The organism is Myxococcota bacterium (assembly GCA_039030075.1).
Classification (GTDB): domain Bacteria; phylum Myxococcota_A; class UBA9160; order UBA9160; family SMWR01; genus JAHEJV01.
The window spans coordinates 57,672-173,014 of sequence record JBCCEW010000002.1 but is presented as its reverse complement, the minus strand read 5'-3'; the positions used below and the strand labels follow the sequence as shown (position 1 = coordinate 173,014).

Annotated in this window: 99 protein-coding genes, 3 tRNA genes and 1 other RNA gene (2 of these 103 cut by a window edge); 63 read left to right on the top strand and 40 right to left on the bottom strand. The window is 70.2% G+C overall.

All coding sequences use genetic code 11. The features are described 5' to 3' along the window. Positions 1–2,301, bottom strand: partial view of a spermidine synthase gene (locus tag AAF430_02550; GenBank protein MEM7409098.1) — the 5' portion only. The gene continues 549 nt to the left of window position 1, outside the view; the window shows 2,301 of its 2,850 coding nt (coding positions 1–2,301); the start codon lies at positions 2,299–2,301; its stop codon lies beyond the left edge, outside the window. 219 nt (positions 2,302–2,520) lie between these two features. Between AAF430_02550 and AAF430_02545 the strand changes: the two genes are divergently transcribed. Beyond that, positions 2,521–3,831, top strand: a complete 1,311-nt coding sequence (locus tag AAF430_02545; GenBank protein ID MEM7409097.1) for an alpha/beta fold hydrolase — start codon at positions 2,521–2,523, stop codon at positions 3,829–3,831. Positions 3,832–3,855: 24 nt separating this feature from the next. Here AAF430_02545 and AAF430_02540 read toward each other — a convergent pair whose 3' ends face one another. Beyond that, on the bottom strand, positions 3,856–4,365 hold the full coding sequence (locus AAF430_02540; protein ID MEM7409096.1) for a hypothetical protein: 510 nt from the start codon (positions 4,363–4,365) through the stop codon (positions 3,856–3,858). Between the two features lie 352 nt (positions 4,366–4,717). On the opposite strand from AAF430_02540, the gene AAF430_02535 reads away from it, so the two are divergent. Genes AAF430_02535 through AAF430_02525 form a run of 3 tightly spaced genes read left to right on the top strand, consistent with a single transcriptional unit; the run spans position 4,718 to position 11,860 of the window. Beyond that, a complete protein-coding gene (locus AAF430_02535) occupies positions 4,718–10,057 on the top strand; it encodes a dockerin type I domain-containing protein (protein ID MEM7409095.1) in 5,340 nt (1,779 codons plus the stop codon). 14 nt (positions 10,058–10,071) lie between these two features. After that, the gene (locus AAF430_02530) at positions 10,072–10,656 is read left to right on the top strand and encodes a cohesin domain-containing protein (GenBank protein MEM7409094.1); all 585 of its coding nucleotides are present in this window, start codon (positions 10,072–10,074) and stop codon (positions 10,654–10,656) included. Between the two features lie 22 nt (positions 10,657–10,678). Further along, positions 10,679–11,860 carry a cupin-like domain-containing protein gene (locus AAF430_02525; protein MEM7409093.1) on the top strand — a complete coding sequence of 394 codons (1,182 nt, stop codon included), beginning with the start codon at positions 10,679–10,681 and terminating at the stop codon, positions 11,858–11,860. Here the strand turns inward: AAF430_02525 and lnt are convergent. The 5 genes from lnt to AAF430_02500 all read right to left on the bottom strand — a co-directional run bounded on the left by lnt (position 11,857) and on the right by AAF430_02500 (position 20,462). Then, positions 11,857–13,392: an apolipoprotein N-acyltransferase gene (lnt, locus tag AAF430_02520; GenBank protein MEM7409092.1), complete on the bottom strand. Its 1,536-nt coding sequence runs from the start codon at positions 13,390–13,392 to the stop codon at positions 11,857–11,859. The two genes, AAF430_02525 and lnt, sit on opposite strands and share 4 nt — an antisense overlap. 44 nt (positions 13,393–13,436) lie before the next feature. Further along, the gene (locus AAF430_02515; GenBank protein MEM7409091.1) at positions 13,437–18,038 is read right to left on the bottom strand and encodes an adenylate/guanylate cyclase domain-containing protein; all 4,602 of its coding nucleotides are present in this window, start codon (positions 18,036–18,038) and stop codon (positions 13,437–13,439) included. A 101-nt stretch (positions 18,039–18,139) separates the two neighbouring features. Continuing rightward, a complete protein-coding gene (locus AAF430_02510) occupies positions 18,140–19,204 on the bottom strand; it encodes a ferritin-like domain-containing protein (GenBank protein ID MEM7409090.1) in 1,065 nt (354 codons plus the stop codon). 27 nt (positions 19,205–19,231) lie between these two features. Further along, the gene (locus tag AAF430_02505) at positions 19,232–19,867 is read right to left on the bottom strand and encodes a TetR/AcrR family transcriptional regulator (GenBank protein MEM7409089.1); all 636 of its coding nucleotides are present in this window, start codon (positions 19,865–19,867) and stop codon (positions 19,232–19,234) included. Between the two features lie 139 nt (positions 19,868–20,006). Continuing rightward, positions 20,007–20,462: a hypothetical protein gene (locus AAF430_02500; GenBank protein MEM7409088.1), complete on the bottom strand. Its 456-nt coding sequence runs from the start codon at positions 20,460–20,462 to the stop codon at positions 20,007–20,009. Positions 20,463–20,588: 126 nt separating this feature from the next. Between AAF430_02500 and AAF430_02495 the strand changes: the two genes are divergently transcribed. The 7 genes from AAF430_02495 to AAF430_02465 all read left to right on the top strand — a co-directional run bounded on the left by AAF430_02495 (position 20,589) and on the right by AAF430_02465 (position 27,136). Beyond that, positions 20,589–21,797, top strand: a complete 1,209-nt coding sequence (locus AAF430_02495) for a DNA recombination protein RmuC (GenBank protein MEM7409087.1) — start codon at positions 20,589–20,591, stop codon at positions 21,795–21,797. Between the two features lie 880 nt (positions 21,798–22,677). After that, positions 22,678–23,256, top strand: coding sequence for a PEP-CTERM sorting domain-containing protein (locus AAF430_02490; GenBank protein ID MEM7409086.1), 579 nt, complete (start codon positions 22,678–22,680; stop codon positions 23,254–23,256). A 40-nt stretch (positions 23,257–23,296) separates the two neighbouring features. Beyond that, a complete protein-coding gene (locus AAF430_02485; protein MEM7409085.1) occupies positions 23,297–23,869 on the top strand; it encodes a hypothetical protein in 573 nt (190 codons plus the stop codon). 87 nt (positions 23,870–23,956) lie between these two features. Then, entirely contained in the window at positions 23,957–24,514 is a 558-nt protein-coding gene (locus tag AAF430_02480; GenBank protein MEM7409084.1) for a PEP-CTERM sorting domain-containing protein, read from the top strand. Between the two features lie 15 nt (positions 24,515–24,529). Beyond that, the gene (locus AAF430_02475) at positions 24,530–25,114 is read left to right on the top strand and encodes a PEP-CTERM sorting domain-containing protein (GenBank protein ID MEM7409083.1); all 585 of its coding nucleotides are present in this window, start codon (positions 24,530–24,532) and stop codon (positions 25,112–25,114) included. 31 nt (positions 25,115–25,145) lie between these two features. After that, positions 25,146–25,700 carry a PEP-CTERM sorting domain-containing protein gene (locus AAF430_02470; GenBank protein ID MEM7409082.1) on the top strand — a complete coding sequence of 185 codons (555 nt, stop codon included), beginning with the start codon at positions 25,146–25,148 and terminating at the stop codon, positions 25,698–25,700. 146 nt (positions 25,701–25,846) lie between these two features. Then, complete coding sequence (locus tag AAF430_02465) at positions 25,847–27,136, top strand: HTTM domain-containing protein (GenBank protein ID MEM7409081.1); 1,290 nt, start codon at positions 25,847–25,849, stop codon at positions 27,134–27,136. Here AAF430_02465 and AAF430_02460 read toward each other — a convergent pair. Further along, complete coding sequence (locus tag AAF430_02460; GenBank protein ID MEM7409080.1) at positions 27,133–28,587, bottom strand: pitrilysin family protein; 1,455 nt, start codon at positions 28,585–28,587, stop codon at positions 27,133–27,135. The two genes, AAF430_02465 and AAF430_02460, sit on opposite strands and share 4 nt — an antisense overlap. Next, entirely contained in the window at positions 28,587–29,972 is a 1,386-nt protein-coding gene (locus AAF430_02455; protein ID MEM7409079.1) for a pitrilysin family protein, read from the bottom strand. Before AAF430_02455 ends, AAF430_02460 begins: the two co-directional genes overlap by 1 nt. 133 nt (positions 29,973–30,105) lie before the next feature. Here AAF430_02455 and AAF430_02450 point away from each other — a divergent pair, with 133 nt between their 5' ends. The 4 genes from AAF430_02450 to AAF430_02435 all read left to right on the top strand — a co-directional run bounded on the left by AAF430_02450 (position 30,106) and on the right by AAF430_02435 (position 33,853). Further along, the gene (locus tag AAF430_02450; protein MEM7409078.1) at positions 30,106–30,456 is read left to right on the top strand and encodes a translation initiation factor Sui1; all 351 of its coding nucleotides are present in this window, start codon (positions 30,106–30,108) and stop codon (positions 30,454–30,456) included. Positions 30,457–30,700: 244 nt separating this feature from the next. Next, positions 30,701–31,987 (top strand): citrate synthase, encoded by a 1,287-nt coding sequence (locus AAF430_02445; protein ID MEM7409077.1) that lies wholly within the window; start codon positions 30,701–30,703, stop codon positions 31,985–31,987. A 45-nt stretch (positions 31,988–32,032) separates the two neighbouring features. Continuing rightward, a complete protein-coding gene (locus tag AAF430_02440; GenBank protein MEM7409076.1) occupies positions 32,033–32,839 on the top strand; it encodes an aminotransferase class IV in 807 nt (268 codons plus the stop codon). A gap of 96 nt (positions 32,840–32,935) precedes the next feature. Continuing rightward, positions 32,936–33,853: a TIGR01777 family oxidoreductase gene (locus tag AAF430_02435; protein MEM7409075.1), complete on the top strand. Its 918-nt coding sequence runs from the start codon at positions 32,936–32,938 to the stop codon at positions 33,851–33,853. A gap of 29 nt (positions 33,854–33,882) precedes the next feature. Here AAF430_02435 and lpxA read toward each other — a convergent pair whose 3' ends face one another. The 4 genes from lpxA to AAF430_02415 all read right to left on the bottom strand — a co-directional run bounded on the left by lpxA (position 33,883) and on the right by AAF430_02415 (position 36,987). After that, on the bottom strand, positions 33,883–34,689 hold the full coding sequence (gene lpxA / locus AAF430_02430; protein MEM7409074.1) for an acyl-ACP--UDP-N-acetylglucosamine O-acyltransferase: 807 nt from the start codon (positions 34,687–34,689) through the stop codon (positions 33,883–33,885). Between the two features lie 84 nt (positions 34,690–34,773). Next, the gene (locus tag AAF430_02425; protein MEM7409073.1) at positions 34,774–35,181 is read right to left on the bottom strand and encodes a diguanylate cyclase; all 408 of its coding nucleotides are present in this window, start codon (positions 35,179–35,181) and stop codon (positions 34,774–34,776) included. A gap of 55 nt (positions 35,182–35,236) precedes the next feature. Continuing rightward, positions 35,237–35,992 (bottom strand): ABC transporter permease, encoded by a 756-nt coding sequence (locus AAF430_02420; protein ID MEM7409072.1) that lies wholly within the window; start codon positions 35,990–35,992, stop codon positions 35,237–35,239. Continuing rightward, positions 35,989–36,987 carry an ABC transporter ATP-binding protein gene (locus AAF430_02415; protein ID MEM7409071.1) on the bottom strand — a complete coding sequence of 333 codons (999 nt, stop codon included), beginning with the start codon at positions 36,985–36,987 and terminating at the stop codon, positions 35,989–35,991. Before AAF430_02415 ends, AAF430_02420 begins: the two co-directional genes overlap by 4 nt. Before the next feature lie 32 nt (positions 36,988–37,019). On the opposite strand from AAF430_02415, the gene AAF430_02410 reads away from it, so the two are divergent. The 5 genes from AAF430_02410 to AAF430_02390 all read left to right on the top strand — a co-directional run bounded on the left by AAF430_02410 (position 37,020) and on the right by AAF430_02390 (position 41,624). Then, entirely contained in the window at positions 37,020–37,970 is a 951-nt protein-coding gene (locus AAF430_02410) for a COX15/CtaA family protein (GenBank protein MEM7409070.1), read from the top strand. A 74-nt stretch (positions 37,971–38,044) separates the two neighbouring features. Then, positions 38,045–38,527: a hypothetical protein gene (locus AAF430_02405; protein ID MEM7409069.1), complete on the top strand. Its 483-nt coding sequence runs from the start codon at positions 38,045–38,047 to the stop codon at positions 38,525–38,527. A gap of 15 nt (positions 38,528–38,542) precedes the next feature. After that, positions 38,543–39,310 (top strand): glycosyltransferase family 2 protein, encoded by a 768-nt coding sequence (locus AAF430_02400; GenBank protein MEM7409068.1) that lies wholly within the window; start codon positions 38,543–38,545, stop codon positions 39,308–39,310. 62 nt (positions 39,311–39,372) lie between these two features. Then, positions 39,373–40,092, top strand: a complete 720-nt coding sequence (locus AAF430_02395) for an ATP-binding cassette domain-containing protein (protein MEM7409067.1) — start codon at positions 39,373–39,375, stop codon at positions 40,090–40,092. Continuing rightward, a complete protein-coding gene (locus tag AAF430_02390; GenBank protein MEM7409066.1) occupies positions 40,089–41,624 on the top strand; it encodes an ABC transporter permease/substrate-binding protein in 1,536 nt (511 codons plus the stop codon). The genes AAF430_02395 and AAF430_02390 overlap by 4 nt, the downstream gene beginning before the upstream one ends. A gap of 65 nt (positions 41,625–41,689) precedes the next feature. Here AAF430_02390 and AAF430_02385 read toward each other — a convergent pair whose 3' ends face one another. Next, on the bottom strand, positions 41,690–42,544 hold the full coding sequence (locus AAF430_02385) for a MaoC/PaaZ C-terminal domain-containing protein (GenBank protein MEM7409065.1): 855 nt from the start codon (positions 42,542–42,544) through the stop codon (positions 41,690–41,692). A gap of 4 nt (positions 42,545–42,548) precedes the next feature. Then, positions 42,549–43,460, bottom strand: a complete 912-nt coding sequence (locus AAF430_02380; protein MEM7409064.1) for an SDR family oxidoreductase — start codon at positions 43,458–43,460, stop codon at positions 42,549–42,551. Positions 43,461–43,827: 367 nt separating this feature from the next. Between AAF430_02380 and AAF430_02375 the strand changes: the two genes are divergently transcribed. The 5 genes from AAF430_02375 (at position 43,828) to AAF430_02355 (ending at position 49,282) form a co-directional block, all read left to right on the top strand. After that, a complete protein-coding gene (locus AAF430_02375) occupies positions 43,828–44,601 on the top strand; it encodes a DUF3047 domain-containing protein (GenBank protein MEM7409063.1) in 774 nt (257 codons plus the stop codon). Next, positions 44,598–45,581: an arsenosugar biosynthesis radical SAM (seleno)protein ArsS gene (arsS, locus tag AAF430_02370; GenBank protein ID MEM7409062.1), complete on the top strand. Its 984-nt coding sequence runs from the start codon at positions 44,598–44,600 to the stop codon at positions 45,579–45,581. Before AAF430_02375 ends, arsS begins: the two co-directional genes overlap by 4 nt. Positions 45,582–45,663: 82 nt before the next feature. Continuing rightward, entirely contained in the window at positions 45,664–46,398 is a 735-nt protein-coding gene (locus AAF430_02365) for a TVP38/TMEM64 family protein (protein MEM7409061.1), read from the top strand. Between the two features lie 41 nt (positions 46,399–46,439). After that, entirely contained in the window at positions 46,440–47,969 is a 1,530-nt protein-coding gene (locus tag AAF430_02360) for a mercuric reductase (protein MEM7409060.1), read from the top strand. 23 nt (positions 47,970–47,992) lie between these two features. Continuing rightward, positions 47,993–49,282 carry a Glu/Leu/Phe/Val dehydrogenase gene (locus tag AAF430_02355; protein MEM7409059.1) on the top strand — a complete coding sequence of 430 codons (1,290 nt, stop codon included), beginning with the start codon at positions 47,993–47,995 and terminating at the stop codon, positions 49,280–49,282. A 21-nt stretch (positions 49,283–49,303) separates the two neighbouring features. Here the strand turns inward: AAF430_02355 and AAF430_02350 are convergent, their stop codons facing one another. After that, positions 49,304–49,540, bottom strand: coding sequence for a zf-HC2 domain-containing protein (locus AAF430_02350; GenBank protein ID MEM7409058.1), 237 nt, complete (start codon positions 49,538–49,540; stop codon positions 49,304–49,306). After that, entirely contained in the window at positions 49,537–50,145 is a 609-nt protein-coding gene (locus tag AAF430_02345) for a sigma-70 family RNA polymerase sigma factor (protein MEM7409057.1), read from the bottom strand. The genes AAF430_02350 and AAF430_02345 overlap by 4 nt, the downstream gene beginning before the upstream one ends. 55 nt (positions 50,146–50,200) lie before the next feature. On the opposite strand from AAF430_02345, the gene AAF430_02340 reads away from it, so the two are divergent. Continuing rightward, positions 50,201–50,719 carry a TerB family tellurite resistance protein gene (locus AAF430_02340; protein MEM7409056.1) on the top strand — a complete coding sequence of 173 codons (519 nt, stop codon included), beginning with the start codon at positions 50,201–50,203 and terminating at the stop codon, positions 50,717–50,719. Positions 50,720–50,853: 134 nt separating this feature from the next. Here the strand turns inward: AAF430_02340 and AAF430_02335 are convergent, their stop codons facing one another. The 5 genes from AAF430_02335 to infA form a co-directional block, all read right to left on the bottom strand. After that, on the bottom strand, positions 50,854–51,543 hold the full coding sequence (locus tag AAF430_02335; protein ID MEM7409055.1) for a hypothetical protein: 690 nt from the start codon (positions 51,541–51,543) through the stop codon (positions 50,854–50,856). A 64-nt stretch (positions 51,544–51,607) separates the two neighbouring features. Continuing rightward, a complete protein-coding gene (gene fusA / locus AAF430_02330; protein MEM7409054.1) occupies positions 51,608–53,695 on the bottom strand; it encodes an elongation factor G in 2,088 nt (695 codons plus the stop codon). A gap of 372 nt (positions 53,696–54,067) precedes the next feature. Continuing rightward, positions 54,068–54,988: a methionyl-tRNA formyltransferase gene (locus tag AAF430_02325; GenBank protein MEM7409053.1), complete on the bottom strand. Its 921-nt coding sequence runs from the start codon at positions 54,986–54,988 to the stop codon at positions 54,068–54,070. A 35-nt stretch (positions 54,989–55,023) separates the two neighbouring features. Then, the gene (locus AAF430_02320; GenBank protein ID MEM7409052.1) at positions 55,024–55,668 is read right to left on the bottom strand and encodes an acyltransferase; all 645 of its coding nucleotides are present in this window, start codon (positions 55,666–55,668) and stop codon (positions 55,024–55,026) included. A gap of 3 nt (positions 55,669–55,671) precedes the next feature. Beyond that, on the bottom strand, positions 55,672–55,911 hold the full coding sequence (gene infA, locus AAF430_02315; GenBank protein ID MEM7409051.1) for a translation initiation factor IF-1: 240 nt from the start codon (positions 55,909–55,911) through the stop codon (positions 55,672–55,674). A gap of 226 nt (positions 55,912–56,137) precedes the next feature. Here infA and AAF430_02310 point away from each other — a divergent pair, with 226 nt between their 5' ends. The 3 genes from AAF430_02310 (at position 56,138) to AAF430_02300 (ending at position 60,255) form a co-directional block, all read left to right on the top strand. Beyond that, the gene (locus AAF430_02310; GenBank protein ID MEM7409050.1) at positions 56,138–56,932 is read left to right on the top strand and encodes a ZIP family metal transporter; all 795 of its coding nucleotides are present in this window, start codon (positions 56,138–56,140) and stop codon (positions 56,930–56,932) included. 130 nt (positions 56,933–57,062) lie between these two features. Next, positions 57,063–60,101, top strand: a complete 3,039-nt coding sequence (locus AAF430_02305) for a BTAD domain-containing putative transcriptional regulator (GenBank protein MEM7409049.1) — start codon at positions 57,063–57,065, stop codon at positions 60,099–60,101. A 62-nt stretch (positions 60,102–60,163) separates the two neighbouring features. Next, positions 60,164–60,255: transfer RNA gene (locus tag AAF430_02300), tRNA-Ser, on the top strand. Positions 60,256–60,339: 84 nt separating this feature from the next. Here AAF430_02300 and AAF430_02295 read toward each other — a convergent pair. Both AAF430_02295 and AAF430_02290 read right to left on the bottom strand, forming a co-directional pair. Continuing rightward, complete coding sequence (locus tag AAF430_02295) at positions 60,340–60,789, bottom strand: CHRD domain-containing protein (GenBank protein ID MEM7409048.1); 450 nt, start codon at positions 60,787–60,789, stop codon at positions 60,340–60,342. A 151-nt stretch (positions 60,790–60,940) separates the two neighbouring features. Further along, positions 60,941–61,726, bottom strand: coding sequence for a PEP-CTERM sorting domain-containing protein (locus tag AAF430_02290; protein ID MEM7409047.1), 786 nt, complete (start codon positions 61,724–61,726; stop codon positions 60,941–60,943). A gap of 213 nt (positions 61,727–61,939) precedes the next feature. Between AAF430_02290 and AAF430_02285 the strand changes: the two genes are divergently transcribed. The 11 genes from AAF430_02285 to AAF430_02235 all read left to right on the top strand — a co-directional run bounded on the left by AAF430_02285 (position 61,940) and on the right by AAF430_02235 (position 70,458). After that, positions 61,940–62,743, top strand: coding sequence for a phytanoyl-CoA dioxygenase family protein (locus AAF430_02285; protein ID MEM7409046.1), 804 nt, complete (start codon positions 61,940–61,942; stop codon positions 62,741–62,743). Between the two features lie 130 nt (positions 62,744–62,873). Next, the gene (locus tag AAF430_02280) at positions 62,874–63,188 is read left to right on the top strand and encodes a hypothetical protein (protein MEM7409045.1); all 315 of its coding nucleotides are present in this window, start codon (positions 62,874–62,876) and stop codon (positions 63,186–63,188) included. Then, entirely contained in the window at positions 63,188–63,949 is a 762-nt protein-coding gene (locus AAF430_02275) for a hypothetical protein (GenBank protein ID MEM7409044.1), read from the top strand. Before AAF430_02280 ends, AAF430_02275 begins: the two co-directional genes overlap by 1 nt. 194 nt (positions 63,950–64,143) lie before the next feature. Next, positions 64,144–65,604: a mechanosensitive ion channel gene (locus AAF430_02270; GenBank protein ID MEM7409043.1), complete on the top strand. Its 1,461-nt coding sequence runs from the start codon at positions 64,144–64,146 to the stop codon at positions 65,602–65,604. Between the two features lie 80 nt (positions 65,605–65,684). Next, a complete protein-coding gene (locus tag AAF430_02265; GenBank protein MEM7409042.1) occupies positions 65,685–66,089 on the top strand; it encodes a hypothetical protein in 405 nt (134 codons plus the stop codon). Positions 66,090–66,180: 91 nt separating this feature from the next. Beyond that, an RNA gene (gene ffs / locus AAF430_02260) (signal recognition particle sRNA small type) lies at positions 66,181–66,280 on the top strand. A 72-nt stretch (positions 66,281–66,352) separates the two neighbouring features. After that, a complete protein-coding gene (gene dnaX / locus AAF430_02255) occupies positions 66,353–68,059 on the top strand; it encodes a DNA polymerase III subunit gamma/tau (GenBank protein ID MEM7409041.1) in 1,707 nt (568 codons plus the stop codon). Then, positions 68,059–68,379 (top strand): YbaB/EbfC family nucleoid-associated protein, encoded by a 321-nt coding sequence (locus tag AAF430_02250; GenBank protein ID MEM7409040.1) that lies wholly within the window; start codon positions 68,059–68,061, stop codon positions 68,377–68,379. Before dnaX ends, AAF430_02250 begins: the two co-directional genes overlap by 1 nt. Before the next feature lie 27 nt (positions 68,380–68,406). Then, positions 68,407–69,003 carry a recombination mediator RecR gene (recR, locus tag AAF430_02245; GenBank protein MEM7409039.1) on the top strand — a complete coding sequence of 199 codons (597 nt, stop codon included), beginning with the start codon at positions 68,407–68,409 and terminating at the stop codon, positions 69,001–69,003. A 327-nt stretch (positions 69,004–69,330) separates the two neighbouring features. After that, the gene (locus tag AAF430_02240; GenBank protein MEM7409038.1) at positions 69,331–69,816 is read left to right on the top strand and encodes a roadblock/LC7 domain-containing protein; all 486 of its coding nucleotides are present in this window, start codon (positions 69,331–69,333) and stop codon (positions 69,814–69,816) included. A 51-nt stretch (positions 69,817–69,867) separates the two neighbouring features. Then, positions 69,868–70,458 (top strand): ADP-ribosylation factor-like protein, encoded by a 591-nt coding sequence (locus AAF430_02235; GenBank protein MEM7409037.1) that lies wholly within the window; start codon positions 69,868–69,870, stop codon positions 70,456–70,458. A 59-nt stretch (positions 70,459–70,517) separates the two neighbouring features. Here the strand turns inward: AAF430_02235 and AAF430_02230 are convergent, their stop codons facing one another. Then, the gene (locus AAF430_02230) at positions 70,518–71,228 is read right to left on the bottom strand and encodes a methyltransferase domain-containing protein (protein MEM7409036.1); all 711 of its coding nucleotides are present in this window, start codon (positions 71,226–71,228) and stop codon (positions 70,518–70,520) included. Between the two features lie 68 nt (positions 71,229–71,296). Between AAF430_02230 and priA the strand changes: the two genes are divergently transcribed. The 6 genes from priA to AAF430_02200 all read left to right on the top strand — a co-directional run bounded on the left by priA (position 71,297) and on the right by AAF430_02200 (position 77,687). After that, entirely contained in the window at positions 71,297–73,726 is a 2,430-nt protein-coding gene (priA, locus tag AAF430_02225; protein MEM7409035.1) for a primosomal protein N', read from the top strand. An 82-nt stretch (positions 73,727–73,808) separates the two neighbouring features. Beyond that, positions 73,809–74,348, top strand: coding sequence for a peptide deformylase (def, locus tag AAF430_02220; protein MEM7409034.1), 540 nt, complete (start codon positions 73,809–73,811; stop codon positions 74,346–74,348). A gap of 27 nt (positions 74,349–74,375) precedes the next feature. Then, the gene (gene fmt / locus AAF430_02215; GenBank protein ID MEM7409033.1) at positions 74,376–75,323 is read left to right on the top strand and encodes a methionyl-tRNA formyltransferase; all 948 of its coding nucleotides are present in this window, start codon (positions 74,376–74,378) and stop codon (positions 75,321–75,323) included. An 88-nt stretch (positions 75,324–75,411) separates the two neighbouring features. Beyond that, positions 75,412–76,839, top strand: a complete 1,428-nt coding sequence (gene rsmB, locus AAF430_02210) for a 16S rRNA (cytosine(967)-C(5))-methyltransferase RsmB (protein MEM7409032.1) — start codon at positions 75,412–75,414, stop codon at positions 76,837–76,839. A gap of 43 nt (positions 76,840–76,882) precedes the next feature. Next, positions 76,883–77,548: a ribulose-phosphate 3-epimerase gene (gene rpe, locus AAF430_02205; protein ID MEM7409031.1), complete on the top strand. Its 666-nt coding sequence runs from the start codon at positions 76,883–76,885 to the stop codon at positions 77,546–77,548. Between the two features lie 62 nt (positions 77,549–77,610). Beyond that, positions 77,611–77,687 (top strand) — tRNA-Pro (locus AAF430_02200). A gap of 56 nt (positions 77,688–77,743) precedes the next feature. On the opposite strand, the gene AAF430_02195 is transcribed toward AAF430_02200, so the two are convergent. After that, complete coding sequence (locus tag AAF430_02195; GenBank protein MEM7409030.1) at positions 77,744–79,201, bottom strand: FAD-dependent oxidoreductase; 1,458 nt, start codon at positions 79,199–79,201, stop codon at positions 77,744–77,746. Positions 79,202–79,394: 193 nt separating this feature from the next. Here AAF430_02195 and AAF430_02190 point away from each other — a divergent pair, with 193 nt between their 5' ends. The 4 genes from AAF430_02190 (at position 79,395) to AAF430_02175 (ending at position 81,548) form a co-directional block, all read left to right on the top strand. Next, a complete protein-coding gene (locus tag AAF430_02190; GenBank protein ID MEM7409029.1) occupies positions 79,395–79,949 on the top strand; it encodes a PEP-CTERM sorting domain-containing protein in 555 nt (184 codons plus the stop codon). 126 nt (positions 79,950–80,075) lie between these two features. Next, positions 80,076–80,486: a bifunctional nuclease family protein gene (locus tag AAF430_02185; GenBank protein MEM7409028.1), complete on the top strand. Its 411-nt coding sequence runs from the start codon at positions 80,076–80,078 to the stop codon at positions 80,484–80,486. Positions 80,487–80,812: 326 nt separating this feature from the next. Further along, positions 80,813–81,148 (top strand): hypothetical protein, encoded by a 336-nt coding sequence (locus AAF430_02180; GenBank protein ID MEM7409027.1) that lies wholly within the window; start codon positions 80,813–80,815, stop codon positions 81,146–81,148. 19 nt (positions 81,149–81,167) lie between these two features. After that, positions 81,168–81,548, top strand: a complete 381-nt coding sequence (locus AAF430_02175) for a RidA family protein (protein MEM7409026.1) — start codon at positions 81,168–81,170, stop codon at positions 81,546–81,548. On the opposite strand, the gene AAF430_02170 is transcribed toward AAF430_02175, so the two are convergent. Beyond that, complete coding sequence (locus AAF430_02170; protein ID MEM7409025.1) at positions 81,549–82,157, bottom strand: CPBP family intramembrane glutamic endopeptidase; 609 nt, start codon at positions 82,155–82,157, stop codon at positions 81,549–81,551. It lies immediately after the preceding gene. Between the two features lie 347 nt (positions 82,158–82,504). On the opposite strand from AAF430_02170, the gene greA reads away from it, so the two are divergent. The 7 genes from greA (at position 82,505) to AAF430_02135 (ending at position 88,909) form a co-directional block, all read left to right on the top strand. Beyond that, positions 82,505–82,990, top strand: coding sequence for a transcription elongation factor GreA (greA, locus tag AAF430_02165; GenBank protein ID MEM7409024.1), 486 nt, complete (start codon positions 82,505–82,507; stop codon positions 82,988–82,990). 113 nt (positions 82,991–83,103) lie between these two features. Continuing rightward, positions 83,104–84,519: an adenylate/guanylate cyclase domain-containing protein gene (locus tag AAF430_02160; protein ID MEM7409023.1), complete on the top strand. Its 1,416-nt coding sequence runs from the start codon at positions 83,104–83,106 to the stop codon at positions 84,517–84,519. Then, entirely contained in the window at positions 84,516–85,235 is a 720-nt protein-coding gene (locus AAF430_02155; protein ID MEM7409022.1) for a hypothetical protein, read from the top strand. Before AAF430_02160 ends, AAF430_02155 begins: the two co-directional genes overlap by 4 nt. Then, positions 85,235–86,611, top strand: coding sequence for a hypothetical protein (locus tag AAF430_02150; GenBank protein MEM7409021.1), 1,377 nt, complete (start codon positions 85,235–85,237; stop codon positions 86,609–86,611). Before AAF430_02155 ends, AAF430_02150 begins: the two co-directional genes overlap by 1 nt. After that, positions 86,602–86,677, top strand: a tRNA-Asn gene (locus AAF430_02145). Before AAF430_02150 ends, AAF430_02145 begins: the two co-directional genes overlap by 10 nt. A gap of 131 nt (positions 86,678–86,808) precedes the next feature. Beyond that, a complete protein-coding gene (locus AAF430_02140) occupies positions 86,809–87,414 on the top strand; it encodes a TIGR04211 family SH3 domain-containing protein (protein ID MEM7409020.1) in 606 nt (201 codons plus the stop codon). 67 nt (positions 87,415–87,481) lie between these two features. Then, positions 87,482–88,909, top strand: coding sequence for an amidohydrolase family protein (locus AAF430_02135; GenBank protein ID MEM7409019.1), 1,428 nt, complete (start codon positions 87,482–87,484; stop codon positions 88,907–88,909). Here AAF430_02135 and AAF430_02130 read toward each other — a convergent pair. From AAF430_02130 to AAF430_02105, 6 genes are all read right to left on the bottom strand, one after another. After that, complete coding sequence (locus AAF430_02130) at positions 88,906–90,285, bottom strand: TIGR00366 family protein (protein ID MEM7409018.1); 1,380 nt, start codon at positions 90,283–90,285, stop codon at positions 88,906–88,908. The two genes, AAF430_02135 and AAF430_02130, sit on opposite strands and share 4 nt — an antisense overlap. After that, complete coding sequence (locus tag AAF430_02125) at positions 90,282–91,652, bottom strand: Nramp family divalent metal transporter (GenBank protein MEM7409017.1); 1,371 nt, start codon at positions 91,650–91,652, stop codon at positions 90,282–90,284. Before AAF430_02125 ends, AAF430_02130 begins: the two co-directional genes overlap by 4 nt. Positions 91,653–91,686: 34 nt before the next feature. Next, positions 91,687–92,913: a M28 family peptidase gene (locus tag AAF430_02120; GenBank protein ID MEM7409016.1), complete on the bottom strand. Its 1,227-nt coding sequence runs from the start codon at positions 92,911–92,913 to the stop codon at positions 91,687–91,689. Positions 92,914–92,987: 74 nt separating this feature from the next. Continuing rightward, positions 92,988–94,286, bottom strand: a complete 1,299-nt coding sequence (locus AAF430_02115; protein ID MEM7409015.1) for an MFS transporter — start codon at positions 94,284–94,286, stop codon at positions 92,988–92,990. Positions 94,287–94,311: 25 nt separating this feature from the next. Further along, on the bottom strand, positions 94,312–95,541 hold the full coding sequence (locus tag AAF430_02110; protein ID MEM7409014.1) for a 6-phosphofructokinase: 1,230 nt from the start codon (positions 95,539–95,541) through the stop codon (positions 94,312–94,314). A gap of 82 nt (positions 95,542–95,623) precedes the next feature. Beyond that, positions 95,624–96,562, bottom strand: coding sequence for a ParA family protein (locus AAF430_02105; protein MEM7409013.1), 939 nt, complete (start codon positions 96,560–96,562; stop codon positions 95,624–95,626). Between the two features lie 37 nt (positions 96,563–96,599). Here AAF430_02105 and kdsB point away from each other — a divergent pair, with 37 nt between their 5' ends. Both kdsB and AAF430_02095 read left to right on the top strand, forming a co-directional pair. Beyond that, a complete protein-coding gene (gene kdsB / locus AAF430_02100; protein ID MEM7409012.1) occupies positions 96,600–97,331 on the top strand; it encodes a 3-deoxy-manno-octulosonate cytidylyltransferase in 732 nt (243 codons plus the stop codon). Positions 97,332–97,356: 25 nt separating this feature from the next. After that, positions 97,357–98,313, top strand: coding sequence for a cyclase family protein (locus tag AAF430_02095; GenBank protein MEM7409011.1), 957 nt, complete (start codon positions 97,357–97,359; stop codon positions 98,311–98,313). Between the two features lie 24 nt (positions 98,314–98,337). On the opposite strand, the gene ftsY is transcribed toward AAF430_02095, so the two are convergent. Continuing rightward, positions 98,338–99,615 (bottom strand): signal recognition particle-docking protein FtsY, encoded by a 1,278-nt coding sequence (gene ftsY / locus AAF430_02090; GenBank protein MEM7409010.1) that lies wholly within the window; start codon positions 99,613–99,615, stop codon positions 98,338–98,340. A 59-nt stretch (positions 99,616–99,674) separates the two neighbouring features. On the opposite strand from ftsY, the gene AAF430_02085 reads away from it, so the two are divergent. Then, the gene (locus tag AAF430_02085; protein ID MEM7409009.1) at positions 99,675–100,919 is read left to right on the top strand and encodes an MFS transporter; all 1,245 of its coding nucleotides are present in this window, start codon (positions 99,675–99,677) and stop codon (positions 100,917–100,919) included. Positions 100,920–100,934: 15 nt separating this feature from the next. Here the strand turns inward: AAF430_02085 and smc are convergent, their stop codons facing one another. From smc to AAF430_02065, 4 genes are all read right to left on the bottom strand, one after another. After that, positions 100,935–104,639, bottom strand: a complete 3,705-nt coding sequence (gene smc / locus AAF430_02080) for a chromosome segregation protein SMC (GenBank protein MEM7409008.1) — start codon at positions 104,637–104,639, stop codon at positions 100,935–100,937. Between the two features lie 181 nt (positions 104,640–104,820). Next, the gene (locus AAF430_02075; protein ID MEM7409007.1) at positions 104,821–106,788 is read right to left on the bottom strand and encodes an ABC transporter ATP-binding protein; all 1,968 of its coding nucleotides are present in this window, start codon (positions 106,786–106,788) and stop codon (positions 104,821–104,823) included. Then, complete coding sequence (locus AAF430_02070; protein MEM7409006.1) at positions 106,785–108,608, bottom strand: ABC transporter ATP-binding protein; 1,824 nt, start codon at positions 108,606–108,608, stop codon at positions 106,785–106,787. Before AAF430_02070 ends, AAF430_02075 begins: the two co-directional genes overlap by 4 nt. Next, positions 108,605–109,303, bottom strand: coding sequence for a TIGR04283 family arsenosugar biosynthesis glycosyltransferase (locus AAF430_02065; GenBank protein MEM7409005.1), 699 nt, complete (start codon positions 109,301–109,303; stop codon positions 108,605–108,607). Before AAF430_02065 ends, AAF430_02070 begins: the two co-directional genes overlap by 4 nt. A gap of 117 nt (positions 109,304–109,420) precedes the next feature. Here AAF430_02065 and purM point away from each other — a divergent pair, with 117 nt between their 5' ends. The 3 genes from purM (at position 109,421) to AAF430_02050 (ending at position 113,898) form a co-directional block, all read left to right on the top strand. Then, positions 109,421–110,509, top strand: a complete 1,089-nt coding sequence (purM, locus tag AAF430_02060; GenBank protein ID MEM7409004.1) for a phosphoribosylformylglycinamidine cyclo-ligase — start codon at positions 109,421–109,423, stop codon at positions 110,507–110,509. Further along, positions 110,509–111,894, top strand: a complete 1,386-nt coding sequence (locus AAF430_02055; protein MEM7409003.1) for a hypothetical protein — start codon at positions 110,509–110,511, stop codon at positions 111,892–111,894. The genes purM and AAF430_02055 overlap by 1 nt, the downstream gene beginning before the upstream one ends. A gap of 78 nt (positions 111,895–111,972) precedes the next feature. Beyond that, the gene (locus AAF430_02050; protein MEM7409002.1) at positions 111,973–113,898 is read left to right on the top strand and encodes an ABC transporter ATP-binding protein; all 1,926 of its coding nucleotides are present in this window, start codon (positions 111,973–111,975) and stop codon (positions 113,896–113,898) included. On the opposite strand, the gene AAF430_02045 is transcribed toward AAF430_02050, so the two are convergent. Then, complete coding sequence (locus tag AAF430_02045; protein ID MEM7409001.1) at positions 113,895–115,031, bottom strand: glycosyltransferase family 4 protein; 1,137 nt, start codon at positions 115,029–115,031, stop codon at positions 113,895–113,897. The two genes, AAF430_02050 and AAF430_02045, sit on opposite strands and share 4 nt — an antisense overlap. 16 nt (positions 115,032–115,047) lie before the next feature. Further along, on the bottom strand, positions 115,048–115,343 hold the 3' end of the coding sequence (locus AAF430_02040) for a bifunctional (p)ppGpp synthetase/guanosine-3',5'-bis(diphosphate) 3'-pyrophosphohydrolase (GenBank protein ID MEM7409000.1). The gene runs 1,846 nt beyond the window's last position; 296 of the gene's 2,142 nt are visible here — the last part of the coding sequence; the start codon falls outside the window, past its right edge; the stop codon is at positions 115,048–115,050.

Genomic DNA, 115,343 nt, shown 5'->3' with positions numbered 1-115,343 from the left:
GGCGAAGCGCTCGCGCGCTCCGCTCGCCTCGATCCAGGCGTCGAAGAGCGGGTCGACCGGCCAGGGCGCCGCTTCGTCCGAGAGCCGCTTCGGGTGGTCGTCGGTGAGGGGCGGTGTGTCGCGCGTCCAGTCGAGGAGCTGATCCGCATCGGCAAGGAACAGGGCGCCCATTTGCTCCGGGCGCTCGATGCCGTGATGCCGCAGCTCGGGACCGACCACCGGGTCTTGCCATTGGCGCGCGAAGGCGGCTTCCGTAGCCGGCGGGAGACCATCGTGCGAACCGATGAGCATCCAGCTGAATCCATGGCCGCCCCACAGACTGCAGTCGGGGAAGGCCTCGCAGTAGGCGCGCACGATCGCCTTCGCGTCCTCGGCGCCCAAGCTGTGGACGGGGAGCCAGTAGGTGTTGATGCCTCCGGGTCGCAGGCGACTGCGCACCAGGGCGAAGTACTCCCGGGTGTAGAGGTTGACGACGCCGGCCATCTTCGGCGGCGGCGGCTCGCCGGTGATCAGGTCGAAGCGGCGGTCCGTCGTCTCGAGGAAGTAGCGACCGTCCTCGATGTGCACTTCGACGCGAGGATCCCGCAGCGGGTGTTTCGCGGGATCGGGAAAGCGCAGATCCGAGAGCTCCAGGATGTCCTCGGAAATGTCGACGACGTCGATCCGCTCGAGGGCGCGCGTATCGATCAGCGACTCGGCGGTCGAGCCGACGCCGTAGCTGATCAAGAGGGCGTCGCGCATGTCGGGGTGAAGCGCGACCGGCCACCAGGTGAACAGCTTCATGTAGCGCTGCCCACCCCAGTTGGTCCCCGACATCGAATAGTTGTTCGTGACCAGGGTGTCGGCGTAGGGCTCCCCTTCCAGGAAGTGACGCAGCCAGACCGCGGTCTCGGTGCGCCCCTCGCGCACGGCGACCACTTCGTAGGCGTCGCCCGCTGCGACGCGCGCGACCGAGCGCTGCAAGTGGTGGTCGCGGAGAACGCCGTGGGGAAAGACGAGCGCGGCGCCGAGCCAAACGACGGCGCCGACGGCGGCCAGGCGCGACAGGCGCGGCGCCTCCGTCGCACCGAACACACAGGCGAGCGCCACCCCGCCGTAGGCCAACGCCAGCACGAACAGCGCGGGCTCGATGCCGAGGCCGGGCAGCAGCACGAAACCGCCCAGAAGCGAACCGAGGCCGGCGCCGGCGGTGTTCCAGAAGGTCAGCCACCCGGCCGCGCGCGGCGCTGACGGCGACACCACCCGCAGCTTCGCGCCGAGCATCGCGAAGAGCGCTCCCGACGCGGCCGCCACCGGAAAGCTCAGCGCTGCGGTGAGCCAGAGAACCGCCAACCAACCGTGGACGATGCCCTCGGCGAAGGGCGCACTCACCAGGGGAAAGATCAGATAACCGAGGCCGACCCAGGCGCCCGCGCCCCACGCCAACAGGGACACGTGGCGGTGGGCGTCGGGACGACGCCCCAGCCAGGCGCCGGCCAGCAGCCCGCCACTGGCGATGCCCGCGAGCACCGACGCCAGCATCGCGGCGAACGCGAGGGACGTGCCTGCGACGAACAGGGTGAGGAAGCGAAACCACACGACTTCCAGCGCCAGCAGCACCAGACCCGCGCCAAAGGCGGCCAGACACAGGGGCCAGACGCGGGCCCCGGTCGCCGTTGGTTGGGACGCCGTCTCGGCAGGCACGGCGGCACCCGGCTGGCGAGCGACCCAGGCTGCGCCGACCGCGGCCAGGAGATTCGCGCTCGCCGCGACCACGGCGCTGAACCGCACCCCGAGCCAGGCGACCAGGAAGAGCTCGGCGGCCAAGGCACCGCAGACCGCGCCCCAGGTGTTCCAGCCATAGAGTCGGCCCAGCACGGCGCCGAAGTTCGCGTCGCGGGCCTCGAGGACCCCCACCAGCAAAGGCAGGGTGGCGCCCATCGCCGTGGCGGGAACCAGCAGGAGAACGAACCCGAACCCGAGGCGGCTGAGGTTCTGGGCCCAGGGCGCCGCCTCGAGTGCTCCCAAGACTGGCGCCAACGCCTTGCCCACCGTCGGCAGTCCGAGCACGAGCGCGAATCCGGTCAGGGCGATCACGCCCTCGAGGACCGCATAGGCGACCACGGGCTGGCGCAGGCGCGTGGCGAATCGCCCGGCCAGGAGGTTCCCGAGCGCGAGCCCGCACATGAAGCTCGACAGCACCAGACTCGACGCCCAGACGCTGCTCCCGAAGGCCAGCGACGCCTGGTGAAACCACAGCGTCTCGAAGAGGAGAGCAGCGGCACCCGAGAGGAAGAAAACGAGGTAGAGAATCGGGGCCATCGGGTGGTTGGCGAGGCTAGCACGCGGCCTGCAGGCTCGATCGACGAGAAGCGCCGCTCGGCCCCCAACGGCGCCCGGGCGATCCAGCCGCGTGTCGACTTCGCGCGGGCGGTGCCGAGGCCCTCCGCAGTCTGGAATGCTGGACACGAGGCGATCCGCCTGAGATCGTCACCCCGGGACGCAGCAACCCCGACGCGAGCCTTGCGAGGAGCCAACACCGTGCGAACCAACCGTGACGCGAGCGCCGCTCCTCCGCGCGCGTACCGGTGGCGACGCGGGCCGTGTGCCCTGCTGGCACTCCTCGTCCTCGTCGCGCTGACGGCAGGGGGCTGTCGCTTCGTGCGACTCGGCTCGGACCTCGAAGCCCTGTCGCGCTTCGGCGTATTGTCGGGAACCGCGACGGTGCCCGATTGGCAGGGCGACCCGATCCTCGTCGCCGTCGCCACCCGCGGCCGGGATTGGAACGCGCCACTCGTCGTGGTGGCCCACGTCACCCTCTCCGAGCCGGGCTACTTCGAATTCACCCTGCCGCCGGGCGAGTACTACCTGGGCGCCGTCGAGGATCGCGACGCTGGGCTCGACGTCGATCCCGACGAGCGCTTCGTGCTGCACGCTTCGCCCTATCGCCTCGATGCCGAGGACTGGATTCCGGGGATCGAACTCACCCTCGAGGAGCCCTCGTCGGCGAATCCCCAACACATCCAGCTCCGCGAAGGGCGCTCCTTCGTCGCCGGTGAACTCAGCTCGCTCGACCACCCGCGCTTCGCGCGCGCCGAAGCGACCATCGGGCTCTGGCGACCGCTGCACGCCCTGCAACGCCACGCGGTCGGGCTCTTCGTGCTCGAACCGATCGACCCGGCGCGCACCCCGGTCGTCTTCGTGCACGGCATGGGCGGCACCGCGCGCGACCTCGCGGGCTTGATCGAGCAGCTCGACCGGGAGCGCTTCCAACCCTGGGTCTTCCAGTACCCGAGCGCCCTCCCTCTCGATGCGATTGCCCAGGGGCTGACCCGGGCGCTCCACGAGGTCCACGGACGGGTCGGCTTCTCGCGGGTGTGTCTGGTGGCCCACTCGATGGGTGGCCTGGTGTCGCGGAAGGCGATCGATTCGCTGGTCGGGCGGGGGGTTCCCGTGCGCGGTTTCGTGAGCATCGCGTCGCCCTTCGGCGGTGTCGCGAGCGCGGCGATGGGCGTCGAGGTGGCGCCCGCGGTCGTGCCCTCGTGGCGCGATGTCGATCCCGGCAGCGCCTTCCTGGAAGGGCTCTATGCCCGTCCGCTCCCCGACGCGATTCCCTACTTCCTCTTGTTCGCGTTCCAGCCGCGGGAGAGCAGCGACGGCGTGGTCGAGATCGCCAGCCAGCTCCGCCTCGAGGCCCAGCTCGAAGCCGAACGCGTCCGGGGCTTTCCCGCGACCCACATCAGTGTCCTCGCGGACGCCCGGGTGGCGCGCCCGGTCTTCGAGCTGTTGGGGCGCTGCCACGGCGCGCCGGACGGCGAGCGCGTGGCCGAGGCCGACAGCGCACGCCGCTAGCCCTCACGAAACGCGCGGGCGGGCTCAGAACCCGACGCCGACCGCGCCACCGAATACGAACGAGTTCTCCCCGCTGGTGAAGTCGTAGTGGAGCTGGGGAGACACCGTGAAGTGTCCGACCTCGAGTTCGTAGAGCACCCCGACGCGGTAGGCGATCTCGAGGTCGTCCGAACCACCCGCCGGACCGTCCACGATCTCGATGCCGGGCCCCGTCTGGACGATGAGACCCCGCCAGAGATGCAGGTCGGCGACCGCCAGGACCGTCACCGCATCGATCTCCTCGAAGGCGTACTCGGCCACCACCCCCAGCCCGAGCAACGCATTCAGCCGGTATTCGTAGTCGACGCCCAGGGTGAGGGCCGTCTCCTCGGCGTCGTCCGAGCCCGCGACCAGCAGGGACAGGTGATGGGGATGCTCGTGCCAGAGCGGTTCGTCGGCGCGGGCCGCGCCCCCGAGACACGACGCCCCGAGCCAGGCGACGAACCCGGCAGCACAGGTCCCTAGAGCCCCGATCCGCGGGCGGTTCCGGTACACAGCACCCCCTTTCGTTTCTGGGCCCGCATTTGCGGGCCCGGATCCGGCTTCCTCGATGCGGCCGGCTCCGGCCGGGTCACGCCCCCGGTCGCGGAGCGCACCCCTGGGCCGCCCGGTGCACGTCCGCGCCGGGGCCAGCCGGCCCGGTGCGGGTAACGGGAACCGCCCGGCGACGACCCACTCCCAGACGACGGAGACACGACGGGGACGCCCTCGACTCGGGCGGAAATCCCTGGAGAATCAGGGGATTCGATTGACCCCGGGCGATCCAGGGAGCTACAACGTGGGGGCGCCACCGCGCTCCTGTTCCGACCTCGTCCGAGTCCTGTCCCCCTGCTGCGCTGGAGGTCGCATGCCCTCTCCGGATCCCTTTCGTTCGTCTCGCTTCGGCCTCGTCCTGGGCGCCATTGCCCTGGCGATCTGCGCGTCCACGGCGCGCCCGGCCGACGCGAGCTGCAACTTCGTCCCCGGGACCGAGAACACCTTCCGGGCGAGCCTGAGTAGCCTCGACCGACCCTTCGCCGCCCCCGGCGACCCGGTCACCCTGAGCCTGGACCTGACCGGCTGCGAGTCGTCGGCCGGCGCCGGCCTGATCGACCTCGGCACGAACGTGGGCCCCGACGACGACTACCAGGTCGTCTTGATCTTCACGCCGCCGAACGGGCCGGCGAATGCGCTGGTGCTCCAGGACGGGCCCGTCGCGTGCGCCGGCTTCGCGGGCAGCGCCCAGGCCAACGCCTGCCAGGCCGAGCTGCCGGTGCTCGGCGCCGGCGATCCGACCGCCACCCGCCAGGCCATCTGCCAGGCGGCAGACCTCGTGATCCCGGATTCGGGAACCCTGATCTTCCCCTTCCCGGATACCAACGCCCTGGCCGGCCCGAGCGCACCTGCGGGCTCGACCCTGGCCGGCACCGTCAAGATCGCGATCCAGCCGCGCGACCCGGCGGGCGACCTGCCGTGTGAGCTCGCGAGCAATCGCTGCGCCGACACCGTGGTGGGCAGCGACCTCGTCGCCTGCGTCGACGAGCTCTACGACGTCAACGACACCTGCGAGACCGACCCGGCGCAGATCCAGGGCACGTTCCCGTCCTTCACGGCGCTGCCCGTCTACAACAACTACGAGGCGATGTGTACGCCCGAGCCGGGCTCGCCCTGCGACGGGATCCGCCCCGACGCGCGCTTCACGATCGACACAGCGGGCAACCTGCTGGTGCCCGTGAACTGGGCCGGCGTGCTGGTGCGCCTCGACGACGGCACGCCGGTGCCGCGACTGGTGAACCTGTCGAGCGAGATCTCCGCCTTCACCGGAAGTGCGGACGCGATTCGCGTTCCCGGCCAGAGCTTCAGCTCGGCGCTCTCGCCTCAAGGCCATTTCCTGCCGCCGATCCTGTCGCCCTTCGCCGAAGAGGGCGGGGGTTCGGTCGTGCTCTACGGCTCGGTCGACGCGCCGTTCTCGATCACCCGCATCAACCGCCGCGGAGAGACGTTCGCCGCGTGTGCCGCCGGCAGCCCCTTCGCCGGCGAGCCCTGCAACCTGGACGAAGAGTGCGGTGAGGGCTTCAGCTGCGACCCGAGCGTGTGCCACCAGGCGCCGAACCTCGGCGAGCGGCCCGTCCCGCTCTCCCAGCTGCCGGCCCCGCTGGCCGACGTAGCCTGCAACGCAGACAGCGACTGCCCGAGCGGGAGCGAGTGCGGCCCGTCGCTCTTCGACTTCTCGACGCGCTTCGCGGGCGAGGGCTGCGGCCCCACCCTCGACGACACCTACGTCGCGACGGCCGGCAATCTCGTGCCCCTCGAGTCGCTGTTCATCCAGCAGAGCGACGACATCCTCGCCCTGCCGCGGGTCGAGGCCTTCGAAGCGGCCGAGGGCTCACCCACCGACGCCGACTTCAACGCCGACGGGGACGTCACCGACATCGCGATGACCATGGTCAACCGCGAGACCGGCACCGAGCAGCAGATCGGCATCCAGGCGACGGCGGTCGGTGTGGCGGCCACCCAGGTGATCCAGCCGCCCTACCGCTTCACGGCGGTGGGCGTCGAAGACGACATCCTCGCCTTCCTGCAGTCCGAGCCGACCGACTTCGGCAACGACCTCAACAGCAACAACCGGGTCGAAGACAACTTCCTGCGGGTCTACCAGCGCTCCGCCGACGACGCGACCCCGAACGCGCCGCTGAACCCGCTCACCACGGCCGACGCCGGCCCGGTGATCGACGGCCTCTCCCTCGCGATCTCGGACGGCCAGGTCTTCTACCGGGTCTCCGAAGCCGACGAAGGCGAGCGGGTCTCGACGCCGTCCAGCAGCGACGCGGACGGAAACGTTCCCGTCGAGTTCTCGAGCTTCTCGTTCACCGAGTTCAGCCGGGAGCGCGCGGCGATGAGCAGCGACGGCCGCTTCGTGGCCTACGACACCACGGCCGTCGACATCGTCACCGTGCCCGCCGACACGAACGACGAGCGCGACGTCTACCTGATCGACCGCGACCCCGACGAGGACGGGCTCTACGACGAGCCCGGCGAGATCCTGACCGAGCTGATCAGCGTCGCGACGAATGGCGACCTCGGCGACGAAGGGTCGGGTGAGCGCTTCACGCCGGGAGCGGACGTCTCCGACGACGGCCGCTTCGTGGTCTTCCCCAGCCGCGCGAGCAACTTCGGCGCGCCCGGCAGTTTCGTCACCCACGTCTATTTGCGCGATCGTCAGAACGGCACCACGACCTGGATCTCGCGGCCGCCTTGCGCCGCTGGCAGCAGCTCCGACGCCGAGTACCCGGTGATCAGCAACGACGGCTCGACGGCCGCCTGGGAGGTCTCTCCCCAGGAAGGCGAGCCGCCGGCCTCCATCTGCACCTACGACGTCGCGACCGACACCGTCGAACTCGTACTGCCCGGCTCGGAGGGCGACCCGGGCTTCTTCGGCGACGACATCTTCAACGAGCGCCCGTCGCTCTCCGAAGACGGTCGCTATCTCGCCTTCGCCACGAACCGGAACATCGACGAGAACGACGTCGACGGGGACGGCTACGGCGGCGGCACCGACGTCTACATCCTGGATCGCGAGACGGGCCAGGCCGAATGGGCCAGCCCCGGCGCCGCGACGGGCTTTTCCTCGGACCCCTCCATCTCGGCCGACGGGAAGCGCGTGGCGTTCACCACGACCGCGAACCTCCTGCCCGAGGACACGGGCGGTTCGAGCGACGTGTACGTCTACCACGCCGACGCCGAGCGGTTGCAGTTCGTGCCGGCGGCGGCCGTCGCCCTCACGAACACCTACGGCGCCTCGGTGCCGGCCGTCCTCAGCGTCGGCGAGCCGCCGCGGATCTCGCCCGACGGCCGCTACGTCGCGATGGTCTCGGAACTGGTCTTCGACCCCATCGAGGGCACGGTCCTGATCGAGCCCCAGAGCCTGCAAGTCGATCTCACCACGGGCATCACCCACTTCACCGCGATCGATCAGGACGGCGTGCTCCAGTCGGTCGAGCCCAACGAGATCGATGCTCCGGGGATCTCCACCCGGGGCCTCCACGCAGGCCTGGCCACGATCGCCCCGCTCGTCGCTTTCGACGGCAACGAGCGCATCGACACGTACATCCACGGCATTCGCACGCGGCTGCCGGGCATCGGCGGTCTGACCGGCGACCTGCTCCAGGACGGCGATCTCGACGACATCCTGCTCCACGTCTTCGACGCCCGGAGCCCGGGCGCGCCCACTCAGCTCGGCCCCGCGAGCCAGGCCAGCGTTGCGGCCGGAAACGCGGCCTTCCTCTGCGATGAGGACGCCGACCGCATCGCGCCCGTCGACGGCAACGGCGACACCGACACCGACGACGTGAACGTCTGCTTCTACACCAACCGCGGCAGCGTCCAGAACCTCGGTGAGGACGCGAGCGAGGTGAAGCTCTCCGAGACCCACCTGGCCGCCCGCGTCGACGACGGCGTTGCCGGCGGAGACGTGGTCTCGGTCTGGGACGTGACGGCCGGCGGCTGGACCCCGGTGACGGACGGTGCCGGCGCGGCGCAGACCTCGGACGAGATCTGCGGCGTGTCTGGACCGATCGTGTCCTTCACCACCCTCGAGAGCGAGCAGGGCGTGGATGCGAACGGCGACGGCGACATGGCCGACCGCTACGCCCAGGCCTACGACGCGAGCACGGGCACCCTGCTCGAGCCGGGCATCGGCGCTCAGTTCTGCGAGATCGGCCCGTTCTCGGGCGTCTGCGTCGGCGCGCCCGGCGCGGCCTGCACCGTCGACGACGACTGCGGCGCCGGCGAATTCTGCGACGCCGGCGCGTGTCGGGCGTTCGGCGAGACCTGCGCCGCTGCCGCCGACTGCCAGACCGGCGAGACCTGCCGCGAAGGCGCGCTGATCGGGATCGCCACCCGCGAGATCAGTCTCTGCGCCGAGACCCTCTTCTGCGAAGAGGCCCAGAACCTGGGCTGTGGCTGCGATCTCGACGGCGACGGCGATTGCTGCGACTTCGAAGAGGGTCTGCTGCTCTCGGGCTGCAGCGAGCGCGACTTCTGTCTCGACTCGGGCATCGTGAACACCTGCGGCTGCGACTTGAACGGCGACGGCGACTGCTGCGACGACGTCCTCTCGGCCTACGACACGGCGAACGACCGGCTCGTGAGCTGCGAGCTCGCAATCACGCCGTGCGTCGAAGAGGCCTGTGACCCGCGCGAGACCTTCCGCGTCGACGAGGCGCAGATCCGCGCCCTCACCCAGGAGTGCTCGCAGGGCGTCGAACCCACGATCGCCGACGGCAGCTGCGGATTCTTCGACGGCGTGCCGCTCCCCGGTGGCGACCTCAACGCGAACGGGGTCAGTGGCGAGCTCCTGGTGGCGCTCTGCTTCGGCCGCTCGGGCGAAGTCGAGATCGGCGGCACCGTCGAGACGGGCGACAGCCAGGGAGACCCGCTGGCCGGCAGCGGCGGCGACACCGCGTTCCTCGGCGAAGGCCTCTGCTTCCAGCAGACGGCCACGGTCTGCGGCAGCCCCGCTGGCGCCATGTCGAGCCAGGACTGCGGCGGCGACGAGATCTGCGACATCGCGCCCGGTGCCGACATGGGCGTGTGCGCGCGTCAGCTCGGCTCCTGCGTGACCGACGCCGACTGCCCGGGTTGCGGCGGCGAGACCCCGTGCATCGACGCGACGATCACCTGTCGGGACGACCGGATCCTCGTCGCGAGCGGCGACATCGACGGCGACGGCGTGAGCGACGCCTTCGACAACTGCGTCTTCGAGCCGAACGTGCAGCAGACCGACGTCGACCAGGACGACCTGGGCGACGCCTGCGACTTCTCGACCTGCGGCAACGGCGTTCTCGAGGCCAACGAGGCCTGCGACGACGGCAACCTAGACGACGGCGACAGCTGCCCGTCGGACTGCCGGGCCGCCGCCCCGCCGATGGTCTGCGATGTCGACGGCAACGAGTTCATCGACTCGATGGACATCCAGCTGATCACCCAGGCCTTCGGCCAGACGTCCACGGGCCCAGGCGATCCGCGCGACGCCAACGGCGACGGCTCGATCAACGTCTTCGACGCCCGGATCTGCACGCTCTCGTGCGACCGCCCGAACTGTCAGAACAAGTCGGGCTGCGGCCTGCTGGGCATCGAGCTGCTGCTGGTGGCCATCCCCTACTTCCGACGCCGAGCGCGCCAGGCGCGCGCCGGAGCCCTCCGATGAGACGGGAGCGAATGATGAAACGCGGAATCCTTGCAGCGCTGACCCTGGCCCTCTCCCTGACGGGCGCCTCGGCGGGCGCGGCGACGCTCGCCTTCGCCACACCGGCGACCGACCCGGCGATCAGCGATCTCTTCACGGTGGACATCGTCGCGGCCGGCCTCGGCAACGGTGTCGCCCCTTCCGTGGGCGCCTACGACTTCGACATCGCCTTCGATGCGGGTCTGATCCAGTTCATCGACGCGGTACCCGGCGGTGAGCTCGGTGACCCGAACGGCATGCCTCCGACCACGTTCTTCTCCCAGAACGCGGCGGGCGGCGTGCTGGACATCTTCGAGGTCTCGTTCCTGGCGCCCGCGGCCCTGGACGCAGCCCAGGGCGACACCGTCGTCCTCGCGACCCTCACCTTCCAGGCGATCGCGGCGGGCACCACGGCGCTCAGCTTCGATCAGGCCCTGCTCTCCGATGCCCTGGGCAACGACCTGATGCCGACGGTGATGGGCGCATCGCTCACGATCCCGGCGATTCCCGAGCCCTCGGCGGCGCTGATCTTCGGAACCGCGCTGTGGATCGCGGCGCGCTACGGGCGCCGGTCCCGCTGACCTCCAGTCGAGCGAGGCGCTCGTGAGGCCGGGGCTCGCGCGTTGCTTCGCCTGGACCCTCGCATCGGCCTCCTGGGCCTACGGGGCCGCGCGCGGCGGCTTCGGAGCCGCTGCGGTGCTGCGGCGGTCGCTGTCGAGCGTCGGCGAGGTCGACCGGCACTTCCTGCCGAGCCGGCGCACCGCTCTCGCCTTTCGCCTGCTCGTCCTGCTGCGGTTCCTGCGCGGACGCAACGATGTCCATCGCCCCTGGGCACGCGGCTACCTCGCGCGCGCGCGACGCGAGCTCCCGCGTGCACCCGCCCGCGCCACCCCCGTCCCCGAACTCGACCTCGCGGCCGCCGCGACCCTGGGCCCGAGCCTGCGCCAGCATCCCCGCCCGTGGGTGATCCGAGGCGGCGCCCCTCTCGCGCGCGATTGGAGTCTGGCGGCCCTCCGCGAAGCCTTCCCGCGGACCCCCGTCTGGGTTCGGGATCGGGATCACTTCGCGTGGGAGGCGCTGGGACGACTCGGGGCCGGCGATGCGCGCTACGTCGCAAACAGCGAGCAGCTGCTGCTGCGACATCCCGAGCTCGTCCGCCAGCTCGACGTCGATCGCTACCGGGCGTGGACCGGCGGACGCCCCTACGCGCTCCAGCTCTTCCTCGGCGCGCGCTCGGGTTCGGGCCTCAGCTTCCACTGCGCGAACAACCTGAACCTGTTCACGATGCTGCACGGGCGCAAGCGCTGGACCTTCGTCGACCCGGCCTACAGCTACGCGATGTATCCGTGGGTCACGCGCGACGCCGCCTATGTCGCCTCGATCCTCGACCATCCCGACATTCCAAGCAGCCACACCGACCTCTTCGCCAGCTGTCCGCGGGAAGAGGTCGTGCTCGAGCCCGGCGACGTGCTGGTGAGTCCGCCCTGGTGGTGGCACCGCGTCGAGAACCTCGACCCGGATACCGTGGGTGCCGCGAGTCGCTGGACTCTGTCCTGGCTGCCGGACACGAACCGCCTGTTTTCGTTCGCCCAACTCTTCTCGCCCGCCCTCTTGCGTGCCACCGTCGACACCGTGGCGGAGCTGCTCGAGAACGGCGGATCCCTCGAGGCGCGCTACGCGCGGGGAGCCGACGAGCGCGCGCCGACGGCCATCGAGCGCGTGGCCCACACCGAGGAGCAGCTGCTGCCCGGCCAGCTCGGGCGCGCTTGCTGGAGCCGGAGCTAGTCCCTCGCCCGTCGCCGCAGGGCGACGGCGGCGACGCCCACGATCGCGACGCAGAGTGCGGGAAACCAATCCCCGAAGCGGGCGTAGCCCGTCAGGTCGTCGCGCGGGACGACGGCGGCGAGCAGGGTGCCGGCTTCGCCGTGAGGGGTGGCGGCGGTGACGCGGCCGAAGGGGTCGATCACGGCAGAGGGACCTTCGGTCGAGGCGCGTACCTGCCAGCGACGCAGCTCGATCGAGCGGAAGGCGACGTGTTCGAGCATCCGCCGCGCGAAGTCCTCTTCGGCCACCCAGCTGTCGTTCGACGGGTTCGCGAGGAGCTGGGCACCGGCGCGTACGCGTTCCGCCGCGACCTCCGAGAGCAGCGCCTCGTTGCAGATGAGCACCCCGATCCGGCCGGCGCGGGTTTGGAGGGGCGCCGTGCGCGTGCCGTGGACGAACGCGCGGGCCTGACCGAAGTCGCGGCGCATCGGGTCGGGGGCGCGCCCGGGCACGTACTCAGAAAAGGGGACGAGATGCTCCTTGTCGTAGCGCCCGCGGATCGTGCCGCGCGGATCGAGCACGAACACCCGATTGCGCAGGGTGGCGCCCTCCCCCTCGACCTCCTTCGCCGGGCCCCCGGCCACGAGTTCGGCGTCGAGCACGGCCAGGGTGCGCGCGATCGTGCGGCGATAGGCGGGCTCGTCCTCGAGGAAGAAGGTGAACGAACCCTCGGGCCAGAAGATCACGGGCGGCCGGGTCTCGCGCGCGACTTCGACGCTCTGGCGTAGATGCCGTTCGAGGTTGCGGCCGTAGTACTCGCGCTTCCAGCGCACCCCGAGTTCGAGGTTCGGCTGCACGGCGGCCACGCGCACGGCGCCGGGCGGCTCGGGGTCGAAGGGGGGCACCACGCTCCAGCCGTAGGCGAGCGAGGCGACGATCGGCACCGCTACCAGCGCGAACCGCGCCCCGGCGTCGCGCGCCTGCCAGCCCCCATGTTCGGGCGCGTACGCGCCCCCGTGCTCCCGCGCCTCGAGCGCGTCCGCGATCACCGCGTTGACGAGCGCGACCAGGAAACTCGGACCGTAGAGGCCCGTCCACGCCGCGATCTGCACGAGCGGCAACGCCGCTAGCTGGGACGCGCCGAGCTGCCCCCACGGATTCCCGATGAAGAAGATCGTCTCGGTGAAGAGGCGACCGCGCAGCCACTCGACCGCGATCCAGGCGCAGGCCACGACGATCGGGTGCCATGCGCGCCCGCGCCCGGCGGCTAGGCCCCGGTCGAGTGCGACGAAGAGCATGTAGTAGGGCGACGCCATCACGGCGAAGAGACCCACGGCGAAGGCCCAGCCCACCCAGACCGGCTGCTCGAAATACTCGGAAATCGAGGGCGGGAACGGCTCGGCGATGGCGTAGCCCGACAGCACGCCCCAGAGCGCAGCCAACCCCAGGGCCGTGGGGAGCGTCACCCGGCGCACCGCCCACAAGAGCGGCACCAGGGCGACCCAGGCCAGGGCGCTCCACAGCCCGCCTCGAAACGCTCCGAGGAAGAGCACCGAAGAGAACAGCGTGGCCCCGAGCGGCGCAAGGGTGGCAGGGATCAGGGCGACACTCCGTCGGCGAGACGGGCGAGATCGCTCTCGAGTCCCATCTCCTGGAAGAGCGCACGCGCCTCGCGGGCGCAGTCATCGGCCGAATGATCGGAGAAGACCGACGCTCCCGACGCGCCGGTGCGCACCGCCACCTCGGCGAAGAGACGTCCGAGCTCGGGACGCGCCCCCATCGCTTCGGCAGCCTCGCGCGAGCGGGCCCACCACTTCGCGGCGTTGCGCGGACTGCGCTGCAACCAGGCGAGTCGCCCGGCCAGGCGGTAGACCTCGGGCCGCCGCGACGCGATGCCCCGCGACGTCGCGATCGCGGCGCGCGCGCTGCTCTTCGCGCGGCGCAGGGCCTGCGCGGCCTCGCGAGAATCGCCGGCGTCCCGCGCGCGCTCGGCGCGGGTCACGTCGAAGAGCAGCGCGGACCGCGCGTGGGTGATGCCGTGGAAGGCCGCGATCCGGCCCCCCGCCTTGCGGAGTTCGCGACAGCGCTGGAGGGTGCGCTCGGCATCGGGCCAACGCTCCTGCAGGATCTCGATCTTCGCGCGTTCGCCCAAGGCATAGAGGTTCAACGGGATGTCGCCGTGCTCCTCGTAGTAGCTCTCCACCGCGCGTGCAGCGACGTCCAGTTCGCGCCGCTCGAGGGGCAAGAAGGTGCGTTGCGCACGAACCGCCGACCAGGCGAGATCGTGCTGGAAGTTGTCGGCGACCTCGGCCAGATCGTTCAGTCGGGCTTCGGCGGCCGCGAACTCCCCACAGCGCAGCCGCCGGTCGGTGTCGATGTCGAGGTAGGTCGACACCTCCCAGAGCCGTCCTTCGGCCAGCCCACGATTCAAGAGTTCGTTCGGGATGCGGTGCTCTTCCGACCAATCGCCGGACCAGAAATAGTGAAGGAATCGCAGCAAGCGGTAGTAGAGCTCGCGCTCGTCGATGGCACCGCGTTCGGCGAGGTCGTCGGCCACCTGCAGGATGCGTTCGCCCACCCCGAAGAGCCCGGCGCCGTAGGAGAAGATGGAGATCGCCCCGGCGTAGAGCGCCGCGGCGTCGGGCACCGAGCCCGGATCCAGCGATCCCAGCCGACGCAGCATCGACAGGCTGTCGACCACGAAGCGGTTCGGGTCCGAGGTCGATTGGGCCACCGCCCGTCGGAACATCGTCTCGAAGACGGCCCGCTCGGTGTCGTCGGCCTGGACCCGACCCCGCAGCGTCCCGGACAGGTACAGACGCGACATCACGACCGGCAGGTCGGTGAGCACCCGCCAGATCTGTCGCGGTCCCGAGTTCGCGACGGGGATCCGACGCAGGGCGAGCGCCGCGTCGAAGTGGTCGACCGACTCGCCCAGCTGGCCACGGTTCAAGAGCGCGACGGCGAGGTGACCTTCGAGGGTGGCGCGCTTCTCGCGGTCGCCGGCTTCACCGTGCAGCTGGAAGTAGAGCGCGGACGCCTCGCGGAAGAACTGGAGCGCCTCGTTCGAAGCCGCCGAGCGCGCCGCCTCTTCGCCCGCAGCGAACAGGTGGGGCTCGGCCTCGGTGGGGTCGGCCCCGCGACCGAAGTGGAAGGCCAGCATCGCGTGGTAGCCCGGGAGTGCAGGGGACAGCGTGCCCTCGATCGCGTGCCCGACCTCGCTGTGAAGTTCGCGACGGCGCTCTTCGAGCAGCGTGTCGTAGGCGACTTCCTGGATGAGTGGGTGCTGGAAGGCGAGTTCCAGACCGGGCAACGCGTCGGCGTGCTGCAAGAGCTCGGCGTCGACGAGCTCGGCGCAGAGCGCGCTCGAGTCCTCCTTCCCCAGCACTTCCTCTACCACGCGGAGGTAGAAGTTCACGCCCATGATCGAGGCGACCTGCAGGAACTCGCGCTTCGCGCGCGCGAGGCGATCGATCCGGGCGAGCACCACCTCCTGGATCGTCCCCGGGATCTCGGCTTCGTGAATGCGATCGGTGGTCAGCAGCTGATCGCCCTCGAGCACCAGGGCGCCCTCGTCGAGCAGCGCGCGAATCGCCTCTTCGAGGAAGAACGGGTTGCCCGCCGCGCGCTCGATCAGGTCGTTGCGCAGCTTGTGAGGCACGTCGGCGCCACGGAACAGATTGCGGACCAGCTCGCGCGAACCCTCGCGGTCGAGGGGCTGCAGCCGCAGATGGGGTGCGTCGGGCAGCAGGCCGCGCAGGTGTTCGCCGACCCGACCCGACGTCTCGCCGTAGCCCGGTCGGTGCAGCAGCACGAAGAGCAGCGGTTCCTCTCTTGCCAGTCGCAGCAGCGGCTCCAGCAGATCGATGGACGACAGATCGGCCCAGTGGAGATCTTCGAACACCAGCAGCGACGGTCGTTCGGCCGCCAGCGCCCGTAGCCAGCGGGTCGTGTGGCTCAGGATCACCTTGCTCATCGCCTCGCCGGAACCCGCGTCCTCGGCGGCCAGGCCGAGCATGCGCCGGAACGACGGAGCGAGCTCGCTGGCCTCCTCCTCGCCGACCAGCGCCACGAGCTGCCGCTCGAGGGTGGACGCGGTCACTGCCTCGTCCTCGTCGGGAGAGAGTCCTAGCCACTGCAACACCAGATCGGCGAAGGGGTGGAAGCGGAGCCCCGAGCCGTTGGAGAGCGAGCGGGCCCACAGCCAACGCACCCCATCGGGCGCGGCCGTGCGGATCTCTTCGAGCAAACGCGATTTTCCGAGCCCAGCCTCGCCGACCACTTCGAGGACGTTGCCCTGCCCGGCCGCGAGCGCGGTCAGGGCGTCGCCTGCGACGGCCAGCTCGCGATCGCGGCCCACCAGCTCGGAGGCGATCCGCCGCCCGACCGCGCGCCTGCGATAGCGCTGCACCTCGCGGGTCGTCACCTCGAAGGCCGGCGCCGGCGCGCCGCCCCGCGAGCGCTCGACCGCCGCACGCGGCTCACACGCGAAGTGGTCGCGCGCCGCGCGGTGAGCCTCCTCGCCGATCAGGATCTCCCAGGATCCGGCGGCGTCGGTGAGCTCGTTGGCGAGGGAGACGGTGTCGCCCATCAACGCGAACTCACGGATCAGGGGCCCGCTGATGTCGGCGCTGATCCCGAGGCCCGTTTCGATTCCCACGTGGATCGAGAGCGGCGGATCGATGCCGCGCTCCTCGTTGAAGCGTTCGGCCACGTGGCGCATCTCGATGGCCGCATTGATCGCTGCGCGCGGCGCATCTTCGATGGCGCGCGGAACTCCGAAGAGCGCCAGCACGCAGTCGCCGAGGTGCTTCTCGACGGTGCCACCCCAACGCGTGGCGACGCTCCCCAGGCGCGTCAAACAGTCGGTCACGATGTCGTAGGCGACGGCGGGATCTTCGCGTTCCGACATAGCGGTGAAGCCCGAGAGGTCGGCGAAGAGCAGTGTCGCGCGACGCCGCTCGGCCTCTTCGCTGCGGTCGGACGAGGCTTCCGAACGAACCGCGTCGGCAGCGAGCGCCTCCGCCAACGCCGGGCCCCGTGTCAGCGTCGCGGGGTTTCCCGACGCGCGCTCGAGCACGCGCGTGCGGTCTTCCGGCCCGAGACGCGCTCCGGTGTCGACCGCCTCGAGCAGCGCTTCCGCGACGTCGCCGGGCAAGGCCTCGAGCGACAGGGTGTCGCCGGGCCACGCCGGCGGCGGTGGGTTCCGGCTGATCGCCAGCACTCCGACGCCCGCCTGCGCGAGTTCGCGGACGAGATCCCGGCTCGCCGGGTCGCTGCGGTCGAGGTCGTCGAAGACGAAACGCGCCCCGCTCGCGTCGATCGCGGCGTGCAGACGGCTGGCGTCGAGGGGCACCGCCTCGGGCCAGGGGCCGAAGCGCGCCAGCACCGAGAAGCTCGCGAGGGAGCCGCCGCCCTGGGGCGTGGCGTAGTGCACGCCGCTGTCGTCGCAGGCCTGGAGGACGAGGCGGGTCTTCCCGATCCCCGCGTCGCCCCAGAGCCACAGCGCGGCCGGCGCGTCGCCCGACTGCCAGGCCGCGATGCGTGCGCGCTCGGCGCTCCGGCCGAAGAAGGGATGCGAAGCGCTGTCGCGGGGGAGCGCGAGTGCGGCGGCTGCGTCGATGCGCGCACGAAGCAGGGAGAAGGCGGGAACCGGTTGCGACTTTCCCTTGAGCGCGAGCGGCTCGATGGGCTCGAACGCGAAACCATCCTGGGCGGCGTCGCGCGTCTCGGCGCCCACGTAGATGCCGCCGCGCCCGGCCTTCGACTCGAGTCGCGCGGCCACGTTCACGGCATCGCCCATCACGGCGAACTCGCGCACCACGGAGGCGCCGACCCCGCCGATCGTCACGAAACCGGTGTTGATGCCGATCTGGACGTCGATCGGGTCGCCGTCCGGGAGCCCGGCGCGGTAGGCGTGGGCCACCTCGCGCATCTCGAGGGCAGCGGCACAGGCCGCGCTCTCTGCCCCCTCGGCGGCATCGAGCCCGCCGAAGAGCACCATCAGCGAATCGCCGAGGTACTTGTCGACGGCCCCCCGATGGCGGCGGGCCACCGAGTCGAACTCGCGGAGACAGCCGGCGATCGCGGCGTAGGCCGCCTCGGTGCCACGCGCCGTCGCGATCTCGCTGAACCCCAGGATGTCCACGAACATCACCGAGGCCCGCTTGCGGGTGACACTCTGCTCCGGCTCGGCCAAGGCGCGCTGCTCCGATGGGGGACTCGGAGCGGAATTCTAGCCGGGTTGAACCCAGAACCGGAGCGGCCCGCAGGCCGCTCCGGCGGGGATTCGTCTGGGGCTCAGGCGCGCGCGGCGCCCTTCACGCCCGGGGCGCTGTCGACCATCATGCCGGCGCCGCGCCACTTGTCCTCGGTGCGCTCGGTGATGAGCCCGAGGTTGCGCAGGTTCGGGATCACCGTGTGCATGTAGGGCTCGCTGTTGATCGTGGCCCAGTTCTCCAGGCCGAGCATGGCACGGGTGATCTGCTCGGGGTCGAGGTCGTACTTCGGTCCGAGCTGGTGGAGCATGTCGAGCTGCTGGTTCGCGTTCAGGGCCTCGAGGATCGAGTAGGCCCAGTCCTCCATCTCACCGCGCTCGTCGGTGCTCGCATCGCGAACGACCCGTCGCATCATCAGGACGCCGAAGGCCGCGTGGCGCGACTCGTCCTGCTCGACCCGGCGCAGCATGTCCGAGAACAGCGGGTTGCGCGACTGGCTGCGCATCATGTCCATGATGCCGACGGCCATGCCCTCGAAGAGGGTCTGCATGCCGAGGGTCTTCTTCTGGGCGGTCTCGGCTTCGAGGAGCATGTCGAGCAGGACCTTCAGGGTGCCACCGATCGGGTAGATCGTGCCCATCTTGCGCTGCAGGAACTTCGACATCGCCTCGATGTGGCGCGCCTCGTCGATCACCTGGCTGGCCGCGTACCACTTCTCGTCCATCTTGTCGCAGACGTTGGTGAGCTGACCGCAGAGCTGGAGCGCGGCCTGCTCGCCGTGGAGCAGCTGCGAGAGCAGGTAGTTCACCTCGTCGAAGGCGGCGGCTTTCTGGGTCGCCTCGTCCTTGCCCATCAGCTGGGTCGCCTGGGCGAGCAACGAGTTCTCGGGATTGATGACGAACTCGTCCTTCGAGACGGGCAGGGACCAGTCGAGGTCGGTCTCTGCGTTCCACTGGTTCACCTTCCCCTTTTCGTAGAGGCGGCGCAGCTCCTCGACCTCGCTGCCGTAGTTCCACGTCCAGTGGAGCTCCATCGGCACGTCGACGTCGATGTCGTCGCGCAGGCGCTCGACGGCGGCCTCGTCGACGAAGTCGATCACTTCGAACTCACCGAAACGCTTGCGGTGTTCTTGGATGAGCTTGTCCATGGGGTTCTCCTTGGGCGCTGCGCCGACTCAGCCGGCGGGTTGGGCGTTGACCTGGGTGAACAGTCCGTGACGCAGGAGGCCGATCACTTCGCGCTTGCGACGTGCGACCTCCTCTGCCGTGAAAATCGGGCGACCGAGAATCCCTTCGCCGATCTCGCCAGAGGCGAAGTGGTAGACGACGGCGCCGATCAGGGTCTGCAGCGTGTGGGGCGCCGAGACCTGACGCACGTCTCCCGCGGCGATGCCCTTGCGGACGAGCTTCTCGGCGTCCATCAGGATCGAGGCCAGCAGCGACTCGGCCTGCTTCCCCTCCGGCGTCTCGCGCTCCTCTTCCTCGAAGAGCGAGCGGAGCAGCAGGCGTGACACCGTGGGGTGTTCGGCCAGGCTGTCGATCAGCTCGGAGAGCCAGCGCTCGATCTGCTCCCGGGGCGACAGGGTCTGCGCCAGCACGTGATCGAAGCCGTCCCGAATCTGGGAGAGCACGCGGATCAGCACCTCGGCGTAGAGCTGGTCCTTGTTCTTGAAGTGGTGGAAGAGCGACGACTTCGAGAGCCCCGAGACCTCGGCCACCTCGCGCAGGCCCACTGCGGCGAAGCCACGGCGCGCGAAGAGCGATTCGGCGACGTCGAGGATCTTCTCGCGGGAGCTGAGCGGTTCGGCCATGGGTTCCTCGGGCGGGTCGGGTGGACCGGAGGGCCGGACGGGACCTGACCGATCGGTCGGTCGACTCCTGAAGCCTACCCGACCGACCGGTCGGGCGTCAAGCCGTGGATCGACCCGACGCCGCGCGCCCTTGAGCCCGCTAGGACTCCTGGCAGATCTCGGCGAGCAGGTCGCCGAGCGGGCACTCGGCGTTGCGGAAGCGCACGCCCATGCCCAGCGCCGCGGTGGAGAAGTCGGGACCCACGTTGTTCGAGACCACCTTGCAGCGCGTCTCGAAGCGCTCGCCGGTGTCCTCGACGACCGCGAGCAGCTCGAACTCGATGCCGCTCTCGAGGGCGAACGGGGTGGCGATGAAGAGCCCGACGGGCCGCACGTTGAACATCGCCGCGTCGGCCAGAGCGTCCCGGCACTCGAACTCGACCCGGATCCGCGAGCGGCCCTCGGACCCGGGAGCCGAACGCCCCGGAAAGGTCTTCTCGAGCTTTCCGCGCAGGTCGCTCCAGCGCTGGTATTCCAGCGGCGTGACGCCGTCGTCGCCCTTGCGGCGGCGGTTCAGGACGGCGTACTCGCGGAGGAGGTCTTGCGGGGAAGCCACACATCTCTATCGAACGGACGGGTGTGCCGCCTGAGACGCAGGGGGGCGCCCTCCAGGCTCCGCAGGCGCGGCGTGACCGGATCCGTCACAGGGCCTGCCGAGGTTCGAGGAAACCCGGAGGTCCCCGTGACCGAAGCCTCTCCTTTCCTCCTCCCCGACCTGCTGCGCGCCGCCGGCGGCGACCCCCTGGTATGGGCGCTGGCCGGCCTGGCCGGAGCCCTGCTCTTCGCGCTGGGCGCGGGCGTGGGCGCCCTGCTCGCCGCCGGCCGCGCGCGCCGCTCGAGCGAGCACTTCGCCGCCGTCGCTGCCGAAGCCCTCGACCGCAACAACGCCGGCTTCCTCGCCCTGGCCGCCGAGCGCTTCCAGCGCCTCGAAGACGCCGCCGAATCGGACTGGGACGCGCGGCGCAAGAGCGTCGAAACGACGGTGGCGCCGCTGCGCGAAGCCCTCGAGCGCTACCGGGCCGAGGCCCAGGCGAGCGAAACACGTCGCGCGGAGCAGAGTGGCGAGCTCGGCGAGCAGCTGCGCGGACTGGCCACGGAAACGACGCGGCTGGCGACGGCCCTGCGCGGCCCCGCCGCGCGCGGCCGTTGGGGCGAGCTCACCCTGCGGCGCACCGCCGAGCTGGCCGGCCTGCGCGAACACTGCGACTTCGCGGAGCAGGTGACGGTCGGTCGCGCCGGTGCCGTCCAACGGCCCGACATGCTGGTGCGCCTGCCCGGCGGTCGTGAACTCGCCGTCGACGCGAAGGCGCCGCTCGACGCCTACTGGACCGCCGCCGAAGCAGCATCGGAAGAAGAGCGCAAGACGGCGCTGGCCGACCACGCGCGCCAGGTGCGCCGACACGTCGATGCGTTGGCCGGGCGCGACTACGCCGCGCGCCTGGACGACACCCTCGCTTTCGTCGTGCTCTTCCTGCCCGACGAGGGCTTCCTCGGCGCCGCCGTCTCCCACGACGCGGGGCTCGTCGAGCATGCGCTCGGCAAGGGCGTGGTGCTCGCCACGCCTGCCACCCTCTTCGCCCTGCTCGGCGCCGTCGCCCGCGGCTGGCGCGAGGTACGCCTCGGCGAGGACACCCGCGAGGCGCTGGCCCAGGCGCGCGAGCTCGAGGAGCGGCTGGGGGTCTTCGTCGACCACTTCTCGAAGGTCGGCGCGAGCCTGGGGAAGTCGGTCGAAGCCTTCAACAAGGCCGTGGGCTCCTTCGAAGCGCGCGTCCTCCCTCAGACGAGGCGTCTGCGCGAGCTGGGCAGCAAGGCACCCCACCCCGCCCCCACACCCGAGCGCGTCGCCCTGGCCGTGCGCGCACCAGCGGGGGGAGCCGCCGAACCGACCTGATCCCGCGGACGGGACCCCGAGATTCTCCGACACGCGAGCTGCACGGCGCCCACTTCCAGAGCGAGGCCCACGCTCCGCCCTCCGCGTGGGTGCCGCTCGAGGAGCCGCGTGCGCTGGATCGTCCTGTTCGCTGGCATCGCGATTGGATTCGCGTCTTCCCAAGCCACCGCTGCTTCGGTCACGATTCGCTCGGACCAGCCCTCGTACACGGTCGGTGAGACGATCACGATCCGCGTCGGGATCGCGATCGACGAGGGCGAGGGCTCGCCGCTCCTCGCCCGATTGACGGTCGCGTTCGGTCCCGGCCTGGGGAACCCGCGCGTCGAGGAAGGCGTCGCCCCGCTCACGGCGTTCGGAGGTGCGGCCCCGTGGACGGTGGGCACCGACGAGAGCCTGTGCGACCGCCCGGGCCTCTGCCGAATCGTGAACCAGGTGGTTCCCGACCCGATCCCCCCGCATGCACCCGTGAGCCCCGGCTATGCAGCGACCGCCGTCCTTCGCTTCGAAGCGGTCGCGATCACCTTGACCGAGGTGGGTTTCGTGGAGGAGGACTTCTTCGGAGCGCCGACACCCTCCCTTCGCTTGCAGGTCGTCCCCGAGCCCGGCAGCGCCGGCCTGATCGCGCTCGGCCTCGCGGCCTTGGCCCACCCGACGACCAGGCGCCGTGGTCGCTGCGTCCCGAAGCACCGCGATGCGCCCGCCTTGTCCGAGCCCTCGCGAGCCATCGCCGCGGGCCCTGCCGACCGGTCCTGGCACGGGGGCCGGGTTTCGGTGCCACGGACCCGACCGCGACCGCCACTTCCCGTTCAGGACTCCGGCTCCGTGGCCCCGACGGAACCGGGGCAAGTCGCCCCTCGTCGGCGACCTCGGAGGAAGTGTCATGCGTTGGAGCGCGCCCCGAGGACTCCGCCTGCTTTGCGCGATCGCGAGCCTGGCCGCCGCGCTCCCCAGCGGCGCCGCTTCGATCTCGATCTCCGCCGATCGGTCGAACACCTTCCCGGGCGAGACCATCCAAATCACGATCGCGCTCCAGGCGGGCGGCGAGTCGGCCCCCAGCGCCCTACTCACCCTGGGCTACGACACGGACATCTTCGGCAACGCGCGGCTCGTCCAGGGCGCCGGTCCACTCACTTCGTTCGGGAGTGTGCTCTGGATCCAGGCTGCGCTCGAGGGTGCCTGCGACCAACCCGGGCAGTGCCGGGTGCTTGACCGGATCGCTCCGAGCCCGATCGGGGTCGAGGTGGATCCCTACGCGTCCGAGGTCGTATTCGCCTTCGATGCCCTGCGCCCCGGTTTGCCCGAGTTCAACTTCACCGTCGACAACTTCTTCGGAGCCAGCGCGCCGAGCATCTCGGTCTTCGTAGGCCCCGAGCCGGGGAGCGTCGGGCTCGTCGGGCTCGGACTCGCCGCCCTCGGTGTCCGCGGGCGTCGCACCGCGACGAGACCTCGCACCCACTGAACCCGCCGCACGCCTCTTCGGGATCCGAAGGAGATCACTCATGGCCCGTTCCACGAAGCAGACTGCCCTTGGGCTCGCCTTCCTGGTCGTGCTGTTCGCCCAAGCGGGTCACGCCGCGACGGTGACGATCACGACCGACAAGACCAACTACAACGTCGGGGAGACGATCACCGTCACCGTCGGGCTCACGGTTGACGCGGGCGAGTCGGCACCCGGCGCCATCCTCACGCTGGCGTTCAGCGGCCTCGGCAGTCTGAGTGGCTCGAGCGTCGACCAGGGCGCCGCGCAGCTCACCTCCTTCGGCGGCTCGGCCGGTTGGACCGTGGCGGCGCTGCAGGGCCAGTGCGACAACCCGGGCCAGTGTCGGCTGGTGGATCAGATCGCGCCGAACCCCACCGGCGCGGCAGTCGACCCGGGGTACAGCAGCACCGTCGTCCTCACGTTCCTCAAGGGCTCCCCCGGCTTGATCGAGTTCGGGTTCCTCGACAGCAGCTCGTTCTTCGGCGCCAGCCTGCCCTCGGTGCAGGTGCCCCGGATCCCCGAGCCGGCGACCGCAGGGCTGCTGTGGCTCGGGCTTGGCGCGCTCGCAGGGCGCGCGCGCAGCCGGCGCTAGCTCCCGGGGGGGGACCCGTCGCACCAACTTCACACGAACGCGTCGCGCGTTCGTGCCAGAATGGGCCCTGGCAAGAGGAGGCCCCTGATGATTCATCCCTCACGAATTGCGGCCCTGGTGTTCGGGCTCGGTCTGCTGTCCGTCGCGAGCGTGGCGCAGGCCGCGTCGGTGACGATCAGCTCGGACAAACCCTCGTACATCATCGGCGAGACGATCACGCTGACCATCGACATCACGATCGATGCGGGAGAATCGGCGCCCGGCGCGATCCTGACACTGTTCTACGACAACGGCCTCGGCGGCGCGAGCGTCGACCAGGGGGTCGACCCGATCACCTCGTTCGGCGGCTCGGCGAGCTGGACGGTCGCGGCGCTGCAGGGCCAGTGCGACCAGCCGCAGCTCTGCCGGATCGTCGATCAGATCGCGCCGAACCCGACCGGGGCCGCAGTCGATCCGGGCTACTCCTCGACGGCCGTCCTGACCTTCTTGGCCGAAGGTGTGCAGAACTGGGATTTCAGCTTCGCGCAGAGCACCTTCTTCGGGGCACCGACACCGACCTTCACCGCCTTCATCGTCCCCGAGCCGGCGACGGGCGCGCTCGTTCTCCTCGGCCTGAGCCTCATGGCGCGCAAGCGCCGACGCTGAAGAGGAGAGCATCCCATGCGAAGACCGTTGCTTCTCAGCCTGGTTTCGTTGCTCGCCTGGGGTACGGCCCTGCCTGCGCCAGCAGCGACGATCGACCTCAGCGCGAACACCCTGTTTCCTACCTGGGGCGAGACCGTGTTCATCACGGTCACACTCTCGATCGACGAAGGAGAGACGGCCCCCGGTGCACTGGTGACGCTCGGGTACGCGGGCGCTCCGACCAATGCGACGCTCGTGAACGGAGTGGACCAGCTCACGTCCTTTGGGGGGTCGGCACCCTGGACCACCGCCGCGCTCGAGGGTCAATGCGATCAGCGCAACCTGTGCCGGGTCATCGATCAGATCGCTCCGAATCCAACCGGCGCCGGCGTGCAGCCCTCCTACACGTCTTCGGCGGTCTTCTCGTTCCTGATCGAGGGGATCGACTCGTTCTTCGACATCGCTGTCAACAACTTCTTCGGGGCCGCGAATCCCCCGGCGCTGCACCTGATCACGGTGCCCGAACCCGGCACCCTCGGGTTGATTTCGTTCGCGGCGTTGCTCGCAGGGGCAGGAGCCCGGCTGCGCCGCTCGACGTTTCGCGGGGCGAAGACCGGCTGACCCTCGTCTTGCAATCGCGACTGGAGGCCCCATGCTGCATCGATTGATCCAGGCGATCTCTCTTCTGATGCTCCTGTTCGCACCAGCCATGCCCGCGAGCGCTGCATCGATCCTGCTCAGCGCCGACCAGTCGACGTACACGTTGGGCGAGACGATCTCGGTGCGCGTCGACCTGAGCGTGACGGGCAGTCCCACCGCCTCGGCGGCGATCCTCACCCTCGGCTTCGATGACGCGCTCCTGGGGAACGCGACGATCACGACCGTCCCCGCCAACGTCATGTCCTTCGGATCGGCCTCGTGGATGCCCAGCGGGCTCCAGGGACAATGTGACCAGCCGGGCCGCTGCCGCGTGATGGACCAGCTGGCCGTGAGCCCGACCGGCACCCCGGCGGACCCCTACACCAGCTTCGCCATCATCGAGTTCAGCGCGGACGCCGTGGGTGAAGCCAGCTTCGACTTCCCCGTCGCGGATTTCTTCGGCGCGACGGCACCCCTGCTCAGCGTACAGATCGTCCCCGAACCCACGACCGCACTGCTGCTGGCCTTTGCGCTCACCGGGCTCGCCCTCGGGAGTCGCCGCAGCTGAGCTTCTCCTGGCGCGAGCGCGCCGGCGCGGTCTTCGGGGCCGACCTTCGCTCCCTCGCCCTGCTCCGGATCGGTGTCGCCGTCTCCCTGCTGACCGACCTCGCGGGACGGGCGACGGCTCTACGGGCCCACTACACGGACTTCGGCGTGCTGCCCCGCAGTGCGCCGCTCGCAGACGGCACGCGCGCCGTCTTCGACCTCACCTCTCTCCACGCCGTCGGCGGAGGCTCGGCGTTCGAATCGGTGCTCTTCGTGGTTGCGGCGATCGCAGGCGTCCTCCTGGGGCTGGGGTGTTGGACGCGCACCGCAAGCGTGGTCTCGTGGGTCTTGGTCGGTTCGCTCCAGGCGCGCAACCCGATGCTCAACCACGGCGAAGACATCCTGCTCGTCTGCGTCCTCTTCTTCGGGATGCTGTTGCCCTGGGGCGCGCGGTTCTCGCTCGATACGCGCGGCTCCGAGTCACCCCCCGGACCCGATCGCTTCTGGTCGTTCGCCACCTCCGGCTACGCCCTCCAGATCGCCGCGGTCTATGGCTTCGGCGCGCTGCTCAAGACGGGCCCCGAATGGTTCGACGGCAGCGCCGTCCGCTACGCCTTCGCGTCGGACATGGCGCGGCCCCTCGGAGTCCGGCTCGCCGACTTCCCAGAGTTTCTTCGCGCCGCGACTCATGCGGTCCTCGCCTTCGAGTACGCCGTCCCGGTGTTTCTGCTCGCGCCGATCGTCTGGCCGTGGCTGCGGCTCGGGGCCCTGATCGCGATCGCGGGCTTCCACCTGGGAAGCGCACTCACGCTCTCCCTGGGCGGCTTCCCGCTCGTTGGGATCGTCAGCGTGCTGGGACTGATTCCCTCGGGCTGTTGGCGCGCGACCGACACGGCCGACGTCACCGAGCCCCAGCCGATCGCCGTCGAACGGTCGCTCGGCGGACGCTTGCGCAACGCCGCCGCCCTCGGCGCAACGGCGCTGGTGCTGGTGTGGAACCTGGCGAGCCTGCCAGGCGCGTCCCTGGAGCTGTCGCCATCGATCGTCCGGATCGGCACTTCGCTGCGCCTGGGACAGAGCTGGTGGATGTTCGCGCCGTCGCCGCCCCGCGACCGCGGCTGGCACGTGGTGCCCGGCACCCTCGAAGACGGTCGGGTCGTCGACCTCTTCCGCGACGGCGCGCCAGTCGACTGGGAACGGCCCGACGACCTCGCGGGCCTGTACCCGACCTTCCGCTGGGCCGAGTACCTCCGCCGCATCTCGGCGCCCGAGGGCGCCGTGCATCTCGAGCTCTACGCCGCCTACCTGTGTCGGGCGTGGAACGAGAACCACACCGGCCCGGAGCGCCTGCGATCGCTCGAGATCGCCTACCAGCGCCAACGGATCTTGTTCGGTCCGCTGGAGGCGACGCCGAAGCGCATCGTGCTCCGACGCCACCGCTGTGCGAGGCCTGGCTAGGGCTGCACCACCTCGACCGGCGCCAGGTCTTCCACCTGGGGCACGATCGCTTCGGCCGGACCGACCAGCACGATGGCGATCCGCTCCGGGTGCAGGAGCTGCTTTGCCGCCGCCGCGACATCCTCGGGTGTCACGTCGCGCACGCGCGCGCGGTAGGTGTCGAGGCTGTCCGCGGGCAGGCCGTGCACGTCGAGGTCGACGAGGGCTCCCGTCACCGCGTCGGCGGTCTCCAGGCCCATCGAGAAGCGACCGGTGGCCAGCGTCCGCGCCCAGCCGAGTTCGTCCTCGGCCGGCGGTTCCGTGCGCCCGCGCTCGATCTCGGCGAGCAGAATGTCGAGGGCCTCGCGCACCTTCTCGACGCGCGTGAAGGTCGCCGCCCCGAACGGCCCCGGCGCGCGGCGCAGGGAGAAGCCGGACGACGCACTGTAGGTGAGGCCCGCCTCGTTCTCGGCGCGCAGCGCTGACATCAGGCGCGACGAGAAACCGCCCCCGCCGACCACCGTGTTGAGCAGGGACGCCGGAATGCGGATGTCGTCGGTGCGCGCAATGCCGTCGTGTCCGACGTTGATGCGCGCCTGGGCAAGGTCCGGGCGATCGACCACCACGATGTGGCGCTTCGCGGGTGACGGAGACGGCGGGGGTGCGCCCGGGTCGATGACGGAGCCGCGCTCCCAGGCGCCGAAAGCCTCCTTCACGGCCGCGAAGGCCGCGTCGGGATCGACGTCGCCGGACACGCTGAGGATGGCGCCGTTGGGGACGAAGAGCTTTGCGTGGAAGGCACGCGCACGTTTGGCGTCGAAGCCCTCCACCGATTCCGGGCTCCCGGCGGTGGGCATTCCGAAACGATGGTCTCCGTAGATCGCCTTCGCCAGGTTCCAGCGCGCCAACGTCGCCGGGTCGTCTTTGGCGCGCTCGAAGGCGGCCAGGAGCTGGGAGCGCGCGCGTTCGGCTTCGCGCGCGTCGAAGCGCGGCCGCAACACTGCGTCGGAGAGCAGCTCGACCAGCGTGTCGAAGTCGCGCGACAGGCCCGAGATCGAGGCGCCCATCGTGTCCCAGTCGGCTGCGGCACCGAAACCCGCGCCCAGCGCGTCGGTGACTTCCGCGAACGCGAGGGCATCGCGGTCGCCGGCGCCGCGCTCGAGCAGCTCGGTGGTGAAGGAAGCGAGACCGGCGTCTTCGGGGGACTCACCGGTCGCCCCGCGGCGCACGGTCAGGCCGAGCACCACCCGCGGCAGCCGGTGGTCTTCGTGGATCAGGACGCGCAGCCCGTTCGGCAGCTCACGGACGCTGACCGCGCCCTCGCGCACCACGGGCCGCTCGACCGGCGCGGGCGCCGGCTCTTCCCAGGCCGGCGCGGGGCCGAGGAGCCCGCCGCAGCCGCCGAGGAGCGTGGCACCGACCCCGGTGAGGAGCACCGAGACGATTCGTCGAGAGCGTTCGCGCGCGCGCATCAGGCGCCCTCCCCATTGTCGCGTGCATTCGCGGGTGCAGGCGCTTCGGCCGCTTCCTCGGGCGGTGGCACGATGTGGACGACGTTGCGTTTCGCTTTCACGAGGTAGGTGCGGGCGACCCGCTGCACGTCCTCGGCCGTCACCGACCGGATCCGTTCGAGTCGTTCGTCGAGCGGGCGGATCCGGCCGAAGGTCGCGTAGTCGCGGCCGATCCGGGACGACAGGGCGTGGCTCGTGGCCAGGCCGTTCACCAGTGACACCTCGAGCTGGCGCTTGGCCTTGGCGAGCTCGGCTTCGGTCACCGGCGCGTCGCGCAGCTTGTCGATCTCGGCGAAGAACAGGCGCTCGACTTCGTCGATGTCCTCACCCGGACGCACACCCGCCAGCGCCAGGAACGCACCGGCATCGATCATCTCCCAGTAGCCCCCGGACGCCGACAGGGCGATCTCGGCTTCGTGCACGAGGCTCTTGTAGAGACGGCTCGAGCGGCCGTCGGAGAGGATCTGGGAGAGCACGTCGAGGGCCTCGCCGTCTTCGTGCCCCGTCGGCGGCGCGTGCCAGGCCGCTGCGAGTACCGGGCTGCGCAGGTCGAAGTGCACCGTCGAGCGCCGTTCGCCGGACTGCTCGGGCTCCTCGGTCGGGTTGCGCAGGATCGGGCCCGGGTTGGGCATCTGCCCGAAGGTGCGCTCCAGGTGGGCGAGCGTGGCTTCGGTGTCGAAGTCGCCGGCCACCGCGATCACCAGGTTGTTCGGCGCGTAGAAGCGGTCGAAGAAGTCCTGGCAGACCTCGACGGTCGCCTTCTCGACGTCGCTGCGCCAACCGATCACCGGCCAGCGGTAGGGATGGGCCTGCCAGAGCAGGGCCAGCAGCGCCTCGTAGGCACGCCCCACCGGCTTGTCCTCGGTGCGGTAGCGGCGCTCTTCGAGCACCACCTGACGCTCGCTCTTCAGCATGTCTTCGGTGACACGCAGGTTCGAGAAGCGCTCGTGCTCGAGGTCGATCACCAGCGGCAGGGATTCGCGGGTGACGTCCTCGAAGTAGACCGTGAAATCGCGGCTCGTGAACGCGTTGATCACACCGCCGCGGGCGTTCACCAGCCGGGCGTGTTCTTCGGGGGCGATGTGCTTCGACCCTTTGAACATCATGTGCTCGAAGAGGTGGGCGAGCCCGGTGTACTCGGATTCGTCGCGCGAGCCGACCTGCACCCAGATCTGGAAGGAGACGACGGGCGTGGCGTCGTCTTCGAGTGTCACCGCGACGAGTCCGTTGTCGAAGGTGGTGACCTGCGTGCGCGCGGCCGGATCGTCGATGGCCGCTGCCGCCGTCGCGAACGCGACGACGCAGGACACGATGAGCCCAAAGCCTCGAAAGCGGTGTCTTTGCATGGCGAGGTACAGTATCCAGAGGCCTGAAGAGTGTCGAGGAACCGACCTCGGGCATCCGAGCACGGGCCGATGCGGCGCCCGACCCACCCCGGGCCGCGGCACCCCTCCATGGAACGGCCGGAGGCAGACAGGCTTGAGTCGGGATCGCACGGTCTATTCCACGGGCAGCGGACGGATGTGCCCCCACTGTGGTCGCTCGTCGAAGGGCTGCGTGTGCCGGAAGAACCCGCGCGCACCCCAGGGCGACGGCGTGGTGCGCGTGCGACGCGAGGTGAAGGGGCGCCGAGGGAAACCGGTGACCACCATCTCGGGCGTCCCGCTCCCGTCGGAGGATCTGCGCGATCTCGCCGGCGAGCTGAAGCGCCGCTGCGGCAGTGGCGGCTCGGTGAAGGACGGTGTGATCGAGATCCAGGGCGACCACCGCGACGCCGTGATCCCGGAGCTCGAGGCGAAGGGCTTCACCGTCAAGCGCGCCGGCGGCTGAGGCGGAGCATCCGGAGAGGCCCCGCGGTCCCCGGGACACCGGAACGGCCTTCGGCGGCGCCCCTGGGCCGATGTGCACGCAGGTGCGCAACTCCCGGTGATCGCTGGGGATCTTTCGCGTTTCCCGAGCTTCGGCTAAGCTTCCACCGGTTTCGTCCGAAGGGATTCGGACCCAACCCTTGGGATCCGAGGATCCCCTTCCCGTTCCGCGCACGCCCCGCCGGCGCCGCGCCCGAAGGAGTCCCATGTCGGAAACGGCCAAGCTGCAAGTCGGTGATCAGACTCTGGAACTCCCCATCATCGAGGGCAGCGAGGGCGAACGCGGAATCGACATCGGCAAACTGCGTTCGCAGACCGGCCTGATCACCCTCGATCCCGGCTACGCGAACTCGGGCTCCTGCAAGAGCGCGATCACCTTCATCGACGGTGAGAAAGGCATCTTGCGGTACCGGGGCATCCCGATCGAGCAGCTCGCCGAGAAGAGCACCTTCCTCGAGGTGGCCTACCTGCTGATCTACGGACAGCTCCCGACGGGCACCGAGCTCGAGGAGTTCGTCAACTCGATCACGCTCCATACGATGATCCATGAGGACTTCAAGCGCTTCTTCGGAGCGCTCCCGAAGGACGCGCACCCGATGGCTGCCTGCGCCGCAGCGTGTGGTTCGCTTTCAGCCTTCTACCCCGATTCCCTCGACCCGCGCGATCCGCGCCAGGTCGAGATCTCGGTACATCGGCTCATCGCGAAGATGATCACGATGGCCGCCTACGCCTACAAGCACTCGATCGGTCAGCCGTTCATCTACCCTCGCAACGAGCTGTCCTACTCGGCGAACTTCCTGCACATGATGTTCGCCACGCCGTGCGAGCCCTACGAGGTCGATCCGGTCATCGAGAAGGCCATCGACCTCCTGCTCATCCTGCACGCCGACCACGAGCAGAACTGCTCCACCAGCACGGTGCGGCTGGTGGGTTCGTCGATGGTGAACCTGTTCGCGGCGATCTCTGCCGGCATCAACGCGCTCTGGGGCCCGAGCCACGGTGGCGCAAACCAGGCCGTGATCGAGATGCTGGCCCAGATTCGCGACGAGGGAATCACCGCCCGCGAGTTCGTCGATCGCGCGAAGCGCGGCGACGACACGGCGCGCTTGATGGGCTTCGGGCACCGCGTCTACAAGAACTTCGACCCGCGCATGAAGATCATCAAGAAGGCTTGCTTCGAGGTCCTCGAGAATCTCGGCGTCCGCACGAAGCTGCTCGAGATCGCGGTCGAGCTCGAAGAGATCGCCCTCAAGGACGACTACTTCGTCGAGCGGCGCCTCTACCCGAACGTCGACTTCTACTCGGGCGTCATCTACAACGCGATCGGAACGCCGGCGAACATGTTCACGGCGATCTTCGCGCTGGGACGCCTGCCCGGCTGGATCGCCCAGTGGCTCGAGCTGCACAACGACCCCGACTTCAAGATCGGGCGTCCGCGGCAGATCTACACCGGCGCCAACCAGACCGACTACGTCCCGCTCGACCAGCGCTAGCCCGATCCGGCTGCGACCGACTCCGGTAGGAATCGGACGCTCGCGGTGACGGACGGTTCGCGTCTCCCGCCGTTCCCGGTCTGGGCCGACGGACGCCTGCATCCAGCGGGCAGCTTCGTGGTGTCGGCGGACGACTCGGCGTACCGCTCCGGGCTCGGCTGCTACACGAGTGCGCTCGTGCGGGGCGGCGACGTGCGCCACCTCGACCGACACATCGCGCGTCTGCGCCGGGCGGCGAAGGCGCTCGGCTTCGCGGTGCCCTCCGACACCGCCGTGCGCGAGGCGTTTCGCGGGCTCGCCCGGGCGGCGTTCGATGGCAGGGACGGCGCCATCCGCATGCAGCTCTCGCGCGACGCGAGCGGCACCCGCCTGGTGGGGATCCCGCGTGCGCTCGGGAACGATCCCGTGCGGTGGCGGGCCATCACCTCGCCCATCGCCCACCCCGGGCCCTCCCGCTTCCCCGGACAGAAGCTCACGAATCGGGTGGAGATCGAAGGTGCCGCCGAAGCCGCGCAAGCCGAGGGCGTCGAGGAGGCGCTGCTCTTCGACCGACAGGGACGTCTCGTCGAGGGCACGCGCAGCAACCTCGTTCTCGAGGACGGGCAAGGGCACTGGCTCACGCCGCCCGCCGAGCGCGGCGGCGTCGCCGGCCTCGCGCTCGAGATCCTGCGAGAGCGGTCCGCGATCCACGAACGGGACCTCGGCCCGCGTGATCTCGCTTCGGCGCGAGGCGTGTGTGTCACCAACGCGGTGCGCGGCGCCCGCGCGCTCGGCGCGCTCGACGGGACGCCGCTCCCGGCCGGTGGCGACGCCCTCGCGGCACGTCTGGCCGACTTGCTCGACCGGGTCTGAAGCACTCCGGCCACCAGCCGCTACCGTGGTCACGGCCGCGCTCCGATCGACCCGCGTCCGGATCGAACCAGGAACGGCGCGCGAGGGGGGGGGACCATGGCCGCTGCATCCGACACCGTGCTGATCACCGGCGGCACCGGTCTGGTCGGAGGTGCCCTCTCTCGGGCACTGCTCGACGCGGGTCACGGCGCGCGCATCGTCTCGCGCCGCGCATCGCCGCGGGGACTCCCTGCCGGCGCCGAGAGCTGCGTGTGGGATGGGACGAAGGTCGCGCCGGAAGACCTGGCGGGCTTGCGCGCCGTCGTGCACCTCGCCGGCGAACCCGTGTTCGGTGGGCTTCCCACCGCCACCCACAAGGCGCGCGTGCGTGAGAGCCGGGTGGCCTCGACCCGCGCGCTCGTCGAATCCCTCGGCGCGTGCTCCGACGCGGAGCGCCCGCGCACCTTCGTGTGTGCGTCGGCCGTCGGCTACTACGGGGACCGCGGCGACACGCTCCTCGCCGAAGACGCCGACGCCGGCGAAGGACTGCTCGCCGAGGTCTGCGTCGACTGGGAACGGGAAGCCCTGGCCGCCGAAGCGTTGGGCGTCCGCACCGTGCGCGTGCGGATCGGCATCGTGCTCGCGAAGGACGGCGGAGCGCTGCCCCAGCTGGTGCTGCCCTTCCGCTTCGGGCTCGGCGGGCGCCTCGGCGACGGGCGTCAGTGGTTTCCGTGGATCCACCTCGACGACCTCACTGCCCTGCTCTTCGCCGCGATCACCGACGAGGGCTGGCAAGGCGCCGTGAATGGGGTCGCCCCCCAGCCGGTGACCAACTCCGAGCTCACGCGCACCCTCGGCCGGGTGCTGGGGCGCCCCACCCTGCTCCCGGTCCCGGGCTTCGCCGTACGCGCGGCGCTCGGCGAACTCGCCGGAGAGCTGCTCGGCAGCCGACGCGTGGTCCCGCGCGTTGCCGAGGAGCGTGGCTTCGCGTTCCGGTATCCCGAGCTGGAGCCCGCGCTCGCCGACCTGCTCTAGGTTGCGAACCCCTGGACCCGGGTTCGGGCTCAGTCCAGTCCGGTACCGCGACGCGCTTCGCCGCGGTGCGGGCACAGCCCCTGGGTCATGCCGCGAAGGAACGTCAGGTACTCGGCCACGAGCGGGCGATCGCCGCGCTCCTCGATCTCGTCGAGCGCCTTTCGCAGCGGGAGCGAGCTGCGATAGAGCTTCTTGTACACCCACTTCACGTCGTCGATCTGATCGCTGGGCATCCCAGAGCGGCGCATCCCGATCAGGTTGATGCTGCCCGCCACGTTGCCGCCGGTGAGCATGAAGAAGGGCGGCAGATCCTTGTTCAGGCCGACGCTGCCGGTCAGGAAGGAGCCGCGCCCGAGCTGGCAGCGCTGATGCACGGCCACGTTGCCGCCGGCGAAGACGTTGTCGCCCACCCGCACCCAGCCGCCGAGCAGGGTGCCATTCGCGATCACGCAGTCATTGCCGATCTCGGAATCGTGACCGGCGTGGGTGTTCGCCATCCAGTAGTTGCGATCGCCGATCCGCGTCGGCGCGTCACCGGTGGCGCGCGAGATCGTGACCGATTCACGGAAGCGGTTCTGGTCGCCGATCACCAGGCCGGCGCCCTCCCGGTCAGGCGGAAAGGACAGATCCTGGGGAGCGAAGCCCAGGGTGGTGAAGGGGTAGACGAGGTTGTGCGCGCCCAGCACCAGCGGGCCCTCGAGGTAGACGTGGCCGATGAGGCGCGTCTCTTCCCCGATCTGGACCCGCCCGCGGATCACGCAGTGGGGCCCGATCTGGACGTCCGCCGCCAGTTCGACGTCCCCATCGAGGATCGCGGTCGGGTGGATCTCCGGCATGGGCGCCGGAGAGTACCGCGCGTTCGCTGCGGGTCTAGCGCGGGGCCGCCGGCGCTTGCCTGGGCCGAGCGCCTTCGCGCCGCGCTAGTGGGACGTGGGAGGCGTCGCGAAGAGCGCGGGCAGCACGAGCTTCAGCGAGACCTCGGTCGTATCGGGCCCGATCTCGAACTGGCCCAGGCCCACCGTGGGCTCGCTCGTCGAGGGGTAGTGCTCCCGGTACTCGTCGAGCAGCCGGGCCACGATCCCGGCCGCCTGGTCGGCGTCGACATCGGTCAGGAGGATCACGACGCGCTCGCGCGTCATGCGGAACAGCGCATCGTCGACGCGCAGCGCGCTCTCGACGTAGTCGACGATCTCCGGGAAGGCGAGATCGCCCTCGAACCCGGAAAGGCCCACCAGGACGGAGCGCAGCCCGTGCTCCTGGGCCAGCATCTCGGCGCGCGCCAAGAGCTCGCGGAGCCGTCGGGGATCTTGGGAGGTCGATCGTTCCACCTGGGGTTCCATGCCTCGCTTATCGACCCCATGGGCGTGCCACTGAAGGCGGCGCTCAGCCCCGGGTGCCCCGGTCGAAGGCGTAGGCGGCAAGCGCGATGGCCAATGCCGTCAATCCGCAGAGCAAAACCAAGGAACGTCCGACCGGCAACTCGTGTACACCGAGGAGCGCGTAGCGGAGCAGATCGACGCCGTAGGTCAGCGGGTTCACGACGCTGAGCCAGCGGGTCGGCGCCGGCAGCGTCGAGACCGGGTAGAAGATCCCCGAGAACAGGTAGAGCGGGACCGTCACGAGGGCGGCGATCAGACGGAACGATTCGAGGCGCCGCAGCGGCACCGCGAGGGTCACGCCGAGTGCCACGAAGATCGCGGTGATCGCCACGACGGCGACGATCCCCGCCACCGGATCATGGATGCGCACCGGCGTGAAGAGCGCGAGCAAGAGGCCGAGCCCCGCCACCAGCACCAGGGACAGGAGGGTGCGCGAAATCAGCTTCGCCAGTACGAGATGGATGCGCGCCACGGGTGCGACGAGCAGCGCGCGCAGAAACCCGCTGGTCTTGTCTTCGATCAGCGAGAAGCCGCCGCCCACCGCGCCCGACCCGACCAGCAGCGCGAGCAGGCCCGTGGCCAGATGCCCGACGTAGCTGGTCCCGCTGGGTAGATCGACGACGTCGTTGAGCCCGAAGCCGATGAACCCCACGAAGGCGAGGGGAAACACGATCTGCCCGACCCAGTACGCGCGATCGCGCGCATAGCGCCGCAGCTCGCGGCCGGTGAGCGCCCAGAGATCACCCAGCCCGGCGTTCATGCGGCCCCCGCATCGGATGCGGCCGCGTCTGCTTCGGATTCGACCGACTCGAACGTATGACCGGTGTGGTGGAGGAACACGTGCTCGAGACTCGGTCGCTGCATCTCGACCGCCAGCACGTCGGCCGCCGGGAAGGGATCGAGCAGACGCGCGAGTTGCTGGGGGGCGTCGCGCACGGTGACGTGGAAGGTCGTCCCGGCGTCGGACGTGCTCGCGTCGACGCGCTGAACGCCCGCGACCGATGACAGCGCAGCCTCCGCCGACGCCGGCGCGTCGCGCAGGACCACCGTCACGACGTCTCCGCCGAGATCGGCCTTGAGGCGCTCGGGCGGCCCGGTGACACGCACCTCGCCGGCGTCGAGGATCGCGATCTCGTCGCACAGCGCATCGGCCTCTTCCATCGAGTGGGTGGTCAGGAAGAGCGTGGTCTCGCCGCTGTCCCGGAGCTTGCGCAGCTCGTCCCAGATCCGGGCGCGGGCCGCGGGGTCGAGGCCCGTGGTCGGCTCATCGAGAAAGAGCACCCCGGGGCGGTTGAGCAAGCCGCGCGCGATCTCGACGCGGCGACGCAGGCCGCCGGAGAGCTTGCGCACCGCGCGATCGGCGTGCTCGACCAGGTCGAGCCGTTCGATCCAGTCGTCCACGACCGCGGCGGGCGACTCCAAGCGAAACAGGCGCGCGTGCAAGCGCAGCTGCTCCCGAGCCGAGAGCTCGGGATCGAGAGCGGGCTCCTGGAACACCACGCCGAGCCGAGCCCGGACCGCGGCGCGCTCGCGCTCGACGTCGTGGCCGAGCAGCGTGGCCGTGCCGCCGCTCGGCGAAAGGAGCGTGGTGAGGACGCCGACGGTGGTCGACTTCCCAGCCCCGTTCGGACCCAGCAAGCCGAAGCAGCTGCCGGCCGGGACCGAGAGATTGATCCCCGCCAGCGCGCGGTGGTCGCCGTAGCGCTTCTCGAGGCCGCGAACCTCGATGGCCGTGTTTGTTTCGGGGGGAGCCATTGCCTAGGGTGATTCGGGTGAGCGAGGCCGGCATGCTAGACGAGGGAACGACCCGAGGCGACGCGCTCGCGCGGGTCGAGGGCCGCGGCACCGCCGCTCCGCGTCCGTCGGGCCTGACCGCCGGTTTCCTGGCGCTCGTGCTGCTCACCTACGGCTTGATCGTGCTCGGCGCGCTGGTGCGCGCCCACGGCGCCGGGCTCGCCTGCCCCGACTGGCCGCTCTGCTTCGGCGAGTTCGTCCCGGCCATGGACCTGAAGGTCGCCTTCGAGTGGTCGCATCGGGTGGTGGCGGGCACGGTCGCCCTCTCCTTCGCGGCCCTCGCCTTCTGGGGCTGGCGGATCACCGGAGATGGCGATCGCTTGCGCCCGCTCTTCGTGCTGGCCGCCGTGCTGCTGCTGGTGCAGATCGTCCTGGGGGCCCTCACGGTCTGGGAACTGCTCGCCTCGTGGACCGTCACGTCGCACCTGCTCGTCGGAAACTCGATCGTCGCCTGCTTCGCCTGGATCGGTTGGGAGCTCCGCGACCGAAACGCGGGAGCGCCGGCTGCGGCGGCCGACGTCGCAGCCCACGCGCGTCGCTGGCTGTGGGTCGTCGGCGGGCTCCTGCTCCTTCAGATGTTCTTGGGTGGCCAGGTCTCTTCGCGCTACGCCGGCCTCGCCTGTCCCGAGTGGCCCACCTGCAACGGCGGACTCTGGTTCCCGACCTGGCAGGGAACCGTCGGCATACACCTGCTGCACCGGCTCAACGGCTATGCCCTGCTCGGCGTGCTCCTCGGCTGGGCCGCGACCGCCCGAGGCACGGGCCGACTGGCCTGGCTGGCCCGGCTCGCCGGCGCGCTGGGCCTCGCCCAGGTGGCCGTCGGCATCGCGAACGTCGTGCTGGCGCTGCCGGTCGAGGTGACGGGGCTCCATTCGGCCCTGGCCACCGCCCTGGTCCTGACCGCCACCCTGGCGGTCCGCGACGCGTGGTTCCGGCACGCCTGACCGGGCGCTGGGTCCCGATCGGCCCGCGGCAGAGCCCACCGGAAGGGTGCTACACCCCTGCTCGGAGGTACTGGATGCGCTCGTTCCAGGTGTTCGCGCGGATGTCGCCCGAGGAAGCCACCCGCATGATGAAGGTGCTTTCGAAGGAGACGCCGCCGATGTTTCGGCAGGCGGTGGACGCGGCGGCGATCTCGATGAAGGCGCGCCCGGTCTACCTGCGGAAGCAGCCCTTCGAGAAGCGGGCCGCCGCGGTGCGACGCTCACTCGCGCGCCTGGCCGCCAATCCGGTCGCCGATGAGCTGTTGGCGGTGTACTTCCTCGAGTGCCGGAAGGACCTGCTGCTCGAGTGGCTGGATCTGGTGGGCTTGAAGCACGAGGACGGCGCCCTCGAAGAGGACACGCCGGACGAACCCGAGAAGGCCCACCTCGAGACGTCGGTGAAGTCGTACCGCGAGGCCGGCGACGAGCCCGATCGCGAGCTGCTGCTTCAGGCGTTCGCGGCCCAGGGCGCCGTCGAGTGGCCGACCCTCGACGCCCTGCTCGGCTTCACGGACTGACCCGACGGAGGGCGCGTGGCCTCTCCGAACGCTCCGCACCCGGTGAGCGCCTGCATCATCGCGGGCAACGAAGCCGATCGCATCGGTGCATGCCTCGACAGCGTGGCCTTCTGCGACGAGGTCCTCGTCGTCGACTCCCACTCCGAGGACCGCACGCGCGAGATCGCCGCCGAGCACGGCGCGCGTGTGATCGAACGCGACTGGCCCGGCCACGTCGCCCAGAAAGAGTTCGCGATCCGCGAGGCGAAACACGACTGGGTGTTCTGCATCGACGCGGATGAGCGCGTCGCGCCCGAGCTGCGCGCCGCCATCGAGCGCGTGCAGGAGGGGGGCTTCGGGAACGCGGCGGGCTACGAGGTGTCGCGGGTGTCGCGCTACCTCGGGCGCTGGATCCGTCACGGCACCTGGTACCCCGACTGGAAGCTGCGGCTCTTCGACCGACGTCGCGGCGGCTGGAGCGGGCGCAACCCCCACGACCACGTGCGGGTGGACGGCCCGGTCACCCGCCTGGCCGGAGAGCTCGAACACGACCCCTACCGCAGCTTCTCGGACCACCTGCGCACCATCGACACCTACACGACCACGATGGCCGAGGAGATGCGCAGCGAGGGTCGGCGCGCGCGCTGGCGCGACGTCGTGCTGCGCCCGCCCGCCCGTTTCTTCGTCTTCTACGTCCTGCGCCGCGGCTTCCTCGACGGCTGGCGCGGGCTCCTGCTGGCGTACCTCGCCGCCCACTACGTGCGGCTCAAGTACGCGAAGCTCTGGATCGCCGAACGCTCGTGATCGAGCTGCGAAACCTCAGCAAACGCTACGGCAGCCCGACCGGCGATCCAGCCGGTGACGCGATGGCCGTCGACGACGTCTGCCTCGAGGTGGCCCGCGGTGAGCTGATGATGCTGGTGGGCGGGTCCGGGTCGGGGAAGACGACCACCCTGAAGCTCATCAACCGGCTGATCGAACCCAGCGGCGGCTCGGTCTGGATCGACGGAGCGGATACCGAGGGGCTATCCGGCCCCGAGCTGCGCCGGCGCATCGGCTACTGCTTTCAGGGCGTCGGCCTGTTCCCCCACCTGTCGGTGCGCGAGAACGTCGGCGTCACGCCGCGCCTCCTCGACTGGGCGCCCGACGCGATCGCCGAGCGCGTCGACGCCCTGCTCCGGCTCGTCGACCTGGATCCGCAGCAGTACGGAGACCGCGCGCCGGACGCGCTCTCGGGCGGTCAGCGTCAGCGGGTGGGCCTCGCACGCGCCCTCGCCGCCAAGCCCGAGCTCATGCTGCTCGACGAACCCTTCGGTGCCCTCGACCCGCTGATCCGGGAGAGCCTGCAGAGCGCGTTTCAAGAGCTGCGCCGCGAACTCGGGCTCACCGCGATCTTCGTCACCCACGACATGGTCGAAGCGCTGCTGCTCGCCGACCGGATCGCGGTGCTCCACGCGGGACGCCTCGTCCAGGTGGGCACCCCGGCCGAGCTGCTCGCCGCGCCGGCCGACGAACACGTGGCCGCGTTGCTGCGGACGCCGAAGCGCCAGGCCCAGGCGCTCGAAGAAGTGGGAGGCGCACCGTGAGCGAGCAACTCGCGCTGCTGCCCGGCTACCTCGCCGCCCACCTTCAGCTGGTGCTGCTCGCGCTGGGAGTCGGAACCTCCGTGTCCGTTCCCCTCGGTATCGCGATCCACCGACAGCCGCGTTGGGAGCCCGGCGTGCTCGGCGTGGCGAGCGTGATCCAGACGATCCCGAGCCTCGCCCTGCTCGCCGTGATGGTCCCGCTGTTCGCGGGCCTCGGCGCGGCGCTGGCCGGGACCGGGCTCGAGATCCGCGGCATCGGGTTCCTGCCCGCGGCCGTTGCGCTCACCCTCTACAGCCTGCTCCCGATCCTGCGGAACACGGTGACCGGCCTGGCGGGAGTCGACCCCGACGTGCGCGAGGCGGCGCGGGGTGTCGGCATGACCGCGTCGCAGCAGCTGTGGCAGGTGGAGCTCCCGCTCGCGCTTCCGGTGATCGTGGCCGGGCTGCGCACCGCGGCCGTCTGGGTCGTCGGGACCGCCACCCTCTCGACACCGATCGGCGCCACCAGCCTCGGCAACTACATCTTCAGCGGGCTCGCGACGCGCAACGACGCCGCCATCTGGCTCGGCTGCATCGCCGCCGCCGGCCTCGCCCTGGTGCTCGATCTGGCGATTCGCTGGATCGAGCGGGGCGCCCGCGAGCGACGGCGCGGCTTCGTCCTGGCCGGGGCGGCCGGGTTGCTCGCGTTGGTCGGCTTCGTGCTGGCCCACGGCGCGCTCGGAGATGCCTCGGAACGCCCGCTCCGGATCGGATCGAAATCCTTCACCGAGCAGTACATCCTGGCCGAGGTGCTCGCCCAGGAGCTGGCGGCCACCGGTGTCGACACCGAGGCCGTTCCGTCGCTCGGCTCGACGGTCGCCTTCGACGCCCTCGCCTCGGGCGACCTCGACGTCTACGTCGACTACTCGGGAACCCTCTGGGCCACGATCCTGAAGCGGGAGACGGGTGCGGCCTCGCGCGCCGAAGTGCTGCGCGAAGTCACGGACTACCTCGCGAACGAGCACGGCATCGGGGTCGCCGCCGCCCTCGGATTCGAGAACACCTACGCCCTCGCCATGCGCCGCGCCGATGCGGAAGCGCTCGGTCTGAGCCAGCTCAGCGCGCTCTCCCGCCACACGCCCCGCCTCTCGATCGGCGGCGACTACGAGTTCTTCGCGCGCGCCGAATGGCGCGACCTCGTGACCCGCTACGGCTTTGCGTTCGAGGAGGAGCGCAGTATGGATCCGGCGCTGATGTACGACGCGGTCGCCGCGGGCGAAGTAGACGTCATCAGCGCGTTCTCGACGGACGGGCGCATCGCGGCCCTCGACCTCGCGGTCCTCGCAGACGACCGCGGGGTGATCCCGCCCTACGACGCGCTCGTGCTCGTCGGCGCGCGCCTCCAGCGAGAGCACCCCGAGGCGCTCGCGCGCCTCGAAGCGTTGGCGGGCCGGATCGACGCAGCGACGATGCAGCGCCTCAACCACGCCGTCGACGCCGACGGCCGTGCGCCCGGCGAAGTCGCGCGGGCCTTCCTGGCGGGCGCGTTCTAGGGCCCGCACGCGAGCTGCAGCCGACACCCGGCGCCGGCTCCGCCGACGCCGGGTGCACGATGCGGCTAGCGCAGCTCGATCACCGCGTTGGTGATGATCTTCGCGTCGCGTTCCTTGCTCGAGGCTTCGAGGAGGATCTGCTTCCCCTCCTTCCAGTACGAGACCTGGTAGGTCTCGCCCGGGAACGCGACCCCGGCGAAGCGCGCCTGGTAGCGCGCCACCTGGGTCACGTCGCCGCCGAGCACTTCGTCGACGATCGCCTTGCAGGCGATGCCGTAGGAGCAGAGGCCGTGGATGATCGGCTGATCGAAACCGCCGAGCTTCGCGAACTCGGGGTCGGCGTGGAGCGGGTTCATGTCGCCCGACAGCCGGTAGATCAGCGCCTGCTGGGGCAGCGTGTCGCGCACGACGACGCCGTCGGGCGCGCGATCCGGCGGCTGGTTGCCAGCCTTCGGGCCCGACTCGCCACCGAACCCGCCCTCGCCGCGAATGAACAGGGAGAAGCGGTTGGTGAAGAGCTTCTCGCCGCTGTCCGCGTCGCTGGCGGTCGACTCCATGATCACGAGCGCCGCCTTGCCCTTGTCGTAGATCTCCGGAATGTGCCCGGTGGTCTTCAGCTTCGCGGCCGTGGGCAACGGCTGGTGCAGGATCACCTCCTGCTCGCCGTGCAACAGCATCGCCAGGTTGAAGTCCATGCCCGGGATGCTGGTGAGGCCGCTCATGGCCCCGAAGGCCGGGATCACGGCGAAGCTCGGCAGCACCTTCAGGTTCTTTTCGAAGGTGTACTCGAGCTCCTTCGGATCGGTGGCGGGCACGCCGGCGCCGAGACCCAGGTGATAGAGCATCACCTGCTTCTCGGTGTAGGCGGTTTCGCCCTCGGGCATCGAGGCGCCGCGCGCCTTGTCGGGATCGAATGCCATCCTTCTACCCTCGGCTCTGGACGGCCTGCAGGACGGCCTTGGTCTCGTCGGCGATGCTCTCGGGCACGGTGTAGCCCTCCTGATCGCGGATCACGTCGATGTTGTCGAAGATGTCCTCGGCCTTCGGCGCACCGTCGCCGGGGGCGACCCAGCCCTGGGCCATGCCGATGAAGATCCGCGCGTAGCGTCCGCCGCCGACGTCGAAGATCTCGTGGCTGAGCTCGCACTTCTCGGAACCGAGGTAGGTCACGAGCGGCGTCACATAGGACGGGTCGAGCGCGTCGGCCGCCGGCCCGAGCAGCTGCTCGGTCATGCGGGTGCGCGCGATCGGCGCGATCGTGTTGACCTTGATGTTGTACTTCGCGCCTTCGACGGCGAGCACGTTCATCAGGCCGACCAGGCCCATCTTCGCGGCGCCGTAGTTGGTCTGGCCGAAGTTGCCGAAGATGCCGGCACCCGACGACGCCATCACGATCCGGCCGTAGCCGTTCTCCTTCATGCTCGCGAAGGCCGGCTGGGTCACGAAGAACGCGCCCTTCAGGTGCACGTCGAGCACGATCTCGAGCTCGGCGGGCTCGAGCTTCAGGAAGCTCTTGTCGCGCAGGATCCCGGCGTTGTTCACCAGGACGTCGACCTTGCCGAAGTTGTCGAGGGCCGTCTGGACGATGGCCTTGCCGCCCTCGGGCGTCGCGACCGAGTCATAGTTGGCGACCGCGGTACCGCCGGCCTCGATGATCTCCTTCACCGTGGCGTCGGCCATTGCGCTGCCGCCGCCCGTGCCGTCCTGGGAACCACCGAGGTCGTTCACCACGACGCTGGCGCCGCGGGAGGCCATGTCGAGGGCGTAGGTCTTGCCCAGGCCGCCGCCCGCGCCGGTGACGATGGCCACCCGGCCGTCGAATCGAATGTCGCTCATGCGCATCTCCTTACAGTTGGGCTGCCCGGACGAGCCCGTGCGAGCCGGATCGCGGCGCACGTCGTGCGTCCGCTCGGGTGCCGGGCGGAACGCGGGTGCGCGTCGGCCGGTCCCCGGTGAGGTTCAGATCAGGGTCCAGATGGGGAAGAACACCGCTCCGGGGAGCCGCTGGGGGGCCACGGTGCGAAGCGTTCGCCGCGCGGCGCGCGGCGCGGGCATCCTAGCAGCGCCCGCAGGGCGAATCGATCGAGGGCGCGGCCGTCGGACTCCCGCTCGGCGGTGGAGGCGACCCCCTGGGCATTCACATCCAGTGCGCTACGCCGGGTGTCCGAGGGCGGCGCTCGGGTCGCGGCGGGAGGAAAACAGAATGGTCGGGAATCGACCGCGACGACGCTGGATCCCGCTCTGGGCGGCGTTCGGCCTCCTTCTTCCCCTCGGGGGAAGCGCCGACCTCGCGCTGCCGGCGCCGACCGAAGCCGCCTGGGAACCTGTCGAGTTTCCCGGGGTGGACCACACCGAGTACCGACCCGCCGAGAATGGCGGCGTCGAGGCGATCGCGCGCTGCTCCGCCTCGGGGCGGGCGGTACGGCTCGAGGGCCTGGACCTCGCCGAGACCCCCGTGCTCCGCTGGCGCTGGTGGGTGACCGAGCTGGCGCCGGTCCCGGCGGAGCGGACCAAGGCCGGCGACGACTTCGCGGGCCGGGTCACGGTGATGTTCCCCTTCGAGTCGGGGCGGGCCAGCCTGCTCGACCGGGTGCGGCACGAGTTCGCCGAGCGCCTGATGGGCTCCGAGGTGCCCGGGACGGCGATCCACTTCGTCTGGACCCACGAGATCCCGGCCGGGACGGTCTGGACCAGCCCCCGCGCCACCGAGGTGAAGATGTGGGCCCTCGCCCAGGGCCCCGCCCCGGGCTGGCAGGAGGCCTCGATCGACGTCGGAGCCGCCTACCGGCAGGCCTTCGGCCGCAGCGGGCCGACACCGGTGGCCGTCGCCCTGATGACGGATAGCGACGACCACTGCGGCGCGAGCCGGGCGCTCTATGCCAACTTCCGGTGGACCGCCGCGGACGGAGACCTCGAGCGCCCCACCGGCATCGAACCCCCCGACGCGTCCTCGCCCTCCTCGTCGAAGGATCCATGAATCTGGACCGATCTCCCGAACTCCCCAGCTTCGACCGCGCACTCGCGGACCACGGCAAGGGCGCGCTGCTGCGGGGCGCGGTCACGACCCTGCAGGTGAACATCGGCAAGCGCTGCGACCTTGCCTGCCACCATTGTCACGTGGAAGCCGGGCCGAAGCGCACCGAGGCGATGGACCGCCCGACCGCCGAGCGACTGGTCGAGCTGCTCGCCGGCGCGCCGGAGGTGGCCACCCTCGACATCACCGGCGGCGCCCCTGAACTCAACCCGAACTTCCGCTGGCTCGTCACCGAGGCCCGGGCCCTCGGGCGCCAGGTGATCGACCGCTGCAACCTGACGGTGCTCTACGAGCCCGGCCAGGAGGACACGGCCGAGTTCCTCGCCGAGAGCGGTGCCAAGATCGTGGCGTCCCTGCCCTGCTACACGAAGGAGAACGTCGACGCCCAGCGCGGCAAGCGCGTCTTCACGCGCAGCATCGAGGGCCTCCAGCAGCTGAACCGGCTCGGCTACGCCCAACCCGGTACCGGGCTCGAGCTGGATCTCGTCTACAACCCGCTGGGTCCGTCTTTGCCGCCGGCCCAGAGCCAGCTCGAGCAGGACTACAAGCAGGAGCTGCGCGAGCTCTTCGACATCGGCTTCGATCGGCTGATCACGATCACCAACATGCCGATCAAGCGCTTCGCCCATGCACTGGCCCGAGACGGTCGCGACACCGAATACATGAGTCTGCTGGTCCAGTCCTTCAACCCCGACACGGTCGAGTCACTGATGTGTCGCTCGATGGTGTCGGTGAGCTGGGACGGCGTGCTCCACGACTGCGACTTCCACCAGATCCTCGAGATTCCCCTCGGCAACGCCAAGCGCACGGTCTGGGACATCGGGTCCCTGTCCGAGCTGCGCGCGGGAGCGATCGCCACCGCGCCACACTGCTATGGGTGCACGGCGGGAAGCGGTTCCAGCTGCGGCGGAGCGCTCGCCTGATCCCATCCTGCCGGGCGCGCGCAGCCACTCGAAACCTCCCCAGGTCCCGGGCATCGGAACACGGACAACGAGGAGACCGGCGATGGAAACCCAATCGGTGACGGAAGAGCAGGCAGCGGAAACGGGCGGGATCCCCTGGGCAAAGATCGGGATCGCCGTCGTGGCACTCGCCGCGATCGTCGTCCTCGGTCGGCAGGCCGGCGGCTATGTGCAGGACTTCGCACAGTGGGTCGACAGCCTGGGCTTCTGGGGACCGCTGGTCTTCATCTTCGGGTACGCCGTCGCCGTCGTGGCCTTCGTGCCCGCGTCGCTCTTGACCCTGGCCGCGGGGGCCATCTTCGGGATCGCGTCCGGTACGGCCTACGTCTTCGTCGCCGCCACCCTTGGCGCCTCACTCGCTTTCCTGGTGTCGCGCTACTTCGCACGCGAGGCGATCGAGAAGAAGCTCGAGGGCAACACGAAGTTCGACGCCATCGACAAAGCCGTCGCAGCCGAGGGACGCAAGATCGTGTTCCTCTTGCGGCTGTCGCCCGCGTTCCCCTTCAACCTGTTGAACTACGCACTCGGGCTCACCCGCGTGAAGTTCATCGACTACCTGGTGGCTTCGCTGGGCATGCTCCCCGGCACCCTGCTCTACGTCTACTCGGGGAAGGCCGTCGGCGACGTCGCGGCCCTCGCCGGCGGTGCCGCCCCAGAACGCGGCGCCAGCGACTACGTCCTGCTCGGTGTGGGTCTCGTCGCGACGCTCATCGTCACCGTGTTCGTCACGCGCATCGCGCGCCGCGCCCTGGCTGAAGCCACGGGCGAAGACGCCTAGTCCGGCCCGTCACGCGCCACCGCTTCCACCCAGGAGAAACGATGTCCGATTTGCCCGAGGTCTCCCCGCTCGACGAGCACAACCGCACCCTCGTCGACAACGTCCACCCCTCCGAGTGGCAGAACCCGACGCCGGACGGCCGCTACAACCTCGTGATCATCGGGGCGGGCTCGGCCGGGCTGATCACCGCGGCGATCGCGGCCGGCCTCGGCGCGAAGGTGGCCCTGATCGAGCGCCACTACCTCGGCGGCGACTGCCTGAACGTCGGTTGCGTGCCCTCGAAGGGCGTGATTCGCGCGTCGCGCATGGTCGCAGAGGCGCGCCGCGCCACGAAGGAGGTCGGACTCGCCCTGGCTCCCGACGCCGAGCCCGACTTCGGCGCGGCGATGGAGCGGATGCGCCGCGTGCGCGCCGAGATCAGCCACGAGGACGCCGCGACCCGCTACCGGGACGAGCTCGGCGTCGAGGTGTTCATCGGGGACGCCCGCTTCACCGGGAAGGACACGGTCGAGGTCGCGGGCCAGACCCTGCGCTTCAAGAAGGCCGTGATCGCGACCGGCGCCCGCGCGATCGCCCTGCCGATCGAGGGCCTGGCGGATTCGGGCTACCTCACCAACGAGACGATCTTCAACCTGACCGAGCGCCCGCGCCGCTTCGGCGTGATCGGCGCCGGCCCGATCGGCTGCGAGATGGCCCAGGCCTTCGGTCGCCTCGGCTCGGAAGTCACGGTGATCCACGCCGACGACCACATCCTCCCGCGCGAGGACGCCGACGCCGCGAAGATCGTCGAGCAACAGTTCCTCGACGAGGGGATCCGGCTCGCCGCGAACGCCAAGATCCTGCGGGTCGAGCGCCAGGGCGACGAGAAGATCGTTCACTTCGCCAAGGCCGACGGCACCGAGGACAGGGTGGTCGTCGACGAGCTGCTGCTCGGCGTCGGGCGCGCTCCGAACGTCGACGGGCTCGGCCTCGAAGAGGTCGGCGTCGAGTACGACGCACGGCGCGGAGTCCATGTGAACGACTACCTGCAGACGACGAACCCGCGCATCTACGCGGCCGGCGACATCTGCATGAACTGGAAGTTCACCCACGCGGCCGACGCGGCGGCAAAGATCGTCGTCCAGAACGCCCTCTTCTTCCGCACGAAGAAGCTGTCGAGCCTGGTGATGCCCTGGGCCACCTACACCGACCCGGAGATCGCCCACGTCGGCATGTACGAGCAGGACGCCCGGGCGAAGGGGATCGAGGTCGACACCTTCCACGTCCCCCTGTCGCAGGTGAACCGCGCCGTCGCCGACGGTGAGGACGAGGGCTTCGTGAAGATCCACACGAAGAAGGGCAGCGATCAGATCCTGGGCGCCACGATCGTGGCCTCGCACGCGGGTGAGATGATCAGCGAGATCACCCTCGCGATCGTCGGCAAGCTCGGGCTCGGGAAGATCCTGGAAGTGATCCACCCCTACCCGACCCAGGCCGAGGGCATCAAGCGCGCCGCCGGTCTCTACACCCGTCAGCGCGCGACCCCGACCGTCGTGAAGTGGCTTTCGCGCTGGATGGCCTTCCAGCGCTAGTAGCCGAGAGCGAGAGGACCGTGATGGAAACCGATGTCTTTCAGGATGCGGTGGCCCGCGTCGAGCGGATCGCCGAGGAAGCCGGCGTAGCCCCCGAAGTTGTCGATGCCTTGCGGCAACCGAAGGCGGTGCTCTCGGCCGATCTGCCGGTGCGCATGGACGACGGCTCGACGCGCCACTTCCAGGCCTACCGCTGCCGTTACAACGACGCGCTCGGCCCCACCAAGGGGGGCATCCGCTACCACCCGGGCGTCACCCTCGCCGAGGTCCAGGCTCTGGCCCTGTGGATGGCGATCAAATGCGCCGTCGTCGGCATCCCCTACGGCGGCGGCAAGGGCGGCGTGATCGTCAACCCGAAGGAGCTGTCGCGCCTCGAGCTCGAGCGCCTGTCGCGCGCCTACATGCGGGCGATGGCCGACTTCGTCGGGCCTGCCACCGACATCCCCGCCCCCGACGTCTACACGAACGCGCGGATCATGGGCTGGATGGCCGACGAGTACGCGATCATCAAGCGCGAACGACACCCCGGCGTGATCACCGGCAAGCCGATCGCCCTGGGCGGGAGCCTGGGGCGCGACGAAGCCACCGGCCGCGGCGCCTTCATCGTGATCCAGGAGTACGCGAAGCGCGTCGGCCTGGTGCCGGGCGAGACCACGGTCGCCGTCCAGGGCCTCGGCAACGCGGGCTACCACGTCGCGCGACTGCTGCAGCAGACCGGCTACAAGATCATCGCCGTCAGCGATTCGAAGGGCGGCATCTACGCGAAGGACGGCTTCGACGTCGAGAGCCTCTACCACAACAAGCAGGAGACGCGGAAGCTCCAGGGCGTGTACTGCGAAGGTTCGGTCTGTGAGTTGGTGGACCACCAGCAGATCAGCAACGCGGAGCTCCTCGAGCTCGAAGTCGACCTGCTGATCCCGGCCGCCCTCGAGGGCGTCATCACCACCGAGAACGCGGGCCGCATCCGCGCAAAGCTGATCGCCGAGGTCGCGAACGGCCCGGTCGAGGGCAGCGCCGACGCCCTCCTGCAGGATGCCGGCATTCCCGTGCTCCCCGACGTACTCACGAACGCCGGCGGCGTCACCGTCAGCTACTTCGAGTGGGTGCAGAACCGCGAGGGCTACCCGTGGACCCTCGAGCAGGTGCGCACACGCCTCGAAGAGGTTCTCTCGCGGGCCTTCGACACGATGTGGTCGATTCGCGAAGAAAGCGGCGGCTCCCTGCGCGCGGCGGCCTACACCGCGGCGCTGCGTCGCATCGGCGAGGCCATCGAGAGCCAGGGCACCCAGGCCTGGTTCTCGGGCGGCGCCTGAGGCGCCGGGCCGACGCTGGGATCAGGCGTTGCGGGCGGCCAGGATCGCCCGCACCAGATCGTCCGGGACGCTATCGGGCACCTGGTCCTCGGACTCGCATACGGTCTGACCGAGTCGCACCGTCTCACGGTAGCTGTCGAGGTAGTTGACGCACTGGGGACACGCGTCGATGTGGCCTTCGAATACCGACCGCTCGGCGTCGTTGAGACCGCCGTCCAGGTACTCCATCAGGAACTCGACGAACTCGCGACAGTTCACGCCACGGCCTCGCGCAGATGGGGCTCGAGCAGCTCGCGCAGCGCCTGGCGTGCGCGGTGGAGGCGGGTCTTGACGGCTCCCGGGCTGATTCCCATCTGCTCTGCGGTCTCCTCGGTATCGAGGTCTTCGATGTCGCGGAGCATCAGGACGTTACGGTAGCCCTCGGGGAGCTGCTGAATGCTCTCGAGCACCAGCTTCCGCAGCTCGCTGCGCTCGGCCGGATCCGCCGTCTCCGGGCGCCAGGGCGAGGCGGGCCGCTCCAGGTGGCCGTCCTCGAGGTAGCCCGGCAGGAGATCCTCGATCGACTGCTCGGGCTTCCGCCGTCGCGTGCGCAGCCGCATCAGGCAGGCATTCACGACGATCCGGTGGAGCCAGGTCGAGAGCCGGGCCTGGCCCTGGAAGCGATCGATCGACTTGAACGCCGACACGAAGGCCTCCTGCACGGCATCGCGGGCGTCCTCTTCGACGCGCAGGAAACGCCGCGCGACGGCCAGCATCCGACCGCCATGCAGACGAATCATCTCCTCGTAGGCGGCGTCGTCACCCGTCCGCAGACGCTCGATCAGCGCGAGGTCGTCCGTCGTAGATGCAGCCCCATCGCTCATTCAGGCGCGACGCTAACCAAAGCTCCCCTAGAATGGTAGGCGGAAGGGAATTCGAATGGGCCTGTTGCGTTTCCTCGGCATCGGTGGCTCCCGCGAGCGGCGGGACGAACGCGAGAGCGACACCGTGCGCCGTATCGCCAGCCAGCTCGAGCGCCTCGACCCCGAACAGGCGAAGTACCTGGCCGCATTCGCCTACGTGCTCGCGCGGATCGCCAATGCCGACCTCCGCATCGAGGAGTCGGAGACCGAGGCGATGGAAGAGACGGTGCAGCGCATCGCCAACCTCTCGGCCGCCGAGGCTGCGCTCGTCGTGCAGATCGCCCAGAGCCAGGCCATGCATCTCGGTGGCACCCAGGACTACGTCGTGACCCGTCAGTTCCGCCAGATTGCCTCGCGCGAGCAGCGCGGCGACCTCCTGCAGTGTCTCTACGCGGTCGCGGCCGCCGACGGCACGATCAGCAGCGAAGAGAGCGCCGAGATCGTGAAGATCGGCGAGGAGCTCGGCTTCACCCGGGCCGAGTCCAACTCCTTGCGCAGCCAGTACCGCGACAAGCTCGCCGAATTCCAGACCTGAACCGCTTGGGCGCGGACGCGGATCCTCCACGACCAGAGGCCTGGATTCGGGTCGAGATCAAGGCGCGGAAGCGAAGCCGCAGCTCTAGCTACGGCGAGCTTTCGCAACGCAGAGATCGCGTCGAAGACGGGCGTCTAGTCGCGGACGAGCAACAACGTCCGAGGATCGAGCGCCACGTGCAGATCCGACAGATCCGGATTGTCGTGGTCCTTCAGTGCCCGCAACCGCACCGTGTCATCACCGGGCTCGAGCGCCAGGATCACACTCAGCAGATCCTCGACTTCCTTCACGGGCGCCGGCAGGGTCACTTCGCGCTCGGCATCGCTGGTCGACTCGAGCCAGATCTCGGCCTCGAGCTCTTCGGCGAGGCTGCGCAGGTCCTCGAGATCGGCGCGCGTCAGGTGCGCCAGCTCCAGCCCTTCGATCACGAGCAGGCTCGGCGCCCCGCCGCTCTCGCGCTCGACCTTCACGGCGTCGCGCAGCTTCGCCGGCGTCAAGCTGTTCGGCGGATACACCCGCACCGATCGCTGGCGATCGATCTCGCCGTGGATCAGCCCCTCGTTCTCGAGGTTCTTCGAGTGGGCCAGCTCGTCGAAGACCGTGTCGTAGTGGGCCCGGACGTGGGTGACCGGGTGGGAGCAGGACACGTGCAGCACGCGCCCCTCACGAAGCAACTCGTCGACCGCCACGCCGACCAGGAAGGAGGTCTTGCCCACTCCGTGGCCGGCGAGGACGACGCCGAGGTTGCCGGCACCGAGCCCACCGTGCAGGCCCTTCTCGAGGAGCCGGAGCGGGCTGCGGGCGTTGAGGAATCGTCGCTTCAAAGGGGGTCCCTCCAGCAGGCGCCGGGAACCCGGCGCGCTATGGGGTCAGCGATTCGGTCCGGGGCTATTCGTCGTCGTCGTCCGCCACCTTCGAACCGTGTTCCTTCTTCAGGTCCTCCTGGACCTCGGAAGGCACGCGGACGTAGCGGGCGAACTCCATGCTGAACTCTGCCTTGCCCTGAGTGCAAGACCGGAGATCGGTGGCGTAGCCGAACATCTCCGAGAGCGGCACCTCGGACTCGAGGCGGCAGAAGCCGTCCTCTTCGGTGGTGCCCACGACCGTGCCGCGGCGCTGCATCACCGTCTTCAGGATGGCGCCCTGGAACTCCGTGGGGCTCTCCACCTCGAGCTTCATGACGGGCTCGAGCACCACCGGCTTCGCCTTGCCATAGACGTCGCGGAAGGCCTTGCGACCGGCCGTCTGGAAGGCCATGTCCGAGGAGTCGACGCTGTGCGACTTGCCATCGCTCAGCACCACGCGAACGCCGTTCACCGGGAAGCCGATCAGGCGCCCCTTCTCCATGGCCTGGGCGAAGCCCTTCTCCACGGCCGGGATGTACTCGGTGGGGATGTTCCCGCCGCGCACCTCGTTCACGAACTCGAACTCGCCGTCGTCCATCGGCTCGACGTAGCCGGACACCTGGCCGAACTGACCGGAACCACCCGTCTGCTTCTTGTGGGTGGTATGGAACTCGGCCTTTCTCGAGATGGTCTCTCGGTAGGCGACCTGAGGTGCGCCCGTCTCGACCTCGACGTTGTACTCGCGCTTCATGCGTTCGACGTACACCTCGAGGTGCAGCTCGCCCATGCCGCGGATGACCGTCTCGCCACTCTCGGCGTCGACGCCGGCGTGGAAGGTGGGGTCCTCACGGACGAAGCGACCGAGCGCCTTGCCCATGTTGTCCTGGGCCTTGTTGTCGGTGGGCTTGATCGAGAGCGAGATCACCGGCGCAGGCACGTGCATCGAGCTCATCGCCACTTCCACCGACTCATCGGTGAAGGTGTCGCCCGAGGCGCAGTCGATGCCGAACATCGCCACGATGTCCCCGGCGAAGGCCTCCTCGAGCTCCTCCATGTCCGACGCGTGCATGCGGCCGAGGCGGCCCACCTTGTGACGCTTCTTCGTGCGGCTGTTCACGATCGACGAGCCGCGGGCGAGGCGTCCCTGGTAGACGCGCAGGTAGGTCAGCTGGCCGTAGCGACCGTCCTCGAGCTTGAACGCGAGGGCGACCAGCGGCTTGTTCGGATCCGACGACAGGGTGATCGGCGCCTCGTCGTTCGAGAGGTCGACCGCCGTGTTCTCCACCTCGGTGGGGTCGGGCAGATAGCGCGTGACGGCATCGAGCAGGGGCTGCACGCCCTTGTTCTTGTACGCGGAGCCCAGGAACACCGGCGTGAGGTCCTGAGAGAGCGTGCCGTTGCGGACCGCCTCGTGGATCAGCTCTTCGGTGACGTTCTCCTCGAGGATTGCCTCCATCAGCTCGTCGGAGAACATCGACACCGCGTCGAGCATGGCCTCGCGCGCGGCGTCGGCCTCGGCCTGCATGTCGGCCGGGATGCCCTCTTCACGGATGTCCTCGCCGTTGTCGCCATCGAAGTAGAGGGCCTTCATCGTGATCAGGTCGACGACGCCCTCGTGCTTGGCCTCGAGACCGATGGGCAGCTGCATCATCACCGCGTTGTGCTTCAGCTTCTCGCAGAGCTGCTGCGTCACCTTCTGCGGGTTCGCACCCGAGCGGTCGAGCTTGTTGATGAACGCCAGGCGCGGGACCTTGTAGCGGCGCATCTGGCGGTCGACGGTCATCGACTGCGACTGCACACCCGCCACACCGCAGAGCACCAGCACGGCGCCGTCGAGCACGCGCAGCGAACGCTCCACCTCGATGGTGAAGTCGACGTGGCCGGGCGTGTCGATGATGTTGATGTGGTGATCGTTCCACTCAGCGTGGGTGGCCGCGGAGGCGATCGTGATGCCGCGCTCCTTCTCCAGCTCCATGAAGTCCATCGTGGCGCCGACTTCGTCCTTGCCACGCACTTCATGGATGCGGTGGATGCGATTCGTGTAGAAGAGGATGCGCTCGGTGAGCGTCGTCTTCCCCGAATCGATGTGGGCGCTGATCCCGATGTTTCGCAGTTTGGACAGGTCGACCATGGCTTCGCCTCAGTTGGATTCCGCGCTCTTCCGCCGCGGGTGCGGGTAAAACTTCGCCCGCTCCACGGCGATGAAACTGCGCCGTGGCGGGCCCGTGGGGTCCACTTCGTGGATGACCGATCTCGCTCTCTATGTGGGGAATCAAAGTCCGGAATCGCGAGGCGAACCGAGTTTCGGCTGCTGCCGGTGGGGTCGGGCCTCACATTCGGACGTCGAAGCGCGGAAGTTTAGAGCCGACAAGGGCTTTTTCAAGAGAGGCGCACACCCGTCAGGGGTTGCTGAAGCCCCCCGCTCCGCGGCGCCTCGGGCACCCCGAAATCCCCGCGGGAATCTGGTTCGGGTCGCCTACGCGGTTCCTATCCGTAGACGCCGCTAGCGGAGGCGGTCTCCCACGCTCAGGGCCTCTGCGGCGGGCTGCTTCGGCCCGTCCGCCACCCGGACCCGGCCGATCCGCAGCACGCCCCCGCTCGCCGCCACGAAGGCAGCGCCGTCCTCGAGGCGCACGACCTCACCAGCGGGAGCTCCGGGTTCTTCCGCCACGAGCTGGCCGTCGTAGCAGCGCACGACGGCGTCGCCCCGCTCGGCCCAGGCCCCGGGCTGCGGGTCACAGCCGCGCACCCAGCGGTCGAGCTCGGCGGCGGGCTTCGCCCAGTCGAGACGCGCCGTGGCATCGTCTACCAGGCCCTGGTGGCTCGCCCCGGCCTCGGGCTGAACCCGGTACTCGGCGCTGCCGTCGGCCACCGCGGCCACCGCCTCGGCGATCGCCTCGATGCCGAGCGGATACAGCTCGTCGAAATAGAGGCTGGCCGACGTGTGGGTCGGCTGGATCGGGACGGGGCCCTTCTGCACGACGATCGGCCCGGTATCCACGCCGGCGTCGGGCTGGAAGACGGAGACACCGGCCTCGCTCGCGCCCAGCATGATCTGCCAGGCGAGCGCGTTGCCGCCGCGGAACGCGGGGAGCAGCGAGGGGTGGAAACACAGGGACCCCTTCGGCGGGGCGTCGACGATCTCGGGCGGCAGGATCACCGTCACGAAGGCCAGCACGTTGAGGTCGACCGCGAGCTTCGCGTGCTCCTCGACGAGCTCGGGAATGGCCTCGCCCTTGCGCCGGAAGCGCTTGTGGCGGAAGAGCGGCAGACCCTTCTCTTCCGCGAGGGCCGCCAGCGGGTCGGGACGCTTGCCCTCGGGCGGCGCATAGACCGCCGCGATGTCGTGTCCATCGCTCTCGAGTCGCGAGAGCGTGTCGCGTCCGAAGGGCGCCTGTCCGAAGAGTGCGAGTCGCAAACCCATGGAGGCGAAGCCTACCGGCTCCGCGGGGTCGCGGGCTAGCGGGCCTGGCTGCGGTCGCCCACCTCGCCGCGCACCTCGGCGGGGAAGCCGAAGGCCAGGCGGTGATCGGGGACGTCGCGCGTCACGAGGGAGCGGGTGCCGATGATGCAGTGGCGCCCGATCGACACCCCCTTCAACACCGTCACGTCGGCGGCGACCCAGCTGAAGTCGCCGATCGAAACGGGAGCCCTCTCTTCGAGCCGCTCGGCGTCGGCATCGTGCTGATCCGAATCGAAGACCCGCGTCCCGAGCCCGACCCAGCTGCGGCGTCCCAGGGTGACACGGCGCTTCGCGCTCAGGTGGCAGCCGTTCAGGAAGCAATCGGGGCCGGTGCGGATCTCGGCCCCTTCGAAGGCCACCAGCCGGACGGGGTCGGTCTCGCCGCGCAGCCAGGTGCCGGGCCCGATCTCGATGGTCGCGTCGCGGCCGGCGATCACGATCAACCCGCCGGGCGTGCGATCCGCGGCGATGCCCTCGTGGAGGATCACGCGCGCCCCGGGCTCGAGCAGGAAGCGCGCACAGGCCAGGTTCGTACTGGCCGTCGGGGCAACCTGGAGACCGGGGTTGCGTCGCTGCAACCAGGCAAGTCGCGCCCGGTCGTAGGCTTGGATGGCGCGCAGCCGCGTGGCGGCAAGGCCCATGCGTCAGCTCGGCGGGTTCTGGCCCTCGCGCAGACGGAACGTGATGAACCCGTGGGTCGGATCGTAGGGCGACAGCCCGACCTGAACGCGGTCACCGGGAATCACACGAATGCGGAACCGTCGCATGCGCCCCGAAAGCTGGGCGGTCACCGCCTGCCCGGATTCGAGGGTGATCTGATAGCGACCCCCGCCGAGAATCTTCTCGACCGTGCCGGTCGCCTGAATGAGATCGTCGCGCGCCAAATGGGCTCCTTGTCTGTCCTGGCGTCGTCCGTCGGGTGTCGGTTGACCGTTCGATCCGGCGAACGCTGCGTTTGCGGCCCTGGGACGGAAAGCCCGGGGTTCGCATTCACGCGTACACCCGTTTTCGGACCGGCGCAGGGTAGCCACTCCTCCGCTGCGCTGGCCAGTCTCCGCGGTCCGGGCACGGGCGGCACGCCCACCGGCGGGTATCGTACGCGCCGGCACCATGCTGGAAATCAAGACCGTCTTGCTCCTCGCGGTGCTCGTCGCCGGCGTGCTGGGAGGCGCCTGGCCGCTGCGCCAGCGACAGCGGGCCCGCGGAGGACGCGGTCTGGCCTGGGGCAACGCCTTCGCCGCCGGGGTCTTCCTGGGTGCCGGGTTGTTGCACCTGTTGCCCGACGCGAACGAAGCCTGGGCGGCCCTCGGCTGGGGCTACCCGATCGGCTACGCCCTCGCCGCGCTCGCGGTGCTCGGAATGTGGTGGGTCGAGCACGTGTTGCCGCCGGAGGCGGCCCACCACGCGATCCACGCTCCGTCCACCGAGCGCTTCGCGGGACGCGAAGCCATCGGCGGCCGTCGCACGGCCTACGCGATCCTGCTGGCCCTGGGGATCCATTCGTTCCTGGCCGGCCTTGCGCTCGGTGCCCAGGCCGAGCTGTCGCGCGCGCTGGTGCTGTTTGGCGCGATCCTGGCCCACAAGTCGGTGGCGGGCTTCGCACTGGGCGTGAGCCTGGCGAGGAGCGGGCTCTCGCAACGACGCGCCTGGTGGCTGCTCTGGAGCTTCGCCCTCGCGACCCCGATCGGGATCGCCGTGGGGACCGGTTTCTCCTCGGGCCTGGATGGCCCGCTGCGCCTCGGTGCCGAGGCCAGTTTCCTGGCCCTCGCCGCCGGTACCTTCGTGTATGTCGCCACCCTCGACATCCTCCGAGAAGAGGCGCATCCGGCATCGGACCGCCTCGCGAAGTGGGTCTGGGTGGGTGCCGGGGTGGCGATCATGGCCGTGCTGGCGCTCTGGGTCTGAGGCGTCGGCGCGGGCGGCCCCGAAGGCTCCGTGGGGCGCAGGACCCCAAACAAAGTGACTGGGGGTCGGTTTCGGTGTAGCCTGGGCCGACGCATAGGCGTCACGGGCTGCGACCACCGCGACCGATCCCATGCCCGTCCCCTTTCGCCACGCACCGCCGAAACGCGCTTCCCGCGACCTGATCGCGCGACCGCGCCTGCTCGAGATCCTCGACGGACGCTTCGAGCGCCGGGTGACCTTCGTCCAGGCGGGGGCCGGCTTCGGGAAGACGACCCTGCTGGCCCAGGCCATCGAGGAGAACCTCGAGGAACCCGTCGGTCTGGACGTCTGGCTGTCGTGCGGGCCCGACGACCACCTGCTCGCCGGGTTCGCCGCCGGTTTGCGCGGAGCCGTCGGCGCCGAGAGTCAGGACGGCGACCCGGTCCAGATCGTCTGCGACGCCATCTGGCGCACCAGCCCGCGCGACGTCGCCCTCTTCCTCGACGACGTGCACCATCTCGAACCTGGCGGGGACTCCGCGGGCGTGCTCGCGAAGCTCGTCGCGGCATTGCCCGACAACGGGCACCTGGTGCTCGCGAGTCGGCGCGAGCTGCCGTTCCCGATCACGCGTCTGCTGGCCTCGGGCGACGCGTGCGTGATCGACGAGAGCGAGATGGCTTTCGTCGAAGACGAGCGCAGCGCCTTCTTTACGCTGCGCGCGAAGGAGCCGGCGCCCGGCGCGCTTCCGAACTGGCCCGCCGTGCTCGAGCTGGCCACCGGCGGCATGGCCCGCCGCATCGACGACTACTTGCGCGAAGAAATCCTCGCGCCCCTCGACGTCGGGCGAAAGCGCGACCTCGCACGACTCGCGTCGCTCGACTGGATCGACGCGGATCGCATCCACGCTTTCACGGGCAGCTCGCGTTCACCCGCGCAGCTCCTCGCCGACCTGCCACTCACCCAGTACGAGGGCGACGCGGCCCGCCTGCATGCGCTGTGGCGACCGTGCCTCGCGGAACTCGAGCCGGCTTGGAGCGACGACGATTTCGCGATGGCGCGCCGCTTCCTCACCGAGCGAGGCGACTACCGGGAAGCCGTGTCGCTGTGTCTCGCCCATGGGCGCGAGGCCGAGCTCGACGCGGTCCTCGAGCCGCTCACCTTCGACGGCTGGATGGATGCCCCGCCCTACGCCCTCGACGCGATCATCGAAGCCCTGCCCAAGACGGTCCGCGAGTCGCCACTCGGAAAGCTCGCCCAGGGCCTGTGCCGGATGCACGCCGACCCGGTCGCCGCCGAACCCTTCTTCGAGGCGGCGCGCTCCGAGTTCCACGAGAACGGAGACGAGCGCTTCGAACTCGTGGCCATGGAGGGATTGTCGAACGTCGCCTTCTGGCGGGCCGACCCCGAGACGTCCTTCCGGTTGGCCGACATGGCCGAGGCTCTGGACTCTCCCGACGCCAAGCTCCAGGCGCGCGTCGTGCGCGCCTCGGGCTACACGCTCGCCTGTCAGCCCGACCGGGCCAACCAGGAGATCCTGGCCGCGCGCTCGCTGCCGGGGGAGCTTCGCGGCTACGACTATGCGGGCCTCGCGATCAACTACCTCGATTCGGGGCACCCGCAGCTGGCGCTCGAGGAGATCGATCGGGGGCTCCCGGTCGCCAACCGCATGAACGTCGCGTCGATGATGGCGAGCCGCTTCGAAGCGCGCGGCCTGTGTGGCCTCCTCGAGACGCCCGAACTCGAGGCCTTGGATGCCGGCCTGCCGCCGGCCGCTCGGCGCCACGCCCACAACACGGCGATCTTCTGCTCGGTGCTGGCCTTCTACAACGCGATTCGCGGTCGTCGGGCGGCGGCCGAGCAGCACCTCGACACGGCCGGCGCGTTGATGGAACGCGATCTCGGCATGCGCGCCGAAGCGGCCTACGCCACGGCGCAGATGACCCTGGCGGTGGCGGACGGCCGCGAAGCCGAAGCGCAGTCCGTGATCGAAGCGAATTTCGCGGCGCTGCCCGTCGCGTCGATGGTGCACCGGCACACCCAGCGTGGCGCGGCCCTCGCAGCGCTCGTGTCCCCGGACGCGCGGGCTCAGATTGCCGACTGGAGCGTCGGGCCCTGCTACCAGGAAGGGATTCGCGCGGCGCTCGCGCTGGTCGCCCACCGCGAAGACGGAGATGCGTCGGCAGCAGCCGCCCTCGACTGGAGCGGCTCGCCGGCGTTCACGGCGTTCCTGGTGCCTTCGATCGTGTTCGAGCTGGCGCTGGTCGCGGCCGGCGAGGGCAACGGGGGTGCGGAGCGGATCGCGGCACGCCTGGCGCCCCGCGCGCGCCGCCAGCTACGCGAACTCGCCGCTTCGCCGCATGCCGGCCTCGCGCGCGCGGCAGAACAGCTGCGCAAGAGCGTGCCGGCGCGACCCGACGGCCAGCTCGAGCTGCGCGTACTGGGAGAGCTCGAGGTCGTGCGCGATGGGATCGTCTCGGAAGACCCGGCGCTGCGACGCGGCCGGGTCCGCGCGCTGCTGCACCATCTCGCCCTCGAGCGCACCGCGCGCCGCGAAGTGTTGGCCGACCGGGTGTGGCCCGACCTCGATGCGTCGGCCGCCCAGAACAATCTGCGGGTCAACCTGAACCACCTGAGCCGAGCCCTCGAACCCGAACGTGCGGCGGGCGAACCCGCCTTCTTCCTACGCGCACAGGGCGCGGACATCCAGCTGGTGACGGGTGACGGCCTCGAACTCGACGTCGATCTCTTCGAACGCGACCTCGAGGAAGCGCGGAAGAAGGACGAGCTGGGCGACCCGGCCGGGGCCCTGCTCTGCCTCGAGTCGGCGCTGGCGCGCTATCGGGGCGACTTCCTGATCGAGGGCGAGGAGGTCCCGAACGCGGGCGGCGAGCGCACCCGGCTGCGGTCGCGGTTCCTGCAGGCGGCGCTCCGGGCTGCGGCGCTGTGTCTCGGGCGCTCGGACTTCCGCCGCTCGCTCCATTGGACCGAGCGCGCTCTCGCCGTGGACCCGCTCTGCGAAGAAGGGCACCGCACCCAGGCCATCCTCTATATGCGCCAGGGCGATCGCTCGGCGGCGCGGGCCAGCCTGGCGCGGGGCGTCGACGCCCTGGCCGCCGAGGGCCTGTCGCCCGACGTCGACACGCGGCGGATGGCGCGGCGGCTGGGGATCCGAGCGGGGGAGCTGGGCTGACAGACGTCCCGCCCCCCGTGGAGCCGGGCCAAGATGCGGTAAGCTGCGCTCCCCGCCCATGCGGAGAGGTGGCGGAGCCTGGTTGAACGTGCCTGACTCGAAATCAGGTGTAGGGGCAACTCTACCGTGGGTTCGAATCCCACCCTCTCCGCCAACCCCCTCGCGGAGTTCGTTGGCCTCGGCGCGCGTCATGTCCGGGCACTTCAGCCGTGCCAGTGCCCGTTCGCGATGGAAGGACTCACCTCTCCGAACGTCGCGGTCGACGATGGAGCCCCAGCGCCGCGCCGAGAATCGCCAGCGAGGCGAATCCGAGAGTCAGCATCGAAGCGCTCGGAACGGGTGCCGTGGCGGCGAACAACACCTGACCCCGCAGTTCGCCCCCGGCACAGATCGCCGAGTGGACATTCAGGTACCAGAGCTCCGCGAGAAGGTCCGCGCCTTGCCCGGCGGTGATCGTCGTCGAGCCCGAGTTGGGCGAGCCGATGGGCGGCGTGGTGCCCACGGTCACGCTGCCGGGTACCCCCGGGGTCGCCTGACGGTGGAAGTGAGAAACGGTCTCCGACGCCCCGCCAAAGAGAAGACCGTCGTCGAAGATGGGCGCGTTGTCACCGTAGTTGTAGTTCCAGCTGAAGAGTCCCGTGACATCGTCGTAGGTGACGGTGCCCCGAATCTCCGAAGTGCTCCCCACCGAACAAGTGGTGGCCTGCGCTTCATCGCCTGTGATGGTCCCGTTGTGCACGACAGCCGAGGCCGAAAAAGGAAGTAACACGGCCAACGACGCGGTGAAGAGTCTTCTCAGTAGCATGGTTTGGGTACCAACCTTCTTTGGTGATGGGTTTCTATCGATGGACCGCCGGCATCCGGTCGGCCTCTTTCCTCAGCCCCAGGAAGGCCAACCCGAAACCGAGCAGCAGCGCGGTGGTCGGCTCGGGCACCGCGGAGAATGCGATCGAGAACGCCCCCGAAGCCGTGGCGGACGTCGAAGCGAGCGGTGGGTTGTTCACGAAGGCGATCTGCGTCAGCTGATACTCGTGTCCTGCCAGGACGAAACCCGACAGTCTCCCTCCCAGCACGTTGACCCAGTCGGCATCCTGTCCGCCGACGACGAAAGAGGCGTTCTGCGTCGAGAGGCTTCGCTGCTGATTGCGGAAGAGCGTCGTCCCCGTGGTGATGTCGTAGAGCACGATGTCCAGCGTGGTCCGTCCCGGCTCGGAGTGGGCGGAATCGAACGTCCCAGAGAACCGATACGACTGATCCTCGGATACCGAGAAGTAGGTGTCCTGGAACAGCGCCGTGGAGGCCGACCGGCGATCCGGGAGGACGAACTCGAAGGACGTCGTGAAGCCCGAATCGGTCAGGGAGTATTCGACGTCACTCGAGGCCTCGCGGGTTCCCGTCCCTTCCGATGACATCAGCGTCCCGGAACCCGGCACGGCGGTTGGCGCCTCGGGCACCGTGATGAAGGTCCGATCGTTCCCGGCGCGCGCCTCGACGACGCTGGTTGCCGTGCCCGGGTTCAGCGTCACCATGGCCGCTTGCGCGGCAGGCACCACCAGCAGGGCAACGATCGGCGCGAAGACCACGAGCTGAGTCGGCACGAGAACCCCGAGCGAATCGAGAGGCATCGCACCCTACCACCAACACGAGGGGAGAGGGACGCCACCCAGTGATGTAGTCGCTTCTGGCAGACTATCACCGTCGCCAGGACGCGCGGCGGGAAATCGTGGCGTCGCCGCGAGAGCCTTCCGCCGACCTGGCTGTCAGCGGCTCGAGGCCACGGTTGGCCCGGGAGTCCTCTGATTTCGCGGGTCCGCGGCAACGCCAGACTGGAGGTGCGCATGTCCATTCCGAGCTTCCCGGCTGACGCCAAGGTCGAAGAGGTCGCCCACGCACTCGGCGAGGCCGGCTGTGTGGTCATCACCGGACTCGTCGACACGGCGATGCGCGAGCGGGTCCGAAGCGAGTTGGCCGATCCGCTCGCCAACGCGGCGGTGGGCAACGACGAGGATCCCACCCAGTTCTATCCGGGAAAGACGCGGCGCATCACGGCCCTCGTGACCCAGTCCCCGACTGTGGGCGAGCTCGTATTGCACCCGCACAGCACGGCGCTCTGCGATCGGTTCCTGACACCGAACAGTGAGTTCGGCTACCAGCTCCACGTGACCGCGGCCCTCGAAGTCGGGCCCGGCGCGCGTCGCCAGATCCTGCACCGCGAGGAAGACTCGTTCACCTTCTTTCCGCCCCCGCGCCCCAACCTGATCGTCGCCAGCATGTGGGCCATCAGCGACTTCCGGGCGGACAACGGCGGCACCCTCCTGGTGCCCGGCAGCCACCGCTGGCCCGAATCGCGCAAGGCCACCGAAGACGAAGTGGTGGCGGCCGAGATGCCGGCCGGCTCGGTCCTGTTCTGGTTGGGCGGGACGCTCCACGGCGCGGGCGCCAACGTCTCGAGCGACTGGCGCACCGGCGTGATCCTCACCTACTCCTGCGGCTGGCTGCGCCAGGAAGAGAACCAGTACCTCGACACGCCGCCGGAGGTCGCGCGCAAGCTGCCGCCCGCCCTGCGCGACATCATCGGCTACCGCATGTACCAGGCGCTCGGCTTCTCGGTGAACCCGCACGTCGGGGCCCGTCCGGACTGAACCGCCGGGATCTGGCGTGGCGTGCCGCCCTGACGCTCTCTGGTGGCACGCGGAGCGCCGCCACGACCCATGTGCTCAGGCGGGTCCAGTGTTCGGACGATGTTATTCCTGGGAGGAATCGCCCAGGCCCATGGCCGAGTCCGCCGCATTCGACCACGCAAGCCATTGTCTGGAAGCCGAGACCGAGTTCGATCGGTTGGCGGCGCGGGGCACCGTGCGATTGCTCCTGAAGAAGGCCGGCCTCGAGCCGCGCACGGTGAGTCCGCGCGAGATGGCGGTCGCCGTGGAGAAGCTGTTGGCAGACGAGCTGCGGGCCCGCGGCGTCGCGAACCCGGACGTCCTGTGCCAGCGCCTCGCGGGCGAGCTCGCCGGCTTGAGGGATGCCGAGACCCCGGAAGGCCCCGAAGCCGTGTTCGCACGCCTGGGTGGCCGGAGCGCAGGCTAGTGGAAGCGCTCGCCGGGCTGGCCACCCTGCTCTTCATCGCTGTCGGGGCGGGGGTCGGGCTGCGTCTCGTGCTGCTCGCCTCCAAGACCCGCGCCCTGCCCGAGGCCCTGCTCGGCTCCGGACTCTTCTTGATCGTGGGCGTCGGCTACGGCCTGCTGATTGCCGCGGGTGCCGTCCCGAACATCGCGCGCACACTCGCGGCGCTGGCCGTCGTCGTGATGGCCTTGGGTTGGTTCTGCACGTGGGAGTTCACGCGTCGGGTGTTTCGCGCGGGCTCGCCGCTCGCCGCCGGCGTCACCGCGCTCGGGATGCTCGCACTCGCCGTCGGTGCTCTCTCCCAAGTCCAGCTCTACCTGAACGCGTCGAGCCCGATCGGGGAGCTCGAGCGCAGCTGGGCCTGGCAGGCGATCCGGGTCAGCGCCCTCGCCTGCTACCTCTGGAGCGCCGCAGAAGCGCTCCGCTACTGCGCCATGTTGCGCCGACGCACCGCCCTCGGCCTCGCCGATCCGGTCGTGGCCAACCGCTTCCTGCTGTGGGCCGGTGTGATGATCTTCTCCTTCCTCAGCCTGGGCGGCCCGGCGGTCAGCACCTGGCTCGGCGGCGCGGCCTACACCGACCCGGGCATGCAGCTCTGGATCGCCGCCAACGGCTTCCTGTGTACGGTTTCGCTGTACCTGGCGTTCCTGCCGCCGGCGGCTTATCGCCGCTGGCTCGAGCAGGGGCAGCCCGCTCCCGCCTCGGCGGTCGCGAGCGCGGGCTGATTCGGGACGGTCGCATCGCGCGACCGTCGCGGCGCACGTTCCAGAGGCTGGTTCGACCCGTTCCCGACGCAGGCCCGGCGTCCATTGCCGCCGCCCCCCTGGGGCCAGGTTTCCAATGGAGCGGTGACGCTTTTCGGGGTCGTCGCATTGAGGGGTTGGGAGCCGCCGCTCGGCTTCCCCGTGAAGGAGCCCCCATGGACATCTCGAACCTGCTCGAAACGCTGCAGGGTCGGCTCGGCGAAACGTTGCCCAGCCTGCTCGGCGCGATCGCCATCCTGCTGGTCGGTTGGTTCGTCGCCCTCGTCTTGCGCGCGGGTCTGCGTCGCGCCCTCGGCGCCGTCGGCCTGAACGAGCGCGTGCAGAGCGCGACCGGCAACGCCCTCGACGTCGAGCGCGGCGCCTCCCAGGTCAGCTACTACGGCGTGCTCGTCGTCACGCTGATCGCGTTCTTCAATGCGCTCAAACTCGAGCTGGTGTCGGGGTCGCTGCAGACCCTCGTCGACCAGTTCTTCGTCTACGCGCCCCGGCTGCTGGCCGGCGGCGTCTTGCTGCTGGTGGGCTGGGTGATCGCTGCGCTCGCGCGCAGCGTCGCCACCCAGGCCCTCGCCGCCACCTCCCTCGACGAGAAGCTCTCCCGCCAGGCCGACATGGCCCCGGTCAGCCAGAGCCTGGGCCACGTGCTCTACTGGCTGATCCTGCTGCTCTTCCTGCCCGCCGTGCTCGGCGCGCTCGAGATGGAAGGCCTGCTCGATCCGGTCCGGTCGATGGTGGACCAGATCCTGGCCATGCTGCCCAGCGTGCTCGGCGCCGGGATCATCGGCGCGATCGGTTGGTTCGTGGCGCGCATCCTGCGCGACCTCGTGACCAACCTGCTCTCGGCGACGGGTGTCGACGGTTGGGGCGCACGCGCCGGTCTGTCGGGGAACACCACGCTCTCGGGCCTGGCCGGTCTGGTCGTGTACGTGTTCGTGTTCGTCCCCGCCCTGATCGCCGCGCTCGACACGCTCGCCATCGAATCGATCTCGGGACCCGCCCGCGAGATGCTGGCCGCGTTCATGGACGCCATTCCCCGCGTCTTCGGCGCCGGCGTGATCCTGGGCGTGGCCTACGTGGTGTCGCGCTTCGTCGCCGATCTCACGACGAACCTGCTCGGCGGCGTCGGCTTCGATGCGCTGCCCGAGCGCCTCGGGCTCGCGCCCGTGGTTCCGGACAGCGTGCGGCCGTCCGAGGGCGTCGGTCGCCTCGTGATCTTCTTCGTGATGCTCTTCGCGGTGGTCGAAGCCGCTGGCCGGCTCGGCTTCGACCAGGTCGCCGAGCTGGTGAGCGTGCTCATCGAGTTCGGCGCGCAGGTGCTCCTCGGCCTGGTGATCATCGCGGTCGGCTTCTGGATCTCGAACCAGGCCCGCGACGCGGTGGTCCGCGTGGGAGGCGACGGCGCACCGGCGATGGCCGGCGTGGCCCGCTTCGCGATCCTCGGCATCGTGGTCGCGATGGGTCTGCGCGCGATGGGCCTCGCCGACGACATCGTGAACCTCGCCTTCGGGTTGACGCTGGGCGCCGTAGCCGTCGCCGTCGCCCTCTCGTTCGGGCTGGGCGGCCGCGAAGCCGCCGGGCGCCAGATGGAGCATTGGCTGAGCCAGCTCCGCCGGGACTGAGCCGCCGTGGTGGCGCGGACGTGCTCCCGGACACGTCCGCGCCTTTCTCTTGGACCGCGCCAGGATGGGGAAGCGCGTCGTTGATCCACTTTCTCCAGTACATCCTCAACGAGCACCGCGAGTCGCTGGTCGCCCCGCTCGTCGACGCGGGCTTCTCCCAGCCTCAGGCCCGCCAGTTCCTGCCACCGGCACTCACCTGCCTGACCGAGCATCTGGAGCGGGCGGGGATCTGTTGGAACGACGTCGACCCGGCCCGGTCGCTCGCCGCCGCGGTCCCGGAAGCCGATCTGCGTCGGGTCGCCCAGGAAGGGGGCATCCCCGAGACCCTGGTGAGGCCCGGCCTCGGGGTGCTCTACGCCGTTCTGCTCGGCCTCCTGCGCTCCTGGCTCGAGAGCGAAGCCACGACACCGCGGAGGGGGGAAGGCCCCGCGAACGGCCTGCCGACCACCCTGACCGAACTGGCGGCGGCGCTCTTCGGCCGTTAGCGGCCTGCGCACCCCTCTCGTGCGGGGACCCTCGCGCGGCCGCCCCCCTCCGCGTTACGTTCGGTCCGCTTCGCCTGCGCGGAGCCGCGATCGCAGGGTCCCGTTCGAATACGGATTCCGTGAACTCCGTCAGGTCCGGAAGGAAGCAGCGGTAGCGGGGTTTCGATTGCGAGTGGGGGTGCCCTGCGATCCCGGCTCTGCGCAGGTGCGGCCCGAAGGTCCGCGGCGCGGGCTGCGCTCGCGTCCCGACAGGCGGTCCCCCCATGTCCTATCAGGTCCTCGCCCGGAAGTGGCGACCCCAGAGCTTCGACGACGTCAGCGGCCAGGCGCACGTCACGACGCCGCTGCGCAACGCGCTCCGCAGCGATCGGGTCCCCCACGCCATCCTGCTGACGGGACCGCGCGGCGTCGGCAAGACCACCCTCGCGCGGATCCTCGCCCGCTGTCTGAACTGCGACAAAGGGCCGACGGACACGCCCTGCGGTGAATGCGATCCGTGCCGGGAGATCACCGGCGGTACCTCGACCGACGTCCAGGAAGTCGACGCCGCGAGCCGCACCAGCGTCGACGACGTCCGCGAGCTGATCAACGCCGTCCGCTACGCGGCGGCCCCGGGGAAGCACCGCATCTTCGTCGTCGACGAGGTGCACATGCTGTCGGGCGCGGCCTTCAACGCGCTGCTCAAGACCCTGGAAGAGCCGCCGCCGCGCAGCCTCTTCGTGTTCGCCACGACCAACCCCGAGAAGATCCCGTTCACGGTGGTGTCGCGCTGTCAGCGCTACGACCTGCGGCGCATCGCGGCGACCGAGATCGTCGAGCGCCTGGGCGAAATCGCCAAGGCCGAGAAGGTGAAGATCTCGGCGACCAGCCTGCTCGCCGTCGCGCGCGAAGCCGACGGCTCGATGCGCGACGCCCAGACCCTGCTCGACCAGGTGATCGCCTTCGGCGGCAACAAGATCAGCGACGCCCAGGTCGCCGAGGTGCTCGACCTCGTCGATCGGCGCGTGCTGCTCCGAATCGCGGCCGCCTGCATCGAGGGTGACGCTGCCGCCGCGCTCGCCGCCTGCCACGAAGCCGGCGAAGGCGGGCTCGACGCGAAACGACTGTCCGAGAGCCTGCTGCAGCTGCTGCGCGACCTGGTCGTGCTGGCGATCGCGCCGGATCAGCCCGAGCTGATCGAAGCCAGCGACGAGGAGATCGCCGAGCTGAAGGAGCTCGCCGAGCGGACCTCGAGCACCCGCCTGCGGCGGATGTTCCGGGCGCTGGTGAAGGAGCAAGAGGATCTCGCCTGGGCGCCCCAGCCCCTGGCCGTGCTCGAGCTCGCGGTGGTGCGTCTGGCGACCCAGCCCGAGGCCGACGAGATCGGACGCTTGATCGCGAAGCTCGAGGCCCTCGAACGGCGCCTCGCGGGCGGCGGCAACGGCACTCCGCCGCCGGCGTCGGGCGGCACCGGACCGGCACGCAGCAGTACCGGCGGCGGGGGCGGCGCCGCGCCACGCGGCCGCGGCGGCAAGAGCCCGGCGCGCGGCAAGCCGGCCGAACAGAACGGACACGCCCCGGCGTCCCCGGCTGCGACGCGGCCGGGGACGGTGATGGATCGACTGCGCCAGTTCGCGCGCGAAGGCGAGCCCGGCATCTACGCCGCGCTCGAAGGCGCCGAGCTCGTCGAGAAGAGCGACGACCGTCTGCGCGTTTCGCTGCCGCCGGGTTTCGCGGCGCGGCGGCTGCGCGAGAAGCAGGCCGACCTCGACGCGGTGGCCACGCGCTTCTTCGATCGCGAGACCCACGTCGAAGTGGTCGAAGCCGACCCGCGTCCCGACGGCGCGACAACGCCCACCGCGGAAGCCGAACACGCCGAAGCCGCGCGCCAGCGCCGTCAGGACGCGCTGAACGACCCGGCCGTCGGTCGCGCCCTCGACATCCTCGGCGCCGACATCGTCGAGATCCGACCCATCGGCGGAGGCCGCTGATGGCCGACCTTGGCGACCTGATGGCCCGGGCCCAGGAGGCCCAGGCGAAGCTCCAGGAGCTGCAACGCGAGCTGGCCACCCGGCGCATCGAGGGGACAGCGGGCGGTGGCATGGTGAAGGTGGAGGTCTCGGGCGCACTGCGGGTGCTTTCGGTCGAGATCGAACCGTCCCTCGTCGCCGGCGGTGACCGCGAGATGCTCCAGGACCTGACGGCCGCTGCGGTCAACGCGGCGCTGACGAATGCCCAGCGCCTGGTCCAGGAAGAGATGCAGAAGGCCTCGATGGGACTGTCGATCCCGGGGCTCGGGGGCGCCGGATGACCGCGGCCCAGAGGGGGCGCGGCGCGCATGCGTAGCGCCCCGCCGATCGATCGCCTGGTGGCGAGCCTGAAACGACTGCCCGGCATCGGCGAGAAGAGCGCCACCCGCCTGGCCTTCTACCTGCTGGGTGCCCCCGAGGCGAGTGTGCGCGAGCTGGCCGAGGCGATCGCGCGACTCCAGCAGGACATCGTCCTCTGCGAGCACTGCTTCGACCTCACGGACGACTCGCCCTGCGAGATCTGCCGCGACCCGCGCCGCGAGACCACCCTGCTGTGCGTGGTGGAGGAGCCCGCCGACCTCGCCGCCGTCGAGCGGAGCGGCCGCTTCCGAGGCCGCTACCACGTGCTCGGCGGCGCATTCGCGCCGATCGACGGCGTCGGCCCCGACGAGCTGCGGATCGCCGAGCTCCTGAAGCGCATCGAGGCCGGTGACATCGAGGAAGTGCTGCTCGCGACGAACCCGAACGCCGAGGGTGACGCGACGGCCCACTATCTGATCGAGGCGCTGCGCCCCACCGGGGTCCGGCTGTCGCGCATCGCGTTCGGCATGCCCCTGGGCGGCGACCTCGAGTATGCGGATCATGTGACCGTCGGGATGTCGATCGAGAACCGACGGCCGCTTTAGAGGGCACCTCATGAACCCCGACCGAGTCAGGGGCCCGAATTCGGCCCGAGATCGAGGCACGAAATCGCAGGCATAGCCGTCGCTACGGCGAGATTTCGCAACGATGAGATCGGGTCGAAGGCGGGCGCCTGGCGACCGAGGGGTTGATGAGGTGCCCTCTAGCCCAGCCGCGCTTTCTGCGGGTGCGGGTGGGCATTTGGGGGCTCAAGATGGACCTGCGGGGAGCCGAGACGGGACTCGTGGCGAGTTGCCACCGGAGTGGAGCGAGCGTTACCCTGCTCACAGGTAAAACGCTTTGATCCCAGGCGGTTACCGAGGCATTTGCGAATGCACGACGCACAGCTCGTGATGTACGACGAAGACTTTCGCCGGATTCTGGCGATCGTGCAGAAACTCGTGCGCGACGCCAACGCGAAGGGCGTCTTCGTGGTGGATCGCAACGGCCAGCTGATCGGCGAAGCCGGCGAGATGCGCGGCATCGACACCACCAGCCTGGCCTCGCTCACGGCGGGCTGCATCGCGGCGACCGGCGGTCTCGCGAAGCTCGTGGGCGAAGAGGACTTCCCGGTCCACTTCCACCAGGGTCAGCGCGACAACCTGCACATCACGCTGGTTTCCCAGCGCATCATCCTGGTCGTGATCTTCGACGACCGCAGCTCTCTGGGTCTCGTGCGTCTGCGCGTGAAGAAAGCCGGCGCGGAGCTCGCGAAGGTCTTCGAAGAGATCCAGAAGCGCTCGGAGCAGGAGGCGGCCAAAGGGGCGACTCCCTTCTCCGAGATCACGGACGACGATATCGACAATCTTTTTTCGTGAGCGTTCCTCCCCCCGCCGCTCCCAACGCTGTCGCGAGCTGAACCCCACGTTATGTCCTTCATCAATTACTCGTCGCGCGAGATCAACTGCAAGATCGTCTACTACGGTCCCGGCCTCTGCGGGAAGACGACCAACCTGCAGTGGATCTACACCAAGACGAACCCCGATCTGAAGGGGAAGATGATCTCCCTGGCCACGGAGACCGAGCGCACGCTCTTCTTCGACTTCCTGCCGCTGGCCCTGGGCGAGATCCGCGGATTCAAGACCCGCTTCCACCTCTACACGGTGCCCGGGCAGGTCTTCTACGACGCCAGCCGAAAGCTCATCCTGAAGGGCGTCGACGGCGTGGTGTTCGTCGCCGACAGCCAGATCGAGCGGATGGAAGCGAACGTCGAGAGCCTCGAGAACCTGCGGGTGAACCTCGCCGAGCAGGGAACCAGCCTCGAGGACACGCCCTGCGTCATCCAGTACAACAAGCGCGACCTGCCGAACGCCGCGCCCGTCGAGGAGATGCGGGCCCTGCTCAACACGCGCGGGCTGCCCGAGTTCGAGGCCAGCGCGACGACGGGCTCGGGCGTCTTCGAGACGCTGAAGGCGGTGGCGCGCAGCGTGCTGCGCGACATCAAGCAGATGAGCGGCTAGACGCGGCTTCGGCCCCGTCTCCCGCCGGATCCACCTTCTCCCGTCGCCCCGAAACCGCGCTAGCCGCGGCGAAAGCGCAGCTTCGGCAGCGTCTGCCGCAGCAGCGGGTGCGCCGCCGTGGCCATGCGCAGGCCCCGCGCGTCCAAGGGACCCGGCCCCCCGACGAGGATGGTGTTGTCGTAGTCCTCGACGGCGATGCGCACGCTCGACGGGTAGAGCGAGCGCACGGTGGCCGCGACCTCGGCGGTCTCGTCGATCGAGTTACTCACCAGCAGGCCCCCTGGATTCACGCGGCGCGAGGCCGCCACCAGGCCCGGGTCGGGCAGCCAGTCGGGCTTGTGGACGGAACGCCCCCGCCCGACGAAGACGTCTTCGATCACCAGATCGAAGCGGGCGCGACAGCGCCGCAGGTACTGGCGGGCGCAGCCGTGGACCACCTGGACGTCGAGCGCGTCGAGCTCGAACCAGCGGCGCGCGGCCTTGATCACCTCTCCGCTGGCCTCGACTCCGACGATGCGCGCCTTGGGCGCGAGCTCCCGGGCTAGCCGGGCCGCGCTGCCGCCGCCCAGGCCGAGGATCAGCACCGAGCGACGCCGGTCCCGGGGCAACCAGGCCAGGGGCGCCGCGAGCGCATCCCAGACGGACCCGGTCAGGGCGCTGCCCGGCTGATAGGAGGACGCGTAGGTCCCGTCGACGCGCAGCGACAGGGATCCCCGCCGCCGCTGCACCGACACCCGACCCGTCCCGAACGACCCCGCCGACGTTCTCATGACCCTCTCACGACGCGCCGCTGCGCGCACCCACTCGCCACCGACGTGGCGACGCATACAATCCGGTGATGCCCGAAGACCTGTTCGCTGCCAGCCGCGTTGCGCGTGTGGCGCTGCCGGTGCCGGTGGACGAACTCTTCGAGTACACCATCCCGGCGACCATTGCAGCGAAAATCGAACCGGGCATGCGAGTTCGTGTCCGCTTCGGAGGTCGCGCACTCGTCGGCGTCGTCGTCGAACGCGCAAGCGCTCCGCACTTCGAGGGCAGGTTGCGGCCCATCGAGGCCGTGGTCGACTCCGCACCCGTGCTGTCGCCCGCCCTGCTCACGGTGTTGCGCGATACGGCGGACGACGTGTTGTGTCCGATCGGCATCGCGTTGGCGACCGCGTTGCCCGCGGGCTCCGCACCCGTGATCCGCAAGGGCTACGCACTGACGCCACGCGGCCGGCACGCGGCGGAGAGTGGCGCCGCGCGCGGTGCGGTGCGCGCGATCCTCGAGGCGTTGGCGCGGGCTCCGCGCACCGCCGCCCAGCTGCGCGCCCAGGGAGGCGCACAGACCGTCCCAACCCTGGATGCGCTCTCGCGCGACGGCTGGGTGCGCTCTCAGGAGATCGAACGGGGCCCGACCGCCCGCGTGGCGCGCGAACGCATCGCCGCCATCACGCCCGGCGCCGATCTTGCGGCGATGCGCGCCCAGCTCGGACGCGCGCCCCGACAGCTCGAGACCCTCGAACGGCTGGCCGAGGAATCGCCGCTCCCGACCCGGACGCTGCCGGCCGCCCCGCTGCGCGCGCTGGTGGAGCGCGGATTCGTCGTGACCGACGAGCGCGACACCCCCCGCGACGTGCTCGGAACTCCGCTCGAGGACGCCGCCCAGGTCGAGCTCACGGCCGACCAGGCGCGCGCCCTGCAGCCGATCGAAGCGGCCATCCGCGACCGCGCGCCCACCTCGTTCCTGCTCCACGGCGTGACGGGCAGCGGCAAGACCGAGGTCTACCTCCGGGCGGTGGCGACCGCGCTGGAAACCGGGCGCCAGGCCCTCGTGCTCGTTCCGGAGATCACGCTCACCCATCAGATCCTGGCGCGACTCCGCTCGCGCTTCGGCGACCGACTCGCGGTGCTCCACAGCGGCCTGCGCCCGGGCGAGCGAGTGGAGCAGTGGCAGCGCCTGCGGGGGGGAGACACGCCGATCGCCGTGGGAGCGCGCTCGGCGCTCTTCGCTCCCCTGGAGCGGTTGGGGGTGATCGTCCTCGATGAGGAGCACGACGGCGCCTACAAGAACGACGAAGGCTTCCGGTACCACGCGCGCGAGCTGGCCCAGCGACGGGCGGCTGCGGCGGGTTGCCCGGTCATCCTGGGCTCGGCCACCCCGGCGCTCGAGACCCGCTACGCCGCCGAACGCGGCGAGATCCAGCGGCTGGTGCTCGCCCACCGCATCGGTGGGCGGCCGCTCCCCTCGGTGGAACTGGTGGATCTCGCCGATGAGAAAGCGCAAGCGCCGCGCGGTCGGAAGGTGATCCTGTCGCGGCGCCTGCGCGCCGCCTTGAACGAGACCCTGGCCCAGGGCGGCCAGTCCATTCTCTTCCTCAACCGGCGCGGTTTCTCGACGCGCATCTTCTGCTTCGACTGCGGCCACGCCGAGCGCTGCGAAGACTGCGACGTCGCCCTCGTCTACCACGCCAGCGAGGGCGCCCTGCGCTGCCACTACTGCGACCACCAGCGGCCGCCGCCCGAGCGCTGCGGCGGCTGCGGCACGCCCGACACGGCGCTCCTCGGTCTGGGCACCGAACGGCTGGAAGAAGAGGTGCGCACCCTGTTCCCGCACGCCCGCATCGCGCGGCTCGATCGCGACATCGCCCAGCGCCGGGGTGCGACCGAGCGCATCCTGCACGACCTGCGGGCGGAAGCGATCGACGTCTTGATCGGCACCCAGATGGTCGCGAAGGGGCACGACTTCCCGGGCGTCCGACTGGTCGGCGTGGTCGCCGCGGATGTCGGCCTGCATCTGCCCGACTTCCGCGCGGCGGAGCGCACCTTCCAGCTGCTGACCCAGGTGGCGGGCCGGGCCGGCCGCGATCGCGCACCGGGCCGCGTCATCCTCCAGACCTTCGTTCCCAACCACTACGCCGTCGCCCCGGTGCGCGAGCACGACTACGAGAAGTTCTACGCCCAGGAGCTGGCGCACCGCACCTCGCTCGGCTTCCCGCCGGTCGGCCGCCTGGCCCACGTGCTGCTGCACGGCGAGTCGCTGGTGGACACCACGGCCCAGGCCCAGCAGCTCTCCGAACGGCTGCGCCGCGAGGTCCCGGGCTGCGACGTGCTGGGCCCGGCGCCCGCGCCGCTACCGCGCCTGCGCGGTCGCTATCGCTGGCAGATTCTGCTGAAGGGCGAAGACGCGGAGGTACGAGCGGCCGCCCTGCTGGCGCGCGATGCATCGACGCGACTGAAGGATGGCATCCAGGCCGCGGTGGACGTGCGTCCCTGGAGCATGCTCTGAATTCGGGTATGTTCGGCGCCGCGGGGGTTTCGACGCGGCTGCACGCACCAGTGTGACGCGCGCCTTCCCGCCACACGTCGCCATGGCCCTTCGACCCGTCCTCAAGTTTCCCGACAAACGCCTGCGCCAGGTCTCGCAGCCGATCGAGACGATCACCGACGAGCTGCGCGAGTTGGCCCGTGACATGTGCGAAGTGATGTACGACGAGCCCGGCATCGGCCTCGCCGCGCCCCAGGTGGGTGAAGCCGTCCGCCTGGTCGTGGTCGACACGGAGTGGACGGACGAGGAGTCGGAGCGGAGCCCGCTGATCCTGGTCAATCCCGAGCTCTCCGAACCCGAGGGCAAGGTCCTCTGGAACGAGGGATGCCTCTCCGTGCCGGACTTCGAGGCCGAGGTGGAGCGCGCCGAGCAGATCCTGCTGCGCGCTCAGGACCTCGACGGCAAGGAACTCGAGATCCGGGCCGAAGGCCTCCAGGCCGTGTGCTTCCAGCACGAGATCGACCACCTCGACGGCGTGCTCTTCATCGACCGCATCAGTCGCCTCAAGCGCTCGCGCTACGTCCTCAAGCGCAAGAAGCAGATGAAGCGCGACGGCGAAGAGCTTCCCGAAGAAGCGAGCTAGCCCGCGTCGCCGCGGGGTGCGGACCCCATGAGACTGCTCTTCTTCGGGACGCCGGACTTCGCGGTTCCGACCCTCGTGCGCCTTGCCGAGCACCCCGACCACCAGGTGGTCACGGTGGTGAGCCAGCCGAACCGCCCGAAGGGCCGCGGCCGAAAGCTCCACCCCTCGCCGGTCTCGGCGGAAGCCCTGGCGCGCGAGCTGCCCCTGCTGCGGCCGGAACGCGTCGGCGAACCCGACGTGGCCGACGCGCTGCGCGCTACCGAGCCCGACCTCGGCATCGTCGTGGCGTTCGGCCAGTTCCTCCCGAAGCGCATCCGCGAGCTCCCGAGCCGCGGCTACCTGATCAACGCCCACGCGAGCCTCTTGCCGCGCCACCGGGGCGCCGCTCCGATCCATCGCGCCATCCTCGCGGGCGACGCCGAGACCGGCATCTCGGTGATGCGCGTCGAGCGCGAGATGGACGCCGGCGCCGTCGAGAGCGTCGTGCGCACGCCGATCGCACCGGGCGACACGGGCGGTGAACTCACCGAGCGGCTCTCGGTGCTCGCGGCGGACGCGATCGCCGCCGCGCTCGAGCGGATCGCCGCGGGTCGGGACCAGTGGGAAGAGCAGGACGCGGGCCTCGCCACCGAAGCGCCGAAGCTCGGCAGCGAAGACCAGGATCTCCCCTGGGACGAGCCGGCGAGCGCGTTGGCGCGCCGGATCTGGGCGCTCGCACCGACCCCCGGGGCGCGCTGCTGGCTCGACGAGACACCCCTGCGCATCCTGGCCGCGGTGCCCGAAGACGCAGCGCTGCCGGGTCCGCCCGGCCGCATCCAGCGCGAGGGCGACGTCCTGCGCGTGGCCACGGGCAACGGCGCACTGCGTCTCGAGCGCCTGCAACGGGCCGGGGGAAAGCCGCTGCACACGGACGCTTTTCTGCGGGGCCGGGCCATCGAAGACGGGACCGTCCTGCGCGGCCGTCCGACCGGGTAGACGCGTCGGCCGGTTTCCGACGGAGCGCGGGCTAGACTGCCGCGATGCGCGCCCTCCCCTCCCAACGGCCAGCACCGGTGACGCCCCGGTGACGTCGAAGCCCGCCCCCCGGCGACGCCCCCGACGCGGACGACCTGCGCGCGAGAACCCCCGAGGCCACCACGCCCCGACGCGGGCGCGGCTCGTCGCGCTGCGGATCCTGGAACGCGTGCAGCGGGCGGGCGCCTACGCCGACGTGCTCCTGCACAGCCAGCTCGCCCGCAGCGAGCTCTCCGTCGCGGATCGCGCCTTCGTCACCGAACTCGTGTACGGCACGCTGCGCTGGCGTGGTCGTCTCGACTTCCTGCTGGGTCGCTTCCTCGATCGCCCCCTCGAACGCGTCGAAGGTGTGGTCGCCACGGCGCTCCGCCTGGGCGCCTATCAGATCGTGTTCCACGAGCGGGTGCCCAACAGCGCGGCCGTCGACGAAACCGTCGCGTGCACGCGTGCCGCGGGTGCCGAGCGCGCCACGGGCCTGGTGAACGCGGTGCTGCGGAAGCTCGCCGCGAAGCATGGCGACGAAGCGCTGCCCGCGCTGGAGAACGATCCGCTCGGTCACCTGATGCACACCCAGAGCCTGCCTCGCTGGGTCGCTGCCCGGTGGCTGGAACAGTTCGGCCCCGAAGAAGCCGCCGCTCTGGCTGCCGCGAGCACCGAGCTGCCGCCCCTCACGGTGCGGGTGAATCCGCACCAGGGCGACGCGGCTGAGCTGATCGAGGAGCTGCGCGACCCCTTCCCCGACGCGCGACCCTGTCACTTCGCCCGCTACGGCGTGGTGCTGGGTCGGCGCGGCAATGCTTCCTCTCTGCCGAGCTTCCTGGCAGGTCGCTTCACCGTCCAGGACGAGGCCTCACAGCTGGTGGTGGGTCTGCTCGATCCCCAGCCCGGCGAGCAGGTGCTCGACACCTGCGCGGCGCCCGGCGGCAAGGCCACAGCCATCGCCGAGCGCGTCGGGAAGAGCGGCCGGGTCCTGGCCCTCGATCGCCATCCCCGCCGCCTCGACCTGGTCCGACGGGCGGCACGACGTCTGCAACTCGGCCGTCTCGAATTCGTACAGCACGACGCGACGCGCGAGCTCGGCGAGCTCAAGCCCGAGGGCGGCTTCGCGCGCGTCCTGGTCGACGCCCCCTGCTCCGGGCTCGGGACGCTCCGTCGCAACCCGGATGCGCGCTGGCGGGTCCGGTCGGGCGATCCCGCGCGATTGGCCGACGTCCAGCTCGCGTTGCTGCGACAGGCCGCACGCGCAGTGGGTCCGGAGGGAGCGCTCGTCTACAGTACCTGCACGGTGCTGCCCGAGGAGAACGAGGGCGTGATCGAAGCGTTCCTGCGCGAGGCGACCGAGTTCGCGATCGCGCCGTCGCTGGCGGCACCGGACGAGGTCCGCGCGCTGGTGGACTCGGACGGGTTCCTGCGGTGTTGGCCGCACCGTCACGACACGGACGGTTTCTTCGCCGTCCGCCTCGAGCGCCGCGGCTGAGCCAGCACACCGCAAGCAAATTCGATTTGGGGGGAACGTCGACGTGAAGATTGCACCGTCGATCCTGGCCGCAGACTTCGCGCGGCTGGGCGAGGAGATCGCGAGCATCGAGGCCGGCGGGGCCGACTGGGTCCACGTCGATGTCATGGACGGGCGCTTCGTCCCGAACATCACGATCGGCCCGTTCATCGTCGAAGCGGTGAAGCGCAGCACCGATCTGCCCCTCGACGTCCACCTGATGATCGTCGAGCCCGAGCGCTACGTGGAGGACTTCGTGCGCGCCGGCGCCCACACGGTCGGCGTCCACGTCGAGACCTGTCCGCACCTCCACCGCAGCCTTGCCCAGATCCGCGAAGCGGGGGCGCGCGCGTGTGCGGTCCTCAACCCGTCGACGCCGGCAAGCGCTGTCGAGCCGGTGCTCGGCGATCTCGACCAGGTGCTCGTGATGACGGTGAACCCGGGCTTCGGCGGCCAGAAGTTCATCGCCTCGATGCTCGACAAGATCGCCACCCTGCGTGGCTGGATCGACGAGCGAAAGCTGTCGGTCGACCTCGAGGTCGACGGCGGCATCGGTCCCGAGACCATCGGGCGCGCCGCCCAGGCCGGCGCGGACGTGTTCGTCGCGGGGACCGCCGTCTTCGGCGCCCCGGATCGCGGCGAAGCGATCGCCGCGCTGCGCCGGGCGGCCGAGGCGCCGGCTCCGAACTAGGCCCGTCGCGGGGCCGCTTGCGGGCCCTTCGCGACCCGTCATACTCGCCGTTTCCGGAGTCTCGGGGCGTGGCGCAGTTTGGTAGCGCGCTTCGTTCGGGACGAAGAGGTCGCTGGTTCGAATCCAGTCGCCCCGACCACTCCGGCAGCCCGCCCCGGCACGGGATCCGCGGCGGACGATCGCAGCCCGGCCGGCTCAGACCTTCGCGAGCGACGCCGCCTTCACGCCGGCCCGGCGGCCGAAGAAGGTCGCCTCGCCGATGCAGGTCCCGCTCGAATAGCCGGCCCCGTCCTGGGCGATGTTCGACGCACACCCGCCGGCGGCGAAGAGCCCCTCGATCGCACTGCCGTCCTCGCGCAGCACCTCGGCGTCGATCGACACGCGCAGTCCGCCGAGCGGGAAGCCCGCGTACTGGGCGTGACCGATGCGGAGGTCGAGGGCCGCGAAGGGCGCCGTCTCGATCGGCTTCATCCACTTCGCCGCCTTGTGGAACTCGCGGTCGTCGCCGCTGCGCGCGTACTCGTTGTAGTCGGCGATCGTCTTCTGCAGCACGCCCTCGGGTATGCCGAGGTCCTTCTCCATCTCTTCGATCGTCTCCCACGCATCGACGAAGTCCTGCCAGCGGAACAGCGGACGCTCGAGGAAGGAGCCGTCGCCGATCAGGTAGACGATGCCCTCGGGCTGGTCGAGGCACGCGATCGACGATTTCGAGTGGTAGACGTCCTCGTTGATGAAGCGCTTGCCGTGCTGGTTCACCATGATCCCGAACAGGTTCTGCTCGGGCGGGTAGAAGGGCGTGGTGATCAGCGCGCCGTCCATGTGGTCGAGTACGCCTCCGGCCGCCTCGCCCAGCAGGTGACCCGCGCCGTCGTCGAAGGTGCTGCCCTGCTTCGTGATGCGGTCGTCGCCGAGCAGCCGGCAGTGCTCCTTGATGAGCTCTTCGTTCATGCCGAACTGGCCGGCGGCCAGCACGACCGCCTGCCGCGCGCGTACGTGTTTCTCGCCGTCGAAGCTCTTGGCGCGGACGCCGACGATGCGCGCGCCGTCGCGCACCAGGGCGGTGACGCCGTGGTCGTAGGCGATCCGCACGCCGAGGCCTTCCGCGTGGGCCACCAGCTTCTCGATCAGCTTGCCGCCACCCGCCTCGCCGGGCATCGCCACCTTGTGGCCGCGGATGCTGGGCTTCGCCTTCTCGCGGAACGGCCAGGCGGCCTCGTTCCCCGACTCGATCAGACACTCGTCGGTGAACTGCACGACGGTCTTCTGCTTGTGGATCGTGTCGTTGAAGGGCACGCCGCGCTCCACCAGCCAATCGAAGTGGGCCACGCTCTCTTCGCAGTAGAGGCGGATCTTCGCCTCGTCGGGCTCGGGCGTCACCGACAACAGGTACTGGAACATGTCCTCGACGCTGTCCTCGACGCCGACGGCGCGCTGCACGCGGGTCCCGCCGCCCAGATAGAGATGGCCCGCCGCGTTGAGCGTGGTGCCGCCGGGCCCGCTCGCCCGATCGAGGACCAGCACCTCGGCGCCAGCCTCCCGCGCGGTGATCGACGCAGTCGAGCCGGCCGCTCCCATGCCGACGACGACGACGTCGGCAGTCTCGTCCCAGCGCGCGACATCCCCCGCATCCACGATCTGATAGTCGGTCGCCATCTCCGCTCTCCTCCGGGCGCGTCGCCGCGCGGGCGCTCAGCATACTCGACCCCCGTCGGGCGTCCCGGAAGGTCCGGATGCCGTGACCGTTCGGGGGCTTGCGCGGGGGGCGAAGCGGGAACGGGCGCAAAGCCCCCCACGCTTGGGGTATGCTGACGGCGTGCTCTGGGAAGGGGCCCCTGGGAGGGTTCCTATGCTTCCGCGCACGTGGATCTTGCTCTGCGGAATGGGCCTGGCCGTCTGCATGACGTCGCCGGCGATGGCGGCGACGATCGCCATCTCGACGGACAAGGCGACCTACAACACCGGCGAGATCGTCACGATTGCCGTCGATCTCGACTCCGGGGGAGCGACGGCGAGTACGGCCCTCGTCGATCTCCTGATCACCGGCCCGGTGTCGAACATCCAGATCGTGTCGACGCCCCAGCTGACCTCGTTCGGGGGAACGGCGAACTGGTCCGTGGGTGCCAACCAGGGCACCTGCATCACGTCCACCGTGTGCCGCGTGGTCGACCAGATCTCGCCCAACCTGGGAAGCCCGCCGCCCGAGGACGGGGGCCCCCGGCAGGCCATCGTGACGTTGATCTTCGATGCGGTCGGGGACCTGAACATCTCGACGGTCGACGGCGACGCCTTCTTCGGGGCGGCGAACCAATCGGCGAGCGCGACGATCGTCCCGGAACCAGGCACCGCGTCTCTCCTGGCCTTCGGCCTCCTCTCCCTCGCCGCGCGCCGCCGCCGGAGCTGACCCATCGCCCGCCCCACCCCCTCGACGACGCAGGCGCGCACGCTGCTCGGCATTGCGTGTCTGGCGCTGCTCTTCGGCGTCGCGTGCGACCACGTCGACGCCTCCTCCCACCACGACGACGTGCGCGTGCGGGTCGAACACGTCGGGCTCGACGCCAACTCGAGTCCGGTCGTCGTGCTCGAAGAGCTCGCGGGCGAACGCTGGCTGCCGATCTGGATCGGGAGCGCCGAGGCGCATTCGATCGGTGTGCACATGGCCGAGCACGAGGCGCCGCGTCCGAACAGTCACGACCTCGCCCAGAGCTTGATCGAGGGACTCTCGGGGGAAGTCGAACGCGTCGCGGTCACCGAACTCCGATCGGGCACCTACTACGCCACGCTCACACTGCGACGCAGCGACGGCCCCGTCGACATCGACGCCCGTCCGAGCGATGCCATCGCCATCGCACTGCGCACCGGCGCGCCGATCTACGTGCGCGAACACCTCTTCGCCGAGGGCGGCGGCGAAGGCGAGAACGACAGCGCGGAAGCGATCTAGCGCGTTCGCCCCGCACGAAACGGCCGATCTCGTGTCGTAGCGCGCGCACCCGTGGGCCCGCAGCGCACCGGCAACTCCCGCGGTAGCCGCCCCGAATTCGCGAGTGAAGTCGCGGGAGTGGAGACCGGCATCGACTGCCATGGCGACGGAGGCGTGCATTGACACGCCACTACGCCGCTGTCACGATGCTCGGCGAATTCGCGGAGTCAGGCCGTTGCGCGCAGGAAGCGCCGTCGGAGACACCGCCCCCACCCGGAACCTTTCGACGTGGAGCGACCCGCGGGCTGTCGGGTTCTTCGCCGCGCTGCGGCTCCGCGAGACGCCACATGAACGACCCGCGAAACCCGATCCGCTTCGACCCCGCCTTCTTCGACGGCCTCGAGGAAAATGAAGAAGAAGGCGAGCTCACCCGCGAAGAGCTCGCGTGGGAACTCGTCGAGGTGTTGAACGAGCTTTCGCTCGAAGAGCTGAACGAGCTCGTCGACAAGAACGTTCCCGTCGACACGCTCGAGTTCTTCGGGCGCTACGCGACGGACTTCGCCGAAGGCCTTCCCATCGATGCCGCGACGGAGAAGCGCCTTCCGAACCTGCTGCTCCTCGGCTACCTGCTGCGCGTCCTCGAAGACCGCCTGATCGTCGACCCCGAAGACTACGACGCCTAGCTCGCAGGGGAGCCCCACGTTGCAGGAAGTGCGCAGCGACCGGGCCCCGGCGCCGGTCGGCCCCTACAGCCAGGCCGTCATCCAGGACGGCTGGGTCTACGCATCGGGGCAGATCCCGCTCGACCCGGCGACGGGTGAGAAGGTCGAAGGGGAGATCGAGGCCCAGACCGAGCAGGTGCTCGCCAACCTGGCGGCGGTGCTCGAAGCCGCCGGCTCGGACTTCGCCCACGTCGTGAAAACCACGGTCTACGTGACCGACCTCGCGCTCTTCGCCCGGGTGAACGCGGTCTACGCCAAGCACTTCGCGTCGGAACCGGCGCCCGCGCGGGCGACCGTGCAGGTGGCCGCGCTGCCCCTCGGTGTCGAGGTCGAAATCGACGCGATCGCGCGGGTGCGCTGACTACTCCGGCGCCGGATCGTCCTCGAACCCGCCACCGAAGCGCGTACTGATCATCCGCAGGTTCACGGCATTGATCGCGGCGTGGGCCACGATCGGCGCCAGCAGGTTGCCCGTGGCTACGAACAGGGCGCCGAGCAGCCCACCGGCGAGCAGCGCGAAGACCGACCACAGGCCGAGGGAGCGCCCGGGCACGAAATGGGCGGCGGCGAACAGCAGCGTCGCCAGGATCCAACCGACCCGCGGCTGCACCGCCCCGCGAAAGAACGCCTCCTCGGCGAAGCCACTGAGCGCCGCCAAGACCAGACAGTCGCGCCAGCGCAGCGGCCCCAGCAGCTGCCCGAGCTCGTGGGCCAGTCGTCGGCCCCCCTCGGTGTGCTGGGTCCACAGGTTGGACGCCACGATCACCGCACCCGCGGCGCAGAGCCCCAGGGCGAGATCGCTGCCCCAGGCCACCCCGCGGGCTTCGGCGAGCCGGTCGGCGAAGGCCCAGGGGCGCCCCGACCAGCCGTTCCACAGGAGCGCTGCCGCTCCGAGCAGCCCGTAGAAGGCGATCGCCCAGGGGATCCAGGGGATGCGGTCGGACGGCGCCCGGTCTGCGACTTCGCTCATGACGCGCCTGCCCGCCGGGGCAGAGGAGCCGGCCAGCCGGCCCGGGTCGGCCCGCGACGAATCCGCAGCTCGAAGGGGTTTTCCATCGATTTTCCAGACACTCTCGGCCGTGACCGGGGGCGAAAGGCGCGTTGACAGCCTCCGGGTGCTCGGTAGCCTCCCGAAGTCGGCGCCCTCCCTGGGCGTCGGAGTCGTTTTGGGGCCAGTGTAGGCCGATCCGCCTGCCAGGTGGGCCTTGGCCTCGCGCCGGCGGCCCGCTGCGCGGATCGCGGCTGCCCCAAGGACCGCCCAGCCCGAGGGGTCCGCGCGCCGCGTGCCGGAATCGGCCCGCCGCATCTGGAGGAGCCATGTCCGACCGCGTCCCGATGACGCCCCAGGGCTACGCGAAGCTCGAGGCCGATCTCCAGGACCTCAAGACGGTGCAGCGCCCGACGATCGTCAAGGAGATCGAGGTCGCTCGGGCCCATGGCGACATCTCCGAGAACGCCGAGTTCCATGCCGCGAAGGAGCGCCAGAGCCACATCGAGGGGCGCATCCTGATGCTCGAGGACAAGCTCGCCCGGGCCCAGGTGATCGACATGAGCGGCCCGCCGCCCGACGCGGTCCGTTTCGGGGTGACGGTGACCCTCCTCGACGTCGAGACCGACGAAGAGGTGAAATACACCCTCGTCGGCGAGGACGAGTCCGACATCTCGATCGGCAAGCTCTCGATCGCTTCGCCGATCGCCCGCGCCCTGCTGGGCAAGGGCATCGACGACGCGGTGACGGTGCGTGTACCCAAGGGGACCCGCGAGTTCGAGGTGCGGGACATCCGCTTCGAGCCGATCGACTGAAGCGGCTCCCTGGGCCGGTCGACCCCGACCCAGCACCTCGGATATCATCCCGCGGGAAGGCGGCGGCCCTATTCGATTGCGCGGTGAACCCCCGCCACCGCAGAGGCCCCCTCTTGCGATCGCTACAGGTCAAGTTCAGTGCTCTGGTCGTTGCGCTGCTGGTGACGGCCTGTGTCGGGCTCGCGGTCCTGGCGACGCAACACGAACGCCAAGCGCTCGAAGCCGAGGTCGAGAAGCGGGGACGGGCGTTGGCGTCGAGCCTCGCCGGCGCCGCGAAGGAGCCCCTGCTCGACACCGGAGGCGGTGACTTCGACCCCGAGTTGTCCCTGGAACGACTGATCCAGGAGGTCTCGGACAGCGAAGGCGTGATCGCAGTCCGGCTGCTGGGCCGCGACGGCTCGGTCGTCGCCTCGCGCGACCCCGCCGAGCGCGGCTCACCGGGCGAACCCCGCGCGACGGACCTGGCCGCCGGCGAACTCATGGCGATCGGGCGCAGTGGGCGACGCCTTTCGGTGGCGGCGCCCGTGCTCTACAGCGACGTCCGGATCGGCGAGGCGCAGGTCGAGTTCGACCTGCAGGTGCTCGTGGACCCCGTCGTCGCCAGCAACACCCAACAGCTCGCGGCGGTCGCGGTGGTGGTGGTCGTCGTCGGCGTGCTCGCCGGCACGGGCTTCGTCGCGCTGCTGGTCGGGCCCCTGCGTCGACTCCGCGTCGGCGTCGAACGACTCGCCGCCGGTGACGTCACGGTGCGCGTCCCGCCGACTTCGCGCGACGAGGTCGGGGAGCTGACGCGCGCCTTCAACGAGATGGGCGACTCGCTCGAGCAGAAGCAGAAGATCCAGCAGGCCTTCGGTCGCTACGTCGACGACTACGTCCTCGACCAGCTGCTGCAGAGCGACGCCGACCAGAAGAAGGCCGGCACCGAGCGCGACGTCACGATCCTCTTCGTCGACATCCGCCAGTTCACGCGCCTCTCGGAAGGCATGGCGGCCCACCAGGTCGTCGGCCTCCTGAACGAGTGCTTCCAGCTGATCTCGGACATCATCCTGGGCGCCGGCGGCACCATCGACAAGTTCATCGGCGACTCGGTGATGGCGTATTTCGGCGCGCCCGTCCCCCAGGCCGACCACTCGCTGCGGGCGGTGACCGCGGCGATCGAGATCGCGCGGGCGGTCGAGCGCCGCAACCTTCAGCTCGCCGCCACGCCCGACGACGCCCGGGTGCCGATGTCGATCGGCATCGGGATCCACTCGGGCAGCGTGGTCGTCGGCAACATCGGCTCCGACCGCCGCACCGACTTCACCGCCATCGGCGACGCCGTGAACGTCGCCCACCGCCTGGAAAAGCTGGCCCGCCCCGGAGAGATCCTGGTGTCCGAGGCCGTTCAGCGCGCCGTGCGCGGCGCCGCCCGCCTGCGGTTCGAAGGCGAGCGCCAGCTCTCGGGGCGCGAAGAGCCGGTGCACGTCTACTCGGTCGAGCTGACTCCCTTGCGCAGCACCGGCACCGAGAGCCGGGTCGCGCGCGCATGAAGCGACTGGCGTGGGGTTGCCTGCTATCGACGCTCGCCTGCGCGTCGCCCCCGGACATCGGGGAACGCATGGTCCGCGAAGGTGACCTCGCGGGCGCGCTCGATCATTGGCGGACCACCGATCCGGTCGCATTCGCGGACCGCATCGCAGCCGTCGAGGCCGAACGCACCGAGCTCACCGACGGCTACCTCGAACGTGCGCGCACGCTCGAAGCGGAGGGACGTCTCGCCGAAGCACTGCTCGACTACCGACTCGCGCTTGCGCTGCGACCCGACGACACCGCCACCCTCGCCCACGTGCAAGGGCTGGCGCGCGAAGTCGAGCGACAGCGCACGGCCCTCCTCGAGACCTTCCGCCAGGTGCGCGGCCGAGGCGACCTGGGCAATGCACGGGCCACGCTCGAGCGGCTGCGCAAGCTCGACCCCTTCGAGACGAGCTACCTCAGCGAGCAGCGCCAGCTGCGCGCCGACATCGCGGAAGACCGCCGACGGCGTCGTGAGCGCATCGGCGATACCCAGGCGGCCCAGGTCGAATCGCTGGTCGAAGCCGGCCGCCTGGCGTTCCGCGACGAGGAGCTCGAGACCGCGCTCGACCTGTGGCGCCGCGCGCTGGTGATGGACCCGCGCAACGAGCGCATCCAGGCCTACATCGCGCGCGCCGAGGACCAGCTCGCGAACCTCGAACGGATTCGGGCCCAACCCGAAGCAGGCAGTTAGTGCGCGGCGGGCTGCGCGGATTCGCCGGGCTCCTGTGCCTGGCCGTGGTGGGGTGCGCGACGCCGGTCCTCGACACCGAAGCGTTCTCTTGGGACCCAGGCGCTTGGTTCGGCTGGGAGGACGAGGAGTCGCTCGAGGACCCGCCTCCCACCCTGCTCTACCAGCCCCCCGCCGATCTGCCGCCGCCGGGCAGCGTCGTCGGCACGAGCGGCCAGTACCGGGAGATCCCGCTGCGCTGGGACCCGGTCCTGCGCCCGGATGTCGCGGGCTATCTGGTCGAGAGCAGCGACGCCCCCGACGGTCCCTTCCTGCTGCGCGAGATCCTGACCGACCGCGGCGTCTTGGCCTGGGTCGACCGAGGCGAAGCCGACCGCCCGCTCGGCGACGGCATCGCGCGCTACTACCGACTCCGCTCCTACGCCCACGATGGGCGCGTGGCCGCCCGTGCCTCGGAGATCGCCGTCGGCACCACGGCCGAGCTCCCGGCCCCGCCCACCGACCTGCGGGCCTACAGCCGGCAACCCCGCTCCATCCCCCTCGTGTGGGAGGCCTCCAACGATCCCGTCGTGTCGGGTTACCGGGTCGAGCGCAGCCCGCGCCCCGATGGGCCCTTCCAGCTGGTGACCGAGCTCGACGGACGGCACAACACCCACCTGCTCGACACCGGTCTCGGCAACCTGCGCGTCCTCTACTACCGCGTGTCGTCCCGCAACCTGGGTGGCCAGACCGGGCTGCCCAGCGAAGTGCTCCGCGCGGTCACGAAACCCGAGCCCCTGCCGCCCGTGGGTCTGGAGATCGTCGAGCGGCGCCTGGGCACGATCGCGCTGCGCTGGCAGCCGAACGTCGAGAGCGACCTGCTGCTCTATCGCTTGCTCCGCTGGCGCGGCGAGGAAGGCCCCGAGCCCGTGATCTCGGTCGGAGCCCAGACCACGGAGGCCCTGGACACCGAGGTCGGTGCCGGAGAGACCGTCGCCTACGCCCTGGTGGCCGTGGATCAGGACGGCCTGGAGAGCCGCCCCTCGGAGCCCGTGATCGCCGAATCCCTCGGCTACGAATGGCTGGCCACGGCCAGTGCCGGCGGCGTGCGGCTCCAGTGGAATCCGCGACCCGCCGAAGGGTTCGTCCGGGCCCGCATCGAGCGGTCGAGCTGGCCTTGGGGAGAGGAGACGGCGACCACCCGCGATTCCGAGCACCTGGACCGAGAGGTCGTCCCAGGACGCCACTACCGGTACGTGATCGTGCTGGAGAGGGAGGATGGGGAGTCCGCCCCGCCGTCTCGGCCGGTGGAGGTCACGGTGCCCGAGCCGGGCGCGCCGTTCGTTGAAATCCCGCCCCCAGCCTCTAGAATCCCCCCGCCCGACAGCATTCCCCGGTAGCTCAGCTGGCAGAGCAAGCGGCTGTTAACCGCTGGGTCGTAGGTTCGAGTCCTACCCGGGGAGCCATGCTGACGGCACGCGATGAGCGAACGCGGGGGTGGGGCGTTTCGGCTGTGCGCGGAACGTGTGCGACTCCCCGGCGCCTCGCCGATGCAAGGGGGTCGAGACGAATGCGGCAGCGAGCCCAGGGTCGGGAAGTGGCAACCCAAGAGGGGGCGCACCCCGCACGGGTCACCCACCCCTTCCACCTTTCCACCCTTCTGTGGATCGCCGTGGGAATCGGTTTGCTCTTCGCGGCGCCGGCAACGGCCCAGCAGGCGTGGGTCAAGGACGAGCTGCGGCTCAACCTGCGCAGCGGGGCGGGTACCCAGTTCCGGATCAAGGGCGTCGTCACCTCGGGAGACGAGGTCACCGTGCTCGCGCCGTCGCGCAACGGCTGGACCAAGGTGCGGGTGAAGGAACTCGGCGAGGGCTGGATACCCGAGGGCTTCCTCCAGGAAGAGCCCACTGCCGGGCTGCGTCTCGCGAAGTCCGAATCCGAGACGGCCGAGTTTCGCTCCCAGTTCACGGGCCTGACCGAGCGCGTGAAGGAGCTCGAGACGACCAACGCCGAGCTGGCGGGCACCGACGCCGGCCAACGCGCCGAGATCGAGACCCTCACGCGCGAGAACCTCGAGCTGAAGGCTGGCGCGCGCTGGCCCGAGTGGATCACAGGGGCCGGCATCCTGACCGTCGGGATGGTGATGGGCGCGGCACTCCACAGCCTCAACGGTCGGCGCTCCCGCCCGCGCATCCGCCTCTAGTCCGGCGGGCCGCCCAAGGCTTCCCGTTCCCACCCCGTCCAGGAGTAGACTGGCCGGGGAGGAAGCCATGACCACGTTCGACCCGCGCGCCCTCGAGCGCATCCGCGCCGGCCTGGATCACCCCATCATCGATGGGGACGGCCACATCATCGAGTTCATGCCCGCCGTGCGCGAGCAGATCGTGCGCCTCGGAGGGGAGTCGGCAGCGGAGGTCATCGATGGCTTCCTCGCGGCGCCGAAGTTGGCGCGCACGCTCGACCTCGAGACGCGGCGCGCGCTCGGCATGTACCGCATGAGCTGGTGGGCCCTTCCCGCCGAGAACACCCTCGACCGCGCGACCAGCATGCTGCCGAGCCTGCTCGACGAGCGCCTGCCCGAGCTCGGCATCGACTTTGCGCTGGTGTATCCGACCCTCGGACTGATGATCACGGCGATCGAAGATGCGGATGCGCGTCGCGCGGTGTGTCGCGCGTTCAACCACTACTACGCCGACGCCTTCGCGTCCCATCGCGAGCGACTCGCTCCCGTCGCGGTCATTCCGATGCATACGCCCGAAGAGGCGGTGGAGGAGCTCGAGTACGCCCACGGCCTGGGCCTGCGGGCCGCCGTGCTCGAAGGCCACGTCCACCGGCCGCTGCCCGGGAAGAACGAATCGCGCGTGGCCCGCTGGATCGACAGTTTCGGCCCGGACGAACCCGACGCCTACGACGCGGTCTGGCAGCGCTGCCTCGACCTCGGGATCTCCCCTACCTTCCACTCCAGTGGCATGGGCTGGCCGAGCCGCGCGTCGCTCACGAGCTATGTCTTCAACCACCTGGGCAACTTCGCCGTGGCCGGCGAGACCACCTGTCGGTCCCTGTTCCTGGCGGGGGTGCCCCATCGCTTCCCCACCCTTCCCTTCGCCTTCCTCGAAGGGGGCGCGGCCTGGGGCGCGAACCTCTACTCGGACATGCTCGGCCACTTCGAGAAGCGCGGCGCCCACGCGCTCGGCGGACTCGACCCGTCGCGCATCGACCGCGGGGAGATGAAGGCGCTCTTCGAGAAGCACGCGCCCGAGGCCTTCCGCCGCCATCTCGACCGCCTGGGCGAGGGGCTCGCCGTCCTCTCCGACCCCGAGGAAGACCCGGCGACCCTCGACGAGTTCCGACACGCGGCCATCGAGAAGCCCGAAGACGTCCGCCGCGTCTTCGCCGACCAGTTCTACTTCGGCTGCGAGGCCGACGACCCGATGAACGCACTCGCCTTCGACACCAAGACGAACCCGCTCGGCGCGCGCCTGCAGGCGATCTTCAGCTCGGACATCGGACACTGGGACGTGCCCGACATGCGCTGCGTGCTGCTCGAAGCCCACGAGGCCGTCGACGACGGGAACATGAGCCCCGAGGACTTCCGCCGCTTCACCTTCTCGAACGCGGCGTCGCTCTTCACCGCCACGAACCCGGACTTCTTCGCCGGTACCGCCGTCGAGAGCGCGGTCGCGAGGGAACTCGCCTAGAGCCGCGGCGGGATCCAGAGCATGGCCAGCGTCGCGACCGCGAAGCAGGCCAGCGCGATCAGGAACGTGTACCCGACCACGTCGCCGAAGCGCAGTCGCGTCACCGAGAGGATCGGGATCGCGAAGAAGGGCTGGATCAGGTTCGTCGTGGAGTCGCCGTAGGCGTAGGCGAGCAGCACGGTCACGACGGACACATCGAGTTCGACGCCGGCCGGGATGAGGTACGGCGCCTCGATCAACCACTTCGAACCCGCCGAGGGCACGAAGAGGTTCATCAGACCCGAGTAGACGTAGACGATGAACGGGTAGCTGCCTTCCGAGCCGAAGGTCGCGAAGAGATCGCCGATCCAGGTACCGAGCTCGGTGTTCTGCATCAGACCGAAGATCCCGGCGTAGAACGGGAACTGGATGATGATGCCCCAGGCGGCGTCGACGCCCTGGCGGCAGGCCCGCAGGAAGGAGACCGGCCGGCCGTGGAGGAGCAGCGCGGCGACCAGGAACACGGCGTTGTACGCGTTGATCGTCCACGAGGTGCCGAAGCCGTGCTTCCAGATGGCGTAGCCGAGCGGGTACGCGAGCAGCAGCGCGGCGAGCCACACCCAGCCGCGGAACGACTCGAGGCGTTCGGCGGGGGTCGTCGGGGCGGGCGGCTCTTCGGGCGGCGCCGGCAGGATCGCATCGACCTGCGCCGGCGAGAGCGTGACGGCGCCTTCGCGCGGGTGCAGCAGCACCGCCACGACGAGCCCGGTGAGACCGATCACCACCAGGAACGCGAGGTTGAACGGCGCGAAGAGCGTCTCGGTCACGGGGTACAAGCGATCGACCACCGCGGCGCCGCGGCTCGGCTCGAGCAGCGGGTTGCCCGGCGTGGCCAGGATCAGCGGAGCCGAGCCCGACAGCCCGCCATGCCAGACGGTTCCGAGCCCCAGGTACGCGCCGGCGATCAGCACGCGGATGTCGGTGTTCGGGTTGCGTCGCGCAATGAAGGGCACGAAGAGCGCGCACGACACCAGGCAGAGCGCCCAGTTGAGGTAGCCCGTGACGAGCGAGAAGACGCCCGCGAGGAGCACCGCCTGGGCCGGACGCTCGGGATCGGGCAGCGCCGCCAGGCGATCGAGGAGCGCGAACACGGGACGCGACGTGACGCAGGCATGCGCCGCCACCATCGCGAGCGTGAACTGCATGGCAAGGGTCAGGAGGACCCAGACGCCGTCGCCCCAGGCGAGCACCGACGCCTCGACGCCCACTCCGGCGCCGCCGATCGCCAGAGCGAAGGCGACCACCGTGAGCAGCATGCAGATCACCCACGAATCGGGCACCCAGCGCTCGGTGAACCGCGAGAGCGCGGCGCCGGTTTTGCGCAGCAGGTCGATCATGAGCCGCCGAGGCGATCCACCAGCGTCACGACGCTGAAGTAGCCGAAGAAGAGGAAGGTCAGGACGAGCGCCCCGATCCGCAGCGGCGAAGGACGCAGCGGCGGGCGTAGGCTCGTGGTGTTGAGAACCAAGAGCAGCCCCGAGTACACGAACATCACGATGCCGTTGAGCGCGGCCGAGAGCACGATCAGCGTGAGAGGCTGATCGAAGCCGAGGATGAGCACGAAGATCCCGAAGGCGATCAGGGTCCAGACCGCTGCGAAGTAGAGCCGCGACGCCGCGACCCGTCTTTCGAGCCAGAAGGCCAGCACGTCCGACGACACCCGGGCCACCGAGTCGAGCAGCGCCAGCTCGGTCGAGAAGAGCACGGCGACACCGAGGAACAGGAAGCCGAGGCGGCCGGCCTCGCCGAAGCGCTCACCGATCGCGCTCGCCTCGGCGTCCAGGAAGTCGAACTCGGCGCCCACCGGCGCGCCCGGCTCGAGGAGCGCCGCGGCGAGCAGACAGAAGAGCGCGAGCGTACCCAGCGCGAGCACGTAGAAGGAGCAGAAGTGCTCGAGGTTCGTACGGCGCCACCACACCCGCCAGCGCGCGAAATCCTCGTCGCTGCCGCCGATGACGCGGCCCACCACCCCGGTCGCCTCGTCGCGGCCGGTGAGCGGGCTGGTGATGCGCCCGATGTAGGCGCCCATGCCGTAGCCCTTGTCCTTCACGTAGTTGGACTGGGTGAGGTTGCCCGTGCCCCCGACCCCGGCGAAGGCCAGCGCCCCGAGGAGCATCGGCCAGTGCACGCCGTCGGGGACGGTCCCGACCCGCCAGGCGCCGTCGGCGAGCGCTGCCACGTGGGACCCCTCGACGACGGCCAGCGCGAGCACCACGGCGGCCACGGCGATGATCCCGACCAGCACCAGCTGGATCGTCTCGACGGTGCGGTACACGACCGGACCGACGGACAGGACCACCCCGCACAGCACCAGGCTGGCAGCCGCCATCCAGGGGACGCTGCCCCCGAACTCCCACGAGACGAGGGTGGCCGCGCCGGTGGCCCAGCCGGGCCACACCCAGGGAACCGTCGCGCAGACGAAGAAGACCGGCGCGAGCGCCCGGTGCAGACGCACGAACCCGATCACCGCGCTCTCGCCGGTGGCCAGGGTCCAACGCTCGATCTCCATGTTGAGAAAGAACTGGAGCGTCACGCCGACCCAGCACGCCCAGAAGAGCACGAACCCCCACTCGGCGGTGAGCCGGGGCCAGAGCACGAACTCGCCGCTGCCGATCGAGAGTCCGACCAGGACGATGCTCGGCCCGAGCATGCGCCGCAGCGGCGGCGCTTCGGGCAGCGGTGCTGCCTCCGGCGCCGGGAGCACCCCGGTCGGGACGCGAACCGGAGACGCGTCGCCCTCAGACGTAGGCGAGGGGCTCCGCATCGCCGCGCAGATAGGCCGAGACGACGCAGCAGCCGAAGTCGGCCGCGCGCACCACCAGCTCGGTGTCGACGTGCTCCGGCAGGTCGTCGCGCTCGCGCGGCCTCGCCGGATCGATCGCGGGCAGGAGGGTCGTGAGCGTCAGCACCTGCGCTCCCGCCCGCGCGAACACCTGCCCGTCGGTGTCGGTGGAGAGCGTTCCAGGCTTCACGACGCCGTACGCATCACTCGCGCTGACCCGGCGTGCGAGCTCGGTGAGCATCGGCGGATAGGCGACCGCCTCGAACCCGCCCTCGCTCTGCACCCAGTGCAGCTCCCCCGCGCCCAGCCCCTCGAAGTGCACGAAGGCCGTGCGATCCGACAGCCACTCGGGGTGAGCGGCGAGCAGCGCCTGGGCCCCCGCGCTCCCGACCTGACTCGCGCCCGCCGCCGCACACCACAACTCGACATCGGGAGGCAGCTGGGCCGCGAGCTGTTCGGTCGCCGTGAGCATGGCGGCGATGCCAGCGGCGTTGTCGGCTGCACCGGGTGTGCTGGCGGCGCGCGCCCACTCGAGACCGCCGAGGCTGCCGATCGCGCACAGTCCACCCACCAGGAACCGCGCGACCGCAATCGCCCCGCCGTCGGCCCCGAGCGCCGCGGATGCGGCCACCGCGCTGGTGACGGCCAGCAGCGCGATCGGCACGACCGCCGACCGGGCCGCGCCGACGCTCGGGTCGAGTCGACTTCCGAAACGGCGTTCGAACAGACGCCCCGGGGTCGGCGCGTCGAGTGTTGCGGTCAAGACCACGCGCCGCCTCGGGCGGTCGGCGCCGACGCGCGCCACCACGTTGTGGGTCGCGCGACGCGGGATCCAACGCGACAGCCCCGGCCGCCCGGTGCGTGTCTCCCGCCACAGCGAGAGAGTGGCCGCCGCGACGAGCGCCAGCCCGGACCATCCGCCGAGCCAGCTGCCGAGGGCCGCGAGCCCCAGGTGCAGCGCCAGGTTCCAACCCGGATGTGGCCGTGACGGCGCCTTGGGGCGCTCGATCTCTTCGAGGCCGAGGTCTCGCAGCCAGGCTTCGACGCGCTCGCCGGCCTCGCGCTCCCCGGCGCTACCCGCCTTGCGGTGGGGCAACTCGGCCAGCATCCGAATCCAGTGGAAGGCGCGGATCTGGCGCTCGAGACTCTTCTCGCCCCCCTCGGGTCGAGTCACTTCCTGCACGGAGCATCTCTTCTTCACAGGAGGAGAAGAAGCTCACCCCCCGGAGAGCGGTCTCGCACACCGGGGGAGTGAAGTCAACCAGACTTCGGCGGCTCGTCGCCGCTGATCTGTTCGAGTTCGCGGCGACTCGTTTCGGGCACCATCCACACGACCACGGCCGCCAGCAGCGACACCCAGACCACGGCGCGCACCGCCGGAATGGCGCCGCCAAAGCGCTCGGTGAGCGCGGACACCAGGAACAGGGCGGCCGCCGATCCCAACGTGTCGACGAGTTGCAGGAGCCCCGACGACGTCCCGCGGAAGGCGGTCGGAAACAGCTCGGTCGCCAGGGCCCGCGCGATCGTCAGACCGCCCATCATGCTGAACGACATCGGGATCCAGAGCGCGGGCAACCAGACCGACGGAACCACGTAGAACCCGATGGCCAGCGCCGGGAACGCCGCGAAGAACAGGCAGCCGATGGGCCGTCGGCCGAATCGATCGGCGAGGCGACCGGCGATCGGGTGACCCAGCACGCCGATGACCCCGGCGACGAGCAGCATCGCCGAGTACTGCCCGGGCGCCCAGCCGTGATCCTGTTGGACGAAGTAGGCCGAGTAGTTGTACGCCGCCGCGATGGCGCCCACCGAGCTGCCGCCGATCACCGCGATTGCCGCAGCGCGCCCCGGGAAGACGCGCACCAGGTCGTAGAGCGGCCGCCACCACGCGCTCTGGGCGGCGGCTTCGGCCTCGGCCCCGAAGCGCGCGGTCTCCGGGACGTTGCGGCGCAGGATCGGCAACACCAGGAGCGGCACGACGCCGACCAGGTACATCGCGCGCCAGCCGAAGGGCAGCACGTCGATCGCCGCAAAGATGAGCGCCGACAGACCCACGCCGAAAGCGCCGAGCGCCCCGAGAATGCCGATGCCCCAGCCCCGGTGCTCCGCGTGCAGCTCCTCGGCCACGATCACGTAGGCGGTGGCCGCTCCGATCACCATGCAGAGCCGTGAGAACATCTGGAACGCCACGAAGACCGTCGCGTCCGGTGCGAAGGCCGAGAGCGTGGTCGCGGCGCTCATGCCGAACACCGAGAGCAGGAACATCCGGCGGCGCCCGAAGCGATCCGCGAGCGGCAACAGCAGGATCGCCGGTACGGCGCCGAGCCGCACCCAGCCCAACAGGTTGCCGATCTCGGCCTCGGCCAGCGCGAAGCTCGCGGCGATCTGTTTGATCGCCTGGGTGAGCATCGCCTGGTCGTAGTTCTCGAAGTAGATCGCGAAGGCGACCGCGCCGAGAATCCGCAGCTGGGCGTCGTTCACCTCTGCCGGCACCCGACCCAGGAAGGGCGGAATCCAGATCGGGTTGCGACGAGCGGGAGGCGTCGGCGCGCTCACGCGCGTCGCGCCGGGCCGAATCGAATCACAGCGGCTTGTAGCGTTCCTTCGCCTCGTCCGGCGTCAGCCCGCCGGCGGCGGCGATGGCGGCGAGGGTGGTGGGATCGGCCAGATCGTCGGCGGTGACCCGTTCCTGGAGCGCGAGGGCGTTCTGGTAGGAATCGGACTGGATGTCGACGCCCCGCACACGCGACTTGTTGGTGGCCGGATCGATGATGCTCTGGAACGGCACCGGCACGATCTTCCCGGCCTGCCGGGTAATGAGCACGGCCGAGTTGCCGGCGAGCAGCGTGTCCACGGCGCCCACCCCGAGATCGCGGGTGTAGTCGCGATCGAAGGCCGTCGGGTAGCCGCAGCGCAGCTCGTAGCCCACGTCCTTCTCGCCGATCGTCACCTTCACGCCGCGCGCGGCGAGGGAGTCGGCGACGGCGGTTCGCAGCACGCGCGCCAGCGGAACCTCGGCGAGTCGAATGTGGCCGTGCTCGTCGCGGGGCACGCCTGCGAGCAGCGGGTCGGCCGGGTCCATCGCCGACGCGACGCCCTCCGCGATGATCGCGACGCCGTCCGGCCGCCCGGAGGCGAGCCGCTTCACGATCGCGCCCTCGAGCGTGCGCACCACGTCGTCGATCGCGATCGGAGCGTTCGGAAACTCTTCCGGGATCAGGGTGATCGGCGCGCCCGCCGCCTTCCCCGCACCGAGGGCCAGGTGGCCCGCCGAGCGGCCCATCATCACGATGAAGAACCAGCGGTTCGTGGTGTTCATGTCCATCGCGATGCGCTCGACCACCGTCGTGCCGTGCTCGCGGGCCGTCTCGAAGCCGAAGGTCGGTACGCCGTCGGGTAGCGGCAGGTCGTTGTCGATCGTCTTCGGCACATGGACGACCTTGATACGCCCCTGGGCCGCCTCGGCCACCCGGTTCGACGAAGACGCGGTGTCGTCGCCGCCGATCGTGATCAGGTGGTCGATACCCAGCGTGTCCAGCGACTTCACCACCGCGTCGAGGTGCGCCTGCTGCTTCGTCGGGTTCGCGCGTGACGTGTGCAGGATCGAGCCACCCTCGAGATGGATGCGCGCGACGTCGCCCAGCGACAGATCGCGGACGTGGCTCGTGTCGCCTTCCATCACGTGTGAGAAACCGTCCATGATGCCGAGCACCCGATGGCCGAGTCGCAGCGCGCGCGTCGCCGCGGCGCCGATCACGCCGTTGATCCCGGGTGCCGGGCCCCCACCCACTGCGATTCCGAACGTGCTCATCGATCCTCCACGAGATTGGCCCCACGAGACTGGGATGGGGAGAAGGGGAAGGTGCGTTGCGGGGCCGCCGTCGAAGCTCCGGTCAGCGGCGCCAGGGTGCGACCCAGCGGGACGTCCCCGCCGCGGCGGGACGGGTAGCGCGTTCGGGGTCGGCTCCCCAGAGTTCGTCCTCGGATCCGCCCCCTCCCCCGTCGGGCGTGCCTCTCACCTCGTCGGGTGCGAGATCCAGCCGATCCGCGAGGCCCAGATCGGCCAGCACCTCGCTGGTCACCTCGCGGAGCTGCCCGTGGACCGCGGTGCCCTTCGCGTGGTGCAGGATCGAGAGCGGTTTGCTGCCCGCCGAATTCAGGCTCTCGACCCGCGGGCTGCGCGAGAGCGGCGTCTTGCAGTAGCGCCACCCCCGGCGCAGGACTTCGTCGCAGAGCCTTCGGAAGAGCGTGCCGCCGTCGGTCCCGCCGACGCGGCTGCGACGATCGACCAGCGTGAACACGACCCGAGCGCGATCGGCGCCGACGCCGATCCGCTCGAGCAGCCGGAAGATCTTCGCGGCCTCTTCGAGGGACGCCCAATCGGCGATCGGGACCAGGATCCGATCGGCCGCCTGGTAGGCGTTCTGGGTGAGGGCTTCGAGGTCGCTCTTGGTGTCGAGAATCACGAGCCCGGGCCAGGCGGTCTGCTCGAGGATGCGAGCCAGGGTCTTGTCGTCACCGGCACGCACCTTGAGCATCGACAGGTCCGGCGGCGAAGGCACGAAGTGCACGCCGTACTGCCCGAGCTGCAGGGTGCTGCGCAAGCTGCGCTCGGCCCACCCATGCTTCAGGTTCCCGTCCCCCGGTTGGGGCGGTCGCAGGCCGAACATGCGATCGATCGTGCCCTGGTCGTCGAGTCCGACGAGCAGCACGGGCAGGTCTTCGTTCAGCGCGCGCGCGTAGATCGCGAGGTTGGTGGCCAGGGTCGTCTTGCCCACCCCGCCCTTGTTCGACGAGACGGTGACGACGGGGCCGCGGGGGGAGGGGGCCATGTCTGCGGGGAAGGTACCCTTCGGGTAGCATGGCGTCATGCAAGCGGTGGGCGTGATTCCGTCGCGCTACGGCGCCTCCCGCTTCCCGGGCAAGCCCCTGGCCCCGATCGCCGGCCGCCCGATGATCCAGCGCGTCTGGGAAGGGGCCCGCACGGCGAAGCGCCTCTCGCGCGTGGTGATCGCGACCGACGATGCCCGCATCGCCGACGCGTGCCGCGCCTTCGGGGCCGACGTGGTGATGACCCGCGACGACCACCCGAGCGGCACCGACCGCATCGCCGAGGTGGCGCGGCAGCTGGAGACGGACCTCGTCATCAACGTGCAGGGCGACGAGCCGCTGATCGAGGGCTTCGTGATCGACGCCGCCGTCGAGGCCTTGGAGCGCGCCCCGGACGCCCCGATGGCGACGGTGGTGCACGCGCTCGACCCGGCCTTCCGAGACGATCCCAACCGGGTGAAGGTGGTGCTCGACGGCCAGGGACGCGCGCTCTACTTCAGTCGCAACGCGATCCCCCACGTGCGCGCGGGCCAGCCCGACCCGACACTCTGGCAGCACGTCGGGCTCTACGCGTATCGACGCGATTTCCTGCTGGCGTACGCCGACCTTCCACCTACGCCGGCCGAGCGTGCCGAAGGGCTCGAGCAGCTGCGCGCGCTGGAGAACGGTCACGCCATCCAGTGCGCTGTGGTCGAAGGCTGGGAGAGCGTGGCCGTCGACGTCCCCGAGGACGTCCCGCGGGTCGAAGCGCGACTGGCGGAGGCGCCGTGACCGCGAAAACGGCGGTAGACGGCTAGTGGCCGCGCCCCTCGATGCGACCACCGTCCGCGACTGGGGTCGCCAGTTCTCGAACTGGGGACGCTGGGGCGAGGACGATCAGCGCGGCACGCTCAACTTCATCACGCCCGATCGCGTGCTCGCGGCGACCCACCTGCCGCGCAGCGGCGAGGTGTTCTCGTGTGCCCTCCCCTTCGACCAGCGGGGTCCCCAGACCGGTCGCGGCCCCCGCCACAACCCGATCCACTACATGCTCTCGGACGGTGGCGACGCCCTGGCCGGCGCCCAGGACCGCATCCCCGGCGGCTTCCGCTACGCCGACGACGCCGTGATCATGCCGCTCCAATGCGGCACCCAGTGGGATGCTCTCGCCCACGTCTCCTACGACGGCAAGCTCTACAACGGCTATGCCGCCAGCGAGGTCACGAGCCGTGGCGCGGCGAAGAACGCGATCCAGCAGTTCGCGGACGGCGTCGTGGGGCGCGGCGTGCTGCTCGACCTGCCGCGCCACCAGGACGTGCCCTGGCTCGAGCCGGGCACCGCGATCCTGCCCGAGGAGCTCGACGCATGCGCCGAGGCGTCGGGGGTGACCGTCGAGACCGGCGACATCCTGTTGGTACGGACCGGCCAGATGATGCGCTGCCTCGAAGCGGGCTCGTGGGAGGGCTACTGCGGCGGCGACACGCCCGGGCTTTCGATGCGCTGCGCGCGCTGGCTCCACGAGCGTCAGGTCGCCGCGGTCGCGACCGACACCTACTGCGTCGAGGTGATTCCCCATGAGACGCCCGACTGCTTCATGCCGCTGCACATGATCGCCCTGCGCGACATGGGGCTGCTCCTGGGCGAGATCTTCCAGCTCGAACGGGTGGCCCAGGCCTGCGCCGAGGACGGACGCTACGCGTTCCTGTTCTCGGCCCCGCCGCTGCCGATCACCGGTGCGGTGGGCTCACCGATCAACCCGCTCGCGATCAAGTAGTCGCAGCGCCGAGGCGTCGCAGTCCTACGCATCGAAGAGCGCGTCGACGAACTCTTCCGAGTCGAAGTCGCGCAAGTCCTCGACGCCCTCGCCCACGCCGACGTAGCGAACGGGAATCGCGAAGGCGTCCGCGAGGCCGACGATCACCCCGCCGCGTGCCGTGCCGTCGAGCTTCGTGAGCACGAGTCCGGTGACCGGAGCCACTTCGGTGAAGAGCTTCGCCTGGCTGATCGCGTTCTGGCCCGTGTTCGAATCGAGCACCAGCAGCGTCTCGTGGGGCGCCCCCTCGAGATCACGACCGATCACGCGCGTGAGTTTCGCCAGCTGCTCCATCAGGGGCTTCTTCGTCTGGAGCCGTCCGGCCGTGTCGATGATCGCGACGTCGACCTTGCGGGCCACCGCGGCCTTCACCGTGTCGAAGGCCACCGCGGACGGGTCTCCCCCCGGCGTGCCGGCGATCACTTCACATCCCACACGCTCGCCCCAGACCTGCAGCTGCTCGATCGCCGCGGCGCGGAAGGTATCGCCCGCACCGAGCAGCACGCTGTGGCCGGCGCCCGCGTAGCGCGCGGCGAGCTTGCCGATCGTGGTCGTCTTCCCCGAGCCGTTCACGCCGAGCACGAGAATCACGTGGGGCTGGGCACCGACCGTGAGACCCGGGTCCCCCTGGACCCGGCGCAGCTTCTCGGCGATCGCCTCGCGCAGGATTCCGCGCACCGCCGAAGCGTCCCCCCCCCGCCCTTCGCGACGCACGCGCTCGAGGAGCTCATCGGCGGTCTGCACGCCGAGGTCGGCGTCGAAGAGCAGTTGCTCGAGCTGGTCGAGCAGATCGTCGTCGACGCTGCCTCCACCGAGGATCTTCCCGAGCCCGCCGACGAGCGCATCGCTGGTGCGCCGCAGCCGATCGCGCAGCCGCGCGGGAGGCGGCGGCTCCGGCGCCACCACCGGTTCTGGTTCGGGAGTCGGTTGGGGCTCGGGCTCGGGAACCGGTGCGGGCTCGGGCTCGGGAACCGGTGCGGGCGTGGGCTCGGGCGCAGCGACCGGCTCGGGTGCACTCTCGACCGGCGCTGCGACGGGCTCGGGTGCGACCGCGGGCTGGCCCTCGGCCTCGACGACCGGAGCGCGGGTCGCGGGCGGTGCCGGTGACGCGGCGTCATCGTAGACGCCTTCGCCCCAGCCCTCCTGGGAGCCGAAGAGGCTGCCGAGCCCCCATACCAGGAGGGGCACCACGGCGCCGACACCGATCACACCGATCGGGTGCGCGAGGGCCCAGGAGCTGAACGCGTCGAGGAAGGCTTCCATGAGGGCGCGGAACATACCATTCCCGATTGCCTATGCTCCGCGGCGTCCGAGGCCTGTGCATGTCCGTCCGCACCGACGCCCCACCCCATTCGCCGACCGCCGCCGCGTCGCCCTACGCAGGGCGGCGCATCGCGTGGCTCGCAGTCCTCGCGGTGCTGATGTTGGTACCGGTCACCCTGCCCGTGACCGTGTTGCGGGGCCTCGTCCAGGAGCGCTTCGCGGTCTCCGAGTTCCTCACCTCACTGTTCATGTCGATCAACATGATCGGTGCGTTCCTGGCGGCACCCCTGGCAGGCGCGGCAGCCGATCGCTTCGGCCGGCGCGTTCCCTTCATCGTCAGTGCGCTCGCGCTCGACGCGCTGCTCTTCTTCGCGCTGACCCTCGACGTCACGTTCCCGGTCTTCCTGGCGCTGCGCTTCGCCGAGGGATGTACCCACATCATCGCCCTCTCCCTGCTGCTCGGGCTCGCGAGCAACGCGCGCGACGCGGAGCAGCGCGGTCGCGTGATGGGCCTCGTCGGCGGCGGAATCACGCTCGGCGTCGCGCTGGGCGCGCCCCTCGGTGGTGTGATCGGCGCCGAGAATGCCCTGGTCCCGCTCTACGTCGGGGGCGCGCTGGTGGCGTTGGCCGCGTGCGTCGCCGCGGTCGTGCTTCGCGAGGTGCAGGGCGACGAGCGACGCCCGGGCCTCGGCGAAATCTTGGCCACGATCCGGGAACACCGACTGCTGCTGGCACCCCTCGCCTTCGCCTTCGCCGACCGCTTCACCGTCGGCTTCTATACGACGACCTTCTCCTTGTTCCTGTCTCGCATCCACGGGCTGTCACCACCCCAGATCGGCCTGCAGATGGCGCTCTTCATGCTGCCCTTCGCCCTGCTCTCCTACCCCTTCGGCCGGCTGTCCGAGCGCGTCTCGCGCGTCGGCATGATCGCAATCGGCAGCGCGATCTACGGCGTCGCCACGATCGCGGTCGGCTTCTGCCCGGCGCCCGTTCTGCCCTTCTTGATGCTCGGCCTCGGCGTCGTCTCGGCGGTGATGTTCGTACCGAGTCTGCTGATCACCTCCGACGCCACGCCCGAGGCCGTCCGCACGACGTCGATGGGCGCGTTCAACGCGGCCGGGTCCCTGGGCTTCATCATCGGGCCGCTGGTCGGCGGCTGGGTGAGCGAGAGCGTCGCGGCGAGCGCCGGCTGGGCCCAGGGCTACCGGGTGGCCTTCGGCGTCGCCGGCGTCTCGGAACTCGTCTGCGTCGCCGTGAGCCTGCCCTTCCTGCTGCGCCTGGTGCGCATGGGCAAGACGACCTGAACCGCTCGCGCGGGCTCAGTGCATCTCGACGGCGACGAGCTTCGAGACGCCCTTGCGTTCCATCGTCACCCCGTAGAGCACGTCCGACACCTCGATCGTGCGCTTGTTGTGGGTGATCAGGACGAACTGGGAGTCGGCCGAGAGCTCGGTGACGATCTCGTTGAAGCGGCCCACATTCGCGTCGTCGAGCGCCGCATCGACCTCGTCGAGCAGGAAGAACGGCGACGGACGCACCTGGAAGACCGCGACGAGCAGCGCGATCGCGGTGAGCGTCTTCTCGCCGCCCGAGAGCAGGTTCACGTTCTGGAGCCGCTTCCCCGGCGGCATCGCCATGATGTCGATCCCCGCTTCGAGCACGTCCTCGCTGTCGGTGAGCGCGAGGCTCGCGCGCCCGCCGCGGAAGAGCCGCGGGAAGTTCTCGGAGAAGCGTTTGCTGATCGCCTCGAAGGTCTCTCGGAAACGACGTCGACTGGTGCGGTTGATCCGCGCAATCGCGTCGCGCAGCGAGGTGAGCGTGTTCTCGAGGTCGGTCTTCTGATCCGAAAGGAAGCGGAAGCGCTCGTTCAGCTCTTCGTGTTCCTCGATCGCGCCCAGGTTCACTTCGCCGAGTGACTGCAGCTTCTTCCGGACTTCGGTGAGCTTCTCCCGGCGCTCGGCCGCCGGCGCCTGGGCGAGCAACGCGTTCGCGCGCGCGTCCTTCGCCGCGTCGGGGGACGGCTCTTCGGCTTCGGCACCGGCCTCCGGGTTCGCCGCCTCGGCGGGCGCGGTGGCATCGGCCGGCGCCGGCATCGGCGCCACTTCGCTCGTAGGCTCCGTCGGCGCCTCGCCTTCGGGCTCCGGATCGGCCACCGGCGGCTCCCAGGTGGCGAGCGCCACGCCCCACTTTTCCTGGATCGACTCGTCCAGGTGGCTCAGCTTGAGCTCGCTCTCGCGCAGGCCCAGTTCGGCCTGAGACAGCGCCTCGCGCTCCCGGGCGATCTCGGCACGCAGCTCGCGCACGGTTTCTTCGAGCTCCTGGACTTCGCCGGACACCCGCTCGAAGGCCTCGCGCTTCTCGTCGTGGCCGGCGCGGGCACGCTCCTCTTGCTGCAGGGATCCCTCGAGCTTGCCGCGGGCCGCTTCGATGGTGGTGGCGAGCTGTTCGCGGCGCGCGTCGGCTTCGCCGATCTCGGTCTCGCGCCGCTGGATCCAGGTGCGCGCTTCCGTGAGCGACGCGAGGGTGCGCTCGCGGGAGCCGCGCAGCCGATCGCGCTGTTCGGCGCGGCCACTGTGTTCGACGCGGCGCTCGGTGGCGACGCCTTCGAGGCGAGATACCTCGCGGGCCGACGATCCGAGTTTCAGCGCCAGGGCATCCAGCGCGCGCTGGCGCTCACCGCGATCGTTGCGGGTGTCCTCGAGGGTGCGCGTGAGGCGCGTGCCTTCGTCGCGCAGCGACTCGAGTTCGGCGAGCAGCTCGGAGCGCTCACTGACCCGACCCTCCTGGACCTCGCCGATCGCCTTCACCCGCTCGCGGGTCCGCTCGAGATCCTTCTCGTGATTGGCGACGGCCAGAGCGGCGGTGTGGTGCCGGTTGCGCAGGTTCTCGAGCTCGTCGCTCGCGGTGGCGAGCGCTTCTCGCGCCGCGTGGTGCGCGCTGGCCGCGGCCGCGACGTCGGTCTCGAGGCGCGTCACCTCGGCGTCGAGCTCGCGGACTTCGCGCGTGCGCGCGAGATGTCCGCCGACGCCTCCGGCACCGCCGCGAACCACGCCGTCGGGTGCAAGCAGGTCGCCCTCGGCGGTGACGAAGGTGGCCGGGATGCGGCCCTGGCCGTAGACGCGCAGCGGCTCGGCGAGATCGTCCACCAGGTACACCCCGGTGAGCAGAGCGCGCACCAGGTCTTCGCTGCCGGATCGCGGCCGCACCTGATCGAGGAGCGCCGTCCCCATCGGCACGAAGCCGGCCGGCTCGGCACCGGCCGCACGCTGGGCCACGAACACGGCGCGCCCCGCGCGGCTCTCGCGCAGCATCTCCAGGGCCGACAGGGCGCCGGTCGGCGTGTCGACCACCACCGCCTCGGCGCGATCGGCGAGCGCGGCCTCGACGGCACGCTCGATCTCGCGATCGGCCTCGAGGAAGTCACGCACCAGGCCGCGCAGTCCCAACCGGGTGCGGGTTCCTTCGTCGCGCTCGAGCAGGTGGCGCGTGCCCGCCGCGACGTCGTCGCCACGCTCGAGCACCTCACGCAACGAGGTCAGGCGCGCGCGCTTCGCTTCGCTCTCCTCGCGCAGGGTCCGCAGGGCGCCATCGGTCTGACGCTCGGTCTCGACGGCCTTCGCGTGGGTGTCGAGGGCGTTGCGGACCGCACCCATCATGCGGTCGCGCTCGGCGAGCAGGTTGCGCAGCCCTTCCTCGAGGCGGTGCTGCTCGGTGTCGGCCCGCGACGCTTCGCCCTGCCCCACCTCGAGCACCTCGTCGGCGCTGCGCAGGCGCGACTCGAGCTCGGCGGTGCGGTCTTCCACGTAGGCCAGCCGGTCTTCGCCCCGCGCGATCGCGGTCAGCACGCCGACGAGCGCGGTATTCGCGGTCTCTCGCTCGCGCTCCAACTCCTGCTGCCCACCGCGCGCCGTGCGCACCGATCCCTCGGCTTCGGCGAGCGACGCGGCCCCGGACTCGACGGCCTGCTCGACGGCGGCCAGCTCGGCGTCGAGCTGGGCCAGTTCCCGATCGTGGGTGGCGCGCTGTTCGCCGAGTTCGGAGAGCTCGGTGCGACGCGCCTCGACCAGTTCGGCCAGCGATTCGCGCTCACGACGGCCGTACTCGATCTGGCCCTCGCACTCCTTGATCTCGCCGCGCAGGGCCAGCAGCGACTCGCTGCCCTGGGTGAGCACCTGCTCGCACTCGCCGAGCTCGAGGCGCTTCTGCTGCACGCCGAGTTCGCGCTCGGCGAGCTGGGTCTCGAACGCGGTCACGGCGTCGCGGCGCTGCTGGAGGCCGCCCTGGGCCTCCTCCATCGCGGTGACGAGTTCGCGTCGGTCGTCGGACGCGAGCGACAGCTCGAGGACGCGCAGGGTCTCGCGCAGCCGCTTGTAGCGCGCCGCCTTGCGGGCCTGGCGCTCGATCGAGGAGATCTGGCGCTTGATCTCGGTGAGCACGTCGTTCACGCGCAGCAGGTTCTGCTCGGTCGACGAAATCTTGCTCTCGGCCTCGCGCCGGCGGGCCTTGTACTTCCCGATGCCGGCGGCTTCCTCGATCAGCAGGCGTCGCTCTTCGGCCTTCTGAGAGACGATCTCGGCGATCTTTCCCTGCTCGACGATCGTGTAGCCCTTGGTGCCGATGCCCGTGTCCCGGAAGAAGTCCTGGACGTCGCGCAGGCGGCAGGGCGTGCGGTTCATCAGGTATTCCGAGTCGCCCGAGCGGAACAGGCGACGCGTGATCTGGATTTCCTGGTAGGCCGCGAAGGCAGGCGGCGCCGTGCCCTGGCTGTTGTCGAAGCTCAGGGTGACCTCGGCCATCCCCACAGGGGCGCGCCCCTCGGAGCCGGCGAAGATCACGTCCTCCATGCCCTTGCCACGCAGGCGTCGCGGGGCCTGCTCACCCATGACCCAGCGCATCGCATCCACGACGTTGGACTTGCCGCAGCCGTTGGGACCGACGACGCCCGTAATGCCGGGCTTGAACTGGAGCACGGTCTTGTCGACGAACGACTTGAACCCGTGAAGTTCCAGGGACTTGAGCCGCACCTGTCCTCGCCTTGGTTCCCCGAGAGCCGGGATCCTCCACACGCGACCGGACGCCGAGCGACGTCTTGCGGACGCACTTGTGGAGATCGGGCGATCTTGGGGAGATGGGTGGCGGAGGGGAGGTATCGAGTTTGTAACACCCCCCCGACGGGGACTCAAGCACCGTCGGTGAAGACGCGGATCAGGCTCCGGCTGCGGCGGCCGGAGGGCCCTCCTGAGGCGCGTATTGGAGCCGGTAGAGGCGCTCGTAGTACCCCCCGAGGGCAAGCAGCTCGTCGTGGCGGCCCGACTCGACGAGCCGCCCCTTGTCGAGGACGTAGATCCGGTCGACGTCCTGGATCGTCGACAGGCGGTGGGCGATGACCAGCGCGGTCTTCCGCTCCATCAGCACGTGGATGCCGTCCTGGACGAGGGCCTCGGTCTCGGTGTCGATCGCGCTGGTGGCCTCGTCCAGCACCAGCACGTCGGCCCCGTGAGCCAGCGCCCGCGCGAAGGAGAGCAGCTGACGCTGGCCCGCCGAGAAGTTCGTGCCGCGCTCGCGCACGGCCGTGGCGTAGCCCTCGGGCAGGCGCTCGATGAAGCGATCGGCCTGCACTGCCGATGCCGCCCGGCGAACCGTCACCGTGTCGATCTCTGGACGACCGAGCGCGATGTTCTCCTCGACGGTGCCGCTGAACAGGAAGACGTCCTGCAGCACCATCGCCACCCGCTGCCGCAGATCCTCCTGCGACCACTCGCGCAGGTCGACGCCGTCGATGCGAATCTCGCCCCGGTTCACGTCGTAGAGCCGGGTGAGCAGGTTGATCAGGGTGGTCTTCCCGGCGCCGGTCGCACCCACGAAGGCGGCGCGCTGCCCCGGCTCGACGCGGAAGCTCACGTCGCGCAGCACCCAGTCCTCGCCCTGGTAGGCGAACCAGACGCCGTCGAACTCGACGAGCCCGCGCTGAGCCTCGGGGAGCCGTGGGGCCGCTGCCACCTCGTCGCGGTCGAGCACGCGGGGCTCGGTATCGAGCAGCTGGAAGATCCGCTCGCAGCTCGCCATCGACGACTGCATCACCGAGTACTTCGCCGACAGGTCGCGCAGCGGCATGAAGAAGCGGCGCATCCAGTCGATGAAGACGTAGAAGGTGCCGGCCGCGGCGACGCCAGCGCCCTGCCAGATCACGATGGCAATCGTGATGTAGGAAGCGAATTCGACGACGGCGAAGAGCGCCGAGTCGTACCGGATCGACTGAAGCCAGGAGTCGCGGTGGTCCGCGTTCATCGCGTCGAAGTCCCGGAAGTTGCGCTTCTCGCGGGTGAAGAGCTGGACCACCTTCATCCCGGTGACGTTCTCTTGCAGGTAGGCGTTGATGCGCGCGATGCGGACGCGCACCGCCCGGAAGGCGTTTCGCGCCTTCAAGCGGAAGACGAAGGCCGCCACGGCCAGGACGGGCACGATCAGGAACGTGAAGGTCGCGAGCCGCGCATCGACGAGGAACAGCGCCGTCGCCAGACCGATCATCTTGAAGACGTCACGGATCAGCGCGGCAAAACCCGCGGAGAACATCTCGGCGACGTTCTCGACGTCGTTCGTCGCGCGGGTGACGAGCCGTCCCACGGGCATCGTGTCGAAGAAGCCGAGGTGGAGCTTCTGGATGTGGGCGAACACCTCGCGCCGCAGGTCGCGCATCGCCGACTGGCCCGTCCACGACATCACCAGCTGATCGAAGAACATCAGCAGCGCCGACGACGCCATCACCAGGAAGTAGAGGATGGCCAGCCAAAGGAGCGGCGAGAGGCCCTCGGGGGCACTCAGGACATTCCCGGCCGCTGCCGCGGCATCCTGGAGCCAGCCGGGAAGGGAATCGAAGGCACCGGGTTTCGCCTCGAGCGGTGCCGCGCCCGTGACGCGCGGCACGATCTCCTGGTCGATGCCCGTCTTGATGATCCACGCCGGCGCCAATTCGAAGAGCAGCAGCGGGAACAGGAAGAGCACGGTCACCGCGACCTGCCGCCAGTAGGGCGCCACGTAGGCCCACAGGCGGCGCAGCAGGCGTGTGTCGTAGGCGCGACCGAGCGCCTCTTCTTCGAAGAGGGCTTCGCGCTGGCGGTCGTCGGGGCCGGCGTCGGGTGCCCGCTCCGGCGTTGACGGGGCCTGTGCGCTCACGACGCCTGCTCCGCGAACCCCGGCGTGTCGGCCGGAGCTTCATCGTCTTGTTCCGCCGCCAGACGGGAGTACAAGCCGCCGCGCGACAACAGCTCGGCGTGGGTCCCGCGCTCGAGAATGCGCCCTTCGTCGAGCACCACGATCTGTTCGGCGTTGCGCACCGCGCTGACGCGCGACGACACGACGATCACCGTTCGGCCCTCGAAGACGCGATCGAGCTCGGCCTGGATCGCCGCCTCGGTCTGGGCGTCGACGGCCGAGAGCGTGTCGTCGAGGATGAGGATGGCCGGGTCGAGCAGCAGCGCGCGCGCCAGGGCGGTGCGCTGGCGCTGGCCGCCCGACAGCATCACGCCCCGCTCGCCCACGATCGTGTCGTAGCCGCGGGGCAGATCGGCGACGTCCTTCGCCAGCTGTGCGCGCCTGGCGGCCTCCTCGATCTGTTCCCGGGTCGCGTCGGGCTCCCCGAACGCGATGTTCTCGGCCAGGGTCGTCGAGAACAGAAAGGACTCCTGGGGAACCATCGCGATGTGACGCCGCAGGGTGTGGAGCGGGATCCGCTGGATGTCGACGCCGTCGATCAGGAGCTCTCCGGTTTCCACCTCGAACAGGCGCGGGACCAGCGACGCCAGCGTGCTCTTCCCGGCGCCGACGGTCCCGACGACGCCGAGGGTGCTGCCGGCGGGCACGTGGAGGTCGATGTCGCGCAGCGCGGGTTCGCGCACGCCGTCGCCCGGGTAGGCAAAGGAGAGGTCGCGGAAGGTGACGTCGCCGCGCAGGCGCTCGACGGGCTCGGCATCCGGGTGATCGGCGATGTCCGGGACTTCGGAGAGCAGCTCGTCGATGCGCTGCATCGACGCCGCGCCGCGCTGCACCAGCGCCACCACCCACCCCATGATGAAGGTCGGGAAGGTGAGCTCGTAGATGTACATGGCGAAGGTGAAGAAGTCCTGCACCGCCATGCGCCCGGCCATGATGTCGCGACCGCCGACCAACAGGATCAGCCCCATCGCCAGCGCCGGCAGCATGCCGGTGATCGCGGGCATGGCCGCGTTCGTGCGCACGAGTCGCAGGTTGCGGCGGTAGAGCTCCTGGTTCGTGTCCTCGAAACGACGGGCCGTGAGCTTCTCCATCGCGTAGGCCTTCACGACGGCGATGCCCGAGATGGTCTCCTGAAGCTGGTTCGATGCGTCGGCCAGCCCTTCCTGGGTCAGCAGACTCCAATGGTGGATCGAACGCCCGAGCCAACGCGCCACCAGGATGAAGAGCGGATAGGGCGCCAATACCAGGAGCGCGAGGGTCGGGTTGATCGTGAGCATCGCCCCGATCACCGCGATGTAGAGAATCGGCGTCTGCAGCAGGTTCAACAGGCCGACGCCCATGAACAGGCGCACGTTGTTGATGTCGTTGACGCAGCGACTCATGATGTCGCCCGTGCGCCAGCGGAAGTAGAAGCTCTGGGGCAGGCGCTGCAGGTGGGCAAAGATGTCGTCGCGCAGCTCGTATTCGATCTCGCGCGCGGCGTCGAAGACCAGGGTCCGGGAGTAGAAGCGCAGGATCGCGCGCAGCGAGGTCACGCCCGCGAGCCAGCCGACGCGACTCACGACTTCCTCGACCGGGAGCCCCTCGACGACGGCGCCGACGCACCAGCCGACCAGCATCGGGACGGCGACGAAACCGGCGACGTAGCCGAGCGTGACGACGCTCCACAGGGCGTAGTGGCCGCGGTTCCGGCCGACGTAGCCGGCCAGCCGCCGCAGTGCCGAGCGGGCTCCGCCCTCGGAGGCCTGAGCGGCCTCGGGAGCGACCGTGCTCGCGCTCATCGGCCCATCCAATCAGCCAGCCGCGCGCGATCGATGTCGAGGCGCCAGGCCGACAGCGCCACCCAATGTCGGATCAGGGTGCGGACCACGCCCTGCTCGCGGTAGCGACGCGCCGAGGTCGTGACCCGCTCGCGCAGCATCACCAGCCGACCGTGCTCCTTCAGCCGCGAAACCAGATCGAGATCTTCCATCAGCGGCACCTGGGGCACCCCGCCGATCGCGTCGAGCACCCGGCGCCGCAGGAAGATCGCCTGGTCCCCATAGGGGAGCCCCCACAGCGCGATGCGCACGCGGACGAAGCCCTCGATCCAGCGCATGGTCGGCGAACGCTCGTCGAACTCCAGGTGGAAGGCGCCACCCGCCACGGCCGGATCGCCCAGCGCCCGCCGCACCGCGGCGGACCAGCCACGGGGCAGTCGCGTATCCGCATGGAGAAAGAGGATGGCTTCTCCCCCGCTGGCCTCCGCGCCAGCTGCGAGTTGACGGGCCCGTCCCGGCGCACTCTCGAGCACGCGGGCCCCCGCGGCTTCGGCGAGGTGCCGCGTCTGATCCTGACTCCCACCGTCGACGACGAGGACCTCGATCGCGGAGCCGGTCGACGGAGCCGTGGGCGCCGGCGAGTCGAGGGCTCCGAGGATGGTGGCCTCGATGCGTTCCGCCTCATCGAGCGCTGGAATCACCACCGAGAGCTTCACCGGCGAATCATAGCAGCAGGCCTCCATGCCGCTGGGCGCGGCCGGCTCCCGGGCCGTCGGGAGAGATCGCGAACCCGCTGATTGCGCTCGGACTCTGCCTCCCCTATCCATCGCCGGGTGAGTGGATCGCCCGACGAACCCCAGGGGAGCGCACCGGCCTACGCCGCGTCGGGCGTCGATCTCGACCACGACGAGGGATTCGTCGACGAGATCCGGGACATCACGCGCTCCACGCTGCGGCCCGAGGTCCTTTCGTCCGTCGGCGGCTTCGCCGGGCTGTTCAAGGCTCCCGAGCGCTACCAGAACCCGATCTTCGTCGCGGGCGCCGACGGTGTCGGCACCAAGCTGAAGCTCGCCGCTGAGCTCGGCCGCTACGACACGGTCGGCATCGACTGCGTCGCGATGGTCGTGAACGACCTGATCGTCCAGGGCGCCGAGCCGCTCGTCTTCCTCGACTACGTCGCGATGTCGCGCCTCGACACCGACCGCGCGAAGCAGGCGCTCCGCGGCATCGCCGAGGGCTGCCGCCGCGCGGGTTGCGCACTGCTGGGCGGCGAGACCGCCACCATGCCCGGCGTGTACGACGATGCCGACATCGAGCTCGTCGGCTTCGGCGTGGGTGTCGTCGAACGCGATCGCGTGATCGACGGTTCGGGCATCAGCCAGGGCGACACCATCCTCGGGCTGGCCTCGGGCGGGTGTCACAGCAACGGCTACAGCCTCGTGCGCCGCATCGTCGACCAGGGGGTGAAGGCCGGGAAGGTCGACCTGCGCGCCGAGAACGCCGAGCTCAACACGAGCCTCGCGAGCGCCCTGCTCTCGCCCACCCGCATCTACGTGAAGACGGTCCTCAACCTGGTCCGCGACTTCACGGTCAAGGGGATGGCCCACATCACCGGCGGCGGCTTCCCCGGCAACATTCCCAGGGTGCTGCCGAAGGGCGTCTGCGCCCTGATCGATCCGGACAGTTGGCCGCGCCCCGAGATCTTCGGCTGGCTGCAGCGCCAGGGCGAAGTCGATCCCGACGAGATGCTGCGCGTCTTCAACTGCGGCATCGGGATGGTGGTGATCGTCCCCGACGCCGAGTCCGAGGACATCCTCGATCGCGTCCGCGCCCTCGGCGAGCGCGCGTACCGCATCGGAACGATCGAAGCGCGAGAGCCCGACGGCGAGCCGCTGCGCTACGGCGCCCTGCCCGGCGACTGATGGCCCCGCTCCCCGCGATCTCGAGTGCGGACGTCTTTCGCGTCCGCCGCTGGGACGTCGTGGTCCTCGGCACCGCCCTCCCCGGGCTGGTGGCCGCGGCGCGTCTCGGTCAGCGCGGGCTCCGCGTGCTCGTACTCGAAGAGACACCCGACGGCAACACGAACGACCTGCTGCGGGAACCCTTTCTCCTCGTCGGTGCCGAGCCGAACGGCCTGCTCGGATCCTGCCTGCGCGAGCTCGGCGTTCCGCTGATCGACCAGCGCCGCTTCGTCGCGGAAGAGGTCGCGGTCCAGGTCTGTGATCGCGAAGCGCGCGTCGATCTCGGCGCGGGAACCCATACCGCCGAGGAATGGTCGAGCTGGGGGCTGGCTCCGCGCGACGACGCGCGCGACTTCGTAGAAGCCCTCGATGCGGCGGCCGACCGCGAGCTGCAGATCCTCATGGAGACCTCGCTCGCCACGCGCGCGACCCAACGCGCCCGCGAAGCCCTGTCGCCGAAGCGCAACGGCGCGCACCGCGGCTGGCCTTCGGGGCTGGACCGTGCACCCGGCGGACTGCGCGCGCTGCTCGAAGCGCCCCTGTCCGCGCTTTCGAACGCCGGTGAAGTTCCGCTCCCGTCCGAGTCGCGCGCACGCCTGCTCGGGGGTCTATTGCGGGGCGGCGTCTCGATCGAGGGGGGCGAAGGACAGCTGCGCGCACTGCTGCGACGCCGCATCCAGTCGGTGTACGGCGAGTTCCGCAGCATCGAAACGCCCTTCCAGCTCGTTGCCGTCCAGCAGCAGCCGGGGCTCTCGGTCGAGGGCGCGCGAGAGATCTGGAGCGGGCGGGCCCTCGTCCTCAACGCGCCGATGGCGGCGCTCGCTTCGGTCGCCGAGGCGGAGACCGCCGAGCTCTTCGCGGCCCCGCCGATTCGCTGGCAGCGCTACGGCTTCCATTTCCAGGGCCCGGCGGGCCAGCTGCCCGAGTGCATGGCCGACCGCGTCATCTGGCGCGGTGACGACGGAGGAGCCCCCGTCGCGCTCCGGGTGTTCCGGCCCCGGCGGAGCGACCAGGCCTTCGACCTCGTCGCGAGCGTGGTCGCGTCCGCCGAAGACGCCGAGGCCGAAGCCAGGGCGGAGCAGCGCGTGAGTTCCGCCCTGCGCGACCTCCTGCCCTTCTCGGAAGAGGCACTGCAACGCGTCCCGCGCACTCCCCTGCAGTGGGACGACGACACCTTGCTCGCCGAGCCGACCCAGGGAAGCTGGCCGCGCTCGCCCCAGCTGCGTCTCTCGTCACGCCCGCTGGTGTTCCACCTCGACCGCGCCTCGGTGGCATCGCTGGGGAGCGATGGCGACCTCTGGCTCGGCTGGCGCGCGGGCGACGCGATCGCCGACGATCTGGCCTGAGCGGGAATCGCGCCCGGATCGCTACCTTCGGCGTCCGCCAAGCGCCCCCGTGACCGACGCCCCTGGAGGGGACCTCCGTTGTCCGACCCTGCCCAGCCCGCAGCAGACGCGCGCGAGAGCGCGATCTCGCGCCAGTCGCTCACCCGCCTGCTGCGCTATGCGCGCCCCTACCTCGGGCTGATCCTGCTGGCGATGGGCCTGGCCTGGCTCCTCAGCGTGGGGCAGTACGGCCGCGCCTATCTGATCAAGCCGATCTTCGACGACGTGATCACGCCGAGTCAGGGTGTGCAGGGAGCGGGCAGCTTCCTGCCCTTCGACCTCGACGACTACGTCCCCGGCGCGGGCGCGCCGCCGCCCAACGAGCCGGCCGACGCCGAGGAGGCCCAGGCGACCCTCGAACGCATCAGCGGGAGCATCAGCCAGATCATCGCGGCCGCCCTCGCGATCATCCTCGCCATGCCGATCGTCCACTTCGGTCGCGAGTACCTGGTGGCGTGGGTGCTCGGACGGATCGACGTCGACATGAAGAAGGAGATCTGCGGCCACCTGCTCGCACTGCCCCTGCGCTTCCACCAGGAGAGCAACCGCGGCGATCTCTTCGCGCGCATGATCGGCGATTCGGCGGTCGCCCAGGGCGCCCTCGGACTGGTCTTCGGCGATCTCGTCGAAGCGGTGGTGATGTTGATCGTCGGCGCGGCGGGGCTGCTCTTCGTCTCGTGGCAGCTCTCGCTGGTCATGCTGCTCGTCGGGCCGGGCATCTTCGCGGTGATCTCGCTGTTCGGGCGTCGCATCCGCAAGAGCGCGAAGAGCCGACAGGTCCAGGCCGCCGACGTGACGAGCCGTCTCGTCGAGATCCTCGAGGGCATCAAGGTGATCAAGGCGTTTCGCGCCGAAGACCACGAGATGCACGGGTTCGGACACAGCACCCACGGGCTCTTCCGACGCGGGATGAAGGTCGTGAAGAACCGGGTGCTGGCGCGCTCGCTGATCGACGGCCTCAACAACCTCGCCGCGATCGGCGTGCTCTTGATCGGGCTCTTCCTGGTGGTGGGCGGCTATTGGAACCTCACGATGGGCGACCTGGCGGCCTTCTCGGCCATCTCGGTCACGCTCTACCGCCCCGTGCGCACGCTGGCGCGAGGCTGGGTGCGCGTCGCCGACGCCCAGCCCTCGGCGGAACGCTACTTCGAAGTGCTGGACAGCCCGCTCGAGGTGGTCGATGCCCAGGACGCGGTTCCGATCCCGCGCCTCAGCGACGGCATCCGCTACGCCGGCGTCGATTTCTCGTACGGCCGCGAGCCCGTCCTCGCGGACATCGACTTCGAGATCCGGGCCGGCGAGATGATCGCGATCGTCGGTCCCACCGGCGCCGGCAAGACCACCCTGGTCGACCTGTTGCTGCGCTTCTACGACCCGACCGGGGGACACATCGAAATCGACGGGGTCGACCTGCGACGCGTGCGCCGCGACACCCTGCTCGACCAGATGGCGGTGGTCACGCAGGAGCCCTTCCTGTTCGACGGATCGATCCGCGAGAACATCCGCTACGGACGACTCGACGCGACCGAAGAAGAGATCCTCGCCGCGGCGCGCACCGCCCACGTCGACGAGTTCGTCGGCGAGCTGCTCGACGGCTACGAGACCATGGTCGGGGCCGGCGGCGCGCGGCTCTCGGGCGGACAGCGCCAGCGCGTCACGATCGCGCGGGCCCTGCTGCGTGACCCGGCGATCCTGGTGCTCGACGAGGCCACCAGCTCCCTCGACTCGCAGAGCGAACGGTTGGTGCAAGACGCCATCGATCAGCTCATGCCCGGTCGCACCGCCCTCGTGATCGCCCACCGGCTGTCCACGATTCGCCAGGCCGACAAGGTCGTCGTCCTGGAGCGTGGCCGAATCGCCCAGTTGGGCAGCCCGGACGAGCTCGCGAAGAAGCCCGGCATCTACCGCGACATGCTCTCGCTCCAGACGAGCGACGGGGCCGACGATCCGACGACCGAGGGCTAGCTTCCCGCGCCCGTGGCGGCGTAGAGCCCGGCGACGCGGGCTTCGAGACGCGCCGGGCTGAACTCGGCTTCGGCCCGCGCGCGAGCCGCCGCGCCGAACCGCTGACGCAGCGCGGCGTCGTCGAGGAGCGTTCCCCAGGCGTCGGCGAGCGCCGCCGCGTCCTCCTCCATGTGAAACCCGGTCTCGCCGTCGGCGATCAGCTCGGGCAAGGCGCCGCGCCGCGACGTGACCGCTGGGAGCCCGCAGGCCTGGGCTTCCAGGAGCGCGCGACAACCTCCGTCGGAGCCCGGCACCAGGAAGGTGAAGACGTCGAAACAGCGCAGCACGTCGACGAAGTCGTCGGTGCGGTAGCCGGCGAAGACCACGCGATCGGCGATGCCCAGCGCCTCGGCCGGGCGCTGGGCCGTCTCTTCGATGTGGGTGCCGCGTCCGACCACGACCAGTCGAAACGACGGATCCTCGGCGGCGCGGCGCGCCGCGGCTTCGAGCAACAGATCGAAGCGCCGGTGGCGCTGGGCGCGCGCCACGATTCCCACCACCCGGTCTTCCGGAGACAGCCCGAGCGACTCGCGCACGGCTTTGTCCGCCGGTGCCGGCCGAAAGCGCTCGAGGTCGATGGCACCGTATACCGCCGCGGTGGGCCGCCCGCCGCGCAGGCGCGCGTTGGCGTCGGCAGAGGCCTGGGACACGCACTGCAATCCATCGGTACCCGGCCCGAAGAGCCAGCGATTCCAGGGCAGGGGCGGAATCGGCTCGGCGATCTTGTAGGCGCGCACCACCCGCGTCCGTCCTTGACGCCGCCGGCGCGCCGCGGCGCGCAGAGCCAGCACGTGGTCGCGCGTGTGCCAGGTGTGGACGACGTCGAAGCCCCGGGTCTCGATCAGATCGCGGAGCGCGGCCGTATCGGCGCGGTCGCGCCAGAGCCGGACGCCGCGCGAGCGGCTCAGCTCGACGGCCGGCGGGAAGCCCGCTTCGATCGCGCGCGTGCGCAGCGACGGCTCGCTCTCGGGCGGCGCGGGCGCGCACACGAGGGCGACCTCGTGGCCGGCGTCGCGCTGGGCCGCGGCGAGCTGGACCATCGGGGCGGCCGGGCCGGTCCACTTCCAGTCACTGGTGAGCTGGAGGATCTTCACCGGAGCGCGCGAGGCCTCATGTGCGCAGACGCTCGACGGAGAGCACGCCCTTGATCTTGCGGATCTCCTTCATCACCTCGTTCAGGGTGGCCACGTCGGGCACGTAGACGTCGAAGGTCTGCTCGGCGAGCTGGTCGTTGGTCGTGGTGACGCGCGCAGCGCCGATGTTCACGCCCTGGGCCGAGATCGTCTTGGTGACGTTCGCCAGGAGGCCCGGCTGGTCCTGCGAACGCACGCGCATCTTGATCTTGCGCGGGACGTCGGCGTCGGGGCCCCACTCGACGTCGATGCGACGCTCGGGGTCGAGCTCGA

What these genes read in the sequence shown, in the direction of transcription:
- AAF430_02130 (MEM7409018.1), bottom strand. Translation starts at nt 90,285, where the DNA reads ATGATCGACCTGCTGCGCAAAACCGGCGCCGCGCTCTCGCGGTTCACC.
- AAF430_02505 (MEM7409089.1), bottom strand. Translation starts at nt 19,867, where the DNA reads ATGGCCGAACCGCTCAGCTCCCGCGAGAAGATCCTCGACGTCGCCGAA.
- AAF430_02110 (MEM7409014.1), bottom strand. Translation starts at nt 95,541, where the DNA reads ATGAGCACGTTCGGAATCGCAGTGGGTGGGGGCCCGGCACCCGGGATC.
- fusA (MEM7409054.1), bottom strand. Translation starts at nt 53,695, where the DNA reads ATGGTCGACCTGTCCAAACTGCGAAACATCGGGATCAGCGCCCACATC.
- AAF430_02420 (MEM7409072.1), bottom strand. Translation starts at nt 35,992, where the DNA reads ATGAACGCCGGGCTGGGTGATCTCTGGGCGCTCACCGGCCGCGAGCTG.
- AAF430_02455 (MEM7409079.1), bottom strand. Translation starts at nt 29,972, where the DNA reads ATGCAAAGACACCGCTTTCGAGGCTTTGGGCTCATCGTGTCCTGCGTC.
- AAF430_02085 (MEM7409009.1), top strand. Translation starts at nt 99,675, where the DNA reads ATGTCCGTCCGCACCGACGCCCCACCCCATTCGCCGACCGCCGCCGCG.
- def (MEM7409034.1), top strand. Translation starts at nt 73,809, where the DNA reads ATGGCCCTTCGACCCGTCCTCAAGTTTCCCGACAAACGCCTGCGCCAG.
- AAF430_02280 (MEM7409045.1), top strand. Translation starts at nt 62,874, where the DNA reads ATGGCCGAGTCCGCCGCATTCGACCACGCAAGCCATTGTCTGGAAGCC.
- priA (MEM7409035.1), top strand. Translation starts at nt 71,297, where the DNA reads ATGCCCGAAGACCTGTTCGCTGCCAGCCGCGTTGCGCGTGTGGCGCTG.
- AAF430_02475 (MEM7409083.1), top strand. Translation starts at nt 24,530, where the DNA reads ATGCGAAGACCGTTGCTTCTCAGCCTGGTTTCGTTGCTCGCCTGGGGT.
- AAF430_02435 (MEM7409075.1), top strand. Translation starts at nt 32,936, where the DNA reads ATGGCCGCTGCATCCGACACCGTGCTGATCACCGGCGGCACCGGTCTG.
- AAF430_02410 (MEM7409070.1), top strand. Translation starts at nt 37,020, where the DNA reads ATGCTAGACGAGGGAACGACCCGAGGCGACGCGCTCGCGCGGGTCGAG.
- AAF430_02530 (MEM7409094.1), top strand. Translation starts at nt 10,072, where the DNA reads ATGAAACGCGGAATCCTTGCAGCGCTGACCCTGGCCCTCTCCCTGACG.
- AAF430_02235 (MEM7409037.1), top strand. Translation starts at nt 69,868, where the DNA reads ATGTCCTTCATCAATTACTCGTCGCGCGAGATCAACTGCAAGATCGTC.
- AAF430_02285 (MEM7409046.1), top strand. Translation starts at nt 61,940, where the DNA reads ATGTCCATTCCGAGCTTCCCGGCTGACGCCAAGGTCGAAGAGGTCGCC.
- AAF430_02105 (MEM7409013.1), bottom strand. Translation starts at nt 96,562, where the DNA reads ATGGCCCCCTCCCCCCGCGGCCCCGTCGTCACCGTCTCGTCGAACAAG.
- AAF430_02290 (MEM7409047.1), bottom strand. Translation starts at nt 61,726, where the DNA reads ATGCCTCTCGATTCGCTCGGGGTTCTCGTGCCGACTCAGCTCGTGGTC.
- AAF430_02345 (MEM7409057.1), bottom strand. Translation starts at nt 50,145, where the DNA reads ATGAGCGATGGGGCTGCATCTACGACGGACGACCTCGCGCTGATCGAG.
- AAF430_02180 (MEM7409027.1), top strand. Translation starts at nt 80,813, where the DNA reads ATGAACGACCCGCGAAACCCGATCCGCTTCGACCCCGCCTTCTTCGAC.
- AAF430_02155 (MEM7409022.1), top strand. Translation starts at nt 84,516, where the DNA reads ATGAAGCGACTGGCGTGGGGTTGCCTGCTATCGACGCTCGCCTGCGCG.
- fmt (MEM7409033.1), top strand. Translation starts at nt 74,376, where the DNA reads ATGAGACTGCTCTTCTTCGGGACGCCGGACTTCGCGGTTCCGACCCTC.
- AAF430_02405 (MEM7409069.1), top strand. Translation starts at nt 38,045, where the DNA reads ATGCGCTCGTTCCAGGTGTTCGCGCGGATGTCGCCCGAGGAAGCCACC.
- kdsB (MEM7409012.1), top strand. Translation starts at nt 96,600, where the DNA reads ATGCAAGCGGTGGGCGTGATTCCGTCGCGCTACGGCGCCTCCCGCTTC.
- AAF430_02340 (MEM7409056.1), top strand. Translation starts at nt 50,201, where the DNA reads ATGGGCCTGTTGCGTTTCCTCGGCATCGGTGGCTCCCGCGAGCGGCGG.
- AAF430_02360 (MEM7409060.1), top strand. Translation starts at nt 46,440, where the DNA reads ATGTCCGATTTGCCCGAGGTCTCCCCGCTCGACGAGCACAACCGCACC.
- AAF430_02485 (MEM7409085.1), top strand. Translation starts at nt 23,297, where the DNA reads ATGGCCCGTTCCACGAAGCAGACTGCCCTTGGGCTCGCCTTCCTGGTC.
- AAF430_02375 (MEM7409063.1), top strand. Translation starts at nt 43,828, where the DNA reads ATGGTCGGGAATCGACCGCGACGACGCTGGATCCCGCTCTGGGCGGCG.
- AAF430_02480 (MEM7409084.1), top strand. Translation starts at nt 23,957, where the DNA reads ATGATTCATCCCTCACGAATTGCGGCCCTGGTGTTCGGGCTCGGTCTG.
- ftsY (MEM7409010.1), bottom strand. Translation starts at nt 99,615, where the DNA reads ATGGAAGCCTTCCTCGACGCGTTCAGCTCCTGGGCCCTCGCGCACCCG.
- AAF430_02230 (MEM7409036.1), bottom strand. Translation starts at nt 71,228, where the DNA reads ATGAGAACGTCGGCGGGGTCGTTCGGGACGGGTCGGGTGTCGGTGCAG.
- AAF430_02070 (MEM7409006.1), bottom strand. Translation starts at nt 108,608, where the DNA reads ATGAGCGCGAGCACGGTCGCTCCCGAGGCCGCTCAGGCCTCCGAGGGC.
- AAF430_02385 (MEM7409065.1), bottom strand. Translation starts at nt 42,544, where the DNA reads ATGGCATTCGATCCCGACAAGGCGCGCGGCGCCTCGATGCCCGAGGGC.
- AAF430_02055 (MEM7409003.1), top strand. Translation starts at nt 110,509, where the DNA reads ATGGCCCCGCTCCCCGCGATCTCGAGTGCGGACGTCTTTCGCGTCCGC.
- AAF430_02445 (MEM7409077.1), top strand. Translation starts at nt 30,701, where the DNA reads ATGTCGGAAACGGCCAAGCTGCAAGTCGGTGATCAGACTCTGGAACTC.
- AAF430_02240 (MEM7409038.1), top strand. Translation starts at nt 69,331, where the DNA reads ATGCACGACGCACAGCTCGTGATGTACGACGAAGACTTTCGCCGGATT.
- AAF430_02490 (MEM7409086.1), top strand. Translation starts at nt 22,678, where the DNA reads ATGCGTTGGAGCGCGCCCCGAGGACTCCGCCTGCTTTGCGCGATCGCG.
- arsS (MEM7409062.1), top strand. Translation starts at nt 44,598, where the DNA reads ATGAATCTGGACCGATCTCCCGAACTCCCCAGCTTCGACCGCGCACTC.
- AAF430_02380 (MEM7409064.1), bottom strand. Translation starts at nt 43,460, where the DNA reads ATGAGCGACATTCGATTCGACGGCCGGGTGGCCATCGTCACCGGCGCG.
- AAF430_02535 (MEM7409095.1), top strand. Translation starts at nt 4,718, where the DNA reads ATGCCCTCTCCGGATCCCTTTCGTTCGTCTCGCTTCGGCCTCGTCCTG.
- AAF430_02270 (MEM7409043.1), top strand. Translation starts at nt 64,144, where the DNA reads ATGGACATCTCGAACCTGCTCGAAACGCTGCAGGGTCGGCTCGGCGAA.
- AAF430_02325 (MEM7409053.1), bottom strand. Translation starts at nt 54,988, where the DNA reads ATGGGTTTGCGACTCGCACTCTTCGGACAGGCGCCCTTCGGACGCGAC.
- AAF430_02365 (MEM7409061.1), top strand. Translation starts at nt 45,664, where the DNA reads ATGGAAACCCAATCGGTGACGGAAGAGCAGGCAGCGGAAACGGGCGGG.
- AAF430_02305 (MEM7409049.1), top strand. Translation starts at nt 57,063, where the DNA reads ATGCCCGTCCCCTTTCGCCACGCACCGCCGAAACGCGCTTCCCGCGAC.
- AAF430_02135 (MEM7409019.1), top strand. Translation starts at nt 87,482, where the DNA reads ATGACCACGTTCGACCCGCGCGCCCTCGAGCGCATCCGCGCCGGCCTG.
- AAF430_02170 (MEM7409025.1), bottom strand. Translation starts at nt 82,157, where the DNA reads ATGAGCGAAGTCGCAGACCGGGCGCCGTCCGACCGCATCCCCTGGATC.
- AAF430_02510 (MEM7409090.1), bottom strand. Translation starts at nt 19,204, where the DNA reads ATGGACAAGCTCATCCAAGAACACCGCAAGCGTTTCGGTGAGTTCGAA.
- AAF430_02190 (MEM7409029.1), top strand. Translation starts at nt 79,395, where the DNA reads ATGCTTCCGCGCACGTGGATCTTGCTCTGCGGAATGGGCCTGGCCGTC.
- AAF430_02395 (MEM7409067.1), top strand. Translation starts at nt 39,373, where the DNA reads ATGGCCGTCGACGACGTCTGCCTCGAGGTGGCCCGCGGTGAGCTGATG.
- AAF430_02250 (MEM7409040.1), top strand. Translation starts at nt 68,059, where the DNA reads ATGGCCGACCTTGGCGACCTGATGGCCCGGGCCCAGGAGGCCCAGGCG.
- dnaX (MEM7409041.1), top strand. Translation starts at nt 66,353, where the DNA reads ATGTCCTATCAGGTCCTCGCCCGGAAGTGGCGACCCCAGAGCTTCGAC.
- greA (MEM7409024.1), top strand. Translation starts at nt 82,505, where the DNA reads ATGTCCGACCGCGTCCCGATGACGCCCCAGGGCTACGCGAAGCTCGAG.
- AAF430_02320 (MEM7409052.1), bottom strand. Translation starts at nt 55,668, where the DNA reads ATGGGCCTTGCCGCCACGCGGCTGCGCGCCATCCAAGCCTACGACCGG.
- recR (MEM7409039.1), top strand. Translation starts at nt 68,407, where the DNA reads ATGCGTAGCGCCCCGCCGATCGATCGCCTGGTGGCGAGCCTGAAACGA.
- AAF430_02470 (MEM7409082.1), top strand. Translation starts at nt 25,146, where the DNA reads ATGCTGCATCGATTGATCCAGGCGATCTCTCTTCTGATGCTCCTGTTC.
- AAF430_02460 (MEM7409080.1), bottom strand. Translation starts at nt 28,587, where the DNA reads ATGCGCGCGCGCGAACGCTCTCGACGAATCGTCTCGGTGCTCCTCACC.
- AAF430_02355 (MEM7409059.1), top strand. Translation starts at nt 47,993, where the DNA reads ATGGAAACCGATGTCTTTCAGGATGCGGTGGCCCGCGTCGAGCGGATC.
- lpxA (MEM7409074.1), bottom strand. Translation starts at nt 34,689, where the DNA reads ATGCCGGAGATCCACCCGACCGCGATCCTCGATGGGGACGTCGAACTG.
- AAF430_02415 (MEM7409071.1), bottom strand. Translation starts at nt 36,987, where the DNA reads ATGGCTCCCCCCGAAACAAACACGGCCATCGAGGTTCGCGGCCTCGAG.
- AAF430_02310 (MEM7409050.1), top strand. Translation starts at nt 56,138, where the DNA reads ATGCTGGAAATCAAGACCGTCTTGCTCCTCGCGGTGCTCGTCGCCGGC.
- AAF430_02195 (MEM7409030.1), bottom strand. Translation starts at nt 79,201, where the DNA reads ATGGCGACCGACTATCAGATCGTGGATGCGGGGGATGTCGCGCGCTGG.